Below are 115,343 nucleotides of genomic sequence, written 5' to 3'. Positions count from 1 at the left end.
TGGGACTGGAAGAGGAGGAAAAGGTAATCACCTCGAACCGATTGGTAAACAGCGATAGTCAAACCTTGGATTTGGAGCAGGTAAAACGAGTAAGCCAATACTATCGAGAACGCATCACTGCCATTAAAAATGAAATTTTTAAGTCCAATCTAAACATCAACGAAACCAATCTGGAAATCATTGCCCTTCAAAAGCAATTGGTCGAGGCCAACAGTGCCCCAGAGGAAGAACAAGGTGAGATTTCCATCAAATTCGATGCACCCATTGCCACCAACTTGAACCTTACCCTTACCTATTTGGTGGAAGATGCGGGTTGGGTGCCCAATTATGATATCAAATCCACTGGATTGAACGCTCCTTTGAATTTAGCCTACAAAGCCAATGTGTATCAAAAAACGGGTCAGGATTGGAACAATGTAAAAATGGTGCTCTCCACCGAAAGTCCCAATTACAATATTGCCAAACCGAATCTTGAAGCCAAATATTTGAACTTTGTGAGTTCATATCAACGGAGATATTCGCCTGCAGCTAAGAAAAAAGGCTATGCTTTTAACCCGAATGTCAAAAAAGTGGTGGGTACTATCACGGATGAATCGGGTCAACCTCTACCCGGTGTCAACGTAGTGATAAAAGGCTCTTCCCATGGAACCACCACCGATTTTGATGGTAATTATTCCTTGGATGTACCCTATGGTCAGGAACTCACCTACTCTTACATTGGAATGGTTCCGCAAGAATTGCCCATCTATTCTTCTATAATGAATGTGGATATGGAAGAGGATGCAGCAATGCTAGAGGAAGTGGTTGTTACAGGATATGGCGAGGATATTTCAAGAACATTGCAAGGCAAAGCTGCAGGAGTTAGCATACGAGGTTATTCCAGTGTTTCAGGTTCGATAGCAAACTCTAGAGTACAATATCAACCACCCGCTCCTCTTTATATTGTGGATGGGATTCCGATGACAAACTTTTCAGAAGGCGATTTGGATGAAAATGAGATTCAGGATATAGAAATCCTAAAAGGAGCAAACGCGGGCGCTATATATGGAAATCAAGGTAGCAATGGGGTGGTCATCATCACCACAAAGAAAAGTCACATAAAGGAAGGTGCTACCAAAACCGCATTTGAAATCAAAAAGACCTATTCCATAAAGTCAGATGGGGACATTACCGCTATTGAAATCAATACCTTTAAAATGCCAGCCTCTTATGAATATTTTGCGGCACCCGTCATTAATGAAAATGTGTTTCTCACGGCCAGTTTCAAGGATTGGGAACAACATCAGTTGTTACCAGGTGAGGCCAATATCTATTTTGAGGGGACATATGCTGGTAAAACGGTACTAGACCCCTATACAACCAAAAAAGAGATGGTACTTTCGTTGGGTATTGATAACAACATCACGGTTTCGCGTCAACAAGACCGTAACTTTAAAAGTAAATCCTTCACCGGAAGCAACCGGATTTTGGATCGCACCTACAATCTTGAGGTAAAAAACAACAAGAATGTTGCTGTCACTTTGAAACTCATGGATAGGATTCCGATGTCCCAAGACAAGGAAATTAAAGTGGATGATGTGGTCACCAACAATGCCAGCTATGATGACCAAAAAGGATTACTGACTTGGAGTTTGGCACTGACACCCCAGGAATCCAAAAAGGAAAATTTTTCCTTTCAGGTGAAATATCCGAGAGGGCGATACATTTCGTTATAACACTTTAGAACCTAAGTTGGGGGAGTGTGGATTATTTGAGTTCATCCAAATGGTCGTCCCACTCCTCTACATGAGGTTCTCCGAGTTTCCCCACAGATTTCGCAACGATCATGGAAACGGTGGCATCACCGGTTACGTTTACCACGGTTCGGCACATGTCCAAGGGTCTATCCACAGCAAAAATCAAGGCCAAGCCAATCGCCAGTTTATCCGCAGGGAAGCCAATGGATTCCAAAACAATGACCAGCATCACCATTCCCGCGCCGGGAACCGCAGCAGAGCCGATAGATGCTAATAATGCGGTTAGAATAATGGTCAATTGACCTGAAAAAGTAAGGTCAAACCCAAGGGCTTGTGAAATAAAAACCGCCGCCACACCTTGGTACAAACTGGTTCCATCCATGTTGATGGTCGCCCCTACGGGCAACACAAAACTGGACACTTCTTTGTCCACGCCGATGTGTTCCTCGACCCGCTCCATAGTAACAGGCAAGGTAGCTGCACTGGAACTGGTGGAAAATGCCAACAACTGCGCCGGACTAATTTCCTTTAAAAACCAAAACGGGTTCTTTTTGGTATAGGCCGATACGATGATGGAATAGAAAACAATCATTAAAACAAGTCCCAAGACCACAACACCGGCATATTTTAGAAGTGCCAACAACAGGTCAGGATCACTGGAGGAAACCACAACACCAGCCAATAATGCAAAAACGGCATAAGGGGCAGTTAACATGATCAAATCCACCATTTTTAGGACCACATCGTTCAGGGAATCAAAGAAATCTTTTAAAGGCTTTGCCTTTTTCTCCCCAATCAACAGCATGGCAATGGCCAACATGATGGCAAAGAAAATCACTTGAAGCATCAATCCATTATCACTTAGTGCAGAAAAAGCATTGTCCGGAACCATATCAATCAGAAATTGCAGTGGACCACTCTCTTTTTGGCGGGAGGCTTCTTCCAATTTAGAAGTTACCCCTACATCACCTGCATATGTATCCGTGAGCTTGGTCACGGTTTCCTCTGAAATACCATTGCCCGGCTGCAATACATTTACCAACAGCAAACCAATGGTGATAGCCACCACTGTAGTTACAATATAGGTGCCAATGGTTCGTAAACCAATATTCTTGAATTTGGAAATATCCTTGAGATCGGAAATCCCTTTGACCAATGAAGCCAAAATAAGAGGGATGGCAATCAGTTTAAGTAGTTTTACAAAAATGGTTCCCAAAGGTTGAATCCAATCCGAAACAAAATCTTTACCCCAAGTTACCTGGGTCATTGCAAATCCAAATAGGATACCCAAAAGCATCCCAATAAGAATCTGCCAGTGCAGTTCGAGTTTACGCATGAGTAGTTTTTAGGAAAGTAAGATAGCATTTTGGCGGGAAATGCCCTAATACGGTCAGATTTTGTTGGTACGGGCCAATAAGGCAAAGTCTGCCAAGACCAATGCTGCCATAGCCTCAACAATGGGCACCGCTCTGGGCACTACACAGGGATCATGTCTTCCCTTGCCTTGGGTTGTCACGGGTTCACCTTCTTTGTTGATGGTCTCATATGATTGCAATATGGTGGCTACAGGTTTAAAGGCAACATTAAAATAAATGTCCATTCCATTGCTGATACCGCCTTGCACGCCCCCACTTCGATTGGTTTTGGTGGTACCATCTGGATTGAAAGCATCGTTATGTTCGCTGCCTTTCATTTTAATCCCCTCGAAGCCGCTCCCGTATTCAAATCCTTTTACCGCATTGATGGAGAGCATGGCTGCACCCAAAGTTGCGTGGAGCTTATCGAAAACCGGCTCACCCAAACCGATAGGTACATTTTGAATGACACAAGTGATGACTCCGCCAATGGTATCGCCCTCTTTTTTAATGGATTTGATGTATTCTTCCATCTTTTGGGCCATCTCTGGGTCGGGGCAACGCACAGGATTGGATTCAATCAACGAAAAATCCAATTCTTGACACGGTTTTTCCATTTTTAGTTCTCCAACCTGTGAAACAAAAGCATTGATTTGAATATCGTCCAAAAACTGTTTGGCAATGGCCCCGGCCACTACCCTACTTGCGGTTTCACGGGCCGAGCTGCGTCCTCCGCCCCTATAATCACGGAAACCGTATTTTTTATCATACACATAATCGGCATGAGAAGGCCGATACGAATCCTTGATATGGGAGTAATCCTTTGATTTTTGATTGGTATTGTGGATGGCAAAACCAATGGGGGTTCCCGTGGTCTTCCCCTCAAAGATTCCGGAGTAGATTTCAACCGTATCCGGTTCTTTTCGTTGGGTAACAATTGCGGATTGCCCTGGTTTTCTTCGGTTTAATTCCGATTGGATTTTTTCCACATCCAATTCAACCCCAGCAGGACAACCATCCAATACACCACCAAGCGCTTTTCCATGCGATTCACCAAAGGTGGTCAATCTAAAAAGTTGTCCAAAAGAATTTCCAGCCATCCGGTATAAAAATTTGCAGTTGCCCAAAGGTAGATGTTCTTCATCTAATTAAAAAGTGACTGCTTTAGTTAATCTTTAAGTAACATAGTTTTCATAGACTTGATGTTTTGTTAACCATAAGCTCATAAATTATTGATTTGAAATTGATTTTCAGTTTATTCCTACGCTGTTTATTTGCATTTAAACCCTCTACACTTGAAAAAAAGGAAGATAGAACTGGCAGTGATTTCAGATGTTCACCTAGGAACGTATGGCTGCCACGCGGATGAGCTTATAGCCTACCTTAATAGTATTCAGCCCAAAAAGCTTATTTTAAATGGTGACATTATTGATATTTGGCAGTTTAGCAAACGGTATTTCCCACCCTCCCATTTAAAGGTCTTGAGAAAGGTCATTGGAATGGCTTCAAAAGGTACCGAAGTTTACTATATAACTGGAAATCATGATGAAATGCTCCGTAAGTTTAGTGATACTTCAATGGGTAATTTTAAAATAGCAAACAAGTTGGTCTTGAATTTGGACGGCAAAAAAGCGTGGATTTTCCATGGGGATGTATTTGATGTCTCCATCCAAAACGCCAAATGGTTGGCCAAACTGGGCGGCTACGGATACGACCTTCTTATTTTGATAAACAGCTTTGTGAATTGGTGGTTGGTAAAATTGGGGCGTGAGAAATATTCGCTGTCCAAACGCATCAAAAACAGCGTTAAAAGTGCTGTGAAGTACATCAACAATTTTGAAAAGACCGCCGCAGACCTTGCTATTGAGAATGACTACGATTATGTAATCTGTGGACACATCCATCAACCTAAAAAAGAGCGCTACGAAAATAAATATGGTAGCTGTATTTATCTTAATTCCGGGGATTGGGTGGAAAATTTGACCGCTTTGGAGTATTCGTTCAAACGTTGGAGAATCTATCACTACAACCACGATAGGCTATCCCCTTTCTTTGTGGACGAGGACCTTAAAGAGATGGACATGAATGAACTGATTGCTTCCATCACCGACAAGGAGGTAGACATGGAAGAGATTCATGAAGAAACTCTAAGTGACGAAGATTTCAACGATGAGCCATCATCAAAGGAAGATACCACCAATCAAACCCAAAATAAAGCAAAGTTAGACAATCAGGGCCTCTCGCAAGATTGATACAGGGTGCTGCGCATCCCTTTTCGTACCATCTTTTATTTGATGTCTACAACTGGTTCCATTGGCAGCGATCAACGTTTCTTTTTCGCTTTTCTTCACCGCAGGGAACAATTTTAAACCACCGACCTTCATACTGGTCTCATAATGCTCTTTTTCATACCCAAAAGACCCTGCCATACCGCAACAACCCGATGCAATAATCGCGACCCTATAATTCTTGGGTAGATTCAGTACATCAAAGGTCACTTTTTGATTACTCAACGCTTTTTGATGGCAATGGTTATGGATTTTCACGGTGCGGTTCTCTTCTGTAAAACTCTCAGCCGTAATATGGCCTTCAGCAATTTCACGAGCCAAGAATTCTTCAATCAAAAACGATTGAGCAGCTAATTTGGATAAAAGCTGTTTGTTATCATGGAGTCGTTGGTACTCATCCCGAAACGAAAGTATGGCAGAAGGTTCCAATCCAACTATGGGAATTTCTTTCTCTAAAAATGGCTTTAATCTTGCCATATTTTTCTCCACCAATTTCTTGGCTTGTTTCAAAAATCCCTTGGAAAGATACGTTCTTCCACTTTCAGCGTAAAATAGCTCCACATCGTAGCCCAGCTTGCACAGGAGTTCTATAGCATCCTTACCCACCTCAACATCCAAGTATTTGGTAAATTCATCCAGATATAGTACCACTTTCTTTTTGGAAAGGTCGGTGTTCTTCAGATTGAATTTTTCCAGATGCCTTTCAAAATTGAAATTGTGCACTTTGGGAAAACTTCGTTCCGAAGCCACTCCAGACGCTTTTTTCAACAGTCCACTTAAATTTTTGGAGCCATAAATAGCATTGGTCAAACCTGAAATTTTACTTCCCAAAGCATTCACCTTGGTATTGTAGGCAAACAATTTACTGCGCAACGGATACCCATTCGATTCCTGATACTGATAGAGAAATTCCGCTTTTAAGGTGGCCACGTCCACATTACTGGGGCATTCACTGGCGCACGCTTTGCAGCTCAAACACAGGTCGAATACCTCCTTTAATTCTTTTTGGTCAAAACGATTGGGTTTTTCGGATTGGGTCAAAAATTCCCGAAGCGCATTGGCTCTACCGCGGGTGGTATCTTTCTCATTTTTTGTAGCGTGATAACTGGGGCACATACCGCCAGACATAGCATGACTTTTTCGGCAATCGCCACTTCCGTTGCATTTTTCGGCAGCTTTTAAAATGCCCTCGCTGTCTGAGAAATCCATCAAGGTTTTTACCTCAGGTTCTTCCCGGTCCACCTCATAACGAAGGGACTCATCCATGGGAAAGGCATCCACAATTTTTCCAGGATTGAAGATGTTATTGGGATCAAATATCTTTTTTACCCGTTTCAACAGCTCATAGTTGGTTTCCCCGATCATCAATGGGATAAATTCCGCACGAACAATACCATCACCATGCTCCCCACTAAAACTTCCGTTGTATTTTTTGGTGAGTTTGGCCACGTCCGTCGTGATGGAACGGAACAGGACCACATCTTCCGATTTTTTGAGGTTGAGGATGGGACGCAAGTGCAGCTCCCCTGCCCCAGCATGGGCATAATACACCGCTTGCTGGTCGTACCCTTTCATGATTTGGGAGAACTCCATGATGAAATCCTTGAGATCTTCCAAGGCCACAGCAGTATCCTCAATACAGGCTACGGCCTTTCGGTCGCCCACCATATTGCCCAGCAGTCCCAATCCGGCCTTGCGGAGCTCAATGGCCTTATTGATATCATCGCCTTTTAGAATGGGATTGGCATAGCTTAGCCCTGATTTCTCGATGGTTTTCAATAAAGACTCTAGTTGCTCTTGAAGTTCTTCGTCGGAATGGGCCTTTAACTCCAACATTAAAATTCCGGCTGGATCTCCATCCACAAAAAAACGATTGGCCAGTTGAGCCCTATTGTTTTTAGTACAATCCAAGATGACTTTGTCCATCATCTCACAGGTATGCAGATTGTGCTGCATTACCGGGGCCACATCGCTCAAACAATCTTCCAAAGTTTTATAATGTGTAGCCACCATAGCGGATAATGGAGGTGGCAAATCGTCCAATTGCAGGGTAATCTCAGTAGTAAACGCCAAAGTGCCCTCACTACCAGACAGTAATTTGCAGAGATTGAAATCTTCTTTATCGTTTCCAAAAAGATTGTTCTTTAAAAGTTCATCAACGGCATACCCTGTATTTCTTCGGTGTATACTGGGTTTCGGGAACTCAGCCAGAATATTCTTTTTGTTTTCTTCATTGGAAAGCTCCTTTTCCAGGGATGCATAAATCTTACCTTCTAAAGTTTCTTCTTGCTTTTTTGAAGCATACATCGCTTTGGAAATATCCGAAAAGGTTGCTTCACTGCCATCGGAAAGCACGCAATGCATGGCCAATACCTTATCCCTAGTAACCCCATATTGAATGGAGGTAGTCCCAGAAGAATTGTTCCCTACCATCCCTCCTATCATACATCGGTTGGAGGTTGATGTGTTGGGTCCGAAAAATAGACCGAACGGTTTTAAATATTGGTTCAGTTCATCACGAACGACACCAGGCTGTACTTTTATTTGTTTTTTTTCCTTGTCCAATTCCAAAATCTGGGTGAAATATCGAGATACATCAACCACAATACCATCACCCACACATTGTCCGGCCAAAGAGGTCCCTGCTGTTCTAGGAATAAGCCCTACCCTATTTGCGTTTGCAAAGCGAATCAACGTTTTCAGGTCTACCTCATTCTTAGGATAGGCTACTGCCAAAGGTGTCTTTCGATACACCGAAGCATCAGTGGCATAGAGAGCTCTGCTGAGGTCATCAATCATCAATTCTCCCTGCAATTCTTCAGAAAGGGCTTTTAACAAATTTTTATCCAATTTGGAATAATTTTTAACTTCAAAGAAAGTTTATATGCTCTAGAAGATGTAAAACTATCTCTAATTTTTAACTTAACGAGTAAACTTATGAAGATTACCACATTATTTGCTGCGCTTTTTTTGTTTGCAACAGCCTCCGTTAGTGCGCAGGAGATTTCCAACCATGCCCTTGGTCTCCGTTTAGGCGACAGTGATGGGTTTGGGGCCGAAATTTCCTATCAGAAATCCATAGGGAGGTATAACCGAGCCGAATTTGACCTTGGCTGGCGTGATAGTAGGGATTTTGACGCCTTTAAACTCACTGGTATCTATCAATGGGTACACCAACTGGATGGGAACTTTAACTGGTTCTACGGTGTTGGTGCCGGATTGGGTAGTGTTGATTTTGAGCCAAATCCCAATTTTGACAATGACAACGATGGTGTCTTTGTTTTTGCAGCCGGGGACATTGGCGTGGAGTACAATTTTGATATTCCGTTGCTTATTTCCTTGGATTTTAGACCCGAGATTGGGCTTGTGGGTTACGATGGATTTGACAATGATTTTGACTTTGATATTGCCCTTGGTATTAGATATCAGTTCTAGAAAATACATTTTTTAAAACATACCCTTGACTTTTCATTAGGTCAAGGGTTTTTTTATGCAATAAGTTATGAATACCTTAGCGGCTTAAACAACGAGAAATGAAAAAAGTATTTGCAATTGTGCTGGGTATTGTGTTCTTGGCATCATGTAATTCAAAATCTGATGGATATACCTTAAATGGCAAGGTTGATGGTGAATTGGAAAATGGTACGTTGATATACCTGAAAACCACAGATTCCATAAATCAGTTGGTTGATATTGATACTGCGATGGTTGAAAATGGGATTTTTAGCTTCAAAGGTGCTCAAGCTGAGCCCAAGCTTCATTACATTTTTATGCAGTCCAATAGAGGCAACATTCCGTTTATTCTTGAAAATGGTGAAATCGACATCCAGTTCCAAAAGGATAGTATGAACTATGCCAAACTTAAGGGAACGCCTCAAAATGATCTTTTCATGGACTTTTTGGATGAATCCAGAACGTTTTCTGAACGTGCCATGTCCATGCAAAATGATATGAGGACCGCTGCCCAACAAAGAGACACGGCAACCGTAAACGCTTTGCGGGAAGAATTGATTGAGTTTCAGGAAGAAGCCAAAACCTTTAATGTTGATTTCGCCAAAAACCATCCCGATGCATTGATTTCAGTACTGATCATTGGCAACCTTATGATGAGTAAAGCCATTCCGCAAGATGAAATCAAGGCGTTATTTGAGGGGCTCTCCCCCGAAATGAAGGCTACCAAGCCTGCCATGGAATTAAAAGAACGTTTGGATAGTATGAAGTCCACCGAAATCGGCGCCGTTGCACCGGATTTTTCTGCACCTACCCCAGACGGTGGAACCTTGGCCTTGAGCGAAGTGACCAATAAGGGAAAGCTTACTCTGGTAGACTTTTGGGCCGCCTGGTGCAGACCGTGTCGTATGGAAAATCCCAATATTGTTTCTGTGTACAACAAATACAAGGATAAAGGATTCAATGTCATTGGAGTTTCCTTGGATACCCGGGCCGAGGATTGGAAAGGGGCCATTGAAGCCGATGGATTGGCTTGGAACCACATCTCCAACCTAAAGCGCTTTCAGGACCCCATTGCAGAAATGTATAACATAAATGCCATTCCCGCTGCTTTTCTATTGGATGAAAACGGGGTTATTGTGGCAAGGGATTTACGTGGGTCTGCCCTGGAGGAAAAAGTGTCGGAGCTTCTTAATTAAGGAAGAGCACATTTAAAAACAGACAGGGGTCAAGAGTTTTCTTGACCCTTTTTTTGTGGGTCATATTTTGCCCATCTTCTCTAGGACAAACAGAATCACTATGGGAATGGCCAACAGAATTACAATCCACGTATCCGTAACAAATAACTCCGGTTTAAACAGTAAAGTGGTGGCATAGCCTCCAATGGCGCCACCAAAATGAGCTGTATGCCCAATATTGCCCAATCTGCTTTTCATGCCGTAGATGGAATAGAGTAAATAGGCTATCCCAAGCACGTATGCGGGCAATGGAATGGGAATGAACATAATTCCCAATTGCATATCAGGGTTCAACAATATGGCCGCATATAAAATCCCTGTGACCGCCCCACTGGCCCCAACGGCACTATAATACGGCTCGTTCTTATGGAAAAAGAGGGCCAAAAGGCTTCCAGCCAAAAGACTGATAAAGTAAATGATCAAAAACTTTCCCGGGCCAAACCAATTGATCACCACATTGGCAAAAAAGTACAGGGTGAACATATTGAAGAACAAATGGGAAATATCCACATGTAAAAAGCCGGAAGTAACGGTTCGCTCCCGTTGTCCAGCTTGTATTCCTCCTATACTGAATTTATATCGGTCAAAAAAAGTGGAGTCACTAAAGCCGCGTAAAGACACAATTACGTTGGCGGCAATAATGCCAATGGTTGCTATATGCAAATTGAACATGGTTAAACAGGTTTGGATTCAAATATAGCTATATTTGCACACAAGAATTACCAATGCAGCTAGTAGTTTATATCCTTGTTTATCCTTTGCTCTGGTTGATTTCCAGGCTACCCTTTAAAATCCTTTATTTTATTTCTGATGGGGTCTATGCACTGCTGTACAATGCTATAGGATACCGTAAAAAAGTGGTGCGCAGTAACTTGGCCCTTGTTTTTCCCGAAAAATCGGAAGAAGAGCGTTTGTTGATAGAAAAGGAATTCTACAAACATTTCTGTGATATGTTTTTAGAGATGATGAAGACTTTGGGAATCACCAATAAACAAATAAAAAAAAGGTATGTTTTTACCAATGTTGAAGTAGTGCAGAAACTGGAGAATGAGGGCAAAAGTGTTATGATAATGATGCCCCACTATGCTAGTTGGGAATGGGTGTTTTCATTGAATACCATGGTGAAGTCCAGAGGGTACGGAATATACCAGCCCATACAAAATAAGTATTTTGACAGATTGATTCGCAACATCCGAAGCAAATATGGAACCACGCTGATAAAAACCTACGAGAGTAGAAATATTGTTGCCGCGGCCAAGAAAGCAAACCAATTAATTACTGTCGGCATCATCAGTGATCAATCCCCAATGCTGCAAAGAGCTCGCCATTGGACCAAGTTCATGGATATTTTAGTGCCCATACACGTAGGCGGGGAAGAACTCTGTAAAAGCCACGGAATGATTCCAGTTTATCTTAAGGTAAAAAAAGTAGGACGTGGATTCTATGAAGCCACCTTTAAAGTTTTGGCTGAAAATCCGAGTGAAATACCAGATTATGAGATTTCAGAAGCTTTTATGAAAGAGGTTGAAGCTTCCATTCATGAGGCACCTGAATACTATTTTTGGACCCACAAACGGTGGAAACACCGTAATAAAGCCCCAGCAGAAGTCATCCAACAATTAGCAGTGGCTGAAAAAGACTGACTTAGTTAATTAAAATCCTATACTTTTCTTAAAACAAAGTGTTGGTCTGAGATTGTTTCATACATTGACAGGAAATCAATCAATCATAAAATGAAACAGTTAACTACCCTTTTGCTCCTTTGCTGTTTTGCACTGTCCTATGGACAACGACCTGCAAAACAAATTTCAAACGAAACTTTGGAAGCCATTAAAAATGATGTTTGGATTCCTTTTATGGAAGCCTACGACCAATCTGATTCCCAAAAATTAAAGTCTATTCACACCGAAGACATTGTTCGCGTTACCCAAGACCAAAATCTTATTGAGACCGGGGAAAGCTACTTGACCAACTTTGGCCAATTTGTGGAATCGGTGAAAGCAAGAGGAAGTCAGCTCGGAATTGCTTTTGCCATTCTGTCCACTGCCATGGATGATGGTGGTGAGCTTGCCTACCAAACCGGATATTATCGGTTTAGCTCCAGACATGGGGAAGACCAAGATTTTGCGGTTAGAGGTTATGGCCAATTCCACGTAGGACTCAAAAAAGAGAACGGTTCATGGAAAATATGGCTCGATTCAGACAAACATATCGACCTTCCTCATGAAGAATTCAACGCCCAAGAAATTGTCTACGAATTGGAGGAATCTTAACTGAGCCCTGCCACTTCCTTGATTTCACCAATGATTCGGTCTGCAAGATTGTCTGCCGCTTCCTGGGATTTGGCTTCGGTATAAATCCGGATGATGGGCTCGGTATTGGACTTGCGTAAGTGTACCCAGTTTTCAGGAAAATCAATCTTAACACCATCTATGGTTGAAACTTGCTCATCCTTATATTTAGTGTGCATGGCTTCCAGCAAGGCATCCACATCCAGCTCTGGAGTGAGTTCAATTTTCTTTTTGCTCATAAAATAGCTGGGGTAACTGGCCCTGAGTTCAGCAACGGTTCCGCCACGCTCGGCCATCAACATAAGAAACAAAGCCGTTCCCACTAAAGCATCTCGACCGTAATGGCTTTCAGGATAAATAATGCCACCATTCCCCTCACCTCCAATAATCGCATTGTTGGCTTTCATTTTAGCAACCACATTCACCTCGCCAACGGCTGCGGCTTCATAGGTTCCTCCATGCTTTTCAGTAACATCTCGCAATGCACGGGATGAGGATAAATTGGAAATCGTATTTCCTTTGGTCTTGCCCAATACGTAATCGGCACAAGCGACAAGTGTGTATTCTTCACCGAACATTTCCCCATCATTGCTGATGAAGGCCAAACGGTCCACATCGGGGTCGACCACAATACCAAAATCAGCCTTTTCCTCTACAACTTTCTTGCAGATATCCCCCAAATGTTCTTTCAGGGGTTCTGGGTTATGCGGAAAATGACCCGTAGGGTCACAATATAATTTAATGACTTCAACACCCAACTCTTCCAACAATTTTGGAATGGCAATCCCGCCTGTAGAGTTTACACCATCCACAACCACTTTAAACCCCGCTTTTTTAATGACTTCTGCATCAACCAAAGAAAGGTCCAATACTTCATCTATATGGATGTCGATATAAGAATCGTTTTGGGTGATTTCTCCCAAGTCATCCACTTCGGCAAAGTCAAAATCTTCTTTTTCGGCCAGGGCCAGAATCTTGGCACCTTGTTCCGCATCCAAAAACTCGCCCTTCTCGTTTAACAATTTAAGGGCGTTCCACTGTTTGGGATTATGGCTTGCCGTTAAAATGATGCCCCCATCCGCCTTTTCCAAAGGCACAGCAATCTCTACGGTTGGTGTTGTGGACAGTCCCAAATCAATCACATCAATTCCTAGTCCCACCAAAGTGGAAACCACCAAATTTTGAATCATTTCACCTGAAAGTCGAGCATCGCGTCCTATTACCACGGTTAACTTGTCATTTTTGGCATAGGATTTCAACCAAGTACCATAAGAAGCTGCAAATTTAACCGCATCCAATGGGGTAAGGTTGTCATTGGTTTTGCCACCAATGGTGCCTCGTATCCCGGAAATTGATTTGATCAGTGTCATAAATTGTTAAAAAAGTTTTTGCAAATATAGCGGGGCATTCCGTAATCCATGTTTTGAATTTGTAAATTTCGACAGAAAAGGAAAAGTCCCGATGAACTTCTTGGCACATATCTATTTGTCCTTTGATGACAAGGAAATCACTTTGGGAAACTTCTTTGCCGACCATATTCGGGGCAATAAATACAAGCACTATCCCGAAAAAATCCAAAAAGGCATCATCTTGCATCGGGAAATAGACACCTTTACCGACTCGCATCCCATTGCCAAGCAAAGCAGCAAACGACTTCATAAAAATTACAGTCATTACAGCCGAGTAATCGTGGATATTTTCTACGACCATTTTTTAGCCAAAAATTGGAGCAATTATTCCACCATCCCTCTTGAGGAATATGTCGAGAATTTTTACGATCTGCTAGAAGACAACTACGATATCCTTCCGTTAGGCACTAAGCGGTTGATGCCCTATATGATTGCGGATAATTGGTTGCTCAACTATGCCAATCTAGCTGGGATTGGTCGGGTTCTCAATGGCATGAACAGAAGGACGAAGAACAAATCCAGAATGAATTTTGCCATCATGGACCTTGAAGAACACTATTCCGATTTTGAAAATGAGTTCACGGCTTTTTTTGCAGAATTGATTACCTTTTCCCGTCAAAAATTTAATGCTCTATGCGAAGACTGATACTTCTCCTCCCTCTTATCTTATTTGTACACTGCAAACAGCAACCAGCTACACCAACCGGTCTGGTCACCGAAAAGGCCATGGTGGTCTCCGCACGTGAGGAAGCTTCCAAAATTGGGGTTGCTATTATGGAAAAAGGCGGGAATGTTTTTGATGCCATGGTCGCTACCGAATTGGCATTGGCCGTAGCCTATCCTTTTGCCGGAAATCTTGGCGGAGGGGGTTTTATGGTTTACAGAAAGAGTAATGGCGAGGTAGGTGCACTTGATTATCGGGAAAAAGCACCGTTATCTGCACATAAAGACATGTATCTGGATTCGTTGGGCAATGTCATCCCCAACATGAGCACCAAAGGTGGTACCGCATCAGGGGTGCCTGGTACGGTGGCCGGGGTCATGGAAGTCCATAAAAAATTTGGCACCCTTCCCCTATCCGATATTCTGGAGCCCATCATCGCATTGGCAAAAAAAGGTGTGGTGGTTACCCAAAAACAAGCTGACCGATTGGAAAGCTACAAAGAACAATTCATGGAAGCCAACGGTGACAGCACCAAATTTGCGGCAAATTTTACGGAAGGGGATACCATAAAATATCCTGAACTGGCCAATACCCTCCAAAAAATTATGGAACAAGGTAGAGATGGGTTTTACAAAGGTGAAGTTGCCCAAAAGTTGGCTGCATTTGTGCAAGAAAACGGTGGTTTTATCACTATGGAAGATTTGGAAAAATATGAAGCCAAGTGGAGAAAGCCCATTGAATTCGATTATAAGGACCTGCACATCATTTCCATGAGTCCACCCAGTAGTGGCGGTGTGACCATCAACCAGATTTTTAAGATGATGGAACCTTATCATCTTTCCGATTTTGGCCATAACTCCACCAAGACCATCCAATTGTTCACCGAAGCTTCCCGCCGCGCTTACGCGGACAGAAATTACTTTTTGGGTGATCCTGATTTTGTGGATATTCCTTATGGTCTTCTTTTGAATGATGAATACCTTCAAAAAAGAATGTCGAGTTTTTCTTTTGATAACGCTACACTTTCTTCAGAAGTAAGCCATGGTGAGGTTGAAATTGTGGAAAGCCCGGAAACCACCCACTACTCCATTGTAGATAGCGAGGGAAATGCCATTTCTGCCACCACTACGCTGAATGGTGGGTACGGTTCAAAACTCTATTGCGCCGAGTTGGGTTTCTTTCTCAACAACGAAATGGACGATTTCAGTGCCAAACCCGGTATCCCCAACATGTTTGGACTTGTGGGTGCCGAAGCCAACAGCATCGCCCCGGAAAAACGGATGCTCAGCAGCATGACCCCTACCATCGTGGAAAAAGACGGAAAATTGTATATGGTCGTGGGTACTCCCGGCGGTTCTACCATCATTACGGCCGTGGCACAGACCATTCTTAATGTATATGAGTTCAACCTGAGCATGCAAGAGGCCGTGAATGCCCCGCGCTTTCACCATCAATGGTTGCCAGATGTGGTTATGTTTGAAGAAGAAGGTTTTTCCAACACATTAAAGACTGAACTGGAGGCCAAAGGTTACGAAATCTTGGAAGGTCGTACTCCGGTTATCGGAAAAGTAGATGCCATTCGTGTATTACCCGATGGTAAACTGGAAGGTGGTGCCGACAAACGGGGAGATGATACGGCAGTTGGCTTCTAAATTGGACATATATGCGTTATGATTTTGTAGTACTCACTGACTCTAGGTACATCAATCCCAAAAAACAAAGTGTTTATATTGATAATGTGCTCTTGGAAGACCGATTGGTTCTGGAAGCGTTGCAAAAACAAGGGTTGAATGCTATTCGTAAATCGTGGGATGACCCAGAGTTCGATTGGTCATCCACCAAATATGCATTATTCAGAACCACTTGGGACTATTTTGACCGTTTCCCTGAATTTGCCAAATGGTTGGAGGCCACTTCGCAAAAGACCCAATTCATCAATTCCAAAAAACTCATTTATTGGAATATTGACAAGCATTACTTACAAGACCTTTCTATGGCCGGGGTAACCATCCCAAAGACCTATTTTGTGGAGCAGGGAACAAAAATCACCTTGAAAGAGGCTTTTCAACACGCGAAAAGCGAGATGGGGTTTCTACCATCAGAATTTATTTTGAAACCTTGTGTCTCTGGTGCAGCGCGACATACCTACAAAATTCAAAAAGAGTCCATTGAAGCGCATGAGGCTGTATTTCAAAAATTGATTTCCGAAGAAGCCATGATGCTTCAAGAATTTCAAGAAAACATTGTAAAAGAAGGTGAAATTTCAATGATGGTTTTCAACGGACAGTTTACCCATGCTGTTCTAAAAATTGCAAAACCGGGCGATTTTAGAGTGCAAGATGATTTTGGAGGAACCGTTCACGAGCATGAACCTTCCCAAGAACAGATTGATTTCGCCACAAGTGTGGTACATGCCGCGCCTGAACTTCCCATTTATGCCAGAGTGGATATTTTCAAGGACAACGAGGGCAATTGGGCACTTGCCGAATTGGAAATTTTTGAACCAGAGCTTTGGTTTAGACTCAATCCCAAAGCGGCGGATATTTTGTCACAATCTATAATGAAAACGTATTTTTAGTGGTGCACTTCAGGTTTCTGCCCAGAGTTATGATTATATTTAATCCAGTAAAACATCAAAATGAAAAAATTAGTACTCCTTATATTGGGAATCTCTTTGGGATGCACTGCACAAGAAAAAACAAGAAAACTCGTGGTTGAGAACGAAAAGTTTTATGATTATGTGGACAAAGACGCAGAAATTGAGGTTTTGGCCGAAGGTTTTACATGGTCAGAAGGTCCTGTTTGGGTCAAGGAAGGTGGTTTTCTTCTCTTTTCTGATGTACCCCAAAACACTATTTTTAAATGGAAGGATGGTGAAGGGCTTACCGAGTTTTTAAAACCTTCCGGATATACTGGGATTCTTCCATATAGCCGAGAACCGGGTAGTAATGGACTTACTATAAACAATGATGGTGAACTGGTGGCCAGTGAACATGGCGATCGCAGAATCACCCGAATGCCTTTGGTTGGTGGCGGCAAATTTACCTTGGCAGACACTTGGGAAGGCAAACGCTTCAACAGCCCCAATGATGTGGTCCAGGCCTCCAACGGAACCTATTATTTTACTGACCCGCCATACGGCTTGCCCAAGCAGCAAGATTCAGAAATACGGGAAATTGATGCTTTTGGGGTGTATAAAATAGGAACGGATGGAAGTGTGGAAATGGTCATCAGCAACCTTAACCGCCCCAATGGCGTGGCACTTTCCCCTGATGAAAAATTACTTTATGTGGCCCAATCGGATTTCAATGCTCCTTATATAATGGCTTACAACATACAAGATGATGGCTCCGTGGATGAAGGAACAGTTTTTTTTGACGCCAAAACTATTATGAAACCTGGTTTAAGAGGATTGCCTGATGGCCTAAAAGTAGCCAAAGACGGAACGATTTTCTCCACGGGCCCCGGCGGTGTTTTGGTCATTACCCAAGAAGGTGAATATTTGGGAACCATTGAAACGGGTCAACCCACAGCCAATTGTGCTTGGGGCGATGATGGTTCGGTGCTTTACATGACCGCCAATAATTTTTTGATGCGAATTAAGACCAAAACGGTTGGTGCAGGGTTCTAACCCAACTAACTATTTCATTTGACCCATTTGCTTTTTCAGCTCTTCCATGGACTGTTGCAATTGTTTTAGCAGGCCCGTTTCTGTGGTGGCATCCACATTAAAGGTGAGTTTGCTGCTTACTTCCCATATTTCTTGGATTTGGAACGGTTTAATATCGTATGGCGGGTAGGTTTCATTCAATGAAACCAAGGTAATGTTATTGGAATTTGGCTTTCGCTCAACTTTCTTCACCATCACCGAATCTTGAAGCACCACTACATACATCTTATTGGGACTCACATGGTCAATGTGTTCAATGGCCCGTGCCAGCACCCAGTCGTTGGGTTTTAAATTGGGCAGCATACTGTCCCCTTCCACCTGGAACCCGCGGTAGGTGGCATTACGCAACTCTGGAATGGGCATATCAAAAGCTGGGAGCTGTTGATACCAACTAGTGTCTGCAATGTTTTGAGGATACCCGGCAGCAGCTTTGGCATTCACCAAGACCATATTATCCTGATCGGCACTGTCCACGGTCACCACTTTGGGAATCACACTGGTTTTAGAAGTATCCAAATGCTTCTGATCACTATCCCCAAAGAGCCATAGTGGATTTATTTTGAACTGCTTCAATAGCTCTTCCACCACTTTTCCTGATAATTTGGTTCGGCCCCGTTCAATATCTGCAGTCGTATTCTTTACCCCCAACAATTGAGCAAACTCGGTTTGGGTATAGCCTAACTCCCTTCGAATATCAATAAACCGTTTTAAAGTAAGCTCGTTTTCCATATTTCAAATATATACAATTTGGAATATTTCCAAAAACTTTTTTGGATTATATCCATTATTTGGAATATTTCCATATCTTTGATTGGAATATTTCCAAGTTATGGACTTTGACAGAATTCGAGAAAAGTTAAATATCCTTGCGGACGCCGCCAAATACGATGTGTCCTGTGCCAGCAGTGGCAGTGACCGAACCAACAAGAACCAAGGTTTGGGAAATACCTCTCGGATGGGAATTTGCCATAGCTACACTTCGGATGGACGTTGTATCTCCCTCTTAAAGATTTTGCTGACCAACCATTGCATTTTTGATTGCGCGTATTGCGTTACCCGAAAAAGCAATGATGTCAAACGGGCTGCTTTCAAGATTCAGGAGGTGGTTGATTTGACCATCAATTTTTACCGCAGAAATTATATCGAAGGATTGTTTTTGAGTTCGGGAATCTTTAAAAGCCCGGATTACACCATGGAACGCTTGGTGGCCGTAGCCAAAAAATTGCGCGAAGAGGAAAACTTCAACGGGTACATTCACCTCAAATCCATTCCAGGGGCCAGTGATGAACTCATGTATGAGGCCGGCCTGTATGCAGACCGACTTTCTGTCAATATTGAAGTTCCCACTATTTCCGGTTTAAAATTGTTGGCTCCCGATAAAAAGCATGAAGACTTCACCAAGCCTATGTTGAAAGTGAAGAACGAGATTGTTCGCTACAAATCCGAACGAAAAATCATCAGGAGTACACCCAAATATGCCCCGGCAGGGCAAAGTACCCAAATGATTGTGGGTGCCTCTGGAGAGACGGATAAGGACATCATGTATTCAGCGACCTATTATTACAGAACCTACCAAATGCGACGCGTGTATTATTCCGGTTATGTACCTGTTGCGGATGACGCCCGCCTACCCGCCATTGGCTCACAAGTACCCATGCTGCGCGAGAATCGATTGTACCAAACGGATTGGTTATTACGATTTTACGGCTTTGCCGTGAATGAAATCCTGAATAACGACCACCCCAATTTGGATATGGATGTAGACCCCAAGCTTTCTTGGGCTTTACGAAACCTGCATCATTTTCCAGTGGATGTGAATTCGGCGGAGAAACAACTTTTGGCCCGTATTCCCGGTATTGGCATGCAGTCCGTTGAAAAGATTATAAAGGCTCGAAAATTTCGAAGATTGAACTGGGACCATCTCAAAAAAATTGGAGTGGCCCTCAACCGTGCCAAATATTTCATGGTGTGCGATTCCCGCCATTGGGAACGCCGTGATTTGGATGCGGAGAAAATCAAAGGTATGATTCTGCAGACTTCCTCTGGCAAGTTTCGGAATCAGTACAGTACACAATTGTCATTGTTCAATTGACAATTAAAGAATCATAATATGTCCGTTCGAGTTGTCATCCTGAGCGCAGTCGAAGGAGCAGTCGAGAACGACAATTTGCGATTAAACACAAAACGAATTAATAGTGAGCACTATGAACCCTTCAACAACCTTAATTTATGACGGTAGCTTTAATGGCTTCCTCACCGCCGTCTTCGTCGCCTTTGATGAAAAACTCAATGTAGCCGATATTCAAAAGAACAGCGAATGCCAAAATGGACTATTTTCTGAAACGGAAACCATCTTCACCCACGTTGAAAAAGCCAAACGCGTTTGGAATGGTATTCGAAATAAGAGTCATAATGCCATTGCCAATGTATATTTTGCCTTTTTAAGCGAGACTGAAGGGGTGGAATTGATGCTCTACACCTACATTCAAAAGTTGATGGGCACCAAAAGTGGAAAACAATTGGATTATTCGGATGGGATTGTATTACACATTAGTCAATTGGCTCGAAAAGTAGGGCGTGAAAAACACCGTATGGAAGCCTTTGTGCGGTTTCAATTGACCAAGGATGAGATTTATTTTGCCAACATTGAACCCGATTTTGATGTGTTGCCCTTGATTTCCAAACACTTTCGGGACCGTTACGCCGACCAGCAATGGCTGATTTATGATGTAAAACGGAAGTATGGCATCTTTTACAATCTGGACCATGTGGAAATGGTATCCTTGAACCTAAGCGACATCCACTACAACAAGACCGTTAAAAGTGATGCTTTCAAAACCGAGGAATACGATTACCAAACCTTATGGAATGACTATTTTAAAAGCACCAGCATTAAATCCCGTATCAACCCCAAATTGCATACGCAGCATGTTCCGAAGCGGTATTGGAAGTATTTGAGTGAGAAAAAGGAAGCGGTTTGAATTTAAATCTGAAATTAAAGTATGTCCAAATGAAACATCGTGTAAGCTAAAACAAAAAAGATGATACAAAAAGTGGTTAAACCTACAATTACATTCATAATGTGTTGCTCGAAACTGCTATAATCACCTTGCTTTTTCTTAGTCCCGGAAAGGTAATCCAGTGATTTTTCTTTACCGAAAATTTTAAAGAAGTAAAATCTTGTCTGTTTACCCAAAAAGTTAACGATAAGCCCCCTTAAAAATAATTCGACTATTAGGTTCATTTACCCCTCTCCCCCACAAAATGGTCGCTTTTGTTTTTAAAGAGCACATTAAAGCTGGTCAGGCTGCCATAAATGCGGGTAATGTATTGCTGTAGGTCTATCTTTTCCTGATCATCCAGATTAGTACTGCTATTTATTTTTTGCTCCATCACCCGGATACGGTCACGCACCATCACAATCTTATGAAAAAAAGTGTCAATGGGCATTTCCTTGCTCTGCGTGGCATCACCTGGGTCCAAGATCAATTTTCCGCCCTTCCATTTATCAGCGATGGCGACTTTTTCGTGGGTGTCGCTCCACTTTTCCAAAATCTTGACCAAGGAACGCTCCACATCAAAAAAACTAACCGAATCTACTTCGTCCTCTACCGCTTCAATGACTTCAAATTCAGCATCGAGGTCAATGGTTTCCAGTCCATTTTCCAAAAAAGTTACCCAATAATGCTTGGATGATACGTTGGTCACCACCCCTTTTCCATATTCAGGATGATCAATACGGGAGCCAATACCCAATAATTTCATAGAGTTCATTTTAAAACTACCAAAAATAAGACATCAATTAACAAAAACGAAACCCAAGGCCACTTCGTTTTTAATTGCCAAATCGCTATTTTTGAGGTTTGCTATGATTTATGGTTAATTACGAAGAACATATTGAGGTTAAGGGCGCAAGAGTCCATAACTTAAAAAATATAGACGTTACCATTCCCCGCGAAAAACTTGTCGTCATCACCGGACTTTCAGGTAGTGGGAAATCCTCTTTGGCCTTTGACACTATTTATGCTGAAGGACAGCGTAGATACATTGAAACCTTCTCAGCCTACGCTCGACAATTCTTAGGTGGACTGGAACGCCCGGATGTAGATAAAATTGATGGGCTCTCCCCTGTCATCGCCATAGAACAAAAAACCACATCAAAATCGCCCCGATCTACGGTGGGCACCATTACCGAGGTATATGATTTTCTGCGCTTGCTTTTCGCGCGGGCCGGGGATGCCTATAGCTACAACACCGGTGAAAAAATGGTGAGTTATAGCGATGAACAGATTAAAAATCTGATCATTGAATCCTATTTGGATAAAAAAATAAATGTGTTGGCCCCAGTGGTCAAATCCCGAAAAGGGCATTATCGTGAATTGTTCGAACAAATTGGAAAGCAAGGTTTTGTAAAGGTACGGGTGGATGGTGAAATTCTGGACATTACAAAGGGCATGAAGGTGGACCGTTACAAGACCCACGATATTGAAATTGTGATTGACCGCTTAAAAGTGGGCGATACCGAAGATTTTCACAAACGTCTTAGCGAAACTATCAATACCGCCATGTACAGTGGCAACAATGTACTCATGGTTTTGGAAGAAGGTGAAAGTGTGCCAAGATATTTCAGTCGGGACTTGATGTGCCCTTCAACCGGCATTTCCTACCCCACTCCGGAACCCAATACCTTTTCGTTCAACTCACCCAAAGGCATGTGTCCTGAATGTAATGGATTGGGTCATGTTCACGAAGTGAATGAACACAAAATCATACCGAACAAAAAGTTATCCATTAAAGCTGGAGGATTGGCGCCTCTAGGTGAATACAAAAAGTCATGGGCGTTCAAGCAATTGGAAACCATTGCCCAACGATACGATTTTGATTTATCGGATGCCATTGAAAAAATTCCCGCTGAAGCCATGGAGGTCATTTTAAATGGTGGGAAGGAAAGTTTTGAGGTGGATTCCAAGACCTTGGGGGTAAAACGACAGTATAAAATTGACTACGAGGGTATTTCCAATTTTATCAAAACCCAGTTTGAAGAAGCCAACTCCACTTCCATTAAGCGGTGGGCCAAGGATTATATGGACAAGGTAAAATGTCCCGAATGTGAGGGAGCACGCCTGCGAAAAGAATCCCTTTATTTTAAAATTGGTGAAAAGAATATTGCAGAATTGGCCCACATGGACATCGCTGAGTTGGCCGAGTTTTTTGATCAATTGGAAAACACCATTGAAGGAAACCAAAAGATAATCGCTGAGGAAATCATTAAAGAAATCAAGACCCGAATCCAATTTTTGCTGGACGTGGGTCTGGACTACCTTTCCTTGAACCGAAGTTCCAAGTCACTCTCTGGAGGTGAGGCACAGCGTATTCGTTTGGCCACTCAGATAGGGTCACAATTGGTGGGCGTACTTTATATTTTGGATGAGCCCAGCATAGGACTTCACCAAAGGGACAATGAGCGACTGATCCATTCCTTGGCATCCCTTCGGGATATCGGAAACTCAGTTATTGTTGTGGAACATGACCGGGACATGATCGAGCATGCGGACCATGTCATCGATATTGGCCCAAAAGCTGGAAAGCATGGCGGTGAAATCATTTCCGAAGGAACTCCGCAAGAATTGAAGGACCATCACACGCTTACAGCACAATACATCACAGGCGAATTGGAAATTCCTGTTCCCGCAGAACGCAGAAAAGGAACCGGCAAGAAAATTGTGCTCTCGGGCTGCACGGGAAACAACCTTAAAAATGTTACAGTCGAATTTCCCTTGGGAAAACTCATCGGGGTCACTGGAGTTTCAGGCAGTGGAAAATCCACCCTCATTAATGAAACCCTTTATCCCATCATGAATGCCCATTATTTCAACGGCGTCAAAATACCTATGCCCTACAAAAAAATTTCGGGGCTGCAGCATATAGACAAGGTCATCGACATCAACCAGTCTCCCATCGGACGAACCCCTCGTTCCAATCCAGCTACCTACACAGGGGTTTTTAGTGAGATAAGGGCTTTGTTTGCCAAAACCACCGAAGCTTCTATTAGAGGATACAAACCGGGAAGGTTCAGTTTTAATGTGGCCGGAGGCCGATGCGAAACCTGTCAGGGAGGTGGATTAAAGGTGATTGAAATGAACTTTTTGCCCGATGTGTATGTGGAATGCGAAACCTGCAATGGCAAACGCTTTAACCGGGAAACGTTGGAAATTCGATATAAAGGCAAGTCCATTGCTGATGTATTGGAAATGACCATCAACGAGGCGGTGGATTTTTTTGAGAATATCCCCAAAATCCATCGAAAGCTGAAGACAATAAAAGACGTGGGATTGGGTTATATATCATTGGGGCAACAGTCCACTACCCTATCCGGTGGTGAAGCGCAACGGGTGAAGTTGGCCACAGAACTTTCCAAGCGCGATACCGGAAATACGTTTTACATCCTCGACGAACCTACAACTGGATTGCATTTTGAAGACATCCGTGTGCTAATGGAAGTATTGAATCAGCTTGTGGACAAGGGCAATACCATTTTGGTGATCGAACACAATATGGATGTTATTAAAATGATGGACCATATTATTGATATAGGTTACGAAGGTGGCCGTGGGGGCGGAATGGTTGTTGCAAAGGGCACCCCTGAAGAAGTTTCGAAAGATAAAAAAAGTTATACGGCAAAGTTTTTGAGGAAAGAACTGGAAAATACCAAGCAAAACATTGCCAAGGCCGTTTAAATAAAGTATAATTATGCAAATGCGAAAAGAACAGCACACCAAAGGGTGGAATGAGATAAAGACAAATGATTCATGGGCCATATTCAAGATTATGGGCGAATTTGTCTACGGATTTGAAAAAATGAGTGCCATTGGCCCCTGCGTTTCCATATTTGGTTCCGCTCGGGTAAAGGAAGGGGAGCATTACTACGACCTATCCGTAAAAGTGGCACAAAAAGTGGCCGAAGCAGGTTATGGGATCATCACAGGAGGTGGCCCCGGAATTATGGAAGCTGGAAATAAAGGTGCCCATTTGGCTGGAGGAACTTCTGTGGGATTAAACATTGAACTACCTTTTGAGCAGCATGACAATCCATACATCGATGAAGACAAAAGTTTGGATTTTGATTATTTCTTTGTTCGAAAAGTCATGTTTGTAAAATATTCCCAAGGATTTGTGGTCATGCCTGGTGGATTCGGTACCCTGGACGAATTTTTTGAAGCCCTTACCCTTATTCAAACCCATAAAATACATACGTTCCCCATCATTTTGGTGGGCTCCAAGTTTTGGAAAGGACTCATCGATTGGATCAAGAATACACTTCTGGAAGCCGGCAATATAAGCCCCAGAGACTTAGATCTGATCAAATTGGTGGACACAGAAGATGAGGTCGTGGAAATCTTGGATTCTTTCTACAAAGAACGTGATCTTAGTCCCAATTTCTAAATCAACCCCCTTTGAATATCCACTCTACCCCGCTTAAAATATCACTGCTCTTTTATATGCTTTGTACCTCACTATGGGGTCAGCATAAGAATGAGCTTACGGTAGAATTGGATGGAAGTGATGTTAAGATTACCCAGAAATTCACCTATGTCAATCAATCCAACGAAGGGCTTTCGGTATTGTATTTTAATGATTGGAACCATGCCTATTCCAATAAGAATACAGCTTTAGCTAAACGCTTTGCAGAAGAATTCAACCGCAGTCTCCATCTGGCCAAAGACCGGGAAAGGGGTTTTACCAACATTAAAACCATAGTAGCCCATGATTATGCTGGGTTAGATTGGAAACGTTTGGACAACAGGGATATTATTGCCGTGACCTTGAATGAGGTGCTACAGCCGAACGACTCCATTCAACTATTCTTTACCTATACACTACAACTCCCAGACCCCAAATTTACTTCCTATGGTTTTGCGCCAGGTTTTGGCTACAACTTAAAAGACTGGTACCTAACTCCTGCGGTATATGATGGAGAATGGAGACTATATGACAATATAAATCTGGATGACCTATACACTGGGGTTACAGAAACCTCCATAAATCTTAATTTTCCAGAACAATTACACCTCTCAACCAATTTTAGGGAGTCCAACATTACAAAGTTTCCAGGGGGGCAACACGTTCAGCTTAGTGGCACTGACAGGAAAAGTTGCGAGATCATCCTAACTCCCATCGATTGGTTCACCAAACATCGCATTGGAAATGTAACGGTCACCACCGATTTGGATTCCAATAAATATGATGAAATATATCAAGGCATTTCCATCAGCAAAATTGTCCACTTTTTACAAGAAAATTTGGGTGAATACCCACATGGCAACTTATTGGTAAGTGAATTTGACTACAGTAGATCTCCCCTGTATGGCGTTAACCAACTGCCTTCATTTATTCGTCCTTACGAGGAGCAGTTCCAGTTTGAGATGAAATTCTTAAAAACTGCCATTCACAGTTATTTGCAGGAAACCCTGTTCCTGAATCCAAGAACCGAGCGCTGGGTAAATGATGCCATTGGATACTATCTGATGATCAAATATGTGGAAGATTATTATCCTGATCAGAAATTGGCCGGGAAGCTTTCCAAAATTTGGGGCATTAAAGGATTCCATTTGGCCCAAATGGATTTTAATGAGCAATATGCCATGTTCAGCATGTTATCTGCCCGTAAAAATATTGATCAGGCACTGACCACCCGCAACGATTCCCTTATAAAGTTCAATGAGAAAATCGCGAATGGCTATAAAGCTGGACTTGGCATGTCATACTTGTCAGAATATCTTGGGGAGAAAAAGATAGATAGCAGCGTTACGACATTTTATAAGAATTTTAAATTGGAACCAAAAGTGTCTGCTTCGGATTTCAGAAAAACCATTGAACAGTTTGCAAATAAAGATGTGGACTGGTTTTTTGAAGAATACGTTGCCACAGATAAAAAAATTGATTTCAAAATCAAAAAAATCGAAAAGACCGAAGACTCCATCTCTTTGACCATTAAAAACAAGCGAGGCACCAATGTTCCCATTTCGCTCTTTGGCCTTCAGAAAGATTCAGTAGTCTCACACTATTGGTTTTCAGATATTGATACCTCCAGAACAGTGACCATTCCTCTAAATGGTGAAGATCGCATGGTGCTCAACTATGATCAAAAAATCCCTGAGTTCAACCAACGAAACAACTGGAAGACCCTTAATGGTTTTTTTTCGAGCAATAAAAAACTGAAGTTTCAATTTTTTAAGGATACGGAAGACCCTTATTACAATCAGGTTTTCTACGTGCCCATTGTCAATTTCAACATTTACGATGGGGTTACTCCAGGCATACGAATCTATAACAAGACCTTTTTGGAAAGGCCGTTCCAATATGATATTTCGCCTACCTATTCCTTTTTGGAACGCACCATGGTAGGAAGGGCCAGCTTCAGGTACCGAAAATACCATAACAAAACTGGGCTTTATGCATCCAATTATTCCATTTCAGGGTCTACGTCGCATTTTCAGGTGAATTCGCGTTTTTCAACCCTTACCCCGGCCGTGAGCTTTGGTTGGAGACCCAATGATCTCTTGTCCAACCGAAGACAGACATTGCTTTTTCGCTATAGAAATGTGTTTAGGAGTATCGACGAAAACATTGCGGATGAGATAGACACCGACCCTGACTACAATGTGCTGAATGTACGTTTCACCGATGTGGACAACAACATTCTAAACTATAAATCTTGGTTTTTGGATGCACAGCATTCCAGTGATTTTACCAAACTTGTCTTTGAAATGGAATACAGAAAACTATTTCAAAGTAACCGCCAGTTGAATTTCAGGTTTTTTGCCGGGAAGTTCCTTCGGAACAAGACCGAATCTGATTTTTTTAGTTTTGCATTGGATAGACCTACCGATTATATGTTTGACCTGGCCTATTTGGGGAGGTCCGAAAGTTCTGGGATTTACAGCCAACAAATTATCATTTCTGAAGGAGGCTTCAAATCCAAATTGGAGAATCCATTTGCCAATGATTGGATTGCAACCGCCAATGCCAGTACCAATATTTGGAGGTGGGTTGAAGCCTATGGCGATCTTGGCTTTATAAAAAGTAAAGGAACGGATGCACGTTTTGTGTACGATTCTGGGATTCGTTTGAATTTGGTCACCGACTATTTTGAGCTTTACTTCCCGGTTTATTCCAATAATGGGTGGGAGATTGCCCAAGATAATTACGGACAACGTATTCGTTTTATTGTTACCCTCAGCCCCAGGACATTGGTGGGCTTGTTTACCCGAAAATGGTTTTAGTGTTATTATATTCTCAACAAAATAGCATTTTAAGACCCTTTATTTTACATATTTATTCTAAATAGTTCATTTTTTTATCATATTGTTAATTTATTAACAAGGTTTCGTATTGCGAATCTGAATGTATTTTAGTAATTTCGCAGAAATCCAGAATGACCTACATGAAACCTGACCCAAGTACGAGCAACGACATTTCCTTTGCAGACTTTCAATCGCAGATTCTTCAAGATTATGAGACCGCAGTCACAAGCAGGGAATGTAGTTTGATGGGCAGGCGCGAGGTACTTTCTGGAAAGGCCAAGTTTGGGATTTTTGGAGATGGAAAGGAACTTCCCCAATTGGCCATGGCAAGAGCTTTTCAAGATGGAGATTTTAGAAGCGGCTACTATAGGGACCAAACCTTTATGATGGCGCTGGGCTATCTAAATCCCAAGGAATTCTTTCACGGACTATATGCCACCACCGATTTGGAAAAAGAGCCCATGAGTGCCGGAAGGCAGATGGGTGGGCATTTTGTGACCCATAGCCTAAACGAGGATGGTTCTTGGAAAGACCTTACCAAACAAAAGAACAGCAGTGCCGATATTTCCTGTACAGCCGGTCAGATGCCAAGACTGGTAGGACTGGCCCAAGCTTCAAAAATATATAGAAACGTAGAAGGTATTGACCAAACCAACTTCTCCAACAATGGAAATGAGGTGGCTTGGGGCACCATTGGGAACGCAAGTACCAGTGAAGGTCACTTTTTCGAAGCCCTCAATGCCGCAGGTGTTATGCAAATTCCCATGGTCATTTGCATTTGGGATGATGAATATGGTATTTCTGTTCCATCTGAATATCATACTACAAAAGGGAATATTTCTGATGCCCTAAAAGGTTTTCAGCGCGATGAAGACCAAGAAGGCTTTGAAATATTGAAAATTAAAGGATGGGATTACACCGGACTTATCCACGCGTTTGAAAATGCCTCAGATATTGCAAGGGAGAACCATGTTCCCGTGATGATTCACGTTACAGAATTGACCCAACCCCAAGGGCACTCCACTTCAGGCTCCCATGAGCGGTACAAATCACCGGAACGTTTGGAATGGGAACGGGAAAACGACTGTAACAAACGATTCAGGGAATGGATCTTGGAAAACGGTATCAGTACCGAAGAGGAACTCAAGAAATTGGAACGTGAAATCAAACATAAGGTGCGTTCCGCCAAAAAAGAGGCATGGACAGAGTTTCTGAAGCCACATCTTCAAGCTAAAAAACAGCTTGTGCAATTGTTGGACCAAGTAGCGGGCAAGAGTCCCAATCGTTCCTTCATCACAAAAATCAAAAACGACCTAATCGCCATTGAAGAGCCCTTAAAAAAGGATTTAGCTTCCAAATCCCGAAGCGCACTTCGGTATCTTTTGGGAGAATCAAACCCAGAAAAGGAACAACTTCTGCAATGGATCAATATTTTTTTGGACAGCACCCAACCCAAGTACAGCTCCCATTTGTACAGTGAATTGCCCAATAAAGCCACAAAAATCACTTCGGTTTTGCCAAACTATCCCGAAAATGCGGAAGAAGTGGATGGCCGAATCATTCTCCGCGATAATTTCGATGCCCTTTTCTCAAAATATCCAGAAGCTTTGGTATTTGGAGAGGATACCGGTAACATCGGAGATGTAAATCAAGGGCTGGAAGGGCTTCAAAAAAAATACGGCGAGTTGCGGGTAGCCGATACGGGGATTAGGGAAAGTACCATTATTGGACAAGGTATTGGACTTGCATTAAGAGGTTTGCGTCCCATCGCTGAGATTCAATATTTGGATTACATCCTCTACACCATTCAAACGCTCAGCGATGATCTTGCATCACTCATGTACCGAACTGTTGGGAAACAAAAAGCACCGTTGATTGTTCGTACACGAGGGCACCGACTGGAAGGGATTTGGCATTCCGGGTCGCCCATGGCTGGATTGATAAGTTTGCTGCGGGGTATGTATATCTTAGTCCCCAGAAATATGACCCAAGCGGCTGGTTTTTACAATACACTGATGAAAAGTGACGAACCTGCCATAATCATAGAGAGTCTGAACGGGTATCGACTTAAAGAGCAAAAACCCGCCAATCTTGGGGAGTTCTGTACGCCCATTGGTCAAGTGGAAACCTTGAAAGCAGGTACGGACATTACCCTACTCTCCTACGGCTCTACACTGCGAATTGTGGAAAAGGTGGCACAAGACCTTTTGGAAGTAGGCATTGATGCCGAGGTGATTGATGCGCAATCCCTCTTACCTTTTGATTTAAGCCATGATGTGGTAAAAAGCTTGAAAAAAACCAACCGACTCTTGATTGTGGACGAGGATGTTCCTGGAGGTTGTTCAGCTTATTTGTTACAGGAAATCCTTGAAATCCAAAAGGGATATCGCTTTCTGGACAGTGCTCCACAAACCCTTACTGCAAAAGCGCACAGACCAGCTTATGCCTCAGATGGCGATTATTTTTCCAAACCCAACGCCGAAGATATTTTTGAAAAAGTATATGAAATCATGCACGAGGCGGACCCCAACTCCTATCCAGCACTCCGTTAATTGATTTTCAACGAAAATATCAATTCATAACCATATTTGGTCAATTATTTTTACGTTGGTTACGACATAATTCATACTTTCACGTGAATTAAAAATTCCCCTACATGAAAAATAATGCTCTAGTCCACTTGGGATTGGCCATACTTCGGATAGTGCCTTCCGTATTTATGATCACCCATGGATACCCCAAACTTCTTAAACTTATCAATGGAAATACCGAGTTTGCCAACCCTTTTGGCATTGGTCAGGCCCCTACCCTTTTTTTAACTGTCATTGCTGAATTTCTATGCCCAATTTTAATGATTATCGGATTTAAAACGAGATGGGCCGCAATTCCAACCGCTTTTACCATGTTTATCGCTGCTTTTGTAATTCATGGCGCAGACCCCTTTGGTACAAAAGAAAAAGCTTTACTTTTTTTCGTGGTGTTCTTGGTCGTTTTCTTGTTGGGACCCGGCAAATACAGCGTGGACAAAAGGTAATCTTAGAGTATTTCTGTAAGCAGTTCCTTGAGCAACTCAGATTGGGCCATATTATTGGCTCCCACCCCTTTACCTTTCAAATCCAACTGCCGTAAACTTGAAATGATTCCGCTAACCCGTTTCATGGGATAATTTCTGGCAGCAACCGTGTATTCCTTCACAAAATAAGGGTTAACCCCCAGCACCTTGGCCACATTTCCAGGGGAATGGTCACTCAACCCATGGTATTGCAATAATTGGGTAAAGAAAGTGTTCAGCAAGGTTACTGTCACCACAAAAGGATTATCCTTGGGGTTTTGGGCAAAGTAATCAATGATTCGGGAAGCCTTCCCCACGTTCCGTTCCCCAATGGCTTTCTTGAGCTCAAAATTGTTGAAATCCTTACTAATCCCAATATGCTGCTCTATCAATTCTGGGGTAATCTCTGTAGACGAAGGAACCACTAACATCAATTTAGTAAGTTCATTGTTGATTTTGCCCAAATCCGTTCCCAAAAACTCCACAAGCAACACACAGGCCTTAGGGGAAATCCTATAACTTTTGCTGCTCAATGTCCTTCTAATCCACTCAGCCACCTGGTTTTCGTACAGCTTCTTACTTTCAAAAAGTTCCCCGTGCTTTTGAACAGCTTTGTATAACTTCTTGCGCTTATCCAGCTTCTTGTACTTGTAACACATCACCAAAACCGTGGTCGGTTGCGGATGCTCCACATAAGCGGTTAAATTTTCAATGGTTCGGGACAAATCTTGTGCTTCTTTTACAATGACCACCTGGTGCTCGGCCATCATTGGAAAACGTTTGGCATTGGCTATCACTTCATCAACAGAAGTATCGCGACCGTAAAGCACCATTTGGTTAAATCCCTTCTCATCCTCAGTGAGTACATTATCCGAAATATATTGCGAAATCTTATCTATATAATACGGCTCTTCCCCCATTAAAAAGTAGATGGGCTTCGGTTTTCCCGAATCAATTTCTGCTACTATTTCCTTTACCTTGTCCATTCCGAAAAAAATTCATCAATTTTGTTCAATGCAAGCCTTGAACTTTCCCAAGTATTCGTTCCGAATCAAAAATAGCCAAAATAGGCACTACATTTTTGACGGTATCCGCAAAAAGTTTGTTTTACTTCAGCCGGAAGAATGGGTGCGCCAGCATGTGGTTCATTTTCTGGTCTTCACAAGAAATTATCCCAAGAGCCTTATCAATGTGGAAAAGCAATTGCTGGTGAATAAAATGAAAAAGAGATATGATGTTGTGGTCTTTAATCCTGATGGCTCCATTTTTCTTTTAGTGGAGTGCAAAGCCCCGGGAGTGACTATTGACCAATCCACATTTGACCAAATAGCTCGCTACAATTATGAGTTGCAGTCCAACTATTTAATGGTGACCAATGGCATGGAACATTACTATTGCCAAATGGACCATGCAAATGAAAAATACACGTTTTTGAAGGATATTCCTGATTTTAGCCGTTAATTTGCCCTCGTTTTGAAAATCGCCATAGTCATACTCAACTGGAATGGGGAATCCTTGCTGAAACAGTTCCTTCCCTCGGTCATGGCCCACTCTAAAGGTGCCGATATTTATGTAGTGGACAATGCCAGTACTGATGGCTCCATTGCTTTCTTGAAAAAGGAATATCCAGAAATCGGGATTGTACAAAATCTAGAAAATGGAGGCTTTGCCAAAGGCTATAATGATGGGCTAAAACATATTAAGGCCGATGTTTTCTGTTTGTTGAACTCCGATGTTGAAGTGTCCGAAAATTGGTTGGAACCTATTCAAGAAGCGTTTAGCAACTCTCCTGATGTAGCCATTATCCAGCCCAAAATCTTGGACCTAAAGAACAAGGACTGTTTTGAATATGCCGGAGCAGCAGGAGGTTTTATTGATATGTTGGGGTATCCGTTTTGCAGGGGCCGAATCTTTCAGGCTTTGGAAAAGGACGAAGGTCAATACGATGACACCACCGAAATTTTCTGGGCGACTGGCGCATGTATGTTTATTAAACGTGACATTTTTAATTCCCTCGGAGGGTTTGACGAGGATTATTTTGCCCACCAAGAAGAAGTGGACCTCTGTTGGAGAGCCAAAAATGCCGGACACAAAGTGCTTTATGTCGGGAAAAGCCATATCTACCACTTGGGAGGTTCAACGCTGAGCAACATGAATCCCAAAAAGACGTTCCTCAATTTTAGAAACTCCCTGTATTCCATCACTAAAAATCTACCCAAAAGAAAAGCATTTCCCATTATCCTCTTTCGATTGTTGTTGGATGGCATTGCAGCTTTGCGTTTTGTTTTTCAATTGAAGTTTGCACATTGTTGGGCCATTCTGCGTGCGCATATCAGTTTTTATGGTAACTTTAGGAAACTTTATAAGAAGCGGGAAAAAGCTAATTTTATATTAAAGTACCATACCACGACATCCATAGTGTGGTCTCATTTCGTAAATCAAGTGAAGAATTTTAACATTTTAGTAAAAGATTAACTATGCCACAATATGGACATTTTGCTTTTTATCTAATTTTGGTTGAAATTTTAACTTTTGATATATCTAACAATCCTTAAATTATACCCTGAACTATGAAAAAAGTTTTTCTAGGAACATTGGCCATGGCCGTTTTATTATCATCATGCGTATCCCAAAAAAAATACGCTGAGCTTGAAGCCAAACAGAAAGAAACCCAAGATTTATTGAATTCTGCAACCGTTAAGCTTAACGACTGCTTGGAAGAAAAAGCTACAGCAGATTCAAGACTGCAAACCCTCGAAGATCAAAACGCATTTTTGAAAGCGAACAACCAAGAACTCATCAACAATATGGGTAACTTGACCACGCTTACCACTAAAGGTGCCGAGAATCTTGAAAAATCATTGGAAAGTCTTAAAGAAAAAGACCTTACTATCAGAAAATTGCAAGACGCCGTTACCCGAAGAGACTCTGTAAACCTTTCTTTGGTACAGAGCTTAAAAGGTGTATTGGGCAACTTGGATGATGAAGACATCGAAATCAGCGTTGAAAAAGGTGTGGTTTTCGTATCCATCTCTGACAAATTGTTGTTCAGAAGCGGAAGCTACAACGTAACCAATGCTGCTAAAGAAGTATTGGGCAAAGTGGCCAAAGTAGTGAACAACAAACCTGATTTTGAATTTATGGTTGAAGGTCATACCGATAACGTACCTTACAGAAGTGGTGTGCTATTGGATAACTGGGATTTGAGTGCCAAAAGAGCAACATCCGTTGTTCGAATACTTCAAAACGATTTTGGTGTAGATCCTGCCAGAATGACTGCTGCTGGACGTAGCTACTACATTCCATTGGTTAGCAATGATACTTCTGCAGACAGAGCCAAAAACAGAAGAACCCGTATCGTGGTACTTCCAAAAATTGACCAATTCTACAATATGATTGAAGAAGGTATGAAAGATCCTGCCATCGGCGGAGGTCAATAAGACTTGCTGAACATATACTGAAAGCGGCCCAAAAGGCCGCTTTTTTTATGTCAAAATATTTCTAAGTCTCCTTTTCCTTCACGGACTACTTCGGGGATACCTTCCGAGAGGTCAATGACCGTTGAAGCCACATTGTCCCCATAACCGCCATCAATCACCACGTCAACCAAGTTTTGCCATTTTTCAAAAATCAGCTCTGGATCTGTGGTGTATTCCAAAATATCGTCTTCATCATGAATGGAGGTAGAAACGATGGGGTTGCCCAACTCTGTTACTAAAGCTCTGGCGATTGCATTGTCCGGAACCCGTATCCCTACCGTCTTTTTCTTTTTAAAATCCTTTGGAAGATTATTATTTCCTGGTAAAATAAACGTATACGGCCCTGGCAATGCTCGTTTTAAAATCTTAAACGTTGAAGAATCAATTTGACGAACGTAATCCGATAAATTGCTTAAATCGGCACAAACAAAAGACCAATTTGCTTTTTCCAGCTTCACCCCCTTTATGCGGGCAATACGTTGCAATGCCTTGGAATTGGTAATATCGCACCCGAGCCCATACACGGTATCCGTAGGATAAATGACAAGCCCGCCCTTCCGGAGCACATTGCCAATCTTTTCAATCTGCCTCGGGTTCGGGTTTTCCTCATACAATTTTATGAACTCTGCCATCCTTTTTACCAATACCCTACAAAGTAAAGAAGATTACGTGCATTGTTCATGATAGAAGTCAAGAGAAAATGTTAAAAACATCCAGTGGAGCCAACTTTTTTCAATTATCACATCTCCAGCAAAAAAGGGAATACATCAATCCAGAGCGGTCATTCGTGTATTTGCAGTGTTCCCCATGGAATTTAATCCGCAGTTTTGTGAAACAATCACTCAATAGTAAATGAGACGGTACCCCAAAAAAAATATTGCCATTTTGTTCTTGCTTCAAGTTTTTTTGAGCTGCTCCCTGCATAACAACAAAAAGAACAATCAAAATGAAGGCCTTACCAATGGCAAAGCCCTTGTTGACCATTTGGATAGTTTATTTGATGCGCTGCAAAGCAAAAAAGCGACTGACACGAATTTTCAAGAAGCGGTCGTGAACATCAATGAAAACATTAGGCAATCCATTGAACACAATGTAACCAATCCTGATTTTTTGAAGGAAATCCAGACCTACTTCCCACGTAAAAAACATGATTTTTCATTTCTTCTTTCTGAGGATGAAAAATTTGGAGTCATCTCTTGGTCCACGCGGAAAAAGGAGTTTCCAATCAAAAACATTGCATTTTATGAAAGTGGAGACGGGTTTGCACCCACATCCCTGTATGGCAATCCAACTTTATATGACCAATTGGATATGATTCATGACGGTTCTTCGGGAATGCCCATCTACATCCTTGGCGGGTTGAAGGACACCACAGCCACTACACACCAGTATCATTTAAGTGCCTATATTATTCGAAAAGATGGCATTGAGGAGTCTTATATTTTTCCCAATGGCGAAAGCTCCATCACAGTACACTGTCCCGAAAATAAACCTGAAGCCTGTTTAGCCATTGAAAACAAAGCCCTGTATGCTGCCATTGCTCAGTAAACCTTGATTTTTATTACAAATGACTTGGTTTCTCCCCCATTTCACTCTGACCATAAACCCCTATATCATCAACCACCACCACACCCAGGGAGTCTTTGTCAAATACCAAGCTGATGGCTTTCAACTTGCTTATATCCAAATTACTGTTCTTGGTGAAATGCGATATCGGTACATAACAACTCTTTAGCTGTACTTCCCAATCGTTACCAATCATTTCCTTATCCAAAAACTTGAATTTGGTAAACTTACTCTTAATGGGCGCAGGTAAAACAGTGGTGCTGGCCAAATCAACGGAGGCCCTATTGCCCACACTATCTTTTAGGACGATGCTAAAGTTGAATCCCATTCCTGAAAAATCCTTTTCTTTCTCCTTTAGGTCCAGTTCGGATATATCTCCGACTCCAACCGATAACGCCAAGGTACCAATAGCGCTAAAATCCTTTAAAGTTTCTGGTAGGTGAATATGATATTGCGGCAGGGAATCCTTTCCTGACTTACTTCCATATTTCCATCCCAAAACCAGCGCGTTGTTTTGCTGTTCTTCGTTATCTCTAGATGTAAGTCCTTCTTCCTGCCATATTTTAAAATTCTCCGCACTAATCTGCACGTTTTCTTTACCAGTGGTCACATCAATGTCATCCTCAAAATCCACCAGTATTTTTTTTGAAGCATCCGCATATTGACTCAAATAAGTTTCTTTGGGTAACCAATCCGTTATGCCGTCCACACTTTTAAAAACGTTTCTATACTTCTTTTTGCCATTCAATACGGCTTCCACAAAAGCACTAACGTACACTTTGGCCATCTGACGCTGGTCTTCACCAGAAACCAAGGGTGTTAAGTTCAACAACCATTTCATCGGTGCTCCAAAATCAGAACGACCCCAGGTGGAATTGAACTGCCCATGGTTGGCATGATTCATATACACCCCTGCCTTAAATCCATCAAAATCATCCGTAAATTTTAGTCGATGATAGGGTCGCATCCCCCAAAAGCTCACCTCATCCGAGTCGTAAGCGCCCTGTAGTGACAAATAGTTAATATCTTTCAAAGTGATTTCCCGATCATACCGATAATCAGTCGGCGCAATCGAGATGACTCCTTTAATCCCAAAATCAAAATTGAAGATTTCTTGAGCATTATCTGGAAATCGTTTCAGTGTATTGAAAGCAGCTGCGATGGAGACAGCCTCCCCTCCCCGGGAATGACCAACCAACACAATATTGTCCATATCCACTTTTCTAGCTAAATCAGCATTATTACCGTCGTTCCAGTTTTTCCATTGTTCCAAATGCTTTAATAAAAGCCATGCTCTTGCGGGCATTTCTTTGCCCCTGAAATCCCCTGACCAATGGGCGTTGATGAAATTTTCATCCACAGAAACAGCAATTGAACCCCTGCTGGCCAACAATTCCCCGAGATACGCATAACCTGCATCAGAATAATCTATCATACTATGGTTACCATGCACCATAAGCACCAATGGAAAAGGGCCATCCCCCTTGGGCATATACACACGTCCATTCAATGGAAAATTTTCCAGCCCAAAACCCCAGAATTTCTCTCGCCACTTTTTCTTTTTGCCCTTCCAATCTGGTAATATTCTAGAGGCATCAACAGTAGATGTCTTTATTTTGACCCCCTCAGCATATTCTGGTCTTTTCTTATCCGTTCCACTTCCATAGGTAAAAACTTCCACTTCAAAAGAACCCTTTTGGGAGGGGTCTTTCACTCCCATTTCTGAAAGCATGGCGATGTTTGAGTTTATTTCTGTCTCGACCTTCCCTTTGACATATGGGTCACCATCCAGACTATTGAAGCCATACATCCCCAACACTACAATTGCAAGGGAAGCGACGATCATAATCCAACCTGATTTTCCATTCTTCCCACTTTTGGCTTTTTTCAAACCCAAAATGAGCAGCACACAACACATAAAAATCCATAAAGCCAAAAGATAGAACAACAATGAAGGCCAGCGAAAAGCAAAGTTTCTTAAAATGACCAAGGCCAGCAAACCACTCAAAAATGTCGTTAGAAGCCCTATGGATATTTTTTTGAACAAGGGTTTGGCCAAGGAAATAAGTAGCTTCAGGCCGATTAGGATAACAATGCCAATGATAATGCCCAGAATCATTCCCATTATTGGTGGAAATCCAAGTTCAAAATGAAAACCTGAGATTCCAAAAAGCACTACAATCAGTAAAGTGGCGGCCAGAAAAATGGGGTCAGAGAATAATTTTTTCATAGGGGGTTTGGTATGGTATTCAAAACGTAATTCGTCCTGAATTTAAACAATTTTTCACCCTCTCATCCTCTTGGGAAACTATTTTATGTCATCCCTAATCTGAAGTAAGTTTGATTAAGAGAAAATATTTTAAATGCAATTAAAATTAGTTTATGCATTATCAATGACCTCCAGCTTGGCAAAACGGAGCAGTAGTTTTTTCATGCCGCCTTGCTCGAAATGGATTTCAGCTTTTTTGTCATTCCCCACCCCTTCAATCTTGAGCACCTTGCCCCTTCCAAAACGCGTATGGTTCACCAAAACGCCCTCGGTCAAGTTGGAATCGATGGTGTTATTGTTTGTAGTTGACGAAGAGAGTTCTGGTTTTAACTTCCTTAGTTTCCGCAGCTGTTGTTCGTTGGGTCTTTGAGTACTGGGCGGCGTTCCGCTTTTGGGTTTTATCTGGCGTAGCTTACTTTTGTCCACTTCTCCAAAAATATCGGCATTGATCATGGATTTGTATCGATATCCATCGTTTACAGGAGTCAGATTTTCTACATATTGCTCATCAATTTCTTCCAAAAACCGACTGGGCTCGGCATCAATCAGTTTGCCCCATCGGTAGCGATTTTGGGTATAGGTAAGCGTAGCTTGTTTTTCTGCCCGTGTTAAAGCCACATAAAACAATCGCCGTTCTTCTTCCAGTTCGCTACGGGTGTTCATGCTCATGGCTGATGGGAAAAGGTCCTCCTCCATCCCCACCACATACACATACGGAAACTCCAAACCTTTGGCCAAATGGATGGTCATCAAGGCCACACGGTCATCATCCCCTACCTCTTTGTCCATATCCGTAGCCAGGGCTACGTCCTCTAAAAACTCGGTCAGGCTACCAGTGGCATCCGCCAACTCTTTTTGCCCTTCCACAAAATCCTTGATTCCATTCAAGAGTTCCTCAATGTTTTCCATTCTGGCAATACCCTCTGGGGTGCCATCTTTTTTGAACTCCAACAACAATCCCGTTTTTTTGGACACATGTTCTGCCAAGGTGAACGCATCTGCACCCTCGTTCATGATTTGGAAACTCTTTATCATGGTCACAAAATCACCCAGTTTACGTTTAGTTCCCGCGTTGATATTCAGGTTGAGTTTATCCAAATGCTCCATCACCTCAAAAATGGACCGCCCATACCCATTGGCTGCAACAACCAGTCGGTCTATGGTGGTTTGCCCAATACCTCGTGCCGGAAAGTTGATAACCCGTTTTAAGGCCTCCTCATCTTTCGGGTTGACAATCAACCGTAAATAGGCCAATACATCCTTGATTTCCTTCCGCTGATAAAATGAAAGTCCTCCATAAATACGATACGGAATATCCCTTTTCCGAAGCGCATCTTCAATGGATCGCGATTGTGAGTTGGTTCGATACAGCACAGCAAAATCTCCATTTTGCAGCTGTTCCTGCATTTTCATTTCAAAAATGGAGCCCGCCACATATCTTCCTTCTTCGGCATCAGTTGGACTTCTGTGGATTTTTATCTTATGGCCCTCATCATTGGAAGTCCAGACCACTTTTTCCAACTGATCGCGGTTCTTTGCGATGATGGAATTGGCTGCTTTGACAATATTTTGGGTTGACCGGTAGTTTTGTTCCAATCGGTATACGGCCACATCATCATAATCTCTCTGAAAATTGAGAATGTTGCTAATGTTCGCCCCGCGGAACGAGTAAATACTTTGCGCATCATCTCCCACAACACAAATATTCTGGTAGCGGTCCGACAATGCTTTTACAATCAAATATTGGGAATGGTTGGTATCCTGGTACTCATCCACCAAAATATACCGGAACCTATCCTGATACTTCATCAAAACCTCTGGAAAACGGGTCAATAGCTCATTGGTGCGCAGCAGAAGGTCATCGAAATCCATGGCGCCAGCCTTAAAGCAACGATCTACATAATTCTTGTAAATCTCTCCCATTCTGGGTCGTTTGGCCATGGCGTCAGCTTCCACCAATTCAGGATTCTGGAAATAGGCCTTGACCGTAATCAAGCTATTTTTATAGGATGAAATTCGGTTCTGAATCTGTTTATATTTATAAATATCCTTGTCCAGCCCCATCTCTTTAATGATGGCTGCAATCAAACGTTGGGAATCTTGGGTATCATAAATGGTGAAATTGCTGGGGAAGCCCAATTTATCCCCATCATAACGCAACAATTTGGCAAATACGGAGTGAAAGGTCCCCATCCAAAGGTTCTTGGCTTCTGAATCTCCAACAATGGAGGCAATCCGTTTTTTCATCTCGCGGGCCGCTTTGTTGGTAAAGGTCAATGCCAAAATATTAAAGGAATCCACTCCTTGGTTCATCAAGTGGGCAATTCGGTATGTCAAAACCCGGGTCTTCCCAGAACCGGCGCCCGCAATCACCATCAAAGGCCCATCCTTGTGCAATACAGGGGCCCGCTGCGCATCATTCAATTCATCCAAAAAAGTACTCAAAGGCTCGGATTTTTATAAAGTAGGTGTGAAATTAGCCAATAATGCCCTTATGCTAAAATCAAGCTTTCAATATTTATAAACACGAAGCAGTTCTGATTCTAAATTGAATTGAATATATTTAACCCCACAAGTCTTTTTATTGATGAAATACAGCCATTCCCCCCTAATACTATGCGCATTTTTCAGTCTTTTTGCCATATCACAAGAAAAAAAGGCAGGCCCCATCATAGAAAATTATGGTGAAGTATTTGCGGTTGAGAAACCTGATTTCAAAACCGATGTCACTCAGGAGTTCAAAGTTGTTTTTGATGTGTCCGTTGGGCCAGATTCCCATGAAGAAATCAACAAAAGAATAGAGACCGCAGCCCGTTTTTTAAACATGCATGCCCAAAATGGGGTGCCTGTCTCGCAATTAAAGGCCGCTTTGATCATTCATGGGTCGGCCACGACCAATATCATGAACAATGAGGCGCATGAAAAACGGTTTGGCGTGCCCAATCCCAATGCAGAAATGTTACAAAACCTTGTGGATAATGGAGTAGAAATCATCCTTTGTGGTCAATCCTCAAATGCACGAAATGTCCCAAAGGAAGACCTCATTCCAGGGGAAAAAATAGCCCTTTCGGCCATGACAGCCCTGATTCAATTGCAAAATGACGGATACCGTCCAATGAAATTATAACTAACTCAATATTATGAAGAAAATTCTAGCCCTTACACTACTCACAATCGGCACATCCATCCATGCACAAGACTTAGGAAAAGATATTGCTGCGGTGGAATCCAAAGTGGTCGAATGGAGGCGTGATATCCACCAAAATCCTGAACTCAGCAACCGCGAATTCAAAACAGCCGAAAAAATTGCCAGCCATTTAAAGTCCTTGGGGATTGAAGTGCAAACGGGAGTGGCTCACACAGGAGTGGTTGGAATCCTAAAAGGCAATAAACCTGGAAAAGTAGTAGGACTTAGAGCTGATATTGATGCACTACCTGTTGCTGAACGCAACGACCTCCCCTTTAAATCCAATGTGACCTCAGAATTTTTGGGAAAAGAAGTTGGAGTGATGCACGCCTGTGGTCATGATACCCACACTGCCATTTTAATGGGTGTGGCCGAAGTGCTCTCAAAAAACAAGGACAAAATCAAAGGAACGGTAAAATTCATTTTCCAACCTGCTGAAGAAGGCCCTCCTCCAGGAGAAGAAGGTGGCGCCAAATTAATGGTGAAAGAAGGGGTGCTCACCAATCCTGATGTGGATGCGATTTTTGGATTACACATCAATTCACAAACCCCCATTAACACCATTAAATACAAACCAGGAGGTGCTTTGGCATCCGCACAGCGTTTTGTAATCAATGTAAAAGGAAAGCAAACCCACGGTTCCCAACCTTGGGCCGGTGTTGACCCCATTTTAATCAGTTCCAAAATCATTGATGGGCTCCAGACCATTATCAGCAGGGAAACTGAACTGACCAATGAAGCTGCCGTTATTTCCGTTGGAAAAATTACCAGCGGGGTTCGCTTTAACATTATCCCGGAAAGTGCTGAACTAATTGGCACCATCCGAACCTTGGATTACGATATGCAGAAAAAGTTGAATAATCGAATGCTGGAAATGGTTCCCGCCATTGCCAAAGCCTACGGCGGGGATGCCGATATTGAAATTACCACATCTACGGCCATAACCTTCAACGATTTGGATTTGACCTCTAAAATGGTCCCTAGTTTGGAAAAAGCCGCTGGAAAAGAGAATGTTTCCATCCATAAAGCGGTTACCGGCGCGGAGGATTTTAGCTATTTTCAAGAAAAAGTGCCCGGACTCTTCTTTATTTTAGGAGGAATGGCGCCCGGTACAACTGAATCGTTTCCGCACCACACCCCGGATTTTAAAATCGATGATAGCGGGTTATTGTTGGGGGTAAAAGCGATGACCCAGCTCACTTTGGATTATTTGAACATGTAAGAATGGATTCCATTTTGGATTTTTTGGGTGACGTTCCTTGGTGGGTGTGGATATTGATTTTCCTGCTCATCGTTGCCATTCGGGATATCTTTTTCCAAAAGGCCCATACCATAAGTCATAATTTTCCCATTGTGGGACATTTAAGGTATTGGTTGGAAAGCATAGGGCCTGAAATGCGGCAGTATTTTGTGGCCAACAACCGCGAAGAACTCCCTTTCAATCGTATTGAACGAAGTTGGATTTACGCTTCGGCCAAAAAAGAAAACAATTACGAAGGTTTTGGTACGGATAGGGATATTTATGCCCACCAGCACATTTTCGTGAAAAATGCCATGATCGGATATAAACTTCCTGAAGGACATCCTAATGTTAAAGATCACTGTTTTGTTCCTTGTGCCAAGGTCATTGGAGGGTATAACAAGCGCAAAAAACCGTACCGCCCCGCTTCCATCATCAATGTATCTGCCATGAGTTTCGGTTCTTTGTCCGCTGCTGCGGTGGAGTCCCTCAACAAAGGGGTTGAAAAGTGCGGAGCCTACCATAACACAGGCGAAGGAGGTCTTTCCCCCTATCACAAACAAGGTGGAGATGTTATTTTCCACTTTGGAACTGGATATTTTGGGGTGCGTAGTCGAGATGGAAACTTCTCCATGGAAAAAATGAAAATCTTGGTGGATGAAAATCCCTGCATCAAAGCAATAGAAATCAAGCTATCGCAAGGTGCCAAACCCGGAAAAGGCGGAGTTTTACCCGGGGCCAAAATCACCCATGAACTAGCCGAAATACGAGGTGTTGAAGTGGGAAAGGATGTTATTTCCCCTCCCACCCACAAGGCGTTCAGTACCATTCCTGAGCTTTTGGAACTGATAGAAGCGATTGCAGAAGAAACTGGACTACCCGTTGGCATTAAAGGTGCCATTGGAAAATTGGACCAATGGGAAGAGTTGGCCAATTTGATGAAAAAAACTGGAAAAGGGCCCGATTTCATCACCATTGATGGTGGTGAAGGTGGTACCGGAGCGGCACCTCCCAGTTTTGCAGACCATGTCTCGCTGCCCTGGACGTATGGGTTTACGTCTGTTTATAAAATATTTAAGGACATGGGGCTCACGGAACGCATCGTTTTTATCGGAAGTGGAAAATTAGGATTCCCGGCCAAAGCAGCGATGGCTTTTGCGATGGGTGCGGACTGTATCAATGTGGCTCGGGAGGCCATGATGAGCATTGGGTGCATTCAGGCGCAGGTATGTCATACCAATCGCTGTCCCTCTGGTGTGGCTACCCAGAGCAAATGGTTACAGAAAGGTATCAACGTACCCTTAAAATCAGACCGATTGGCTCAATATTTCAAAACCTTCCGCAAAGAGTTATTGGAGATTACAAACGCAGCAGGGTATGAACATCCTTGTCAATTTAAGATGAGTGACATTCAGGTGAATGTGGATGATGACTATCTCAGCAGCGACCTTGAGGCTGTTTATGGTTATAAAAAACCAGAGGTCCCTTTCTCTTCCATGCAAGAACTTTATGATTGTTCCCACTTAGGAGGTAAGTCAATTTGAAAAAAACATTATACTTTAGCTTCAAATTTGAATCATCAAATATTACTACTTATGAATAAAATGTTACTCCCCATAGTTTTGCTTTTTGTTGCCACTTCGGCTTTCGCCCAAAGAAAGAGCAATTTAATTGCCGAAATCGATGACCTAAAGTCAAAAATTTCTGAAGTTGAACAGGAATTGGCCAAGGCCAAACGGGAAATCTCATCCAGTAATGCCAAGGCAGAAACCCTTGAAGTGGAAAACGTTGGCTTACGCGATGCCAATGCCACTTTGCTCGGAAACTTGAGCAATTTCTCGGAGCTTTCCAAGCAGAACTCTAATAATGTGAACAGAGCCATGGAAGCCTTGGCTAGAAAGGAAAAACAATTGAGCGGCATAAACGACATGATATCCGCCAACGATTCAACCGCCATTGTTTCCTTAACCCGTATCAAGCAAACCTTGGGTGAAAATGCCAATGTGAGTGTCGCTGAGGGCACCATTGTAATTTCAAGTAGCCTGAACAATCTATTTGGTTCTGATACTTCTTCAGAATTGACCGAAACTGGTAAGGCATGGCTTGCCAACGTGTCCAAAGTAATTTTGGCCAATCCTAATTTCAAGGCTGAAGTTGAAGGTCTGAACATCACCGGTGAATTCGGCCCTACTTTTGACCAAGTGACTTCAGTATCCAAAGAATTGGTAGGCACTTTGGGCGTTCCTAGTGAGAGTGTCACTATCTCTGCTAAAGACGGAAACTTCAAGGAAGGCGTAAATATCAAATTACAACCTGATTACAAAGGATTTTATGCCAAGGCCAAGGAAAGTGCCAAAGCAGCTCGATAAGATTGTAGGTATAAATACTTTTTGCAGCTTTGGTTCGTTCTTGTTGTGTAAAATCAACAAAAACCAAACTATCCTATGAGTGGAGATGACATCCTTCAGCTTTTTGCGTATTTAATGCCCGCCGTTGTAACCGGGGCCGTTGCCTTTTATTTTTTTCGATTGCACACCCGGAACGAAGATGACCGTAGACGCTTTCTTTTGCACAAAGATGCCCAGGCTGAGACACTTCCCGTTCGACTTCAAGCGTATGAGCGTATGGCGCTGTTCTTGGAACGTATTGCCATTAACAGTCTTGTGGTGCGCGTGGCTCCCAAGGGAAAAAGCAAAAGGGATTACGAGAATTTATTGATCAATCAGGTTGAAACGGAGTTTGAACACAATCTTTCCCAGCAGATTTACATGTCTGAAGAGTGTTGGAACATCATCAAGGCAGCTAAAAATGCTACCATTCAGATTATCCGCTCGGCAGGGATGAGCCAAACAGATTCTCCAGATAAATTGCGGGAGGACATCCTCAATCAGACCATGGAGAAACAATCCCCTTCCAATACGGCTTTGGCTTTTGTAAAAAAGGAAGTGAGCGAACTTTGGGATTAACCTATTCCTGAATTTCCGGTTGAATTGGACTGGTTTCTTCGTTCTTATTTTTCGCATAGAGATAGCCTCTTTTCCACCATAAGGTCATTCGCTCCTTATTGAAAATCAACGAATTTGTGGTCAATACCGTAGGGGTGTAGTAGAAATTGATGATAGCATCTTTCTGGTTGGCCACTAGTTTTCCAATTCTAATGTTTTGGTTCTCAATCCGGTCCAACATAAAGCCAAAAATGGTAGTGATCAAATCAAACGGATTTTTGGTGGACATACGGTTTAAGTGGTTCACTTCGGTGTGTAAAACCACCACATCTACCTCTGTTGCTCCCCGGCTTAAGGCTTCTTCAATGGGGACTAGAGTACCAAGTCCTCCATCGGCATATTCACATCCATTCTTTTTGGCCAAACTCATAAATGGGGTGTAGTTGGAGGAAATCCAAATCCAATCACAGAATTCTTCATAGGTGCACTCGTTAATGGATTTATATTCCACTTGGTTCAACGACAGATTGGATACGGTCACCACTACGTCCATCGCACTTTTCTTCAATTCCTCAAATTCGGCTACGGTTATGGATTCACGAATAAGTTTGCGCAAATTCTCACTCTCCCCAAACGTTTTTTTGCCGCGGATAAAATTCTTTACAACATTCCAATGGTTAATCGCAATGATTTCAACACCATGCTTTTTCTTAATCAAAAAGGGGCAGTTGTTAAAAATACTATCTTGATTTACCGAAGAGTAGATTTCCTTGATTTTATCCAACTTGTTGAGCGCCAAATGCGAAATCAAAAGGCTTCCTGTGGAGGTACCTACAAAAATATCGTATTTGTGTTGGGCTTCTTGAATCAAAAACTGTGCAACACCACCTGCAAAAGCACCCTTGCTCCCACCGCCTGAAATGACCAATGCCCTCATTTACCCAAAGTTTTGTCCAAATATTGTTGTTCTTCTTGATTTAGCAATGGATAAAGGGCCTTTAATCGTGCCATGCTGCCCTCACTCTTTAAAAACTCCTTTAAAATTTGTCGAGATGACTTTTTAAAATGCCACACATGATGGCTACAGGCCTCTACCAAGTTCCGTAAAGAAGCATCATTGAAACCTCCGATGCTTTTGAGGTATTGGAATGCCAACAATCGCACCTCAAAATGAAATTCTGAACTGGTATAATTGCTCAATTCTTCATAATAGTTAGGCTTCAAATCTGGATTATACTCTGGAGTCACCAGTGCCAAGGTTAACCAAAGTAGTCGCATATTTTTATTGGAAAACCCGATGATTCCATCTGTCTGGTCTAAGTACTTCTTCCGGCTTTCCGGGAAATCAGTCCAAAGCTTATACAATGCCGATTCCAAAGTGATATAACTCTCATCCTCCAACAGGGTTTCAAAGTTTATCTGAATGTTTTGCGCTATTTTCTCGGTAGATAATGCCAATGCTTGACGCACTTTTAGGTTCTCGGTGCTCAGCAATTTGGAAATTGCAGGCGTAGAAAGCTTGTTGCCATAATCCAAAATCAATTGATGCCTTAGTTGTTCTGATTCCAAGCTATTCCATTTTGCTTGTAAAATAGTCTCTGCTGATTCCAAATTGTCTCCAATCTGGTCTTGCAATTCAAAATAGGTTTTGATGGAAGGACTTTTTTCCATTAAAAAGGTTTTAACCGCCTCAAATGGAAATTCCGATTCTTGAAGCCACATCTCTTCAAAATCCGGAAGTTTCATGCCCGAAGCTTTCTCCATTTCCCACATAAAATCTGGAATGGTAACGTTTTTAAAGGCATACTTGTCCAAATAATTCTTGGTGCCTTGCTTGAAATTGGCGTCCCCCACCCTTTCTTTCAACATCACCAAGGCCCAAGCTCCTTTTTCATAAAACGTAAGACTACCAGCACTCGAGTTAGTGAGTGCTTCTCCATTGCCCTCACCGGAGAAATTGGCCAAAGCTTGAGCTGTCTCCAATAAATGCCAATAGTAGTATTCATCACCGAAAATGTCTTTTTCAGCCAAATAGGCATAGAAGGTGGCGAAACCCTCATGCAACCAATGGTGGGCACCGCTCTGCTCTGTCACCAAATTTCCGAACCACTGGTGGGCCAACTCATGCGCATTGACATTTACGTAGTTTTTGTCTTTGAACGCGATGGAATCCACAACAAGGGTATTGGAAAAAATGGTAGCTCCCGTATTTTCCATGCCGGCATATAAAAAATCCTGAACCGGAATTTGTTTATAGTTCTGCCATGGATAGGGCACCCCTATCTCCTTTTCTAAAAAATCAAAAATATGCTGAGTGTAGCGATACGTGGGCTCAACTTTTAGGCTGTCTTTGGGCTCATAATTCAACTCAATAGGTACTCCAGAGGTGGAATGGAAGGTCTCCTTTTCAAAATTGCCAATGACAAATCCCAACAAATAACTGCTCATGGGTTTTCTCATATCAAATATCCAAGTGTGTCTGTCATTCCAATTTTCCCCACCATTTATTAGCTTACCGTTAGCTATTACAGCTAAATCTTTCCTAGTTGTAATCCCCAAATCAAATTCTACCTTCTCCGTCATATCATCAAAGCTGGGTAACCAATGACTTGTATACTTACCCTGCCCTTGGGTCCAGATTTGTTCGTTTCCCGCAACAACATCATCCCAACCCAAGAAATAAACTGTTTGTTTTGGTTGAGCATTATAGCTCAAGTCAAGTTGGTGCGAATCTCCCTTTTTAAATTTATTTTGAATTATGATACTCTTGTTGGTATTCGTATAAGATGTTGATTTGCCATCAAGTTCAACCTTGGAAAAGGTCATATTATGGGCATCCAAAAAAATGGAATCCACTTCCTTAAGCACTTCAAACGTATAGGTTACCGTCCCTTTTATTTTCTTTTCCTGTGGAATGGGTTCGACAAAAACTTCCGCTCGGATAAAATCTACCTTATCCTGAACCTGGGCGGAAAGCAACTGTGCGAGAAGAAAAAAAACAAGAAATGGGGTTCGCTTCATACCGTCATACTATCAAAAGTCCTTCCAAATTACATATTTTAGTTCGATGAATCCCAATTTTCTGCAAACTCCTATTCCTTATTTGAAAGGTGTCGGCCCCAACCGGGCAGATATCCTCAAGGCTGAACTGGGGATTGAAACCTACCGGGACCTTCTTCATCTGTTTCCCAATCGGTATTTGGACAAGACACAGTACTACAAAATTGCACAATTGCAACCCAGTGGCACCGATGTGCAAGTGGTTGGTAAAATCATTCATCTTAAAATGGTGGAACAAAAACGAGGAAAGCGACTCGTGGCCACTTTTGTTGATGAAACCGGACAAATGGAACTGGTTTGGTTCCGCGGACACAAATGGATTCGGGAGAATCTCAAAATCAATGAACCTTACGTGGTCTTTGGGCGAATTTCCAAATATGGCAACACCTTTTCCATGCCCCACCCAGAGATGGAACTGCTTTCCGAACATCAAAAGGGATTGAAAGTGGCCATGCAGCCCATTTATCCCTCCACAGAAAAATTGAGCGCCAAGGGAATCACCAATCGGGTGGTGGGAAAGATGATGCAGCAATTGTTTTTGGAGTCCAAAGGTCAGTTTTTGGAATCGTTGCCCAAACCTATTTTGGAAGAATTGCGCTTGATCTCCAAAAGCGAAGCACTTTTTAATATCCATTTTCCCAAAAATCAAGAATTGTTGGCCAAGGCCCAGTTCAGGTTGAAGTTTGAAGAGTTGTTTTTTGTGCAATTGCAGTTGATTTCCAAAAAACTGGTGCGAAAACAGAAAATTAAAGGTTTACCTTTTGAAAATGTTGGGGAAAATTTCACTTCTTTCTTTGAAAACCACCTCCCTTTTGAGCTGACCGATGCCCAAAAACGGGTCATTAAGGAAATTCGTGGTGACTTGGGCAGCAATGCACAAATGAACCGTTTATTGCAGGGTGATGTGGGCTCCGGAAAGACCATTGTGGCGCTCATGTGCATGCTTTTGGCCATGGACAATGGTTTCCAAGCCTGTTTAATGGCTCCCACCGAAATTTTGGCCAACCAACATTATAATGGATTAAAGGAATTATTGGGCAAAATGGATGTGAAAATTGCATTGCTGACCGGCTCTACAAAAAAATCGGAACGCACCTTGCTGCACAATCAATTGGAAAATGGGAATCTGAATATTTTGGTGGGCACCCATGCGGTTCTTGAGGACAAAGTGCAGTTCAAAAACCTGGGCTTGGCCATTGTGGATGAGCAACATCGGTTTGGAGTGGCACAGCGATCTAAACTTTGGCACAAGAATGACATTCCACCACATATTTTGGTAATGACAGCTACACCCATTCCCAGAACTTTGGCCATGAGTCTCTATGGGGATTTGGATGTTTCGGTGATTGATGAGCTCCCGCCGGGTCGAAAACCCATAAAGACCGTGCATCGCTATGACGCTAATCGCTTGAAGGTTTTTAAGTTCATCAAAGATGAAATCAGAAAGGGACGCCAAATTTATATTGTGTATCCTTTGATTCAGGAGTCCGAAGCGTTGGATTACAAAGATTTGATGGACGGTTATGAAAGCATTGCTCGAGAATTTCCCATGCCCGATTATCAAATTTCCATTGTACATGGCAAAATGAAGCCGGCTGAGAAGGATTATGAAATGGACCGCTTTGTAAAGGGTGAGACCCAAATTATGGTGGCAACCACCGTAATTGAAGTTGGCGTGAATGTTCCCAATGCCTCGGTAATGATCATTGAAAGTGCAGAACGATTCGGTCTTTCGCAATTGCACCAGCTTCGAGGTCGTGTTGGCCGAGGTGCGGAGCAGAGCTTTTGTATTTTGATGACGGGGCACAAACTATCGGAAGATGCCAAAACCCGTTTACAGACCATGGTCCACACCAACGACGGGTTTGAAATTGCCGAAGTGGATTTAAAACTCCGCGGCCCTGGGGACTTAATGGGCACCCAGCAAAGTGGACTATTGACTTTGAAGATTGCAGATATCGTAAAGGATAATCAAATCCTAAAAACAGCCCGCTACCATGCCATCCAATTGCTCAAAGATGATTCAAGACTGGAAAAGGAAGAAAATCGGCCCGTCCGTCTTGCTTATTCCAAAATGATGCAAAACAAAACGATTTGGAATTATATCAGCTAAAAAGCCCAGCTTTCGCCGGGCTTAGTATTCTATTTTTGTTAAATTTCTAATTGATGTCAGTTCCTGCCTCCAATTGCGTGATGTAACCCACAATCGCATTTTTGTTCAGTTGGTCCGGAGCCCTACCCTCTGCAATTTTTAGGTGTTTTAGCGCAGTTTTGTAATTGCCAACTGCCGAATAGCCTCTCGCCAGTCCAAAATCAACAGGCCAAGTTCCTTTGTTAGCTTTGGCATTCCATTTGAACACTGCCAAGGCTTCATCCTTTTTACCTTGAGCAATCAATTGCCTACCATACCCATGGATTTCAAACACCGTTCCCATTGGCATGGCTTCATCCATGACCGCTTTGGCCTCGGCTGTTTTTCCTTGTCGTTCCAAAATTTGGGCCTTAAGACTTAGATTGTTGAAGTTCTTTTGACTGAAGAATTGTCCTTCAATGGCAGCATTGGCCCAACTTAGCGCCTCATCCAAATCTCCTCCGTTGTTTAGGGCATAATTAGCTGCCTGCTCCCAAGTTTGTCGGTTAAAGCCGGGTGAGGTTTGCATTTGCTGACGGATTTCGGCTAAAACATTGGCCGTTACATCGGTCTCAGCAGTGAATGGTATTTGCTTTTTCTCCCATTTCAAGGATGCTACGGCAGAATTTGGTCCAACTTCATCAAAAGAATAGGTAAGCAGTTCCGTATGTGGAATTTCGTTGGTTTCCACATCTACCCGAAGCGCATCTTCAGAAGGCTCATAAAAATAACTTCCCCAAGCGCCATGATTATTGGAGAAAATCACCGTGGCTGTATTGTCTTCGTTCACAATCATGTGCAAACCATATTTTCCGGCGGGAAGGGTCTTTCCGCCAATGGTAAGATCGTGTGTGGTCTTGAACACCGTGTTTTCATTGGCACCTGCTCTCCAAGGAGATTCAGTAGCCGTTCCAAATCCAAGATTGTTCATACCATAAGGAACCAAGGCTCCCCAAATTTCCCGACCATTGACACTAGGTCTCGAATATGTAATAGTGATATCAGTATTACCGATACGCTGGGATACACTTGCCAATTGACTTCCTTGTGGGAGAAAGTCCAATTGTGCCGTTACGGTACTTGACATGAAAAGTACCATTGTTAGAATTGTGGCCGAAAAGGCCGTGTAGAATTTTTTCATTGCTCGTTGTTTGATTTAATTAATGAATATGTTATTGAGTAGCATTTCTCTAAAGTATGGAGGTTGTTGTTCTGGCAACGTTACAGCAATGTTAAAAAACAGCAGGCTTTGTTAAAAAATAATATACCTCCCTAAAATTCAAGGTATTACTATATATTATTAGGGTAATACATCGACCCGAAGTGATATTTGAAAATGTGGGGTGTACATTTGTTAGCTTTCCATGAATTTCATGAAAATCGAGGTTGAACATCGTAATTTTACAGACAACAAGAGGACAGGTTTTAAATCAAATTTTAACTTTGTTTGCTTACAAATTATTGAATCAGAAGATGAGTAAAACACTATTTGACAAAGTATGGGATTCCCATGTGGTTCAACATATTGAAAATGGTCCAGATGTACTGTTCATAGACCGACATTTGGTACATGAAGTAACGAGTCCCGTAGCGTTCTTGGGATTGAAGAACAGAGGCATTAAAGTGCTGTATCCAGAACGCACCTTTGCCACTGCCGATCACAATACCCCAACTCGAAATCAACATTTGCCGGTTCAAGACCCATTGTCCGCAAATCAGTTAAAGGCTTTGGAAGAAAACGCCAACGCCCACAATATTCCGTATTGGGGACTTGGACATAAGAAAAATGGAATCGTACACGTGATTGGTCCTGAAAATGGAATTACAGTTCCGGGGGCTACCATCGTTTGTGGAGATTCCCACACATCAACCCACGGTGCTTTTGGTGCCATTGCCTTCGGGATTGGAACTAGTGAGGTTGAAATGGTGCTTTCCACCCAATGCATTATGCAGCCCAAACCCAAACGGATGCGCATCAATATTAATGGTTCTTTGAATAAAGCGGTTACCCCTAAGGATGTAGCGTTGTTCATCATTTCGCAGTTGTCCACTTCTGGTGCCACCGGGTATTTTGTGGAATATGCTGGTGATGTGTTCAAAAATATGTCGATGGAAGGACGTATGACGGTGTGCAACCTAAGTATAGAAATGGGTGCCCGTGGCGGTATGATTGCCCCAGATGAAACCACATTCGATTATATCCAAGGTCGGGAGTACACTCCAAAAGGCAGCGATTGGGATACCGCCATGGAATATTGGAAAACTTTGTATTCCGATAGGGATGCCGTATTCGACAAAGAACTCACGTTCGAGGCCGGCGAGATTGAACCGATGATCACTTTCGGGACAAATCCTGGAATGGGAATGGGAATCAGCAACAACATTCCTATGGCTGAAACTATAGATGGTGCAGTCGCCACCTTTAAAAAATCCTTGGAATACATGGATTACAATGAAGGTGAAGCCATGGTGGGCAAACCTATCGACTTTGTGTTCTTGGGAAGCTGTACCAATGGTAGAATTGAAGACTTTAGAGCCTTTGCTTCTATTGTAAAAGGAAGAAAAAAGGCCGATAATGTTACGGCATGGCTGGTTCCTGGTTCACACAAAGTGGAAGAAGCGATAAGGGAAGAAGGTATTCTGGACATTTTGGAGGAAGCTGGTTTTGAGCTTCGCGAACCTGGGTGTTCCGCTTGTTTGGCCATGAACGATGATAAGATTCCCGCTGGTAAATATGCCGTAAGTACCTCCAACCGAAACTTTGAAGGGCGACAAGGTCCTGGAGCACGTACGCTTTTGGCAAGTCCATTGGTGGCCGCAGCTGCAGCCGTAACCGGAAAGGTGACCGACCCAAGGGAACTCATGCAAGAAGAAGCATTTGCTTAGCAATAAAATTAACCATTGTTAATTGATAATTGACAACTGAAAATTGAAAAGATGGCTTACGATAAATTCAACATATTAAAAAGTACTGCGGTACCCATGCCGATTGAGAATGTGGATACCGACCAAATCATCCCTGCCCGTTTCCTAAAAGCAACGGAGCGTAAAGGTTTTGGCGACAATCTTTTCCGTGATTGGCGATACAATTCTGATGGAACTCCGAAGGAACATTTCGTTCTAAACAATCCCATTTACAGTGGAAAAATTCTTGTCGGTGGCAAAAACTTCGGTTCCGGTTCTTCCAGAGAACACGCTGCCTGGGCTGTTTATGACTATGGCTTCAGATGCGTGGTCTCCAGCTTTTTTGCGGATATTTTCAGAGGAAACTGTTTAAACATTGGTGTTCTTCCGGTACAAGTGAGTCCAGAATTTTTGGACAAGATTTTCACCGCTATTGAAGCTGACCCTAATACCGAATTGGAAGTCAATCTGCCTGAGCAGAAAATCACCATTTTGGCCACTGGGGAAAGTGAACCCTTTGAAATCAACGGATACAAAAAACAGAACATGCTCAATGGTTTTGATGATATCGATTACCTATTGAACATCAAAAAAGGTATTGAGGAGTTTGCAGAAAGCACTCCACTGTAAAATAGGCCTGTAGAACACGGCATCAAAAAATGAAAGCACGCACCATTGAAATCATGGACACCACCCTACGGGATGGTGAACAAACCTCTGGGGTTTCCTTCTCCGCTTCCGAAAAACTCACCTTGGCTAAATTGCTTTTGGAAGAACTTAAAGTTGACCGTATTGAAGTGGCCTCTGCCCGAGTCTCAGAAGGGGAATTGAAAGCCGTTCAGAACATTACGGAATGGGCAGCTGCCGAAGGGTACCTTTCCAAAGTGGAGGTATTGACCTTTGTGGACAATGGGGTTTCTCTAAAATGGATGCAGGAAGCGGGTGCTAAAGTTCAAAACCTATTGACCAAAGGGTCCTTAAATCACTTGACCCATCAGTTAAAGAAAACACCTGAACAACATTTTAAGGATATTGAAAATGTGGTGCTCAAAGGTCAGGAATTGGGCATTGAGACCAACGTATATCTAGAAGATTGGAGCAACGGAATGCGGAATTCCCCAGAATATGTTTTCCAATTTTTGGATTTTCTAACTTCCCAACCTCTAAAACGGATTTTACTGCCGGATACATTAGGGGTGTTAACACATAATGAAACTGGAGACTTCCTAAAGAAAATTATTGAGCGTTATCCGGATACCCATTTCGATTTTCACGGGCATAATGACTATGATCTTAGCGTAGCCAATGTCATGGAAGCGGTCAAGGCAGGTTGTCATGGTTTGCACCTTACCGTAAATGGAATGGGTGAGCGCGCCGGAAATGCTCCTTTGGCCAGTGTAGTGGCCGTCATCAACGATTTTTTGCCTGAAGTTACCATCGGCGTTAAGGAATCCTCTCTGTATAAAGTAAGTAAATTGGTGTCTGCTTTTACGGGTTTCAGCATTCCTGACAACAAACCAATTGTAGGAGATAATGTTTTTACGCAAACTGCTGGAATACATGCAGATGGAGACAGTAAAAAGAATCTATACTTTAATGATTTACTACCAGAAAGATTCGGAAGAAAGCGCAAATATGCCCTAGGCAAAACATCGGGGAAAGCTAACATCCAAAAGAACCTTCAGGAGTTGGGATTGACCCTAAATGATGATGAGCTTAAAAAGGTAACCGAACGCATCATCGAACTGGGTGATAAAAAGGAACGGGTCACCAAAGATGACCTTCCTTATATCATTTCAGATGTATTGGATAGCAATCTCCACCAGCAAAAGGTGTTTGTAAAGTCCTATGTACTGACCCACTCTAAAGGGTTGAAACCCTCCACCACCCTTTCCATTGAAATTGAAGGTAAAATTTATGAGGAAAGTGCCCAAGGAGATGGCCAGTTCGACGCTTTTATCAACGCATTGAAAAAAGTGTACAAAAAAGAGAATCGGGAATTGCCCAAATTGGTAGATTATGCAGTGCGAATCCCTCCAGGGAGTAATTCGGACGCCCTTTGCGAGACCGTAATCACGTGGCAAACCAAGGAAAAGGACTTTACCACCCGAGGTTTGGATTCAGACCAAACGGTATCCGCAATAAAAGCTACCGAAAAAATGCTCAACCTAGTTTAAAAAACAATATACCAGAAACGAATAACCTGAATACATGAAATTGAACATAGCCCTTTTGGCCGGGGATGGAATCGGCCCCGAAGTCATAGATCAAGCCGTAAAAGTATCCGACGCCGTTGCTGCCAAATTCGGACATGAAATATCCTGGACACCCGCCTTGACCGGTGCTGCCGCCATTGATGCCGTTGGAGAGCCCTATCCGGATGAAACTCATGATATCTGCGTAGCGGCCGATGCCGTGCTATTTGGAGCCATTGGCCATCCGCGTTTTGACAACGACCCATCCGCAAAGGTGCGTCCAGAACAAGGCTTGTTGAAGATGCGTCAAAAATTGGGGCTTTTTGCCAATGTGCGCCCTACCTTCACCTTTCCTTCCTTGATTGACAAATCGCCTTTAAAAAAGGACCGAATTGAAGGAACCGATTTGGTTTTCTTACGTGAACTTACAGGAGGCATCTACTTTGGTAAACGAGGTCGGGAGGATAATGATAACACCGCCTACGATACCTGTACCTACACCCGTTCTGAAGTGGAGCGTTTGGCCCGTAAAGGCTTTGAAATGGCCCAACAACGCAACAAAAAACTGTGTTGCGTGGACAAAGCCAATGTATTGGAAACCTCGCGTTTATGGCGAGAAACTGTTCAAAAATTGGAAAAGGAATATCCAGATGTGGAAGTTTCTTATGAGTTTGTGGATGCCACAGCCATGCGTTTAGTCCAATGGCCCAACTCCTACGATGTATTGATTACCGAAAACCTTTTTGGGGATATCTTGACTGATGAAGCTTCAGTAATCTCAGGTTCAATGGGATTGATGCCATCTGCTTCATTGGGAGAGAAAACATCTTTGTTTGAACCCATTCATGGTTCTTACCCACAAGCAGCTGGGAAAGATATTGCCAACCCATTAGCCACTGTATTGTCCGCTGCCATGATGTTTGAAACCGCTTTTGGCTTACAGGACGAAGCAGATGCCATTCGTGCCGTGGTAAATAAATCACTTGCAGAAGGTGTGGTGACCGAAGACCTTGCCGAAGGTGGCAAAGCCTACAAAACCAGTGAGGTAGGAGATTGGCTCGCCGCCAACATCTAAACGCAAATAACCAACTTTCAATATTGAAGCCCCATTTCGGGGCTTTTTTTATGCGACTTTTTATTGTTTTGTTATTCAAACAGGTCATTGTTCACTGATAATTGACTATCCGTCAACCCAAACAAAGCATCCCTCAAATAGCAGGTGTTCATCCATACCCTTCCCATTACTTTTGGTGTTAAGTGTTCAAAAACAACCTGTTATGAAAAAAATTGTATTCACTCTATTATTGGTCACCCCTTTATTCATCATAGGGCAAAAAAAGATAAAGACCAAAACCACCCCTTTGGGATGGTCCTACACCATAGCCCCGCTTATAGATTTGCCTGATGAAACAAAAGCCTATTCCATAGCTGTTGACACAAACTTAGATCCTATGGACTTTTGGGATGAGCTCAATTGGAATCAACAGGTGTCCGAAAAGAATCCCGAAAAACGTCAATTATTATACCAACAGGCTGTGCAAGACACATTAAATAAATGGACCAAAAACTATTTGGAACTAAGTGATGCTAAGTTCAATCGAACCAACTCTTCTCCAGACTTCACCATAACACTTGTTACCGAAACTTTTACCATTGACAGTCTGCCAACAGCCATAGATTATTCCAATCAAGATGCTGTTCTTGGTGAAATTAATGTATCTGCCACTCTTACCGTACAGACCGCACAAGGCAAAACTATACTTCAAAAAAAAATTCCTTATTACATTGATGACCCAGATGGACCTACCACCACATTGCGACTTCGCCATTTCATACTAAACCCCGCTTTTAAGTTAAAACTGAAACTCACTAAGAAACCAGAAAAACAAAGAAGTTTGTTGACCAATCGGATTAAACGATTTGAAGCGGATATCTTAGAATCATTTATGCAAGAAGCAGGCAATATCTTGAAAAACAACTTCCTTTTTCAACAAAAAGATGCTTATGGTGCCATGTTCGTCTTTAAGGATAAAGAATATGACCAATTCAATAAGCATGCAGAAGCTTCGGAGGAAGCTATAAACTCCTTATCTGCACTCAGCAAGAAAAAACGGAAAACTTTGGAGGAAATACGTCCCATCTTAGAATCTGCAGTAATCCTGTGGCAAAAAGAACTCCCTAAATCCAATCACCCTGATGTACAGGATGCACTCAACGCAAACATTGCTCTCGCTTCGCTTCTCCTGGACGATATGATAGCCGCAAAACTCCATTTAAGCAATATTCCAGATGTTGAAAACTTAGATAAGAAAATGATGGTAATGGGAAGTTCAAATTACTACCTAAAAGGACTCCAAGAGGCTATTTCAATAAAGGAAGACAGTGGTGATCGCGTGCAAGTATACCAATCTGAATAAAAATTTCTCCAACCTAACCATTACAAAGGCCATCAAAAAATTTTGATGGCCCTTTTATTTCTATAGAATATAATCCGTGCTTAAAAAGTTGCTCACTTTGGCTTTTATTAATCAATTGAAATCAGCCATTCGTCAATTCGGTGTGAAGTAACTCTTTAATAGCATATAGATTTGGTTTTCAACATAGCTTCACTTGACAAGGTGAACGATTCAATATTGAATTAATACAAATCCATAATTATGAAAAAAAACAGTTTATTCACACTGCTGCTTATGGCTTCCTTCTGTTTGCTATCTTCTTGCAGCAAAGATGATCCCTGCAAAGAGTCAACTTTTTACAAAGATGCCGATAATGATGGTTTCGGTGATGCTTCCAATTCCCAAAAAGCCTGTACCCAACCCACTGGCTATGTGGCCAACAGCACGGATGCCGACGACACCAATGCTGCCATATTCCCCGGGTGTACAGAGATTACCTATTACATGGATGCTGATGGTGATGGGTTTGGTGATGCCGCCAACTCCCAGAGTGCATGTGTACAGCCCATCGGTTTTGTGACCACCAATACTGATCCAGATGACAACAACGCCGCGTTATTCCCTGGTTGTACTCAGGTCACATATTATCTGGACTTTGATGAGGATGGTTACGGAGATCCTGAAACATCCATAAGTTCTTGCATCCAAATTAACGGATACGTATTGGACAATACTGATTGTAATGATGAAGACGCCGCCATACACCCTGGGGCTACAGATGACCCGAATGACGGAATTGATAGCGATTGTGACGGGGAAGAAGAAATCATTTCAATTATTTGGACCGGAGCAGATATCACATTCACCAAAGCAGCCAATGCCGATTGGACACTCCCCGAAAATCAAGACCATATTACGGAAAAAGTGGTCTTTACCCGCCAAAATAAAGGGCCTTTATATAACTATCAATGGTGGCAGGATACTTTTGGAGAAGATGCCGTGCATTCAAGTGGACTTACATCGGATCTTGCTTTTGACTTTTGGAATGGAGGTGGATTAGGAGCTGTTCCTGTCAAGGAAGCCTCTGAAATTAATCCAAGCGGAGGTACTAAAGATGTGAGATGGGCTATTTTGGATCCCGGTCAGGGCAATTACCCAAACTCTTCTTGGGAAAATTTTGCCCTTTATGGAAATCTTGGAGATTCTACTCATTTTTACAGTTTCAATAATATTGCTACGATGATTCAAGTGTTGAACAATGGGGAAACAATAAGTGATGTTATTGATAACTTTACACTAAACCCAAGTAGTTCTGATGTTTTTATAGGCGATGTGATAGTTGGCCCCGAATTGGGGGTATGGCTAGTAGAAGAGGATATTTACCTAACTCTTACCTTCACCGAATGGGGGCAGGTAAGTGGAGGTAGTATTTCCTATACCCGTTCCACACCTAACTAATTATATTGTTTCTCATATTATAGTATTTAATATAAATAAAAGCCTTGGGGAAAAACCCAAGGCTTTTATTTTGTTCACCCAGTCTGAGATTTCTATTACAAAATATAATCCGTACTCAAAAAGTTACTCACTTTGGCTTCCATCAATTGCTCAATGGTGTTGGTGTTCAATTCATTGTCCTTAAACGCCACAAAAGTTCGGATAGAGAACGAACGTAGGGCATCATGCACACTCAAGGTGGACTGCGCAGAATCCTTTCGGCCAGTAAATGGATATACATCAGGGCCACGTTGACAAGAACTGTTCAGGTTTACCCGGCACACCAAATTGGCCAGTGAATCAATCAGAGGAGATAGGGTATATACATCCTTTCCAAAGAGACTAACCTGCTGCCCATAGTTGGACTCAGCCATGTCATCTAAAGGTTCTTCAATATCTTTAAAAGAAAGTACCGGAATCACGGGACCAAACTGCTCCTCTTCATACACCCGCATATCCTTAGTTACTGGATAAAGCACCGCAGGCCAGATGTAATTGTCAAAATGCTTCCCTCCTTTTTTGTTTTTTATTTTGGCGCCTTTGGTTTGGGCATCATCCAACAATTCTTGGATATAGGCTGGCTTCCCAGGTTCTGGAAGTGGAGTTAGACTTACCCCCTTCTCCCATGGATTTCCAAACTTAAGGGAGTCCACTTTTTCAGAAAACCGTTTTAAAAACTCGTCTTTAATGTCCTCATGAACATATACCACTTTAAGCGCAGTACAACGCTGGCCGTTAAAGGAAAGTGTTCCAGCAATACATTCGTTGATGGTAAGGTCCAAGTCAGCATCTGGTAAAACAATGGCTGGGTTTTTGGCCTCCAGCCCCAATACCAAGCGAAGCCGGTTACTTTTTGGGTGCTGTTCTTGCAACGCATTGGCCGATTTGCTGTTACCAATCAAAGCCAAAACATCCACCTTACCCGTTTTCATGATCGGGGCGGCCACAGCTCTTCCCCTACCAAAAATAATGTTCACCACACCCTTTGGGAAACTGCTTCTGAATGCTTCCAAAAGTGGTGTAATCAAAAGTACTCCGTGTTTGGCGGGTTTGAATATGGTGGTGTTCCCCATGATAATGGCCGGAATCAACAAAGCAAAAGTTTCATTGAGTGGATAGTTGTAAGGCCCTAAACAAAGAACAACTCCCAAAGGCCCTCTTCGGATGTGGGCATATACCCCATCGTGCTTCTGAAACTTGGCCGAATCACGGTCTAACTGCTTATAGTCTTCAATGGTATCATAAATATACTCAACGGTACGATCAAATTCCTTATAGGAATCTGGTTGTGATTTGCCGATTTCCCACATCAGTAGTTTCACGACCTCTTCCCGTTTTTGCTCCATTCGCTTCACGAATGCTTCCATACATTCAATACGGTCCTTCACTTTCATGGTAGGCCACACCCCTTGTCCTTGGTCATACGCTCCCAAAGCAGCCTCCAATGCCTCTAATGCTTCAGGCTCGCCCATATCGGGAATGCTTCCCAAGGTTGTAGGAGCATAGTCCTCTGTGGAAGAAATGGTAGAAATTACCGGAGTGGTATTTCCCTCCCATTTGCGTAACTCCCCATTTACCAAATAGGTTTTTTGATGGATTTCTTGTGTAATTTGAAGTGCTTCGGGAATTGCTGTTGCAGTAGCTGGCATGTGTTGTTGTTTTTATGAGTGTTATCCAAGTGAATCGTCGTTCACATAGTACAAAGCTAACACAAAAACAGGTGAAAACGACCTCATTTACACTAGCTTAAAATCGCAAACGATTGAAAATTTGTTATACCAATCACACGAGGTATTGGAACAGGTCAGGTTTATCGTTCAGGTAATCGCCAAAGAAGTTATTGGCTTTCATTCGTTGAATGAGGGGTTCCAAATCGGCTGATGACTTTAATTCAATCCCTACCACAGCAGGTGCATTCTCCCTGCTCGATTTTTTGGAATATTCAAAGTGGGTGATGTCATCATCTGGTCCCAAAATGTCGGCCACAAATTCCTTTAAGGCGCCAGGACGCTGTGGAAACCGAACAATAAAATAATGCTTTAGGTTGGCATAGAGTAACGCACGCTCTTTGATTTCAGCGGTTCTGGTAATGTCGTTATTACTCCCGCTGATGATGCAGACCACGTTTTTCCCTTTAATCTCATCAGCATAATCATCCAAAACAGCAATGGTGAGTGCTCCCGCAGGTTCCACCACAATGGCATCACGGTTATAAAGGTCTAAAATGGTTTGACATACTTTCCCTTCGGGAACGGTAGATACTTGATAGAGATGGTCTCGACAAATCGGGAACGTCAACTGCCCCACTTTTTGGACAGCAGCACCATCGATGAACTTATCAATGTTCTGCAATTCGACCAATTCCCCTTTTTCGATTGATTTTTTGAGTGAAGGTGCTCCTTCTGGTTCCACACCAATGATTTTGGTCTGAGGAGAAAGTGCTTGAAATGTGCCACATAGCCCTGAAGCGAGTCCGCCACCTCCTACCGCGGCAAAAACATAATCGATGGGGTCATTGGATTGCTGTAGGATTTCCAACCCCACCGTAGCCTGACCTTCAATGATTTTTTCATCATCAAAGGGGTGTACAAAGGTCTTGCCTTCCTGTTTACAGAATGCTTGGGCCGCTTTGTTGGAATCATCAAATGTATCGCCTTCCAACACCACTTTCACCCATTCCCCGCCAAACATTTTGGTCTGGTCAATTTTTTGTTTTGGGGTAACGACAGGCATGTAGATTGTCCCTTCCACATGCAAATGGCTACAGGCAAAGGCCACACCTTGGGCATGGTTTCCTGCACTGGCACAGACCACTCCCTTTTTTAGTTCATCTTGGGTCAGCGAACTGATTTTATTGTATGCTCCGCGAATCTTATAACTACGAACGCGATGCAAATCCTCTCGTTTTAAAAGGATATTGGCCCCATATTTTTTGGAATAGCGGATACTTTGCTGCAATGGCGTCTCGTCAGCAACTTGCCGAATCGTTTTTGCTGCCTGATAAATATCCGCTATTTGTGGAAAATACATGTCCACTGCTTTATCCATGGGGCCAATGGGTTTGTTTTATCCGATGGGCTTCATGGCGGTCATGGAAGCACGCAACCGTGCACCAACGACCTCAACGTCATGCTCACGGATAGCTTTATTAACCGCAATCAACTTAATGTTGTCCACACCGGTGTCTTTTCCTTCGCCGAAATGCTTACCAATAACATCAGTTTCGATTTTCTTCATGAAATCGGTCAACAAAGGCTTGCAAGCATGATCAAACAAGTAGCAACCATACTCAGCGGTGTCTGAAATTACTCGGTTCATCTCGAACAATTTCTTTCTAGCGATGGTATTGGCAATCAAAGGCGTTTCATGAAGTGACTCGTAGTACGCAGATTCGCCAATGATTCCGGATTCCGTCATGGTCTCATAGGCCAATTCAACCCCAGATTTTACAAAAGCGACCATCAACACCCCATTATCGTAGTATTCTTGTTCTGAAATGGACACATCGCCAGCAGGAGTCTTTTCAAAAGCAGTTTCTCCTGTAGCAGCACGCCAATCCAATAGGTTTTTATCGCCATTGTCCCAATCTTCCATCATGGTTTTGGAGAAATGACCGCTCATGATATCATCCATGTGCTTTTGGAACAACGGACGCATGATTTCTTTCAATTCTTCAGCCAAATCAAAAGCCTTGATCTTGGCAGGATTGGACAAACGGTCCATCATATTGGTAATACCTCCTTGTTTCAATCCCTCTGTAATGGTTTCCCATCCGTATTGAATCAATTTAGAGGCGTATCCGGTATCAACACCTTTTTCAATCATTTTATTGAAGGAAAGGATAGACCCTGTCTGCAACAAACCACAAAGAATAGTCTGCTCACCCATCAAATCTGACTTTACTTCAGCAACAAAGGAAGATTCCAACACACCCGCCTTATCACCACCTGTCCCAGCAGCGTATGCTTTGGCCTGTTCCAAACCTTTTCCCTCTGGGTCATTTTCTGGGTGAACGGCAATCAAGGTCGGTACTCCAAAACCTCTTTTGTATTCTTCACGCACTTCAGAACCTGGACTTTTTGGTGCCACCATGATTACGGTAAGGTCCTCACGAACCTGCATTCCCTCTTCCACAATATTGAATCCGTGGGAGTACGACAAGGTAGCCCCTTTCTTCATCAATGGCATAACAGTACCCACAACATTGGTGTGTTGTTTGTCCGGAGTAAGGTTGATGACCAAGTCTGCAGTAGGAATCAACTCTTCATACGTACCAACGGTGAAATTGTTTTCGCTGGCATTTTTAAAGGATTGTCTCTGCTCTTTTATGGCGGCTGCACGCAATGCATAAGAAATATCCAATCCGGAATCCCTCATGTTCAAACCTTGGTTCAAGCCTTGTGCGCCACAGCCCACAATTACAATTTTCTTGCCTTTTAAAGCGGTAACACCATCAGCAAATTCGCTGGGGTCCATAAACCTACATTTTCCCAATTGGGTCAATTGATCACGAAGCGATAGTGTGTTGAAGTAATTTGCCATTTTTTGTATGTGATTTTACTATTTATTGATTTTGAAATTCTGCTAAAATATTGGTGATGGGCATCGCATCTTTACTCACAGCGATTCTTCCCGTACGCACAAACTGCATGATGCCATAGGGTTCCAGCGCCTCGTGCATTTCGTCAATCTCATGTCTGCGACCTGTTTTTGCCAAAACGAAAAATTCACGGCTTACGGTGACAATCTGGGAATGGTGCTCTTTGATGATATTTTGAATTTGACGTTCATCGAACAACAAATGGGAGGCAACTTTGAACAAGGCCGACTCCTGATAAATGGTTTCATCATCCGTATGGTAGTAGGCCTTGATGACCTCTACCTGCTTCTCAATTTGATTGACAATCTTGATGGCCCAGTCTTCAGTAGAGTAAATTACGATTGTGAATTTAGAAACTCCATCAATCTCTGATTTTGAAACATTTAAACTTTCTATATTGATGTGTCGCTTTAAGAATATTCCTGATATTCTGTTTAGCAATCCCACATGATTTTCGGAGTAAACCGAAATGGTAAACCACTGTTTTTCCATGCTTATTTTATTTTAACTGCAACGCTGTGCGAATCAAATCTTATTATTTTAATATGATATCGGAAATAGAAGCTCCTGTTGGAACCATGGGGAATACATTATCTTCCTTCTCCACCCGAACTTCCAAGAAATAAGGGTCTTTGGAAGCCATCATTTCTTCCACGGCATCTTTCAATTCTGAACGTTCCACTACCCTTCTGGATTTGATGTGATAACCTTCGGCTATTTTTACGAAATCCGGGTTGGTCATTACCGTTGAAGCGTAACGTCTTTCAAAGAAAAGTTCTTGCCACTGGCGTACCATTCCCAAGTGATCGTTGTTCAACACCACAATTTTTACAGGAAGGTTATGTTGAAAAATAACCCCAAGCTCTTGAATGGTCATTTGGTACCCACCATCTCCGATAATTGCCACCACTTCACGGTCCATGGCGCCCATTTTGGCTCCAATGGCCGCTGGAAGTGCAAATCCCATAGTACCCAAACCACCAGAAGTAATATTACTTTTGGTCTGTTTGAATTTAGCATATCGACAGGCTATCATTTGGTGCTGACCCACATCAGACACAATAACTGCTTTGTGTTTTGAAGCCACATTAATTTGCTCAATCACCTCACCCATGGTAAGTCCAGGCTTGGTGGGGTATATATCTTTTTCGATTAATGTATCATACTCGATTTTGTGTTTTGCTTCAAACTCGGCCAACCATTCCTTATGCTCATTTTTGTTTACCAAAGGCAATAGTAGTTCCAAGGTTTCCTTGGCATTCCCTAAAACGGCAACATCCGCTTTTACGTTCTTATTGACTTCGGCTGGGTCTATCTCAAAATGAATGACCTTGGCCTGCTTGGCATAAGTTTCCAAATTTCCGGTTACCCTATCATCAAAGCGCATACCAATGGCAACAAGCACATCGCATTCATTAGTCAAGACGTTGGGGCCATAATTTCCATGCATACCCACCATGCCCACATTCAATGGGTGGTCGGTATCCATTGCGGAAAGTCCCAAAATAGTCCACGCGGCTGGAATGCCTGCTTTTTCAACCAACGCTTTAAGCTGTTCTTCTGCCTCACCTAAAATCACGCCTTGTCCAAAAACGATATAGGGCTTTTTGGCGTTGTTAATCAATTCGGCGGCTTTTTCAATGGCGCTCAACTCTGGTTCGGGAGCTGGTTTATAGCTTCTTACCCCAGTACATTTCTCATACACAAAATCCAACTCATCAAACTGGGCATTTTTGGTTATGTCAACCAAAACTGGACCCGGTCTGCCCGACTTGGCAATATAAAACGCCTTCGCCATGATCTCAGGGATTTCCTCAGCACGGGTAATCTGATAATTCCACTTGGTCACTGGGGTGGAAATTCCAACGATGTCCGTTTCTTGGAAGGCATCAGAGCCCAACAAATGCCGCGCTACCTGTCCGGTAATGCATACCATCGGGGTGGAATCTATTTGGGCATCAGCAATACCAGTCACCAAATTTGTGGCACCTGGACCGGAAGTGGCCATGGCCACACCTACCCTACCACTAACCCGCGCATACCCTTGAGCAGCATGGGTGGCCCCTTGCTCGTGCCTCGTGAGGATATGGGTCAATTTATCCTGAAATTTATATAGCTCATCATACACAGGCATGATGGCTCCTCCGGGGTATCCATAAATCAAATCAACCCCTTCCGCCAACAAACAATGTATGATTGCCTCAGCACCGGTGATACGTATCGCAGTGCTCTTTTTCTTGTCTTTCTTTTGTGCTTTCAATGTTTCCATAAGCGTATATTTTAGGGAAATACACCCTTAACTTTAATAAATTATATCATATCGGTAACACAGCCTTTGGATGCTGATGATACCATTTTTGCGTATTTATATAGACTTCCTGATTTGATTTTCAACTCAGGTTGTTTCCATTCTTTTCTTCGTTGCTCCAGCTCTTCGTCTGAAATATTGATGTTGATGGTATTGTTCACGGCATCGATGGTGATTTCATCCCCATCTTTCACCAAGGCAATACCTCCACCCACTTGGGCTTCCGGAGAAACGTGGCCAACCACAAAACCGTGGGAACCTCCGGAGAAACGTCCGTCGGTAATCAAAGCGACATCTTTCCCCAAACCAGCACCCATAATGGCAGATGTAGGTTTCAACATTTCCGGCATACCGGGAGCACCTTTCGGACCTTCATACCTAATGACCACTACATCACCTTTTTGTACTTTTCCTGTGTGAATTCCTTCGTTAACGGCTGTTTCGCTATCAAACACGCGTGCAGTTCCGGTAAATTCCAATCCTTCTTTTCCAGTGATTTTTGCGACAGCACCTTCGGTGGCCAAATTTCCATAAAGGATTCGGATGTGACCCGTTTCTTTGATGGGTTGGTCTTTCTTTCGGATGATATCCTGCCCTTCCACCAAATCTGGGGCATCCAATAGATTTTCCGCCAAAGTTCTTCCGGTCACGGTCATACAGTCGCCATGCAACATGCCTTCCTTCAACATATATTTTAACACTGCTGGAACACCACCCACTTTGTGCAGGTCTTCCATCAAGTACTTTCCGCTAGGTTTTAAATCGGCCAACAAGGGTGTGCTTTCACTGATTCGGGTGATGTCTTCCAAGGTGAAGTCTACATCACCAGCATGGGCAATGGCCATAAAGTGCAGCACTGCATTGGTAGAGCCGCCCAGCACCGTTACCAATCGGAAAGCATTTTCCAAGGATTTCTTGGTTACAATGTCACGAGGTTTGATATCCTCTCGTAACAAGTGTAGCATCGCTTCACCAGCAGCCTCACAATCCGCTCCTTTTTTGGCATTTACAGCAGGGATGGACGAGTTAAACGGCAAAGACATTCCCATAGCTTCAATAGCAGATGCCATGGTATTGGCGGTATACATTCCACCACAAGCACCTGCCCCGGGACAAGCCTTGTGAATCACTTCTTTGAACTCTGTTTCATCAATGGTCCCTGCTACGCGTTGTCCATAGGCTTCAAAAGCGGAAATAATGTCCAATTTTTTATCCTTATGGCAGCCTGGAGCGATGGTTCCGCCATATACCAAAATGGAAGGTCGGTTCAAACGCAGTTGCGCCATTAAGGCACCTGGCATATTCTTATCGCACCCTACAACGGTCACAAGTCCATCATAGCTCATGGCTTGAACCACAGTTTCCATGGAATCTGCAATAATGTCTCTGGATGGAAGCGAGTAACGCATTCCGGGGGTGCCGTTGGAGATACCATCACTCACGCCAATGGTATTGAAAATAAGCCCGACCAAGTTGGAAGCCTCTGCCCCTCGCTTGACATCGAGTGCCAGTTTGTTCAAATGCATGTTACAGGGGTTGCCTTCGTAACCTGTACTGGCAATTCCTATAAACGGTTTTTGTAAATCTTCATCCGTCAATCCCAACGCGTGCAACATGGCTTGTGCAGCAGGTAGCGTAGGGTCTTGGGTCACAGTTTTGCTAAACTTGTTCAATTCCATTGTAAAATTTCATTCAAATACAGAATTCCGTTGAATTTAATCTGTTATTCAAAGATAAATGTTTAAAAAGGCCCATATTTTTAACAGTTTCGGGCGGTTTAAATCCATTTAAAAAATAATCATATTAAATTACTGTAATTCAAGTACTTAGGTTAATTCAAAATCCAATATTCATTTATTTTTATTCGTAACGAAAAAGGCCTGTATCAAATTTGATACAGGCCTTTCTCCAACAACAGCACGACTTGTATCACTCCAAATTTGGAACAATAATGACGACACCGTTGACTAGGATACTTCTTTTCATACCCCAATGTTACAAAAAATAAATTTCAAAAGAGGTAAAAATTTAAAGCAATTTAAAGGAAAGGGAATCTCCCGCTTTTTTCTGAGCCAAAACGCAGATGGCTGCTTCAGAAAGTTGTAGAATCCTAGGGTATCCACCAGTGGTCTGACCATCTTTCATTAAGATAATCAACCGGCCAGCAGGGGTAAGCTGAACCGTGCCAGGCAACGTTCCTGAGGTGAGCATGGAATGGGAATGCTCTTCAATAAGCTCATTGAGCTGATACGCCATTCTATCATTTGCCTTGGAAACGGCAAAGGGTTTCGAGAAAATCCCAGCCAATTGTTTGTCTGTCAAAAGAGCAAACTCTGGCCCTTTGAACACTTCCAATTCATCGGTGAGAAAATGGTCCTCAATTTTCACTTCGGAGATTAGTGGTTTGTACGAAGTTGATTCCTCATACGGTATTTCATCCCCATCCTTAACCCGCTTTTTCTTGGTCACTGGAAAATATTGTGAACGACTGTCCAACACCTTTTCGGTTTGAAACCCTCCTTTTACGGCCAAATAGGCTCTGAATCCATCTTTTAACTTCCCAAAAGACAGGATATCCCCTTTTGAAACCTGCACCACTTGATGGTTTTCAATGGCAACATCGTTTAATTTGGGCTCAAGGTGTGCTCCTGAAAGGCTGATGGCCGTGGGTTCTTCAAATTGTAGCTTTGGACCCATCATCGTTATTTCCAAAACGGCATCGTTGGGGTCGTTTTCCAGCAAAAGATTGGCCTTCTTTACAGATTCCACGTCCATGGCGCCTGAAATGGGAACACCAATATCTCGATGGCCAAATCGGCCCAAGTCCTGAATGGTGATGAAAAAACCTGACTTTAGCACCTTAAGCATTCAACAACACTTTTTCTGGTTTATAAATTCCCACTTCGCCTTCAATCTTGTGCAGATTATACTCGGCCTTGGATATTTGTTGAAACTGTATCTTGTCCCCTACCTTCACAAAACAGGGATCTTTTAAACTTGGATTGAAAAGGGGAATTGGGCAATTGCCAATAATGTTCCATCCGCCCGGTGAATCTTGCGGATATATCCCAGTTTGCTTACTCGCCAATCCTACAGAGCCTTTGGCCACTTGAAGCCGTGGTTCTGCCCGTCTGGGAATTTCCAAAGATGATGGCAACCCTCCCAAATACATGAATCCGGGTAAAAATCCTATTCCATATACAATATATTGATGGGATGTATGCTGTTTGACAAGCTCCTCTTGAGATAGCTTTAGGGTTTTGCAGACTTCCTCCAAATCAATGCCGAATTCAGCATCGTAACAAACAGGGATTCTCCATAAGTGTTGAACCCGCTTGGTCTTGGAAGACGCCTGCTTTTCATGGCATTCTAAAATGATCCTTTTAATGTTGTCAAAGTCCAAATGTTCATCGTTGCACACCATGGTTAGGGAATTGTAGGCAACGGACATTTCCCATCCGGGAAGTTTTAGTTCCTTAAATGCATCCATGAAATCGAGGATATCAGCCAAAATGGACACCTCTACCTTGCTGGGCCATTCCACTAGAACGGCTCGCTCACCAAAGGGTTTGATGCTTATGGGGTAACTTTTCACTGTAGTAATTGCACCTCGTGTTTGGATAATTCTTGGGAAAGATACATTAATATTTCTAATGCGGAAGGGGTATCGCCATGGATACAAAGGGTTTTTGCTTCAATTTTGACAAACTCGCCAGAAACTGCCTTTACATGACCTTCTTTTATGATGGGAAGAATATGCCTTAACACTTGTTCGGGCTCTTCGATTAGGGCATCGTCCTGTTTTCGATTCACCAAACTTAAATCACTATTATAGTTTCTGTCCCCAAAGGCTTCATACCAAATAGTGAAACCCTGCCGCAAGGCAATCTCTGCAATCGCTGAACCATAGGGAATATACAACAACGTTCTGGTTTTATATTTCTGAATGGCCTCTAGATAGGTTTTTGCCAAATCCTTGTCTTTTGCAGTCTGATTGTACAAAGCGCCATGTGCTTTGATGTGATGCAACTTTACTTGTTCTTCTGCAAGAATGGTATCAAAGTCCTCTAGTTGCTTTTGAATGCTCTTTTGTAATTCCTTTTTTGATATATCCATAACCTGCCTTCCAAAATTCACTCGGTCTGGGTAGGAAGGATGCGCACCTATTTTTACATCATGTTGTTGGGCCAGTTGTACAATTTGAGTCATGGTTTCGACATCACCGGCATGTCCGCCACAGGCAATATTGCATGAACTGATAAAAGGAAAAATTTCGGCCTCGTTCCCCACACCTTCGCCTACATCACAATTGATATCTATTATCCACCTTTTCATCAATACACACCCATTACTTTGAGAATGCTTTTAACGCCCAAAAAGATGGCAAACCCCACAATAGCAAATCCCAATATATTTTGAATCAACGTATTTCGATGTTCTCCCATTACCGTTTTTCTATTCACTATCCATAATAATAGGATAGCCATAATCGGCAACAACAATCCGTTGGCCACTTGTGCAAATTGTATGACCTCAATGGGTTTAATGTCAAAAGACAAAAAGAATACCCCACAAAAAAGTACAATCGCCCAAACCATCTTGAATCTCTTGTCTTCCATGTTTCCACCCCAATCAAAACAGCTACTGGCCACAAAAGCTGCGGCTAGCGGAGCCGTTATCGCCGAGGTGATTCCCGCTGCCAACAAGCCTAAGGCCATAAAATATACCGCCATTTTCCCAAAGAGCGGTTCCAAGCCTTTGGCCATATCCAAAGCGTTGTTAATATTGTCTATGGGTGCGGATGCCGCTGTTACTAAAATGGCCATGGAGACCAATCCGCCCAAAGCAATGGAAATTATGGTGTCCCATTTTACGGTTTGTAATTCCTTACTCGATTTCCATTTTTGTTTTACCAAGGAGGCATGAAGGAAAAGATTATAAGGTACAACAGTGGTCCCTACCAAGGCAATGACGGTAAAAAGTCCGCCTTCAGGCATAGTAGGCACAAACGCGCCTTTTAAAATAGCAGCAATAGAAGGTTTGGTCATGATAGCACAAATTAAAAAACTCACCCCCATGACACCTACAAGTCCAACAAAAACCCGTTCTAGAATCTTATAACCACTGAACCACAACAATAAGAAAATGAAAATCCCAATTAGGGCAGGGTAAAACGAAACCATAATGGTGTTTGGAAAGAGTTGCTCCAATCCAAGTGTAGCGCCTCCAATGTTTCCTGCTTCGTAGGCTGCATTTCCAATAAGAATGGCAGAAAGAACGACAATAACCACTAACTTTTTAATCCAAGGCGTTTTGAGTTCAGTGCGAACGACATCCACAAGGCCTGTTTGGGCAACCACCCCTATTCTGCCTGCCATACCTTGAAGCACTATTGTTGCCAAAACCGATATCAACAAAGCCCAAATCAAGGCATATCCGAACTGCGCTCCAGCCAATGTACACATGGTAAGGGTCCCTGGACCCACAAAAGCAGCGGCCACCAATACGCCCGGACCTATTTTTTTGAGCATAATTTCGGTTGGTTTTAGGGTTTGAATTTAAGAGGATATTAGGATAAATAATGTATTTCATCCAAAAAAATGCATTTCGTCTAAAAGTGGGATGTTTTACATCGAGTTTTTATACGAATACAAAAAAACAGAAGTTATAATAGTCCCAAATCATACTAGACCTTAAACTTGACAAATACTTATGACATGTAAGGATTGCGAGAAAAGTATTGGACATCAGCAACATAAAGAATCTATGGATTCTTTGGGTGTTCAACTTTGCGAAAGACATACACGACTGATAAAAAAAGTCATTCTAGATAACAATACTCCGCTAGAAGCCATTCAACTATTTTATGCGCTAAAAGAAGCCGGTGCCTACCCCATGTTGGAATGGTGGGATGGAAAGAAATCTGTTGACATTGCCATTTCAAGAGTTAAGCTCAATATTGAAATTGACAAAGATTACAATATGATTACGCATGAGCAGGCCATAAGCGATTTAGAAGATGCCATGCATTCCTTTAAAAATGGGTTTACCACAGTTAGGATTCCCCACTTGGCCATAAAGTATTATTTAGATGATACCGTACAGAATATTTTGGGCATCATATCTGGATTAAAGGCGAATATAAAAGCCATTTAATCGCAAAGCTGCAATCGCTTGTCCAGTTTGGTCTCTTTGTATTCCAGAATATTGATGACTAGAGCTTCCTCGCCAATATTCTCAAGGTCATTCACGTAGTCTTTGCCCCTGTTCTCAAAATATTGGGTATCTCCAGGGTCTAACTTGATCATGTCAATTTTCCCGTTCCCATAGCGGGTCAAAACCAAGCCTCCTGTAGTACAGACCCAACCATAGTTGGTATTATGTCTTCTAAAGGGAAGACGTTCCCCGGAAATTAAGCATAATTCCCATAGTTTTACACTTTCATTTTCAAACACCAATCGGTCACTCAACGATTGTGTAATTTCCTGATGCAGCAACTCATCAATCTTCTCCTGTTCCCACGGGTCAAAATTCCCAGCAGGATTCAATTCAACACATTGCATTCCCTGAACTATTAAAAAACGAGCGCAAAAGTATTTCATAAAAGAATCAATAAACGATTGATTAGCAATGTTTAACGTATTTTTTACACTTCTAATTCAATTATTGCAATCGATTTCCTTTTTTTTCCCGAAATCATGGCTAAAATTGTCATTTTCTTAATCTTACCATTTTTTATGTCGACCAACTAAAAATTTATATAATTTGTAGGGCATTAATGTATGTTTGACCAGGGTACATTAGAAATTCAATAACCAAACCACCAACCAACCTCCATGAAAAAAATACTACTTACCCTTCTTGCTATCATTATAGTACTAGCTGCTATTTTAGTATTCAACACCCTATCATTGACCTCCAAACAAGTGGAACCTGAACCCCTCACTGAAGTCCAATTCCTAGAAACTATTTATCAAAATCTCTCCAAGGCCATACAATACCCTACCATTTCGCATAGCGAAGAGGCTATCCCTGATTCCACAGCCTTTAATGGGTTTCACCGGTTTTTAAAGGAGACTTTTCCATTGACGCATGAAAATTTAAGCCTTGAGAAAATCAGCACATACAGTTTGTTGTATACATGGAGAGGTTCAGATCCATCCAAAAAGCCCATCATTCTGATGTCGCATCAAGATGTAGTTCCTGTGGACCAACCCACGTTGCAGGATTGGGAAGCAGCTCCCTTTGAAGGTGTCATTACGGACACCCACATTATAGGTCGCGGTACTATGGATGATAAAAGTTCTTTGATTGCTTTGATGGAATCTGTGGAAAAATTATTGAGTGAATCCTTTGTGCCTTCGCGTACCATTTATCTTGCTTTTGGACATGATGAAGAACTTGGCGGGTCCAATGGTGCCAACAAGATTGCGGCCCATTTAAAAGCCAAGGGAGTCCATGCCGCTATGACTTTGGATGAAGGCGGTCTGCTCGCTGAAAACTTAGTTCCCGGAGTCGATAAAACCGTAGCCATGCTGAATTTGGCCGAGAAAGGATATGCTTCTTTCAAACTTACAGTTGAAACCACAGGAGGACACAGTTCTGCTCCGCCCAAAGAGAACACCATTGGAATGCTTGCCAAGGCCATTGTTGACCTTGAAAACAACCAATTACCCTACAAACTTGTTAAACCCATTGACTACCAATTTGAGTATATGGGGGCGGAGCTTCCATTTTTCAAAAAAATGGCATTTGCCAATCCATGGCTGTTCAAAGGTCCTGTTCTAGAGGCTTTGAATGCGCATACCACTACGGCACCGACCATCATCAACGGAGGGGTTAAGGACAATGTGATTCCTACGGTTGCCGAAGCTACTATCAACTTTCGGATTTTGCCGGGAGAGACGATTGCATCAACAAAAGAGCATATTCAAAGTGTGATAAGTGATAAAATCAAGGTTGAGGAAGCGGGTTTTGTCACCAACCCATCCCCAGTATCGGGAATTGATTCCGATGCATTCAAGACCTTGGAAAAGACCATTCGGTCTGTGTTCCCAGATGTGATTGTAGTTCCAGGATTGATTGGTGGCGGTACGGATGCCCGATATTTTTATGACGTTTCGGATGATGTCTATCGGTTTTACCCCATCCGAATCAGCCCAGAAAGTATGACCCGATTTCATGGTATTGATGAGAAGATAAGCAAGGACAATTACAAGGAAATGATAGTGTTTTGCTATAATCTGATCAAAAGATTCGACTAAAATTAAATTTACATATGAAAAACATTAGAATCGTTATTACTTTGATGCTTACCCTAAGCATTACAATTTCCAATGCGAGTAACCCTAAAAACGATACAAACCGTAAAATTGAAACTCCAAATGATTCGTTAAGACTGGCGGAACTAAATAACTTTTGGGCTGAGGTTTCCAGAACTGTAAATGAGGGAGACTTTGAAGGCTATAAAGCTACCTACCATGAAGATGCGGTTGTTGTATTTACAACTGGAGAAAACAAAGCATCTGTACCCATTGCAAAGGCGCTAGAACACTGGAAGCAAGATTTCATAGACACCAAGACAGGAAAAACACAGAATAGTGTGGAGTTCCGTTTTTCACAGCGGGTAGGTGACGAAACGACCGCACATGAAACAGGAATTTTTGCGTTCCAATCCAATAATGGGACTGGTGACGAAAGCCCAAAGCATTTCGTCCATTTTAATGCCCTACTGATAAAACGTGATAACGCTTGGTTGCTGGTAATGGAATATCAGAAATCCAAAGCAACTGAAGAAGAGTGGAACTTATTGGAATAATCTTGCAATCTGTACTAAAAGGACAACATACTTTACAGGCTATATGATAATATAGCAAACTATTGTACCTAGGTGTTTTCGGCATAAAAAAGGTAAAATAACCTTTCATCACCCCAGCCAGCCTTCACGGTCCAGACTTCGATATTGAATGGCTTCGGAAATATGGCTCGTGTTGATTTCATCCACATTCTCCAAATCAGCAATGGTTCGCGATACTTTTAAAATGCGGTCGTAGGCCCGTGCGGAAAGATTCAAGCGTTGCATGGCATTCTTCAATAATTCCTTGGAATCTTCATCCAAGGGGCAATACTTTCGTATCAATTTTGTGCCCATTTGTGCATTATAATGCAACTCATTCAGCTGTGAGAATCGCTCCGATTGGATTTTCCTAGCCCTTATGACCCGTTCCCGGATAACGACACTACCCTCCCCTTTTCGTTCATCTGATAGCTTTTCAAAGGGAACCGGGGTCACTTCAATATGAATATCTATCCTATCCAACAACGGACCGGAAATCTTGCTTAAATACCGTTGCATCTCGGTTGGCGAAGAAGTCAACGGAGCATCAGGGTCATTAAAGTAACCACTTGGGCTGGGATTCATACTGGCTACCAACATAAAACTACTGGGATAGGTTATGGTATATTGGGCCCGCGCAATGGTCACCTCCCTATCTTCCATGGGTTGCCGCATCACCTCCAAAACCCGACGTTCAAATTCGGGGAGTTCATCCAAAAACAACACCCCATTGTGCGATAACGAAATTTCCCCGGGTTGGGGATAGCTCCCTCCTCCCACCAAAGCTGCCGCGCTAATGGTATGGTGCGGATTTCGAAAAGGCCGTTGGCTCATTAATCCCCGATTTTTTACCTTACCCACAACGCTGTGAATTTTGGTTGTTTCCAAAGCTTCTTGTAAAGTCATGGGTGGCAAAATAGAAGGTAATCGCTTGGCCAACATGGTCTTTCCAGCCCCTGGTGGGCCAATCAAAATGACATTATGCCCACCAGCTGCGGCTATTTCCATACAGCGCTTTATACTTTCTTGGCCCCGAACATCAGAAAAGTCGAATTCAGGATGACCCGATTGTTCATTAAACTCCTCTTGGGTATCCACTTGGGTCTCAACCAAAGGCATCCCGGAATCAAAAAAGTCAATGACCTCTTTGATATTATCTACACCGTACACTTTAAAATCTTCCACAACAGCGGCTTCCTTGGCATTTTCATTAGGCAGAATAAACCCCTTAAAACCCTCGTCCTTGGCTTTGATAGCTATGGGCAGGGCTCCCTTTATAGGTTGAAGACTTCCATCCAAGGACAATTCGCCCATAATGAGATAATCGCCTATCTCTTCTGAATTGATTTGATTGGAAGCGGCCAAAATACCCAAGGCCAAGGTAAGATCATAGGCAGAACCTTCCTTGCGCAAATCAGCCGGTGCCATATTGATGGTAATCTTTTTACCGGGAATTTTGTAGCCGATATTTTGAAGCGCAGCGGCAATACGATAATTACTTTCCTTAATGGCGTTGTCCGGGAGGCCTACCAAATGGTAGCCAACCCCCTTGTCCACATTAACTTCGACCACTACGGTTGTGGCATCAATGCCAAAAACGGCACTTCCATAAACTTTTATGAGCATTTAGTACAATTCTTGTTAAACGAGAACGAAAAAGTAAGCGATCTCACTCAACAACCAACTCCCTTTTGACGGATACCGGGTTTCCGTTTGACGTAAACCCTTCCAGAACCAACTCATAGGTTCCGGCTACGTCTGAAGTATAAAAAATAAGCTCCTGTTTTCCCTCGGATAAATTCAAATTGGGGATCCAAAGCAATTGGTGTCTGAAATCCGGAGTACGCGCTTGACCACCCTGCTCTGCATACTCTTGATTAAAATATTTTTTTTGTAATTCTGGCTTGAACAATTCAATGTTTTTGATATCAGGTGCATAAAAATCCTGATGAAAGTCCCCCTCCAGGGTTTTGAAATGGAGAATACCTTGGAAAGCTTGCGAGCCAATCATCACATCATCCCTTGAGAAACTAATGGATTTTATTTTTTTGGCACTATATCCCATAAAATCCTCATGTTTTTTAAGGAATAGCCCATCCACAAAAACCGCTGCTGAAAGATTATCATTGGGCAGTCCAAAGCTAGGACGTACTTCAAAAATCCTGTTTCCATCATTCAGGGTCTTAATGGAAAGGTGATCCGTGACTTCAATGATAGTTTCCGCAAGCGTATTGAAGCGAGTATAGGCATCCAAATCGTAAACGATGGGCAAATTCCTATAAAAAGGGGCCGTGTCTTCTGCACGAATAACGGAATCTGACCTTACTTCACCATAGGCATTTTCAATCTGATTATGAACACTTCGCTGCAAAATGGAATTCTCCAAAACTTGTGGAATGACAAACTCTGGAAAAGTCAAATTGTCATACTCTTCCAGTTTTGGATCTAAATTAATCTCATATTGATCCATATCCCCGGTCAGCAGTTGAAGAGCTGCCTCACTATTATCATATTTTCTATCTAAAATAAAGCTAAACCTGCCTTCACTATCGGAGGTTGCCACCTTAAAAAGAAATGCATCCCCGGGCAAAGACAGCACAATTCTTTGGTTTTCAGTAGGCACCTTGGATTCCTTGTCCAAAATAGTTCCGGAAATGACTTCTCCCCTGATCTCTGGAATATGCAAATCTTTTGTAGTTCCCATGCCCGTTTTACCTCCATTTCTATTTAAGTTTTGTAAAAAGGCCACAGAAGACAAAGTATTTCCAAAGGAAACAGCGCTCTTCTTCTTTACCGAAATAGAGAAGTTACCCTCCAACGATGAATCATTTGCGCCTTCAATGGCAATTACCACTTTCTCGCGCTTTCCAACAGCCCCTTTATCCAAAAGTACATTTACAAAGGGGCTATCCGTTGATTGTTCAACGCTATTACGATTTTCATTTTCCAAAGGAGTCTTTTGAAGCGAATCAACAGCTTTCTCCAAATAAGCCTCTGGTATGGCCTGGTATGGATTTATGATGTAAACATCGGCCTGAAAAAAGCTCTCTTGACCAAAATTTTGCATCCATTGGGTATAGCCCACTAATTTATAGGGTCCAGTGGAAAGCGAAACGGGCAGAAAAAAGTCTCCAGAACTTGATCCAGAATCCAGCCGTAATTTATGCGAGAAAACAGCTTCTCCATTTTTATCGACTAAAGATACATATCCAACCGTACTGATGGCAGTCAGCTTTTTGGTGGCATTGTCCAATCCATAGAACTTGTATAACAGTTTCTCACCCGTAAACAGTGTGGACTCATTGAAATGGACATAGACACTTTCTTGGGGAATGGATTGCAACAGTGGCGCATTGGACTGGCCAAATAGTACATTTTGGGTGATGCACAAAAGGAAGACTGCAAGGATATAGCTGTTTTTCATAGTCTTTATTTTAATCTGTCCAGAACTCAGGTACTTCGGATGGTCCCAGTGCCGTACAGTCCCCACATACACGGGGCACTGTTATGTGGGGACCTACGCAACCCCCTCGAATTTCCCCCTCATTGGGTTTAATATATTTCACTTCATTATATCTAACCAAATCAATCACTCCACAGGGTGCAGTATAGCGACAAGGGTTGACATATGGCGGTAACGGTTCTCCTAGAAAATAATCCACGTAATTAAAAAATATACGTTTTTCATCTATCGAAACCACACCAAAATAGCCTAAAACCTTTTCATTTCGATCTTCTTGAGAAAAAATATTCCCTGACAAATATCCAGGTTGAATCTGGGAGAACAGGCTTTCCAAACTAGAAAAATTTTGAAGTATGGAATAGAAGCTGTCGGCTTCCTTCGATTGTACATACTGCCGAACCAAAATACTATATCTATGGGCTAGGATATAACTTTCCCTACTGATGAAACGGACATTAAAGTTAGTATATCCATTTCCATCCAATTCTTCTGTATCATTGAGTATAAGCCTAATGGAATGGTCCGTAGGATAACATACAAACTCATCACCGCTGCGAGGGCCAAGTTCTAAATAATCTTGGAGTGGTGGTTCCTGTTCAACAACCACCAAATCCTCCGTTCTAAAATGTGGGGCAACAATCCTGTAGGTTTCCTCATACTCATATCTGTAATACCCAGGCCCATCACCTGAACTGGAACCATCCATAAAGATACCCATACCCTCTTCTCCAAAATCATTGAACATCCTCACGGCAAACAACGTATCAATGTTGGATATGCCAGCCATTTGAACTGTATTGGATGCATATTGGCGGCCATCCTTGGTGGTTACCTCCAAGGCATAATCCAGATTTGGTTCTGCAGAAAAAACTTGGTTGGAAATATACGTGCCTGCCTCACTTTCCGTGAAATCATAAGTGTTTCCATTTTCTGAAACCACCTTTATCATGGCCCCTGACTCGCCTGAAGGACCATCTGCTTCAAACTCATAGGTGCGTGAAATAAAGATTTCCTGATGCTTGGGTTCATCGGTGATGGTAGCATCTATAACCAGGGCACTTTCAAAATCTACATAGGACGTATCAAAAGGCTCAATACAACCCTGCATTGGCATAAAAACCAATGGTACTGCTTGTACTAAACACTTTAAAACTTTCATTTTTAGCTATTCAATCCAAAATTCAGGGGCTTCAGACGGGCCCAAAACCGTACAATCCCCACAAACACGGTCCACAACAATATAAGGTCCTGGCCGATACAAATTTTCACCATCATAATCCTTAACATATTTTACAAGATTATATCTTACTTGATCGATCAATAGTCCGCGTAATGGAGCAATTATCTCACATGGACTTACATAAGGTGGTAGGGATTCTCCAGGGAAAAAATCAACATAATTGAAAAAAATCCGTTTTTCATCCACAGAAGCTACATCAAAATAGCCTAACACTTTTTCGTTGCTATTTTCCAGTGAAGTGATGTTACCTTTTAAATAACCGGGTTGTGTCTCAGAAAACAGGTTTTCTGAAGTGGCAAAATTGCTTAGCGTCTCATAAAATCTATAGGCCGTTTGTGACTGTACATATTGTCTTACTAAGATACTGTACCTGTGGGTAATGATATAATTGTTGTTAGCGATAAAACGGACGTTATAGTTTTTGAACCGATCACTATTCAAATCTTCGGTATCATTGAGCAACAAATTGGTTGAAAGATGGGTTGGGTAACAGACAAACTCATCTGGCGACCTTGGCGCAAATTCCAGGATAGGGGGCAATGGTGGGGGCTGATCTACTACAATCAAATCTTCGCCTATAAACATCGGTGCCACAACCTTGAAGGTTTCCATGTACTCATACCGATAATATCCTGCACCGTCACCCGAACTAGAGCCGTCCACAAAAATACCCATGCCATCTTCTCCAAAATCGTTTACCGTGCGAACTGCATAAAGACTATCTATACTGGAATTTCCAGCCATTTGAACTGTGTTGGATGAATATTGGCGGCCATCTTTGGTGGTTACCTCCAAGGTATAATCCAAATTTAGTTCTGCAGAAAAAACCTGATTTGAAACATAGGTGCCTATCTCGCCTTCCGAGAAATCATACGTGTTTCCATTCTCTGAAACCACCTTTACCATAGCCCCTGACTCCCCTGTGGGACCATCCGCCTCAAACTCATACGTGCGAGAAACATAAATTTCTTGATGCTTAGGTTCATCGGTAATGGTGGCATCAATGACCAAGGCACTTTCAAATTCCACATAGGAAGTATCGAAAGGTTCAATGCAACCCTGGAACGGTAACAAGACCATTGCTGTAATTAGAAACCATATTTTGTTAGATCCATCCACAACGTAATTATTCGGTCCAAAATTCAGGTACTTCTGCTGTCCCCAATACACTACAATCGCCACAGACAATTGGTGCAATCAAATAAGGTCCCTCACCATCTGCAGGGGAGGCGTTGTCCCCAACGAAAACTGCAGTACCACTCTCCAGAATTGGTCGCAAAACACATCCCCCTGGGTTAGCTATTACTGGAGTACTTGGTCTACAGTCCTGTACATAAGGAGGTAATGGCTCATCTGGATAAAAATCTGAATAATTAAAAAAAATGCGCTTTTCATCCACCGAAGCCACATCAAAATAACCCAAAACTTGCTCGTTTTGGTTATCTGTGGAAAATACATTGCCTTGTAAAAAACCCGTTTGTATTTGGGAAAATAGATTTTCTGATGATGAAAGATCCCCCAGGGTTCTGTAAAAAGTATAGGCTCCTATGGATTGTACATATTGCCTCACTAGAATACTGTATCGATAGGAAATGATGTAGTTGCTCCTATCTATAAACCTAACCATGAAATTAGCAACCCTATCCTCATCAAAATCTTTGGTTGTAGTTTGGATTATCCTGTTTGAATTTACGGTTGGGTAACAGACCCTTTCATAAATCCTATTAGGCTCTTCTACCACATTACAGCCTCCTTGCGGATCCCCCACTAGGATGGTTTGGTTCCAATCCGGGGCAATTACCCTAAATGTCTCCTCGTAATCATAGCGATAGTTTACGGAATTCCCGGAAGGGTCAAAACTATCCACGAAAATAGCCATTCCATCTTCACCAAAATCATTGGTGATACGATTAACTGTAATTTGGTCAATAGTGGTTGTTCCAGTGGTCAATGGAACAGGGTCCGAGCCATAACTACGCCCATCCCTTGTGGTAATGAAAAGTTGGTACTCCACTCCAAGCTCGGCAGCAAAGGCCTGGTCTGACAAATACATACCATTTCCAGTATCCGAAAAGGCGTATTGATTCCCGTTTGAATCCATAACGGTAATAGTGGCATTGGATTCTGCCGAGGGTACTTCTTCCTCAAATTCATACGTGCGTGATAAAACAATGTGCTGCTGTTTCATTTCATTCGTCAATACTGCATCAATTACCAAAGCACTTTCAAAGTCAGCATAAGATGCATCGAAAGGCTCTATGCAAGATGTCATCAATAGTGATGCGGACAACCAAAATATAAACCTGTATGCTTTGCTCAAGTCCATTTCAATTAAAACTTAAAGTTGTAGGTTATTGTAGGCACCGGAATGGAAAAAATGGAACTTTGATATGCTTTTATATCGCCATCCTCGGTCACAAAAAACACGGAATAGGGATTGTTCCGCCCCAAAACATTGTAAATGGAGAAACTCCAAAAACTATGTGCAAATTTCTTGATCTTATGGTTGCCCTCCATTTGAAAACTAAGATCCAGACGGTAATAATCTGGAATCCTAAACTTGTTCCGGTCGCTATAAAAAACATATTCTGAATTGCCCAAGGAAAAACTTCCAATTGGGAAAGTCACGGGTCTTCCTGTTTGATACACAAAATTGGCCGAAGCACTGAACCTTCGGGTAAATTTGTAATTGGCCACTAAACTGATGTCATGGGGCTTATCATAGTTGGATGGAAAAAATTCACCATTATTTATCCGTTCTTCATTGAACTCGCTGTCCAATTTCACAAACGAACGGGAATAGGTGTATCCCAGCCAGCCATTTAATCTCCCTTCGTTTTTTCTGATCAGAAATTCCACCCCATACGCTTTTCCATCGCCTTGAAGTACCTCAGCTTCAATGGTCTCATTAAGCAGAAGCTCGGCGCCAACCTTATAGTCCAAAAGGTTCTTTTGCTTTTTGTAATAGCCTTCCAAGCTCAGCTCATAGATACTCCCATCAAAATTCTTGTAAAAGCCCAAGGTGGCTTGATAGGCTTCTTGCGGTTTTATATTGATGTCTGATAGTTTCCAGATATCGGTTGGGGACACGGTGGTATTGTTGGATAAGGTGTGAATGTACTGATAGGCATTGTTCAAGCTTGCCTTCACCGAAAAATCCGGTAGGATAAAATAGCGGGCAGACAGCCTGAGTTCAGGGCCGCCATAGGTTTCTATGATTTCATTCTTTCCAAATTGTTGGGTCTCTTCCAAGGTCTCTTCATTTCTTGGGGCATTATCTTGGTAAATGCGCTGTTCGGCTTCACCCAAGGCAGCATAAAATGAATAACGAAGGCCCAAACCTAATAACAACTTGTCACTGACTTCATACTGATCAGAGATAAAAAGTGCAGACTCCAACCCTTGCTCCTTGGGTATGGTCAAAGGAGATACATCTGAATCAGGTCCTATGGGGTCCTTTCTGCCTGGGTTCACCACATAATACTTGCTGGCAAATCCAAAATCCAGCGTATGCTTGTCATTGTACAAATACTTCATTTTGTATTTGATCTCGGTTTCATTGTTTTTATACCCCAAATCAAAATCGTCATTGGCCTGACCATCGAATTCAATTCCGAATTGGTACTCGCTATTGGAGAGAATGAGATTGCTCGTGGTTTTATCACTAAACTTATGATCCCACCCCAGAGAAAACAGCCTATTGCTATAGTTATAAATAGAGTCTGATGTAATGCTAAAGTCATCATAGCTATAATAACCTGTGGCCTTAATCTCATTGTTTTGGTTGATGGTATGATTGTATTTGGCCATGACATCGTAAAAAGATGCGGAACTATTGCTCAACCGTTTATCATCCAAAGCGCCCAAAATCCAATCAGAGTAGGTGCCCCTTCCCCCTACCATTAAAGCTGACTTATTTTTGATGATTGGAGTTTCCAGAACCACATTGGCCGTAACAGGTCCAATGGATGCTTCTCCGGAGAATTTTTCCGTGTTGGCATCTTTACTGGAAATGTCAAAAACTGAGGAAAGCCTACCCCCAAATTCGGCAGGCATATCGCCTTTGTAGATTTCAGCCGAGCCCGTTGTAAAAGGGTTTATGGTTGAAAAGATTCCGAAAAAATGCGCTGGATTGTACACCACCCCATTGTCCAATAATATAAGGTTCTGATCGGTTCTTCCACCCCGGACATTAAAGCCAGAAGCACCTTCACCCGCTGTGGTAATTCCGGGTAAAGCCACGGCTGCCTTTAAGATATCCCGTTCACCCAATACCTGTGGAATGTTTTTTATGCCTTCCACATCAATAACGGTAACTCCGGTAGTGACGGCCTCCACATTTCGGTTACGGTTTCCCTCAACAACCACCTCATCCAAACTCTCTACACTTTCATTCAGTTGAAAATTATGCGTACCATCACCATATAGGATGACCCTGGTTCGCGAATCCTGAATGCCCAGTCCTCGGGTTTGAATGATATGCTCTCCTGCGGATAAACGTAAGCTGTAGTTTCCATTGGAATCGGTTGAGGTGCCCATATCTTCCCCTTCAACCAGAATGGCCAAATCTGGGATAGGCTGATTACTGGCTTGGTTCACGGCCTGCCCTTGAAGGGTAAAGACTCTTCTATCATTGCCTCGGGTTGCCCTTCCTATCCGCACCGTTTCCATGGTACGAACGGTATTTTGGTCCGTTTGAACAAATACAGGCCCTACGGAACCCAAGTCTTCATCGGAAGTTTCCTCTTCAGGTAATTGCTGATTTCTTTCTCCAAAGAAATTGTCAGGTAAGCTGGCATAAACTTGGGTGTTCTGCAATAGAAAAACCCTACCATCTTCCATAATAAAATAGTTGATGACGGTCTGTTTTAGCAAATCATCCAAAACCGTGGTCACCAATACCTTATCAAAAACACCTGAAACCCTTTTTTCTGATACCCAATCCTGAAGGTAAAAAAACTGTAGGTCGGTTTGAGCTTCGATATCTTGAAACACCTCTTCCAAGGTTGCATTGGTGAACGAAAGGGAGACCCTTGGCACCTCATTTTGTGCAAAACCACAATGTACACTTAAGAGCAGTATGATAAAAGCTACTCGGTTTCTCATTCTTGCTCAGTGTTACGGGTTCGTGAAATAAGCAGTTCAATACGTTTTGCCAGACTGATTTTAAAACCATCGGGGTCGGCTTTGCTCTGCCTTCGGGCCAAAGCATAAAAATCCTTGATTTCCTTTTTTAGTTCTGGAAACAACTGAATTACTTCGTTCTTGGAATTGAACGGATGATATAGGTCTTTGTAGTAAAGTGCATATTCACTGGGACCATCCAAAAATTCGTAGTAGAGAAATCTTCTGTCCTTTTTATCGAAACTCCTTTTGGTGTACTTGGTGTAAAGTGTAAAAAAAGTGCCTTCCATGGAAATAGCATAAAATCCATGCTCACTTAATAGCGGTGCATCTTCTTCCAAAATTTTCACAAAATGCTCCCCGTCCAAGACAAAACTTTCCAAATATTCCTTGAGCAACTGCATAGTCCCTCCACCCGCTTCTGTAACCAGTCGTAGGAGAACCTCATCATCATAGACGTCGTATTTTATATCAAGATCGTAATACCATTGGCCATCGTACAGAACACTTCCAGGGAAAAAATCCACTCCCTTATAAAAATGCACTCTTTCATTAATAGTCCTATATTTCTCTAAATATACTTTGCCTTGATATAGTCCCGTGTTTTCAATACCAATGCTATCATCAAAAACATTGTATTGCTCTTGGGCCATATCCTGTCCATACGATAAAAGACAATAAAGTAATGTTAACGGAAGGAGTTTTTTCACGCTGGTTATCATGATTGTTTTTTGGTTGATGATGTGCCAAATATTAGTATGGCAATACCTTAAAGAATTTAAGAAAAACTCAAAAAGGTAATAGAAAAATAGGGTTTTATTGTTAATCTTCAAACAAAAGGAAAGGTTTTTCCTTCAATTCACGAGAAAAATCAAAAATTCTGATTAACTCAAAACTATTATTGATGATTCTGGATAAACGTGAGCACTGATTCCGAAGTGTTTTGAATTTCTTCCTTGTTCATCATCATTTTGCGGAACTTCCCCTGAATATACATTTCAGCCTGATCTTTGTAGTGCTTACTGAAAGGATTCCCAGATTGCCCGGTAGGTAATATGCTGATACTGTTCTCTATATCTGAAAAATCGATGATTCTACGGGTAGACGGCCCTGAATTTACTTTGTAATAGCCGGTGCTGTCGTATGGAAAAGCCATATTATTGATGACTTCCCGAGTACCCTCCACAGGAAATGGCCCCACGTTAAAATATTTTCTTAGGGATTCCACCTCACCAATAGGGTGTTCATGTTCCAACGTATGCACTTTGTCCCAGGTCCATTGGTTGGGGTCTGGGCCAAAATCTTCCACCAAGGAATTCCAAGCATCAGCAAAGGATTGCAAAACAATATCTTGACGGGTTTCCACTCTGTCTGTTGTATGGATATTGTCCCACCACTTTCCATTTTCCATTTGGGCACCCCAAGCAATTTGTCGTTTAAAAAGGTGGGTCGCTAAAAACTGATTGAACATTTCCGTGCCCAATTCATCTTCCATTGTGTTCTTTGTCATAAAATATTCGCAACGATGGTACAGGGTTGGATTGGTACTTTTTAGCGAATAATGTCCATCCCAATTTTCCAAGGAATCAATCTGTACCAATTGCTCATTTGACAAGGGGGTAACATCAAAAAGTTTGATAAGTTCGGTAATTAATCCTGGATTTACAGAAGAGGTGACATCCAATATCATTTCTGATGTGGACTCCTTGTCCCAATCATTCTTGGCTTCCAACAGCTGAACTATCCGTTTGGCCCTATTTTCAGGCAGATAGTATCCGGGATACAACATCCCTGCAATGGAATCGGGTTGGTTGTTGGCAGAATACACGTAATCCCAAGGTGGATTTATGGCTTGGGGGTTTTCTGAAAAACCCAGAAAACGCAATGGCTCTTCTTTCCCTGAAGTGCCATCCAAAATAAACTTGGTGGACAAGCTGTCCGGCATTTGGTACAGTTTGGCCGTGGCCCACCAAGCCACATTTCCTTCAGCATCGCCGTACATTACATTAAGGCCCGGGGCATGGATTTTGGGCAATGCGCTTTTGAATTCATCAATGTTGGTTGCATGACTGATGCCGTATAGCCCATCCATGACCTCATTTTTTTCCTTGGTATAGATCCAAGACATGGCTATAGGCTGCTCTCCTGATATTTGGTCAGCAATATGGTTCAAAACTGGGCCATGCTGCGTTTTGGAATAGGTAAATTCCACATCTTCACCATCTTTTACCTTGATGGTCTTGGTCACATATTCAAACTTTTTCCAGCCATTTGCAGTCTTGTACTGTGTACTGTCTGAGGGGTTGATTTCCTCATAGTAGAAATCAATGTCATCATTCTCGAACATGGTCAATCCGTAGGCCAAATTTCGATTATGTCCCAATAAAGGAAAGGGGACACCTGCCAAATGGTATCCGTATTTTTCATAGGCTGGGGTACTTACATGGGCCTCATACCAAACCGAAGGTTGGGCGAAGCCGATATGGGGATCATTTGCCAAAATCACCTTTCCGTTCTTGGTTTTTTCAGGGGCTATAACCCAACTATTGCTGCCAATAAATTGGGGAATGGGCAGTTTATCCAACAGTGCTGATACCGTTGAGCTGATGTTGGTTGCCAGGGAGTCAATATCCTTTTTCTGATAATTTTTTATCCATACGGTTGAGCTATCCGAACCAATGGCCAGATCGTTCAGATATTCTGCACCCAACTTATCCCGCATACTGGTCAACAAAGGGTCTGTTTTATGAGCTTGGGCAAAACTGAAGGCCATATAACCAACAGCATTGTACACATCTTCCAAAGTGAATGGTTCCTTCTCCAATCCGGTGAGATAAAACTCAATCGGGGTAGGGCCTTTTTGAATGAATTCGTTGATGCCATCCAAATACGCTTGGGAAAGCAAGACCATCTCACTCTGCCTATCCAAATTGGCCACGGTTTGGGTCGTGTGGTCATCAATCCCCAAGGAAAGAAAGAATTTGTCCGTCTTTATCAAATCCTGCCCAAACACTTCAGAAAGTCTTCCTTTGGCCACCCTCCGTAGGAGTTCCATCTGCCACAATCGGTCTTGGGCGTGCACATAGCCCAATGCTTTTAAGGCATCGGGTTCCGTTTCGGCATAAATGTGTGGAATGCCATAGGCATCATAATAAACATTGACCTCACCTTGAAGTCCCTGAAGCGTTTTCTTTCCTGAATAATCGGGTTTTAGGCTGTTCAAAAAAATGAAAACACCTATAACAATAAGCAGTATAAGGCCTGCCAGCACTAAAAGTACTTTTTTAAGCTTTTTCACGGGGCGATAGGTAAGTCAATTAGTCACCCTAAGGTAAGCTATTTTCCAAAATGTGTAGAAAAATGCAAAAAAATAACGAATTACTTATTCATGGAAAGTTGATGCTTTTCCAAGCCAGATTTAAGCCACGCTTCGTACGTTTCCACATCCACATATTGAACCGCATCGTTCAATATTTCTAAATTGGGGGAAAGCAAAACATAATAGGGTTGCGAAGCTGCATTGAAGTTCACCGTCTGGAACGTGCCCCATTTTTGACCAATGGTTTCAATGGATTTTATTCTGCCAGAATCAAACTTAAAATCGAACTTTTCGGTATCCGGGAGTTCTTTGCGGTCATCCACGTAGAGTGAAATAAGCACGTACTCCTCCTTAATAATTGGATAAACATTGGAATCGCTCCATACGTTCTCTTCCATCTTCCTGCAATTGACGCAGGCCCAACCCGTAAAATCCAACAAAATAGGTTTGTTGTTCTCCTTGGCGTAGGCCACCCCTTCTTCAAAATCCTTAAAACAGTCCAATCCCAACGGACAATCACTTTCGGTCTCCACTACGCTGTAGAAATCCGGAGGTGGAAATCCACTCAACAATTTCAAATGGGTGATATTCAAGACCCCTAAAATCAGATAGACTGAAAAAGCCAAGCTCAGCACTCCAAATAATTTTCGAGTCGATGAAAGTTTCTTTTTGGGGCCATCGTGTGGAAATCTGAAAATCCCGAACAGATACAGCGTCATCAATACAAAAAGTACTATCCAAATGCCCAAGAAGATTTCTCTTTTGAATATGCCCCAATTTCCAACCAAATCGGCATTGGAAAGGAATTTGAACGCCAAGGCGAGCTCCAAGAATCCCAATACTACTTTTACGGTGGTCATCCATCCGCCGGATTTGGGCAAGGAATTCAACCAAGTTGGGAACATAGCAAACAAAGCAAACGGTAAGGCCAAGGCCAGACCAAAACCAGTCATACCCATGGTGAGATTGGTAGCCACATTGCCTTCTGCAAGGGTTGTACTTCCCAAGAGTCCGCCCAAAATGGGTCCGGTACAGGAAAATGAGACAATGGCCAAGGTCAACGCCATAAAAAAGATGCCCAAGCCCCCTCCTACTTTTGAAGACGCAGAATCCATTTTGTTGGCCCACGAACTGGGTAGTGTCAACTCAAAATAACCGAAAAAGGAAAATGCAAACACCACAAAAATGACAAAGAAGAAGATGTTGAGCCAAATATTGGTGGCAATGGTATTCAGTATCTGCGAGTCCACCGAATTAAACAAGTGGAACGGTAAACTCAGCAGAAAATAAATCAATACAATGAAAAATCCGTAGAGGACCGCATTGGCGATTCCTTTGGATTTTTGCTGGGATTGCTTGGTAAAAAAAGATACGGTCAACGGAATCATCGGGAAAACACAAGGGGTCAACAGTGCAATGAGTCCACCCAAGAAGCCCAGGCCAAATATCATCCAGAGGTTTGAATTGCCTTGGGAATCGGTTAAACCACCCTGATTGAGTAAATTCTTGTTCTTTAAATCCACTTTTAAAGATTCCCCCAGGGCCACACTTTTTTCATCCAACTCTTTTTGGGTTTCCACAAACGCATTGCCATCCAAGGAAATTTGAAAAAGATAATCTTTGGGAATGCAGACTTCCTTACAGATTTGATAGAACAGATTCACGGAAACCTGCCGCACATCAGGCTTTAAAAGTTTGATTTTTTGGGTGAAGATGGCTTCTTTTTTAAAAAAGGTCTCCTCGACCTCAAAAATATCACTGTACTCCTTTATGGTTTCACTTTCTTCAGTCTTCCCGATAAGTTCGTAATCCTCTCCAGCTTTTTCAAAGGTGAATTCGCTGGGAAGGGAACCACCCTCGGCGGTATATTGGGAATATACGTGCCAACCGTCCATGATCTTTCCTTTAAAGACCAGTTCGTATTCGGTGTCGGAAATTTTGTTGACTTCATGGCTCCAAACCGCCGGGTTGGCCTCGGTTTGGGAAAAGATATAAAAGGGAATCAGCAAGAATCCTAAAAGGGGGACTAAAATTCTCATGCAACAAATGTAATCTTTATAATAGTTTCGGTTGATTTATCAACCTTAAAACGTTCATCCGCTCTACGGCCCACTACCCAAACAATTTCATCGTTGGAGCAAAGCAGCCATTGTTTCTCCTTGGAAAATACGTCCATCTTTTCATCTTTAAAAAATTTGGACAGTTTTTTTCCGCCTTTCATCCCGTAGGGATAAAAATAGTCGCCTTTTTGCCAATTCCTTAACACTAAGGGAAAGTTTAACTTTTTCTTATCCAAAAAGATAGTGTCGGGGCTTGACTTTTCAACGGCATCAACCTTTTCCATTTTCAGTTGTATGGGAGACTCCAACATGGTCTGTTTATCATGGACCGAATAGACTTCATTAGTGCGATTTTCTATCTTGGAAAGTAGTAAATATTCCCTATCCTTCAACAAGCTGTGGGTCTTTGACAATACTTTTTTACCACTCATGGCATTCAGCAAACCTTTTACGTCCTCCCATTCGGTAAAGCCATATTCTTTGAAAAGACCATAGAGATATGCTTCAATTGGGTTCAGTTCTTTTAAAGGCTCAATGGCAACTCTAATGACATCTCCATCATCCGCAAACAAAATGGACTTGATTTCCTGAAGGTGGTTTTGCATCAAAACATGGCTGTCTTGTAGGTGAACCTGGGTCTGTTTGAAATTTTCCAAAAATGTGGGATGCAATTCCTTTAATTTGGGAACAATCTCCAGCCGAATTTTATTCCGAAGGTATTTTTTGTCTGAGTTACTGCTGTCTTCACGCCAACTTAGGTTTTCCCGTTTTGCATAATCCATTAGGTTTTTCTGGGGAAAATCCAACAAAGGCCGGACCACTTTTCCATTTTGTATAGGTATCCCGGAAAGTCCGTCAATGCCCGTTCCGCGGGACAAGTTAATGAGGAAGGTTTCCAGACTGTCATCCACATGGTGGGCCGTTAAGAGATAATCAAAACCCTTGGCCCCCATCAATTCATTAAACCATTGATACCGTAACTCCCTCGCGATCATTTGTAAGGATCCTCGGTTTTGACGGACATACTTCTTTGTTTCGAACGATTTTACTTCTACTCCAACCCCCAACTCCTTGGCCAAATTCCGCACAAACTGCTCATCACCATCACTTTCCGAGCCCCGCAATTTAAAATTGCAATGGGCTAAGGTTACGTCCAAACCGGCACTAACCGAAAGATGGGCCAAAACCACACTGTCCATTCCCCCACTGCATGCCACCAATACCCTTGCTTTCTCCAAGAAAGGCAAATTGGCTTTTAAATGTGCTTTAAACTGTGGAAACATGCTGCAAAATTACGAATTATCATTCGCCTGTTTCCAAAACATTGCGCATGGCTTTGGCCTTCAGCAAACATTCTTGGTATTCCCGTTCTGGGTCTGATTTGGCCGTGATGGCACTTCCCACTGAAAAAGAGACATAATTGCGTCTTGCATTGTAGAGGATACTTCTAATTACGACGTTAAAATCGAAGTTGCCCTCTGGGTCAAAATAGCCCACAGCTCCACTGTATAGTCCACGTTTGGTCTCTTCCAATTCTTCAATGATTTTCATGGCCGATATTTTTGGGGCACCCGTCATGCTGCCCATGGGGAAGGTTTCTTCAATAAGTTCCACGGGATTTTTGTCTGCCCGAATTTCAGCAACCACGGTTGAAATGAGTTGGTGGACTTGCTTGTAGGTATATACTTTGCAGAGTTCTTCAACTGCAACGCTGCCCTTCAATGCACTTTTGGAGAGATCGTTACGTACCAAATCCGTAATCATGATGTTCTCGGCGCGCTCCTTTTCATCTTGGGCAAGTTCCTTCTTCAAATTTTCATCCTCAGTTGTATTCTCATCCCTGCGGGATGTTCCTTTAATGGGTTGTGAGATAAGGGTAGTTCCTTGTTTTCTTAGATATCGTTCAGGTGAGGCGCACATCAAATACCTATCATCCAATCGCATGAAAGCGGCAAAGGGTGGCTCCGAAATGGCATTTAAGCGCTTGTAAGTTTCCCAGGGATCGATGGTTACTTTGTTGGCATAAAATTCCTGACAAAAATTGGCCTCGTAAATATCGCCTCTGTGGATGTGTTCCAGAAACGTGTTCGCTTTTTCAAAATAGGCATCCTTATGAATCCGCATTTTTATTTTGATGGGATGGTAATCCTCTTTATTCTGCTCCAAGTTTATCATGGACTTGATCTGGGCAAAGTCTTCTTTGATTTCATGTGCGCAATCCTCCAAATACAAGAAATGGAGATTTTCCCCGTTACATTTAATAATCTTGGAAGGTTGAAAAAAATGAAGCGTGGGAAAACCCAATCCATCAAAATTTTGGGAAACCAAATCTTCCAGCGAGTTTTTCAAGTCGTAAGAAAAGTACCCGAACAACCAATCTTGATTTTTTCCAACAAAACTTTTTAGTTCGTCCATGGAATTGATGGAAACAGACTTAACGGTCTGTTCACTAACTGCCATCAAAAAATCGAAAGACCCGTATTTTGATGTGTGGGCATTGCTATCTAACCATAAAACTTTGCGAAATGATCTAGACCACTCCAAAAGTGCTCCTTTATAAGCGAACGGATTTGAGGTTGTGAAAGAGCAATGTTGACGCAAGTGCCATTTACTTTAGTGATTCCAAAAAAGTAGTCAAGGCTGATGCATGTTCCTTTTTTAAGGCATCATTTGTAATGTCCTCCTTTTCAAAGTTCTCATGAAATCCCGGCATGGAAAAGGTGGATACCACCTCACCACCAAATCGGGGCAACAAGCTGTTGACCACTTCAAGAGAACCTTTCGCACCTCGTTTACCACCGGAAGCGGACATGAGAAAGACCTTTGTGCCTTCCAAAAATTTTCGGTCCAATCGCGATAGCCAATCCAATACATTCTTAAAATAGGCGGATGGGTTGCCGTTGTGTTCATTGACTGAAACAATAAGTCCCTCCGCCTTTTGGATATCTTCTTTCAATTCCACCAAGGAATTGGAGTAGCCCTTTTGCTTTTCATCATCCTCGCTGTACATGGGAAAAGGATATCGCGTCATGTTCAGGAGCTGAAAATCATGCTCTTTGAGCAAAGAAGTAGTGTATTGTACGAGTCTGTAATTAATGGAAGTTGAAGAATTGCTTCCGGCAAATGCCAAAATAGCAGCCATAAAGGAAAATGTTTGATTCTTTCGCTAAAATACCCCAATTGATGCTTAGATGCGAGTATTTTGTATAATTTTGGCACCGAAAGCATCCAAACGCACTGTTAAACAAGTATATAGGGTATTGTTCACTCCATGAAACCACAAACCAACAGACTGTTTTTTATAGATGCCATGCGTGCATGGGCCATCTTGATGATGCTTCAAGGTCATTTTATTGATGGATTGTTGGACCCTATTTTCAGGGATAAGGGAAATATGGTTTTTAATATTTGGCTCTATTTTAGGGGAATCACCGCGCCTGTTTTCTTTACGGTTTCCGGATTTATTTTCACCTATTTGCTGATTCGTGTACCCCAAAAGGGATTTGATAATCCGCGGGTCAATAAAGGAATCCGTCGTGGTTTGCAATTGCTGTTGATTGGCTATCTGCTACGATTGAATATCTTCGGATTGTTTAAAGGACAAATCTATAATTCCTTTTATTTGGTGGATGTGCTGCACTGTATTGGACTGTCCATTTTGGCCTTGATTGGTGTGTATTTGTTGACCATCAACCGAAAAAAGAACCTTTTCCCATTGCTTTTAGTGGGAATAACAATGCTGCTTTTCTTGTTTGAACCGATATACAAACAGTGGTCATTTTCATTTTTACCAGATGTCATGGCCAACTACCTTACCAAAGCCAACGGCTCTGTTTTTACCATAATTCCCTGGTTGGGGTATACCACATTGGGGGCGTTTATTTCTGTTTTATTCACCCGTTTTAAGGATTTCAAATATTTATATCCTACAGCCATCTCCGTTGCCACCCTGGCTGGGTTTGTATTGATTTTTTCTTCCCCATTCTTTAAATGGATGTATGGAATGACAGATTTGGAGTTATTCAAGTTGATTCTGGCCAATAATTACCTGTTCATTAGGTTAGGCAATGTCTTTTTGGTATTTGCTGTTTTTATGCTGTTGAGACGATTCATGACCAACAAAACAGTTCTACAGCTTGGGGCCAGCACGCTTTCCATCTATGTGATTCACTTTATTATTCTTTATGGAAGTTTTACTGGATTGGGACTGTATCGCTTTTTCAACCACTCCCTAACGCCTAGTATTGCAATACCTGGAGCATTGCTGTTCATGGTGGCCTGTTCGTATTTGGCCTTGAAATACAATCGGCATGAAGCTGAAATCAAATCTCAGATTTCTCTGGTTTTCACCAACGCCAAAATCCAACTACTTGAGTTCAAGGAAGCATTTGCGCCTGTTCTTGGAGAGGTAATCTCACGAGTAAAGTTGGCCCTTAGAAGAGTTTTCAAAACAGTCAGGGGCTAAATTATTCCACAAAAAAGCACCCAACTGGGTTGGATGCTTTTATATATTTTCAAATTCTTTCGAACTCAGAAACTCCTATGCATGAATTGCCCTATCAGCGGTGGCTGCCAAAGCAGCTTCTTTTACTGCCTCTGTGTAGGTTGGGTGGGCATGGCTCATACGGGCAATGTCTTCTGCGGAAGCCCTAAATTCCATAGCCGTAACACCTTCGGCAATCAAATCAGCGCAGCGTGCCCCGATCATATGGACGCCAAGAACCTCATCAGTCTTTTTGTCAGCCAAGATTTTTACGAATCCATCTAAATCCATACTAGCTCTGGCCCTTCCCAAAGCACGCATGGAGAACTGACCCACTTTATAGTCAACCCCTGCTTCCTTGAGTTCTTCCTCTGTTTTTCCAACTGCTGCTACCTCAGGCCAGGTGTAGACCACACCGGGGATTAGGTTATAGTTGATATGTGGTTTCTGTCCGGCCAAGATTTCAGCCACCATAGTTCCTTCTTCCTCGGCCTTATGGGCCAACATGGCACCTTTAACCACATCTCCAATAGCATAAATATTGGACACACTGGTCTGTAGATGGTCGTTCACTTCCACTCTACCCCTGTCATCCAATTTAACTCCGGCAGCTTCGGCATTCAATCCATCCGTGTAGGGCCTTCTTCCTACGCAAACCAAACAGTAATCTCCCGTAAAGGTTACTTCTTCACCTTTCTTATCATCGGCTTTTACAATAACCTCATCTCCTTTTCGCTCAACGGATTTCACCTTATGGGAGAGGTTGAACTTCATTTTCTGCTTTTTCAACACCTTCATCAATTCTTTGGAAAGTGCTCCATCCATTCCAGGAATAATTCGGTCCATAAACTCCACAACAGTGACCTCAGCTCCCAATCGTTTGTACACCTGCCCCAATTCCAATCCAATGACACCACCTCCGATAACAATCATGTGCTTAGGCACTTCCTTAAGCTTCAAGGCTTCAGTGGATGTAATAATACGCTCCTTATCCAATGCAATGAATGGCAAGGTAGAAGGTTTGGAACCTGTGGCAATGATCGTATGCTTCGCTTCAATGGTCTCGGTTTTGCCATCCTTATCAATATTGATGTGTGTAGCATCCTTAAAACTGCCCAATCCGTGGTATACATCAATTTTATTTTTATTCATCAAAAACTCGATGCCCTTGGTGTTTTGGTCAACCACATCTTGCTTTCGGGCAATCATTTGCTTCAAATTCACCTTGACTTCCCCGGGAATATCAATTCCATGCTCCTCAAAATGCTTTACCGCATCTTCGTAATGGTGTGAAGAGTCCAGCAACGCCTTTGAAGGAATACAGCCCACATTGAGGCAGGTGCCTCCTAAGGTTGGGTACTTTTCAATAATCGCAGTCTTCATTCCCAATTGGGCACATCGAATTGCCGCTACATAACCTCCAGGTCCGGAGCCGATAACGGCCACATCGTATTGATTCATAGTAAATGCTTAGAGATAATTATTCGTTCTATTATCAGCACAAAAATAACAATGTTTCTCCGATGCACCATGCTTTCCCTTAACATATCCTTACCAATAAGTTATGCAATTTTGCCCGTATATTTATCGTATGCGAAGTTTACGGTTAGATCAGGAGGTGGAAGTTTTTATTGCAGGAATTGCCGCAGCCCAGAGTTTGCTACTTTCGATTTACAGCTTTTTTGAACGGAAGAAGGATTTTAAAAATCTTTTGCTTTCGGTCTTTTTTATGGCCATTACGCTTCGTTTGGGCAAATCCATTCTGTGGGTCTATTTGGATGATTCCCCACTTTGGATGGTTAATTTGGGGTTTACCGCCCATGCCATTGCTGGACCCGTTTTGTTCCTGTATGCTCTGCATTTTTTGTTTCCCCGTAAATGGTCGCAATGGAATTGGCTGCATTTTCTACCGGCCTTTTTTATCTTGGTTGAAAGTGACTCACTTACATTGAATGGATTTTGGTTTAGTGGAGGGTATACTGCCCTACTTCTGCAGCAGTTGATCTACAGTGGTTTTACGTTATATGTATTGGTTAACTATTTTAGATTGAAACAAACTAGGGTTCCGATGGACCAATCCGCTCTTTTCTGGATCATTGCCCTTGTTGTAGGCACCACAGTTTGGCAACTGCTGTATTTCTCCAATTATTTTCTGGGATGGACCCCTTATTTGCTGGGTCCTGTAATGTACCTTCCCTTTGTTTATTTTATGGCCTTTTTGCTGTTCAAGAATCCTACGCTCCTAAAACAACCCCTAAAAACCAAGCACCAAAATATTCGGCTGACCCAAAAGGAACTCGATGGGCATGCAATGGAATTGGAGAACTGCATGACAGAGAAACAACTCTATATGGATTCCAATTGTACGCTGTCCACGGTGTCCAATGCCATGAAACTACCCCCGTATCTAATTTCGTATGTGGTCAATAATGGAATTGGAAAAAGTTTTCCGGATTTCTTGAACGGCTACCGTATTGAAGAGGTAAAACGAAGGTTGACCCATCCTGATTTCCAAAATACCAAGATTGCCCATATTGCTTATGATTGTGGATTCAATTCGCTTTCCTCATTTAATACGGCCTTTAAAAAAGCTACCGGCACTACGCCATCTGCCTATTTGAAACAGGTTCAACAGGTTGAATCGGCCTAAACCGGCGCTAAAGGAAATTTGACAGCGCCATACCACCCTAACCAAAGTCCGGCCAACAGGGAAAAGTGAAGCCCTGCCTCAAACCATAACGGTCCACCCCATTGCCCGCATAATGCAACAACGGATAATTTTCCAATTATAAAGAGTGTAATAAAAAAATGCGGCCAAAAATTATCCCGGACCACAATTAGGGAGGCGATAAATCCCGAAAAAACCGCTGAGGCAAACATGGCCATAGTTCCCAAAACCAAATCTGTAGTGGAAGAAGTGCAAAATTGGATTCCACTAAAAAGGACATCTTTGGAAAGGGTGACGTACAATTGCAGGCAAAGCCCTCCAATTGCCGTCGCCAATGCGGTAAGAAAAATACGAGTGCGCAGTTTCATGACGTTTTTTGATGGTTGTTCGTTCGTTGATGTCCACAAATTAGACATCAATGACGCTTACCAGTCTCTTTTTAACATCACTTTAGGTTAAACTTTGCTAAATATGGACTGAGGGTCGGTTCTTCACCTCACTGATCACAAAGGAACTTTGGGTGTTTCCAATAGTACTGATGGCCGTTAGTTTGGTTACCATAAATTCCCGATAGCTTTTCATATCCTCTACATTGATTTTTAGGATGTAATCATAGTCCCCACCCACATGAAAACATTCCGATACTTCTTCCAGCTTAAGCACCTCTCTTTCAAATTTTAAAACATTTTCTTTGGTATGCTGTACCAATCTGATATGGCAGAGTACCGTAAAATCACGCTGCACCTTTTCTTTGTTCACCAAGGCCACATAATCGGTAATGATTCCTGTACGCTCCAATCTTCGGATGCGTTCATATACCGCTGTTTTAGACAATTGCAATTGGTCCGCATAGTATTTAGTGGTCTTCTTACAATCCGCTTGTAAAAGTTGTATCAGTTGTTTGTCCAAAGTATCCATGACTCACATTCTATTTTATAAAATTAAATTTGTTGTTTATAGAATTATATTCATTTATATTCTATAATAATAGAATTATATTCTACAAATATAGATAATTATTGACTTTATCTCCAATCATGGTTAGTTTTACAAAAAATGACAATCATGGACTACAAAGCATCAGAACACATTCAAGACCTTCAATATTTTGGTGAATTTGGTGGAGTAAACCCCTCCATATCAGATTCATCCACCTATACCTTTCTTTCGGCCAAGACCATGTTCGATACCTTTGAAGGAAATACCGAAGGTTGCTATTTGTACAGCCGACACTCCTCCCCTTCCAATCTCTATTTAGGTGAAGCCATGGCGCAATTGGAAGGAACCGAATCGGCCAACGTTTTTGCCAGTGGTATGGGAGCCATTACCTCGGTCATCTTTCAACTTTGCGATTCCGGTGACCATATTGTTTGTAGTAGAACCATTTATGGGGGCACTTATGCCTTCCTAAAAAACTTTGTGAAAAAATTCAACATCTCCACTTCCTTTATCGATACCACCGATTTGGAGATTGTTGAAAAATCCATCACCCCAAACACCAAAATGATTTATTGTGAGGCTATCAGTAACCCTTTATTGGAAGTAGCCGACATTCAAGCCCTTTCCAAACTAGCCAAAAAATATGGTATTCCCTTGGTGGTGGACAATACGTTTTCCCCATTGAGCATCAATGCGGCCAAACTGGGCGCTGATATTGTGGTGCACAGTCTTACCAAGTTCATCAACGGGAGCAGTGATTGTGTGGCCGGGGCCGTTTGTGCTTCTTCGGATTTTTGCCTCAGCCTAAAAGATGTAAACGATGGGGCGGGAATGCTGCTGGGTAGTACGTTAGATAGTCTACGGGCGGCTTCCATCCTAAAAAATATGCGAACACTCCACATCCGCATCAAAAAACACAGTGAAAATGCTTTCTATCTGGCCCAACAATTCGAAAAAGATGGGCTTAAAGTGGTCTATCCCGGTTTAGAAAGCCACCCTGGACACCAAACCATGAAAGCCCAAATGAACCCTGAATATGGCTTCGGAGGACTCCTGACACTGGATGTAGGATCATTGGACAAAGCCAATGCTTTAATGGAAATGATGCAAAAAGAGAAATTGGGCTATTTGGCCGTGAGTCTTGGGTTTTACAAAACCCTTTTTAGTGCATCTGGAACCTCCACTTCTTCTGAAATTCCATTGGAGGAACAAAAAGAACTGGGATTAACAGAAGGATTGATTCGATTTTCCATTGGATTGGACAACGATATTCACAAAACCTACTTGGCCATGCGTAATTGTATGGAAGCCTTGGGGATTTTGGCTGATAACCCCACTTTGGCATAATGGGAGGCCACTGACGGTTTGGAGAACATACTTCAAAGTTGTAATATTACTTCCTATCTAACTCAGAACACATGCCAAACCAAAAAGAAAAGCCAAAGTTTAGGGAAGACGAACATATTGTAGAAAATAAAGAACTCAACATTTGGGAAGCCCTTATTCCGGTTTTTGCCTTGGTGGCCATGCTGGCCTACAATGTTTTTGTCTTTGGCGATGATGCCCTGAGTGGCTCCAATCAGTTTATTTTGTTATTAGGTGGAGCTGTAGCGGCCATTGTAGGCTTTTTTAACAAGGTCTCCTATGAAAAGATGATTGCCGAAGTGGCCGAGAACGTCCGTTCCACTACAGGAGCTTTGCTCATTCTATTAATGGTCGGTGCACTTTCAGGAACGTGGTTGGTCAGCGGTATTATTCCCGCCATGATCTATTATGGGCTTCAAATTCTGAATCCCACCATATTTTTGGCGGCCTGTGTGGTTATTTGCGCCATTATCTCAATTGCAACTGGAAGTAGCTGGACCACAGCGGCTACGGTGGGGATAGCACTTATCGGTATAGGCCAAACTTTGGGAATTTCATTGGGAATGACGGCAGGCGCCGTACTTTCTGGTGCCTATTTCGGGGACAAGATGTCGCCCTTAAGCGACACTACCAATCTGGCCCCTGCGATGGCTGGTGGGGAGTTGTTTTCCCACATTAAATATATGACCATAACTACGGTTCCAACTATAGCCGTTACCCTGATTGTTTTTATTATTCTTGGGTTTACGATAGATACTTCAGGAGTAGCCGATACCGGTTCCATTTTGGAAAACATCAGTGGTACTTTCAATGTGAGTGGTTGGCTTTTTATAGTACCTGTGATAGTGATTTTTATGATTGTAAAAAAAGCTCCTCCGCTTTTGGCGTTGTTGATTGGGACTTTGCTTGGAGGATTGTTCGCACTCATTTTTCAACCTGAAATAGTGGCTACCATTGGTGGAGGTGAGGGTCTGACTTTGGAATCGGGCTATAAAGGTATTTTGAATGCCATCACGGTGGACACCAACATTGCCACGGATGACCCAGCACTGAACGATTTATTTTCCTCCGGTGGGATGTCCGGAATGATGGGTACTATCTGGTTGATTTTGTGCGCCATGGTCTTTGGTGGCATTATGGATGGTATAGGTGCATTGGAACGAATCACAGAGTCCCTTTTAAAAATGGCCAAGACCATGTTCGGGCTTTTTGCCAGTACCGTTGGGAGCTGTTTGGCACTCAATGTAACCGCATCCGATCAATATTTGGCGATTGTGGTTCCTGGGAAAATGTTCTCCAAAGCCTATGAAGAACGTGGATTGGCCCCAGAGAACCTGAGCCGTACGTTGGAAGACTCCGGAACCGTTACCTCGGTACTTGTGCCCTGGAACACCTGCGGTGCTTATCACAGCAGCGTTTTGGGTGTTGGTGTTGGTGAATATGCTTTGTATGCAGTTTTCAACTGGTTGAGCCCATTTATGACCTTGCTTTTCGCTGCTTTTAAGATTAAAATAAAGATGCTCGCCACCAACAAAGTATCTTAAATAATCACTTTCATTTTTTGAAAAACCTTTTCCGCATCAATCCATAAAGAAGGTTTTTTTAAGTATTTTTGGCCATGAACCAAAATATAAAAACATGGCTACAGTTACCTTAAAAGGAAACGAAATACATACCCTTGGCAACCTTCCGGAGAATGGTGCCCAAGCTCCCAATTTTACATTGACCAAAAATGACCTTTCTTCTGCATCACTATCGGATTACAAAGGTCAAAAAGTGGTCCTGAATATTTTTCCGAGCATTGACACCGGAACCTGTGCACAATCCGTTCGCCAGTTTAATCAAGAAGCGGCCGAGTTGGAAAACACTGCTATTTTGTGCATTTCAAAAGACCTACCATTTGCCCAGGCCCGCTTTTGTGGTGCAGAGGGAATCGATAAAGTAGAAACCCTTTCTGATTTTAAGGATGGAAACTTCGGAAAAGCATACAATGTGGAATTCACCGATGGACCTTTACAGGGTTTGTTGTCACGTTCTGTTGTGGTCTTGAATGAAAATGGCGAGGTAATCCATTCGGAACAAGTTGCCGAAACGGTGGATGAACCCAACTATAAAGCAGCGCTTGAAGCATTGATGGATGCCTAGGGAATCTTTTTTGAAGAATAGGATTCGCAGTGTGGGCTTTGCACTGAAGGGCATGTTTTTGCTCCTAAGAACCGAGGCCAGCATACAAATCCAATTTGGTATTGCAATCGTAATGACCCTAGCTGGGTTCTATTTTCAGATTTCCAATACGGAATGGATTCTTCAGCTCTTTGCCATTGGCTTGGTCATGGGTGTTGAAGGTATCAATACGGCCATAGAAAAAATATCGGACTACATTCAACCGAAAAATGACCCCAAAATCGGTTTTATAAAAGATATTTCCGCAGGCGCCGTTATGATAGTGTCCATTGTGGCAAGCATCATTGGACTCATCATCTACGTACCCAAATTGCTATAAGCAACATCCAAGGCCAATCGTAGCAGCGTAAATTTGTAAATTAGCCCCGCATAAACCATGATCAATGGCGAAAAAAAGGACAAAATCTAAATCCAAACCTACTGCAGCCAAAAAGAAGGTTTCCCTGAAACCCTCAAAGCAAAACAAAATTATTTTTGGTAGTTTGCTCATTGTTCTCAGCATTGCGCTGTTCTTTTCTTTCATGTCCTACTACTTCACTTGGCAAGCAGACCAAAGTTTGTTGTCCGAGTTTGCCAATAGAAATGCAGAAGCAAGTAACTTATTGAACAAGTTTGGCGCCAGTGTCAGCCATTTTTTTATGTACCGCGGGTTTGGATTGGCCTCTTTTGCCTTTCCCCTCTTGCTGGCTGTTACCGGACTCTATCTGTTTTTGGGGTTAGGTGGCAAGGGACTGATTGGAAAATGGATTTGGGGCTTGTTGGGGGTTATCTGGATTTCAGTGGCCTTGGGCTTTTTTGCGATAGACCAACCACTTCTCGGAGGACTCATTGGGTATGAAATGAACGATTTCCTGCAAGATTACACCGGAAAGATTGGGGTGTTCCTGATTCTGGTTTTTGTATTGATGGTCATTTTGGTGCGATTGTTCAATTTTACGCCTGAAGGTGTTGCCAATTTCTTTCGCAAGCAACGGCAGCAAATTACATCCGATTTTCAAAAGACGGCATCTGTTTCAGATGAAACGGATGAGTCTGAAGAGACAAGTCTGGACCTGAGTCCAGAGGATAATCAACCTGTTAAAATTGACACCTATACCCATAAAAAAGATATTCCTCCCTTAAAAAGTGAGGCAGGGTTGGATGTAAACCTTCCGCAGGAAGAAGAGGTTGATATTAGTCTGGAAGTCGAAAAAGTTGAGGAAGAGAAAGAGGAAAGCGATATCAAATCCGAAAAATTGGTCAAGGATTTTGGGGAGTTTGACCCCAAATTGGAACTGGGCAATTATAAATTCCCGCCATTAGATCTCTTGGAGGCTCATGGTGCTTCGGGTGGTATTACCATCAACCAAGAAGAGCTTGAGGAAAACAAAAACCGAATTGTAAGTACCCTTAAAAACTACAAGATTGGCATTGCGCAAATCAAGGCCACCATTGGTCCAACAGTAACGCTCTACGAAATTGTTCCCGAAGCAGGTATCCGTATTTCCAAGATCAAGAATTTAGAGGACGACATTGCACTTTCCTTGGCCGCTTTGGGTATCCGTATCATTGCCCCTATTCCAGGAAAAGGCACCATCGGTATTGAAGTGCCCAACAAAAATGCCACAACCGTATCCATGCGTTCGGTGATTGCTTCGAACAAATTCCAAAAAGCCGAAATGGAATTGCCCATTGCCTTCGGAAAGACCATTAGCAATGAAACTTTTGTGGTGGATTTGGCGAAAATGCCCCACATGCTCATGGCAGGAGCAACGGGTCAGGGTAAATCCGTTGGTTTGAATGCGGTAATTACTTCGTTGCTCTACAAAAAACATCCCGCTGAGGTGAAGTTTGTTTTGGTTGATCCCAAAAAAGTGGAACTGACGCTCTATAACAAAATTGAACGCCATTTTTTGGCAAAGCTTCCAGATTCTGAGGATGCCATCATTACGGATAATACAAAGGTCATCAATACCTTGAATTCGCTTTGTATTGAGATGGACAATCGGTATGAACTGCTAAAAACAGCTATGGTCCGAAACATCAAGGAATACAATGTCAAATTCAAGGCCAGAAAACTGAACCCCAATGACGGGCATAAGTTTCTACCTTACATTGTTTTGGTGATTGATGAGTTTGCCGACTTGATCATGACCGCGGGCAAGGAAGTGGAAACCCCCATTGCCCGTTTGGCGCAATTGGCTCGAGCTATCGGAATCCATTTGATCATTGCTACGCAACGGCCTTCAGTGAACGTTATTACGGGAATCATCAAAGCCAACTTCCCTGCACGGATTGCGTTTCGGGTAACCTCAAAAATAGATTCCAGAACTATTTTGGACGCCCAAGGTGCCGACCAGCTTATCGGTCGTGGTGATATGCTCTTTACCCAAGGAAACGATGTTACACGACTGCAATGTGCCTTTGTGGATACTCCGGAAGTGGGCAAGATTACGGAATACATCGGTTCCCAACGAGCCTATCCAGAAGCCCACCTACTGCCAGAATATGTAGGTGAAGATTCTGGCACGGGTATTGATTATGACATTTCGGATAGGGATGCCATGTTCCGTGAAGCCGCTGAGGTTATTGTTACAGCCCAGCAAGGTTCTGCCTCCCTCATCCAACGAAAATTAAAATTGGGATACAACAGGGCCGGTAGAATTATAGATCAATTAGAGGCTGCCGGGATTGTTGGCCCATTTGAAGGCAGCAAAGCCCGACAGGTTTTAGTGCCCGATATTTATTCTTTGGAACAATTGTTAGAAAATGAATCAAAATAAAACCATGATCAAGAAACATATTCTATTAATCGGATTTTTAGCAGCAGGGCTTTTCTCCTACGGACAAAGCTCGGATAAGGCCAAAGCCCTTTTGGACGAGGTGTACAATAAAGTAAAAAGCTACGACAATATTTATATCGATTTTAGGTCGACCTTGGAAAACACCGAGGCTAACCTAAAACAAGAAACCAATGGCAATGTGACCTTGGATGGTGAAAAGTATTTCCTGAACTATTTGGGAGCCCAACAGCTTTTCGATGGCAAAAAGGTATACACCATCGTTCCTGAAAATGAGGAGGTCACCATTGAGGATGTTAATGAAGATGATGACAATGTAAGTCCATCAAAAATGTTGACATTCTACAAAACAGGCCATAATTACCAGTGGGACATTCTTCAAAATGTGGATGGACGAAAAATCCAGTATGTAAAATTGATTCCCATCGATTCCAACACGGAAATAAAATCTGTGCTTTTGGGAATTGATACCCAGACCAAGCATATCTACAAGTTGATACAAACGGGAAACAATGGTACCAAAACCACTATCACCGTTAATTCTTTCAAAACCAATCAGCCACTTTCGAGCACTCTGTTTACCTTTGACGAGAAAAAATACGAAGACAAAGGGTATTATATTACAAGAAACTAGGGATTGAAAATACTAGACCAGTATATATTACGAAGATTTCTATATAATTTCTTCAGTTCATTTTTCATCTTGATCGTCATATTCATCTTTCAGGGCATATGGCTGTTCATCGATGATTTGGCTGGAAAAGGTCTAGGTATTGTCATTATCGGAAAGTTTATTTTCTACTTTATCCCCACCCTGGTGGATAAAGTACTCCCGCTTACGGTTTTGCTGTCTTCCATCTTGACCTTTGGAACCTTTGCGGAAAACTATGAGTTCGCTGCCATGAAGGCTTCAGGGATATCACTACAAAGGGGCATGCGCAGCCTGATTGTTTTTGTGCTGTTTTTGGGCGTGGTCACTTTTTTCTTTGCGAACAACGTCATCCCAAAGTCTGAACAAAAAATGTTTAACCTTAGGCGAAACATTGCCAAGGTAAAGCCGGCCGCTGCCATCACGGAGGGCGTTTTCAGTGATTTTGAGGGCACTGGGGAGGGCATGAACATTAAAGTGGATAAAAAGTACGGGGAACAAGACCGTTTTTTGGATAATGTCATTATCCATAAAAAAACAGATCAGAACATCAATAGTACGGTCATTAAAGCCAAAACTGGGGAATTGATTAGTAGTGAGGAATCCGATATCATTCAACTGGTCCTAAAAGATGGGCATTATTATGAAGAACTAATTCCCAAGGATGCCAAAGAAAGAAGGAAACACCCCTTTGCCAAATCAGAATTTGTAACCTATACCATTAATATAGATATCTCTGAACTCAACAATCAGGATCTTGAGGAAGATGGGAACATCACTACAGACAAAATGAAGAACGTAGGCCGCTTGGTGAAGGATATTGATTCATTGGGCAAAAACAATCTGGAAAAAGTAGAGGCCTTCTCCAAGAATATTGTCAACCGTATGGGTGCCTTCCCTGAAAAACGAATTAAAAATGATAGTTTACAGCCTGTAAAGGTTGCCAAGCCAGAGGAGGAAGTGATTGATTCCATAAAGGATGTTGATGACCTTCTGGCCACGCTTCAGGAATGGCAACGGCTTCAAGTCATAAACAACGCCAAAAACTCTGTGTCCGGTATTTTAAACACGGTTATTTCAAAAAAGGAAGAGCTCCAAAGTCGATACAAGTTTTACAACAGTCACATTTTGTCATTGCACAATAAATATGCACTGGCATTTTCCTGTATTATTCTCTTCTTTGTAGGGGCTCCATTGGGCGCCATCATTCGAAAAGGAGGGCTTGGTCTCCCCATGGTAATTGCCATTGTTTTATTTTTGACGTATTATTTTATAGGGGTTTTTGCTGGAAACTATGCCAAGGAAGGGAACATACACCCAGCATTTGGAGCGTGGCTCCCTACCATAATCATGCTGCCTTTGGGCATCTCGCTCACCCGGCGGGCCACAGCGGATAGAGGATTATTTGGGTTTGGGCATATTTTTGACCGTATTAAAGCCCTATTTAAAAAGAAAGATAAAGATTCTGAAGAAGAAGAGTAATGGTTACCAAGGATAAGAAAATACAACTAAACGCCATAGAAGAAGCCATTGAGGATATCCGTCAAGGGAAAGTGATTATTGTGGTGGATGATGAAAACCGCGAAAATGAAGGTGATTTTTTGGCCGCAGCGGAACTTATTACCCCAGAGATGGTGAATTTTATGGCCACCCATGGCCGTGGACTTATCTGTGCTCCCCTTACCGAAGGAAGATGTAAAGACCTTGGCCTCCATAAAATGGTGACCCACAACTCCGACCCCTTGGAAACCGCTTTCACCGTTTCCGTGGATTTGCGTGGCAATGGGGTAACGACTGGAATTTCGGCTGCTGATAGAGCCAAAACCGTATTGGCATTGACCGATTCGGCCACAAAACCCCATGAATTGGCCCGTCCTGGGCATATTTTTCCATTGATTGCCAAGGAAGGCGGTGTTTTGCGCCGTACGGGGCATACTGAAGCTGCCATTGATTTTGCACGTTTGGCCGGTTTGGAGCCTGCTGGTGTTATTGTGGAGATCATGAACGAGGATGGCAGTATGGCCCGATTGCCGGAACTACTGGAAGTGGCCAAAAAGTTCGATTTGAAAATTGTATCCATCGAGGATTTGATTGCCTACCGTATGGAGCACGACAGTCTTATTGAACTCAAAGAGGCTTTCGACATGAAAACCCGTTTCGGGGAATTTCGACTACGGGCTTACAAGCAAACCACTAACAATCAAGTGCATATTGCTTTGGTAAAGGGAAGTTGGAAATCCGGGGAGCCTGTCCTCACCCGAATCAATTCCACCTTGGTGAACAATGATATGTTGGGCACTTTGACCAATAACCCAGATGAGGCATTGCAACGCATGTTCAATGTCTTGAATTCTGAAGAAAAAGGTGCTATGATCTTTATCAACCAAGACAACCAGTCCATGAATTTGCTGAGCCGCTTGGCCGAATTCAAGAAATTACAGGCCCAAGGTGTCTACAAAGCACCCAAAATTGATATGGATGCCAAGGATTTTGGTATCGGTGCGCAAATCCTTCATGACTTAAATATTTCAAAGATTCGGTTGTTGTCCAACTCAGGACAAACCCGTCGCGTGGGAATGGTGGGTTATGGTTTGGAGATTGTGGAGTATGTGAATTACTGATTCAGGTTCAAACTCAAAACGCAAGTTCAAGTTCAATCAGGGCCTGAATTAGTGGATATTCGTGTAATTTGTGTCAAGCTTTTTTAAGTGGATGATTGGATAACCTCTACCATTTTTTTGGCTCTTTCTTCCATTTCTTTTTCAGACCAGCCCAATTTTATCAAGCAAGAAATGGTCCTTCCCACCCAAAGGTCGGATGCAGAAAAATCCGAATTGGCATAATCCGGAAGACCTTTAACTACTTCTTCAGGTAGCTTCCCCAAGGATTTTAAATGTGTAAGATGTTCCCATTTTCGGTAATAATGCCAGTTGTTGTTATACCAATAAAAACAGGCATCCACCCCATTGGCTCCCAAAGCCTGATGCACTTTCTGTGCGATTTCTCCCGAAGGAAGAAAGAAACTCAAAAAGGAATAGTTCTCCTCTCCCCCTTCGGGAACCTTTCTGAAAGTCACCTCGGGAATGCTGGAGAGGGCTTCCCGTAATATGGCATAGTTTCCTTTTTGCAGGGCGATGAATTCATCCAGACGGGAAAGCTGGGCCAAGCCCACGGCCGCATTTAATTCGGAAATCCTAAAATTATACCCCAAAAATGAATGTTGCTCCGCTCCTCTATCCGTTCCGATGTGGTCATGACCATGGTCCGAGTACTTGTGCGCATTTTGGTAATAGGCTTCGTTATTCGTGATTACAGCTCCACCTTCGCCACAGGTAATGGTTTTTACATAATCGAACGAAAAACAGCCTAAATCGCCAATACTGCCCAAAGGTTTTCCGTGATAAGTACCTCCGATGGCCTGACAGGCATCTTCCAACAGTAAAAGGTCATGCTTTTTGCAGATTTGTTGAAGCGAATCCAAATCGGCCATAGAACCACACATGTGCACGGGCATGATTACCTTGGTTTTTGGGGTAATGGCCTTTTCAACCGCAGAAGGGTCTAACGTCAAAGTGTCATCAACATCCACCAAAACAGGAATGGCACCCAGGGCCAAAATGGACTCGAAACTGGCCACAAAGGTAAAGGTGGGCATGATCACCTCATCCCCTGCCCCAATTCCAGCACTGGCCAAGGCCACAGTCAACGCGGCAGTACCACTGCTCACCAAATGAACGTGTTTGGACTGCATTCTTTGGGACAAAGCAGTTTCAAGTTCCTTCGCTTTCCAGTGTCCGTTGCGCATTCCATCAAATCCATAACGCATCAATACGCCTGAATCCAGTACATCCTGCACTTGTTTCCGTTCCTTATCTCCAAAAAGTTCAAAACCTGGCATATTGTATTGTATTATTGGTTGTTGGTTGTTGGTTGTTGGTTGTTGGTTGTTGGTTGTTGGTTGTTGGTTGTTAAAACTACAAAATCTCAATTTTGTCTCTTTTCAAATCCTGTTACCGCACACTGACTACTGACTACTTATTACTGACTACCGACTACTGATTACTGATTACTGATTACTGATTACTGATTACTGATTTTAACCAAAAAACCACAATTTAATGGCCATAACAATTACGGCCACAATTAAAAACGTCTTGATGAATCCATCGCCTTTTTTTACTGAAAACCGACTGGCCACCCAAGCTCCTGTTCCATTCCCAATGGCCAAGATAAAGCCCAATTTCCAATTAACCTTGTCGTTGAACGCAAATACGGCCAGTGCGGAAAGCATATAAATAAAGACTACAGCCACTTTGGTGGCATTCACACGGACTAGGTTCATTCTATTGACGAAATGCAGGAACAACATCATAAGAAATCCGAGTCCTGCATTGATAAATCCACCATAAATCCCAAAAAAGAAGAAAACCACAATACTCAGCCAGAGGTATTTTCCAGTGAGTCGCTCCTGCATTTCTTCCAATCGCATCTTAGGCTTGAAAATAATGATCAACACCACCGCCACCATAATGATAGCCAAAATTCTGTTGAATGTCTCTCCTTCAACATCAATTGCTATATACGCACCCAGTATGGAGCCAAAAAAAGCTGAAATTCCCAAATAGACATTGAAGGGATAGGTAGAAATACCTTTACTTTTAAAACCCGCCGTTGCCAAAGCGGTTTGAATAACAATCGCGACCCGGTTGGTTCCGTTGGCCACAGGTGCAGGCAATCCCAAAAAGATAAGGGTGGGCAAGGATAACAGGGAACCACCCCCTGCCACGGTGTTGATAAAACCTACTGCAAACCCTACAGCTACCAAGAGTGGATAGTGGTACCATTCTTCCATTGGTGTAAAAGTACTAGGTAATTTTAGAAACTTAGGAAGGAAAAATTTAAAGTTTATAAACTTTTACAGAACCAAAAAAGGTTTTTATATTTGCACCCGCCTACGTAAAAGGCTACAGCGGGTAAGCCCGCAAAATTTTTTTAGGAGGAATGGCAGAGTGGTCGAATGCGGCAGTCTTGAAAACTGTTGAGGGTCACACCTCCGGGGGTTCGAATCCCTCTTCCTCCGCTCAATGACGTGAAAAGCCCCTATTTTAGGGGCTTTTGTTTTTTGGTTGACAATCTAGTTGACAGAACTTTCTTTTATATGTTCAATATTAAAGGGTGACCAATGATGAACATTCTCCGCATTTTTCTCTGATATTAAAATGGATATCTTTATCTTATCCATTCGAAATCCCAACCTCTTCTCAATATTGACTTATTTAGTCATACCTAAAATAACTTTTCATGGAGAAGCCCGTTGTTCTATTTTCCAAATCGCATCATAAAGGAAAGGAAATATTGCTCGTTGGATTTGCATATAATTCCAAGCTAAATGAGTACTTAAAAAAATATAATGTTATTTTTTGGAGCAAATCTTTAAAATCATTCTACCTACCCTATTCTAGATCAGCTACCAATGACCTCTTCCAATACCTTAGAAAAGGAGGCTACTTTATTGATTATTCTGCGCTCAAGTCCAAATTAACATCTGAAAAAAATATACCACTGGGTAAAAAAGTAATACTTGGTCAGCAAATTATAGACAAGGACGAATACAAAATAGAAAGCTTTACAAAATGGATGGCTCAAAAGCGATATAGTGAGAACACCATTAACACCTATGAAAGCATGTTAGTTGTATTCTTCCGATTCCATTACCCAAAATCAGTAAATGAAATTTCGGAAAAGGATGTATTAAGGTTTAACGTGGATTACATTATGGCCAACGGGTTTTCTTATACATATCAAAATCAAATGATTAATGCCATTAAACTCTTCTATCGGCAACAAGATAACACAACAATAGTCCCTGAGAATTTAGAACGCCCAAAAAAGTCTAAGAAGTTACCAGTGGTGCTTAGTATTGAAGAAGTAAAGCTGATACTACAAAACACAATAAATCTTAAGCATAAAACCCTGTTAAGCCTACTTTATTCATGTGGACTCAGAATTGGTGAGGCTCTAAAGCTTCGAATAAAGGATATTAATTTTGAACGAAGGTTTATGCATATAAAGTCTGCCAAAGGTTCAAAGGATAGATATGTTCCTATCCCTAATCAGATGATTGATTTATTAACCCATTACCTTGAATCATATAAACCGTCTGAATTTGTTTTTGAAGGTCAAAATGGTGGAATGTATTCTCCTGTAAGTGCTAGACAGATTCTGAAACGCTCCTTGCTTTTATCGAGTATTTCTAAGCAAATAACCCTGCACACATTAAGACATAGCCACGCAACCCATTTATTGGAAAATGGGACAGACTTGAGATTTATCCAGGAACTTCTAGGTCACAACAATCCGAAAACTACAATGATATACACCCATGTAAGCACAACAAGTCTTGATAGAATTAAAAACCCGTTTGATGATTTTGATATTTAATATAAAAAACAACTCCGATCATCGGTTTTATTCCTATTTTGGGTGTATATAGATGTATTTTACATCCATATAAACAAGTTAGGGTACATTTACGAAAACGAACATCATTAATGAGAATTATAATATTATCGACCATATTTTTTTTATCACAATTGACATTTTCACAGTCAATTGCGAGTTATAATACTAATGCTACCAAATACGACAAGAATGCCAAATTTGCTCAAATAATTGAAAAAACAAGCTTTTATAATTCCGACGGAATTAAAACTGAAATTGAGCATAAGGACTTTAACAGGTCAATGCAATTGACAAGCCTAAAAAGATTCGATGATAAAAATAAGTTGATTTGGCTAAATATTTATAAATATGACAGTTTGCAAAGAAGAGTTAGACTTGATAACAAAAGATGGATAAATATAATTGGTTATCAAACAAAACACACCGAATATAAATATGACTCAATAGGAAATTTTGTACAGATAGATTACAACTCTCAAAAACAAATTTCCAATATCGCACAATACTTTTTTGACAAAGAAAAAAACTTAATTCGACTGGAGAACTTTAATGGCAATGGTAGTTTAATTGGTTATGAAACGGCAGAATACGATTTGGAAAATAACGTCGTGGTTGTCAACCAATATAACAACAAAAATGAGTTGGTTAATTCTAATAATAGAGCAATTAGTTATTCTGGAGACAAAAAACAAAAACCTTCGAATAAGTATAATGAACAAGGAGACTTAATATTTTACAAAAGAAATTGGAATGACAATGATAATGTTTGTTACACAATTGAATATAAGTATGACAAAAAAGGAAATTGGATTTCTAAAAAAAGATATAGCCATATTCAAACGGAAAGTGGAAAGTTGAAAAAGAAAAAGACGAAAATGGTTAAAACGAGGAAAATTAAATATCAAAAATAAAAACGTACCCTAACAATGGCTATAAGTAATTGCTGGTTTTCGCTTACTTCTGAAAATCCTTGCGGATTTTCAGTTTGGTGTGTACTTGCAAAGTTTCGTGCAAAACCACGCAACTACTCATAGCCAAACCCGTTGGCAATAATTTAACTGAATGCAAAACATCCCAAATCCAGCAGTAATTTTAGCAATCGTTCTAAACGGTCTGATTTTTATAATCTATCTGATTTTAAAAAATAATGGAGAAAAGGGAAGGCTTTTTAGTGGTGCTGTTTTTACAAACCCAATAAAACTCTTCCGACTTGCAAAACGAACTGAAAATAATGGAATAAAATTCATCTATTTTTCTTTGGTTTTTGCTATTCCGATTTTGACAGTTTTATTTGTTTTTTCAGCATTTACTCAAATGTCTGAATTTATAAATCACGACGAATGTGAATATCAGGAATACTTTAGAAATCGAGAATGGAATGGCAAAATAGTTGACAAATATCTCGACGAAGAAAATCATTTATATCAAACAATAAGTATAAAAAACGATAGCGGAATTTATAAAATACAGGACGGAATTTTATCTGATTATAATAATTATGAATTAATTGAGATTGGAGATTCTATCTCAAAAACTAAAGGAGAATTAACAGCTAAATTATATAAACCGAACAAGAAAACGGAATTGAAATCTGATTTCGACTGTGAAAAATAAAAAACTATTGCCAACAACGGCTATAATTCAGCGTGGCGACAGTGCAAAACCAAAGTTAAAAACATTAAATTAGCTTGATTTCTCTGCGGAATAGTCCTGCGGACGATTCCACGCCGAAATCATAGCCAAACCGTTGTGCAACATTAAACTAGACTAGGTGAGAAAAAAGAAGCAATCACAAAAAGAGACTGTTTTTAATGAATCTTGGCTAACCAAAAGCTTGGAAAGCTTAGAGAATGATGTTTGGGCTGAATCTCAAGATGACAGTTATCTAATATCGACATGTCTTTCATTGAGAAAAAAGAAACTAAAGGAATACGAAATAGAAGACCTAAGAATTATGATAGGTCAAGACATTGGATTAAGGTTCTTAATTCCAATCGCAATTCAAAAATTACAAACCAACATTCTAGCCGAAGGCGACTATTACGAAGGTGATTTACTCATGTCAGTTCTGAATTCTGATATAGCATATTGGAAACAGGAAATACAAAATTGGAAATTTGTGTGTGAGCTTTTTGAGCAAAATACTGGCAGGTTAAAAAATGAAGTTTCGGACCATGGCCTATTGAAAGATATATTTAACTCTGGAAAATCTTTTAAAACAATAAATTAAAACGTTGCACAACACTAAATAAAGCCAATGCTAAATTTCTCTAAGCCGACAGTAACGCTTTCTTACTTTACGACTCCTTCTCCGAAGGATTCGACAGACGAAAACGCACTGTCTTTATTTTAACCGTTGTGCGTCATTTGAGAAACAGTTGTAGCCTTCCCTAAAAATGTAGCCTTACCCCTTTTGTAGCCTTACCCCTTTTAGGACATCGCTAAATTCATAAAATTATCATTAATGTCGTCTGTTTCGGGGAAGAATTCTTCCCCGAAACGGTTCTTGTATTCCCTTGGTGGCATATCGCCGATGG

92 protein-coding genes and 1 tRNA gene (1 of these 93 running past the window's edge) are annotated in these 115,343 nt (G+C 42.1%); 51 read left to right on the top strand and 42 right to left on the bottom strand.

Going from position 1 to position 115,343, the window contains the following annotated elements; genetic code table 11:
- A protein-coding gene (locus tag J0X14_RS12590) for a mucoidy inhibitor MuiA family protein (protein ID WP_207098152.1) crosses the window boundary here: on the top strand, positions 1-1,715 show its 3' portion. It extends 352 nt beyond the left edge of the window; the window shows 1,715 of its 2,067 coding nt (coding positions 353-2,067); the start codon falls outside the window, past its left edge; it ends in the stop codon at positions 1,713-1,715.
- 31 nt (positions 1,716-1,746) lie between these two features.
- Here the strand turns inward: J0X14_RS12590 and J0X14_RS12585 are convergent, their stop codons facing one another.
- Positions 1,747-3,072 carry a dicarboxylate/amino acid:cation symporter gene (locus J0X14_RS12585; protein ID WP_207098151.1) on the bottom strand — a complete coding sequence of 442 codons (1,326 nt, stop codon included), beginning with the start codon at positions 3,070-3,072 and terminating at the stop codon, positions 1,747-1,749.
- A gap of 54 nt (positions 3,073-3,126) precedes the next feature.
- Entirely contained in the window at positions 3,127-4,191 is a 1,065-nt protein-coding gene (gene aroC / locus J0X14_RS12580) for a chorismate synthase (protein ID WP_207098150.1), read from the bottom strand.
- Positions 4,192-4,386: 195 nt separating this feature from the next.
- Here aroC and J0X14_RS12575 point away from each other — a divergent pair, with 195 nt between their 5' ends.
- Entirely contained in the window at positions 4,387-5,343 is a 957-nt protein-coding gene (locus J0X14_RS12575) for a UDP-2,3-diacylglucosamine diphosphatase (protein WP_242528020.1), read from the top strand.
- On the opposite strand, the gene J0X14_RS12570 is transcribed toward J0X14_RS12575, so the two are convergent.
- The gene (locus J0X14_RS12570; RefSeq protein WP_207098149.1) at positions 5,314-8,229 is read right to left on the bottom strand and encodes an FAD-binding and (Fe-S)-binding domain-containing protein; all 2,916 of its coding nucleotides are present in this window, start codon (positions 8,227-8,229) and stop codon (positions 5,314-5,316) included. The genes J0X14_RS12575 and J0X14_RS12570 overlap by 30 nt on opposite strands.
- An 87-nt stretch (positions 8,230-8,316) precedes the next feature.
- On the opposite strand from J0X14_RS12570, the gene J0X14_RS12565 reads away from it, so the two are divergent.
- Positions 8,317-8,814 carry a hypothetical protein gene (locus J0X14_RS12565; protein WP_207098148.1) on the top strand — a complete coding sequence of 166 codons (498 nt, stop codon included), beginning with the start codon at positions 8,317-8,319 and terminating at the stop codon, positions 8,812-8,814.
- Positions 8,815-8,912: 98 nt separating this feature from the next.
- Positions 8,913-10,028, top strand: a complete 1,116-nt coding sequence (locus J0X14_RS12560; protein WP_207098147.1) for a TlpA disulfide reductase family protein — start codon at positions 8,913-8,915, stop codon at positions 10,026-10,028.
- Positions 10,029-10,088: 60 nt separating this feature from the next.
- Here the strand turns inward: J0X14_RS12560 and J0X14_RS12555 are convergent, their stop codons facing one another.
- Positions 10,089-10,739, bottom strand: a complete 651-nt coding sequence (locus tag J0X14_RS12555; RefSeq protein WP_207098146.1) for a rhomboid family intramembrane serine protease — start codon at positions 10,737-10,739, stop codon at positions 10,089-10,091.
- Positions 10,740-10,792: 53 nt separating this feature from the next.
- On the opposite strand from J0X14_RS12555, the gene J0X14_RS12550 reads away from it, so the two are divergent.
- Positions 10,793-11,710: a lysophospholipid acyltransferase family protein gene (locus J0X14_RS12550; protein WP_207098145.1), complete on the top strand. Its 918-nt coding sequence runs from the start codon at positions 10,793-10,795 to the stop codon at positions 11,708-11,710.
- A 90-nt stretch (positions 11,711-11,800) separates the two neighbouring features.
- Entirely contained in the window at positions 11,801-12,340 is a 540-nt protein-coding gene (locus J0X14_RS12545; RefSeq protein WP_207098144.1) for a YybH family protein, read from the top strand.
- On the opposite strand, the gene glmM is transcribed toward J0X14_RS12545, so the two are convergent.
- Positions 12,337-13,728, bottom strand: coding sequence for a phosphoglucosamine mutase (gene glmM, locus J0X14_RS12540; protein WP_207098143.1), 1,392 nt, complete (start codon positions 13,726-13,728; stop codon positions 12,337-12,339). The genes J0X14_RS12545 and glmM overlap by 4 nt on opposite strands.
- A gap of 91 nt (positions 13,729-13,819) precedes the next feature.
- Here glmM and J0X14_RS12535 point away from each other — a divergent pair, with 91 nt between their 5' ends.
- The 4 genes from J0X14_RS12535 to J0X14_RS12520 are packed head-to-tail and all read left to right on the top strand — an operon-like array spanning position 13,820 to position 18,062.
- A complete protein-coding gene (locus J0X14_RS12535; protein WP_207098142.1) occupies positions 13,820-14,413 on the top strand; it encodes an ACP phosphodiesterase in 594 nt (197 codons plus the stop codon).
- Positions 14,401-16,083 carry a gamma-glutamyltransferase gene (ggt, locus tag J0X14_RS12530; protein WP_207098141.1) on the top strand — a complete coding sequence of 561 codons (1,683 nt, stop codon included), beginning with the start codon at positions 14,401-14,403 and terminating at the stop codon, positions 16,081-16,083. Before J0X14_RS12535 ends, ggt begins: the two co-directional genes overlap by 13 nt.
- Before the next feature lie 11 nt (positions 16,084-16,094).
- A complete protein-coding gene (locus tag J0X14_RS12525) occupies positions 16,095-17,009 on the top strand; it encodes a RimK family alpha-L-glutamate ligase (RefSeq protein WP_207098140.1) in 915 nt (304 codons plus the stop codon).
- Between the two features lie 60 nt (positions 17,010-17,069).
- A complete protein-coding gene (locus J0X14_RS12520; protein ID WP_207098139.1) occupies positions 17,070-18,062 on the top strand; it encodes an SMP-30/gluconolactonase/LRE family protein in 993 nt (330 codons plus the stop codon).
- A gap of 9 nt (positions 18,063-18,071) precedes the next feature.
- Here J0X14_RS12520 and J0X14_RS12515 read toward each other — a convergent pair whose 3' ends face one another.
- Entirely contained in the window at positions 18,072-18,830 is a 759-nt protein-coding gene (locus J0X14_RS12515) for an XRE family transcriptional regulator (RefSeq protein ID WP_207098138.1), read from the bottom strand.
- Between the two features lie 100 nt (positions 18,831-18,930).
- On the opposite strand from J0X14_RS12515, the gene J0X14_RS12510 reads away from it, so the two are divergent.
- Positions 18,931-20,193, top strand: a complete 1,263-nt coding sequence (locus J0X14_RS12510; RefSeq protein WP_207098137.1) for a putative DNA modification/repair radical SAM protein — start codon at positions 18,931-18,933, stop codon at positions 20,191-20,193.
- Between the two features lie 112 nt (positions 20,194-20,305).
- Positions 20,306-21,082 (top strand): TIGR03915 family putative DNA repair protein, encoded by a 777-nt coding sequence (locus J0X14_RS12505; protein ID WP_207098136.1) that lies wholly within the window; start codon positions 20,306-20,308, stop codon positions 21,080-21,082.
- A 259-nt stretch (positions 21,083-21,341) separates the two neighbouring features.
- On the opposite strand, the gene J0X14_RS12500 is transcribed toward J0X14_RS12505, so the two are convergent.
- On the bottom strand, positions 21,342-21,866 hold the full coding sequence (locus J0X14_RS12500; protein WP_207098135.1) for a hypothetical protein: 525 nt from the start codon (positions 21,864-21,866) through the stop codon (positions 21,342-21,344).
- 110 nt (positions 21,867-21,976) lie between these two features.
- On the opposite strand from J0X14_RS12500, the gene uvrA reads away from it, so the two are divergent.
- The 5 genes from uvrA to J0X14_RS12475 all read left to right on the top strand — a co-directional run bounded on the left by uvrA (position 21,977) and on the right by J0X14_RS12475 (position 31,439).
- Positions 21,977-24,838: an excinuclease ABC subunit UvrA gene (gene uvrA / locus J0X14_RS12495; RefSeq protein ID WP_207098134.1), complete on the top strand. Its 2,862-nt coding sequence runs from the start codon at positions 21,977-21,979 to the stop codon at positions 24,836-24,838.
- A 19-nt stretch (positions 24,839-24,857) separates the two neighbouring features.
- Positions 24,858-25,544, top strand: coding sequence for a TIGR00730 family Rossman fold protein (locus tag J0X14_RS12490; protein WP_207098133.1), 687 nt, complete (start codon positions 24,858-24,860; stop codon positions 25,542-25,544).
- Between the two features lie 56 nt (positions 25,545-25,600).
- Complete coding sequence (locus tag J0X14_RS12485; protein WP_207098470.1) at positions 25,601-28,384, top strand: metalloprotease; 2,784 nt, start codon at positions 25,601-25,603, stop codon at positions 28,382-28,384.
- A gap of 161 nt (positions 28,385-28,545) precedes the next feature.
- Complete coding sequence (locus J0X14_RS12480; RefSeq protein WP_207098132.1) at positions 28,546-30,957, top strand: thiamine pyrophosphate-dependent enzyme; 2,412 nt, start codon at positions 28,546-28,548, stop codon at positions 30,955-30,957.
- A 104-nt stretch (positions 30,958-31,061) separates the two neighbouring features.
- The gene (locus J0X14_RS12475) at positions 31,062-31,439 is read left to right on the top strand and encodes a DoxX family protein (RefSeq protein ID WP_207098131.1); all 378 of its coding nucleotides are present in this window, start codon (positions 31,062-31,064) and stop codon (positions 31,437-31,439) included.
- Positions 31,440-31,441: 2 nt separating this feature from the next.
- On the opposite strand, the gene holA is transcribed toward J0X14_RS12475, so the two are convergent.
- Entirely contained in the window at positions 31,442-32,443 is a 1,002-nt protein-coding gene (gene holA, locus J0X14_RS12470) for a DNA polymerase III subunit delta (protein ID WP_207098130.1), read from the bottom strand.
- A gap of 28 nt (positions 32,444-32,471) precedes the next feature.
- On the opposite strand from holA, the gene J0X14_RS12465 reads away from it, so the two are divergent.
- The 3 genes from J0X14_RS12465 (at position 32,472) to J0X14_RS12455 (ending at position 34,897) form a co-directional block, all read left to right on the top strand.
- Positions 32,472-32,918, top strand: a complete 447-nt coding sequence (locus tag J0X14_RS12465; RefSeq protein WP_207098129.1) for a type I restriction enzyme HsdR N-terminal domain-containing protein — start codon at positions 32,472-32,474, stop codon at positions 32,916-32,918.
- A 12-nt stretch (positions 32,919-32,930) separates the two neighbouring features.
- Complete coding sequence (locus tag J0X14_RS12460) at positions 32,931-33,932, top strand: glycosyltransferase family 2 protein (protein WP_207098128.1); 1,002 nt, start codon at positions 32,931-32,933, stop codon at positions 33,930-33,932.
- Positions 33,933-34,027: 95 nt separating this feature from the next.
- Entirely contained in the window at positions 34,028-34,897 is an 870-nt protein-coding gene (locus J0X14_RS12455) for an OmpA family protein (RefSeq protein ID WP_207098127.1), read from the top strand.
- A gap of 50 nt (positions 34,898-34,947) precedes the next feature.
- Here J0X14_RS12455 and J0X14_RS12450 read toward each other — a convergent pair whose 3' ends face one another.
- A complete protein-coding gene (locus J0X14_RS12450; RefSeq protein WP_207098126.1) occupies positions 34,948-35,568 on the bottom strand; it encodes an L-threonylcarbamoyladenylate synthase in 621 nt (206 codons plus the stop codon).
- Between the two features lie 220 nt (positions 35,569-35,788).
- Between J0X14_RS12450 and J0X14_RS12445 the strand changes: the two genes are divergently transcribed.
- Positions 35,789-36,484 carry a hypothetical protein gene (locus tag J0X14_RS12445; RefSeq protein ID WP_207098125.1) on the top strand — a complete coding sequence of 232 codons (696 nt, stop codon included), beginning with the start codon at positions 35,789-35,791 and terminating at the stop codon, positions 36,482-36,484.
- A gap of 13 nt (positions 36,485-36,497) precedes the next feature.
- Here J0X14_RS12445 and J0X14_RS12440 read toward each other — a convergent pair whose 3' ends face one another.
- Together J0X14_RS12440 and J0X14_RS12435 are read right to left on the bottom strand one after the other, a co-directional pair.
- A complete protein-coding gene (locus J0X14_RS12440) occupies positions 36,498-38,732 on the bottom strand; it encodes a hypothetical protein (protein WP_207098124.1) in 2,235 nt (744 codons plus the stop codon).
- A gap of 150 nt (positions 38,733-38,882) precedes the next feature.
- On the bottom strand, positions 38,883-41,216 hold the full coding sequence (locus J0X14_RS12435) for an ATP-dependent helicase (protein WP_207098123.1): 2,334 nt from the start codon (positions 41,214-41,216) through the stop codon (positions 38,883-38,885).
- Positions 41,217-41,358: 142 nt separating this feature from the next.
- On the opposite strand from J0X14_RS12435, the gene J0X14_RS12430 reads away from it, so the two are divergent.
- The 5 genes from J0X14_RS12430 (at position 41,359) to J0X14_RS12410 (ending at position 46,164) form a co-directional block, all read left to right on the top strand.
- The gene (locus J0X14_RS12430; RefSeq protein WP_207098122.1) at positions 41,359-41,898 is read left to right on the top strand and encodes a DsrE family protein; all 540 of its coding nucleotides are present in this window, start codon (positions 41,359-41,361) and stop codon (positions 41,896-41,898) included.
- Between the two features lie 13 nt (positions 41,899-41,911).
- Positions 41,912-43,180, top strand: coding sequence for an amidohydrolase (locus tag J0X14_RS12425; protein ID WP_207098121.1), 1,269 nt, complete (start codon positions 41,912-41,914; stop codon positions 43,178-43,180).
- Between the two features lie 2 nt (positions 43,181-43,182).
- Entirely contained in the window at positions 43,183-44,742 is a 1,560-nt protein-coding gene (locus J0X14_RS12420) for an FMN-binding glutamate synthase family protein (protein WP_207098120.1), read from the top strand.
- Between the two features lie 51 nt (positions 44,743-44,793).
- Positions 44,794-45,567 carry a hypothetical protein gene (locus J0X14_RS12415; RefSeq protein ID WP_207098119.1) on the top strand — a complete coding sequence of 258 codons (774 nt, stop codon included), beginning with the start codon at positions 44,794-44,796 and terminating at the stop codon, positions 45,565-45,567.
- 75 nt (positions 45,568-45,642) lie between these two features.
- A complete protein-coding gene (locus tag J0X14_RS12410; RefSeq protein WP_207098118.1) occupies positions 45,643-46,164 on the top strand; it encodes a hypothetical protein in 522 nt (173 codons plus the stop codon).
- Between the two features lies 1 nt (position 46,165).
- Here J0X14_RS12410 and J0X14_RS12405 read toward each other — a convergent pair whose 3' ends face one another.
- Complete coding sequence (locus tag J0X14_RS12405; RefSeq protein WP_207098117.1) at positions 46,166-47,080, bottom strand: patatin family protein; 915 nt, start codon at positions 47,078-47,080, stop codon at positions 46,166-46,168.
- Positions 47,077-49,164 carry a M1 family metallopeptidase gene (locus J0X14_RS12400; protein WP_207098116.1) on the bottom strand — a complete coding sequence of 696 codons (2,088 nt, stop codon included), beginning with the start codon at positions 49,162-49,164 and terminating at the stop codon, positions 47,077-47,079. The genes J0X14_RS12405 and J0X14_RS12400 overlap by 4 nt, the downstream gene beginning before the upstream one ends.
- A gap of 46 nt (positions 49,165-49,210) precedes the next feature.
- On the opposite strand from J0X14_RS12400, the gene recG reads away from it, so the two are divergent.
- Positions 49,211-51,316, top strand: coding sequence for an ATP-dependent DNA helicase RecG (recG, locus tag J0X14_RS12395; protein ID WP_207098115.1), 2,106 nt, complete (start codon positions 49,211-49,213; stop codon positions 51,314-51,316).
- Positions 51,317-51,362: 46 nt separating this feature from the next.
- Here recG and J0X14_RS12390 read toward each other — a convergent pair whose 3' ends face one another.
- On the bottom strand, positions 51,363-52,475 hold the full coding sequence (locus J0X14_RS12390; RefSeq protein WP_207098114.1) for a DUF2911 domain-containing protein: 1,113 nt from the start codon (positions 52,473-52,475) through the stop codon (positions 51,363-51,365).
- Positions 52,476-52,807: 332 nt separating this feature from the next.
- Between J0X14_RS12390 and leuC the strand changes: the two genes are divergently transcribed.
- The 6 genes from leuC to J0X14_RS12360 all read left to right on the top strand — a co-directional run bounded on the left by leuC (position 52,808) and on the right by J0X14_RS12360 (position 60,287).
- Positions 52,808-54,220 carry a 3-isopropylmalate dehydratase large subunit gene (gene leuC, locus J0X14_RS12385; protein WP_207098113.1) on the top strand — a complete coding sequence of 471 codons (1,413 nt, stop codon included), beginning with the start codon at positions 52,808-52,810 and terminating at the stop codon, positions 54,218-54,220.
- Between the two features lie 51 nt (positions 54,221-54,271).
- Positions 54,272-54,868 carry a 3-isopropylmalate dehydratase small subunit gene (gene leuD / locus J0X14_RS12380; protein ID WP_207098112.1) on the top strand — a complete coding sequence of 199 codons (597 nt, stop codon included), beginning with the start codon at positions 54,272-54,274 and terminating at the stop codon, positions 54,866-54,868.
- 29 nt (positions 54,869-54,897) lie between these two features.
- Complete coding sequence (locus tag J0X14_RS12375; RefSeq protein WP_207098111.1) at positions 54,898-56,415, top strand: alpha-isopropylmalate synthase regulatory domain-containing protein; 1,518 nt, start codon at positions 54,898-54,900, stop codon at positions 56,413-56,415.
- Between the two features lie 34 nt (positions 56,416-56,449).
- Positions 56,450-57,508 carry a 3-isopropylmalate dehydrogenase gene (gene leuB, locus J0X14_RS12370; RefSeq protein ID WP_207098110.1) on the top strand — a complete coding sequence of 353 codons (1,059 nt, stop codon included), beginning with the start codon at positions 56,450-56,452 and terminating at the stop codon, positions 57,506-57,508.
- Between the two features lie 202 nt (positions 57,509-57,710).
- Complete coding sequence (locus J0X14_RS12365; protein WP_207098109.1) at positions 57,711-58,850, top strand: hypothetical protein; 1,140 nt, start codon at positions 57,711-57,713, stop codon at positions 58,848-58,850.
- Between the two features lie 240 nt (positions 58,851-59,090).
- A complete protein-coding gene (locus J0X14_RS12360) occupies positions 59,091-60,287 on the top strand; it encodes a putative metal-binding motif-containing protein (RefSeq protein ID WP_207098108.1) in 1,197 nt (398 codons plus the stop codon).
- Positions 60,288-60,382: 95 nt separating this feature from the next.
- Here J0X14_RS12360 and J0X14_RS12355 read toward each other — a convergent pair whose 3' ends face one another.
- The 10 genes from J0X14_RS12355 to J0X14_RS12310 all read right to left on the bottom strand — a co-directional run bounded on the left by J0X14_RS12355 (position 60,383) and on the right by J0X14_RS12310 (position 72,765).
- Complete coding sequence (locus J0X14_RS12355) at positions 60,383-61,975, bottom strand: NADP-dependent glyceraldehyde-3-phosphate dehydrogenase (RefSeq protein ID WP_207098107.1); 1,593 nt, start codon at positions 61,973-61,975, stop codon at positions 60,383-60,385.
- 133 nt (positions 61,976-62,108) lie between these two features.
- The gene (ilvA, locus tag J0X14_RS12350; RefSeq protein WP_207098106.1) at positions 62,109-63,374 is read right to left on the bottom strand and encodes a threonine ammonia-lyase; all 1,266 of its coding nucleotides are present in this window, start codon (positions 63,372-63,374) and stop codon (positions 62,109-62,111) included.
- An 18-nt stretch (positions 63,375-63,392) separates the two neighbouring features.
- On the bottom strand, positions 63,393-64,868 hold the full coding sequence (gene ilvC, locus J0X14_RS12345) for a ketol-acid reductoisomerase (protein ID WP_207098105.1): 1,476 nt from the start codon (positions 64,866-64,868) through the stop codon (positions 63,393-63,395).
- A 22-nt stretch (positions 64,869-64,890) separates the two neighbouring features.
- Positions 64,891-65,418 carry an acetolactate synthase small subunit gene (gene ilvN, locus J0X14_RS12340; protein WP_207098104.1) on the bottom strand — a complete coding sequence of 176 codons (528 nt, stop codon included), beginning with the start codon at positions 65,416-65,418 and terminating at the stop codon, positions 64,891-64,893.
- Between the two features lie 43 nt (positions 65,419-65,461).
- Complete coding sequence (gene ilvB / locus J0X14_RS12335) at positions 65,462-67,195, bottom strand: biosynthetic-type acetolactate synthase large subunit (protein WP_207098103.1); 1,734 nt, start codon at positions 67,193-67,195, stop codon at positions 65,462-65,464.
- A gap of 41 nt (positions 67,196-67,236) precedes the next feature.
- Entirely contained in the window at positions 67,237-68,913 is a 1,677-nt protein-coding gene (gene ilvD, locus J0X14_RS12330) for a dihydroxy-acid dehydratase (RefSeq protein WP_207098102.1), read from the bottom strand.
- A gap of 349 nt (positions 68,914-69,262) precedes the next feature.
- Entirely contained in the window at positions 69,263-70,102 is an 840-nt protein-coding gene (locus J0X14_RS12325) for a biotin-dependent carboxyltransferase family protein (protein WP_207098101.1), read from the bottom strand.
- Positions 70,095-70,829 carry a 5-oxoprolinase subunit PxpB gene (gene pxpB / locus J0X14_RS12320; RefSeq protein ID WP_207098100.1) on the bottom strand — a complete coding sequence of 245 codons (735 nt, stop codon included), beginning with the start codon at positions 70,827-70,829 and terminating at the stop codon, positions 70,095-70,097. The genes J0X14_RS12325 and pxpB overlap by 8 nt, the downstream gene beginning before the upstream one ends.
- On the bottom strand, positions 70,826-71,569 hold the full coding sequence (gene pxpA, locus J0X14_RS12315) for a 5-oxoprolinase subunit PxpA (protein ID WP_207098099.1): 744 nt from the start codon (positions 71,567-71,569) through the stop codon (positions 70,826-70,828). Before pxpA ends, pxpB begins: the two co-directional genes overlap by 4 nt.
- Positions 71,569-72,765 carry an Nramp family divalent metal transporter gene (locus tag J0X14_RS12310; RefSeq protein WP_207098098.1) on the bottom strand — a complete coding sequence of 399 codons (1,197 nt, stop codon included), beginning with the start codon at positions 72,763-72,765 and terminating at the stop codon, positions 71,569-71,571. The genes pxpA and J0X14_RS12310 overlap by 1 nt, the downstream gene beginning before the upstream one ends.
- A 181-nt stretch (positions 72,766-72,946) precedes the next feature.
- Here J0X14_RS12310 and J0X14_RS12305 point away from each other — a divergent pair, with 181 nt between their 5' ends.
- Positions 72,947-73,390 (top strand): hypothetical protein, encoded by a 444-nt coding sequence (locus J0X14_RS12305; protein ID WP_207098097.1) that lies wholly within the window; start codon positions 72,947-72,949, stop codon positions 73,388-73,390.
- Here J0X14_RS12305 and J0X14_RS12300 read toward each other — a convergent pair.
- Positions 73,387-73,836 carry a hypothetical protein gene (locus J0X14_RS12300; RefSeq protein WP_207098096.1) on the bottom strand — a complete coding sequence of 150 codons (450 nt, stop codon included), beginning with the start codon at positions 73,834-73,836 and terminating at the stop codon, positions 73,387-73,389. The genes J0X14_RS12305 and J0X14_RS12300 overlap by 4 nt on opposite strands.
- 234 nt (positions 73,837-74,070) lie before the next feature.
- Here J0X14_RS12300 and J0X14_RS12295 point away from each other — a divergent pair, with 234 nt between their 5' ends.
- Positions 74,071-75,498 carry a M20 family peptidase gene (locus J0X14_RS12295; RefSeq protein WP_207098095.1) on the top strand — a complete coding sequence of 476 codons (1,428 nt, stop codon included), beginning with the start codon at positions 74,071-74,073 and terminating at the stop codon, positions 75,496-75,498.
- A gap of 14 nt (positions 75,499-75,512) precedes the next feature.
- On the top strand, positions 75,513-76,052 hold the full coding sequence (locus J0X14_RS12290) for a nuclear transport factor 2 family protein (RefSeq protein WP_207098094.1): 540 nt from the start codon (positions 75,513-75,515) through the stop codon (positions 76,050-76,052).
- A gap of 108 nt (positions 76,053-76,160) precedes the next feature.
- On the opposite strand, the gene J0X14_RS12285 is transcribed toward J0X14_RS12290, so the two are convergent.
- From J0X14_RS12285 to J0X14_RS12230, 12 genes are all read right to left on the bottom strand, one after another.
- A complete protein-coding gene (locus J0X14_RS12285) occupies positions 76,161-77,696 on the bottom strand; it encodes a YifB family Mg chelatase-like AAA ATPase (RefSeq protein WP_207098093.1) in 1,536 nt (511 codons plus the stop codon).
- A gap of 43 nt (positions 77,697-77,739) precedes the next feature.
- Positions 77,740-79,494, bottom strand: coding sequence for a hypothetical protein (locus tag J0X14_RS12280; RefSeq protein ID WP_207098092.1), 1,755 nt, complete (start codon positions 79,492-79,494; stop codon positions 77,740-77,742).
- A gap of 10 nt (positions 79,495-79,504) precedes the next feature.
- Complete coding sequence (locus J0X14_RS12275) at positions 79,505-80,692, bottom strand: DUF4249 domain-containing protein (protein ID WP_207098091.1); 1,188 nt, start codon at positions 80,690-80,692, stop codon at positions 79,505-79,507.
- A 6-nt stretch (positions 80,693-80,698) separates the two neighbouring features.
- Entirely contained in the window at positions 80,699-81,955 is a 1,257-nt protein-coding gene (locus J0X14_RS12270; RefSeq protein ID WP_207098090.1) for a DUF4249 domain-containing protein, read from the bottom strand.
- Entirely contained in the window at positions 81,900-83,045 is a 1,146-nt protein-coding gene (locus J0X14_RS12265) for a DUF4249 domain-containing protein (RefSeq protein ID WP_207098089.1), read from the bottom strand. Before J0X14_RS12265 ends, J0X14_RS12270 begins: the two co-directional genes overlap by 56 nt.
- 59 nt (positions 83,046-83,104) lie before the next feature.
- The gene (locus J0X14_RS12260) at positions 83,105-85,879 is read right to left on the bottom strand and encodes a carboxypeptidase-like regulatory domain-containing protein (RefSeq protein ID WP_207098088.1); all 2,775 of its coding nucleotides are present in this window, start codon (positions 85,877-85,879) and stop codon (positions 83,105-83,107) included.
- The gene (locus J0X14_RS12255; RefSeq protein ID WP_207098087.1) at positions 85,876-86,619 is read right to left on the bottom strand and encodes a hypothetical protein; all 744 of its coding nucleotides are present in this window, start codon (positions 86,617-86,619) and stop codon (positions 85,876-85,878) included. The genes J0X14_RS12260 and J0X14_RS12255 overlap by 4 nt, the downstream gene beginning before the upstream one ends.
- Before the next feature lie 176 nt (positions 86,620-86,795).
- Positions 86,796-89,195: a penicillin acylase family protein gene (locus J0X14_RS12250; protein WP_207098086.1), complete on the bottom strand. Its 2,400-nt coding sequence runs from the start codon at positions 89,193-89,195 to the stop codon at positions 86,796-86,798.
- Positions 89,196-89,275: 80 nt separating this feature from the next.
- Positions 89,276-91,255 carry a protein-disulfide reductase DsbD family protein gene (locus tag J0X14_RS12245; protein WP_207098085.1) on the bottom strand — a complete coding sequence of 660 codons (1,980 nt, stop codon included), beginning with the start codon at positions 91,253-91,255 and terminating at the stop codon, positions 89,276-89,278.
- On the bottom strand, positions 91,252-92,559 hold the full coding sequence (gene tilS / locus J0X14_RS12240) for a tRNA lysidine(34) synthetase TilS (protein ID WP_207098084.1): 1,308 nt from the start codon (positions 92,557-92,559) through the stop codon (positions 91,252-91,254). The genes J0X14_RS12245 and tilS overlap by 4 nt, the downstream gene beginning before the upstream one ends.
- Before the next feature lie 19 nt (positions 92,560-92,578).
- Positions 92,579-93,877 (bottom strand): anthranilate synthase component I family protein, encoded by a 1,299-nt coding sequence (locus J0X14_RS12235; RefSeq protein ID WP_207098083.1) that lies wholly within the window; start codon positions 93,875-93,877, stop codon positions 92,579-92,581.
- A 7-nt stretch (positions 93,878-93,884) separates the two neighbouring features.
- Positions 93,885-94,418 (bottom strand): NADPH-dependent FMN reductase, encoded by a 534-nt coding sequence (locus J0X14_RS12230; RefSeq protein WP_207098082.1) that lies wholly within the window; start codon positions 94,416-94,418, stop codon positions 93,885-93,887.
- Between the two features lie 129 nt (positions 94,419-94,547).
- On the opposite strand from J0X14_RS12230, the gene J0X14_RS12225 reads away from it, so the two are divergent.
- The gene (locus tag J0X14_RS12225; protein WP_207098081.1) at positions 94,548-95,741 is read left to right on the top strand and encodes an acyltransferase family protein; all 1,194 of its coding nucleotides are present in this window, start codon (positions 94,548-94,550) and stop codon (positions 95,739-95,741) included.
- Between the two features lie 75 nt (positions 95,742-95,816).
- Here J0X14_RS12225 and lpdA read toward each other — a convergent pair whose 3' ends face one another.
- Positions 95,817-97,220, bottom strand: a complete 1,404-nt coding sequence (gene lpdA, locus J0X14_RS12220) for a dihydrolipoyl dehydrogenase (RefSeq protein WP_207098080.1) — start codon at positions 97,218-97,220, stop codon at positions 95,817-95,819.
- 130 nt (positions 97,221-97,350) lie between these two features.
- Here lpdA and J0X14_RS12215 point away from each other — a divergent pair, with 130 nt between their 5' ends.
- Positions 97,351-98,409 carry a helix-turn-helix domain-containing protein gene (locus tag J0X14_RS12215; RefSeq protein WP_207098079.1) on the top strand — a complete coding sequence of 353 codons (1,059 nt, stop codon included), beginning with the start codon at positions 97,351-97,353 and terminating at the stop codon, positions 98,407-98,409.
- Here the strand turns inward: J0X14_RS12215 and J0X14_RS12210 are convergent.
- Positions 98,406-98,795 carry a hypothetical protein gene (locus tag J0X14_RS12210; protein ID WP_207098078.1) on the bottom strand — a complete coding sequence of 130 codons (390 nt, stop codon included), beginning with the start codon at positions 98,793-98,795 and terminating at the stop codon, positions 98,406-98,408. The genes J0X14_RS12215 and J0X14_RS12210 overlap by 4 nt on opposite strands.
- A 97-nt stretch (positions 98,796-98,892) precedes the next feature.
- Positions 98,893-99,345, bottom strand: coding sequence for an Lrp/AsnC family transcriptional regulator (locus J0X14_RS12205; protein WP_207098077.1), 453 nt, complete (start codon positions 99,343-99,345; stop codon positions 98,893-98,895).
- Between the two features lie 147 nt (positions 99,346-99,492).
- Between J0X14_RS12205 and J0X14_RS12200 the strand changes: the two genes are divergently transcribed.
- The 8 genes from J0X14_RS12200 (at position 99,493) to ribB (ending at position 108,965) form a co-directional block, all read left to right on the top strand.
- Positions 99,493-100,713 (top strand): aminotransferase class I/II-fold pyridoxal phosphate-dependent enzyme, encoded by a 1,221-nt coding sequence (locus J0X14_RS12200; RefSeq protein WP_207098076.1) that lies wholly within the window; start codon positions 99,493-99,495, stop codon positions 100,711-100,713.
- A gap of 71 nt (positions 100,714-100,784) precedes the next feature.
- On the top strand, positions 100,785-102,275 hold the full coding sequence (gene nhaC / locus J0X14_RS12195) for a Na+/H+ antiporter NhaC (RefSeq protein ID WP_207098075.1): 1,491 nt from the start codon (positions 100,785-100,787) through the stop codon (positions 102,273-102,275).
- 94 nt (positions 102,276-102,369) lie between these two features.
- On the top strand, positions 102,370-102,876 hold the full coding sequence (gene tpx, locus J0X14_RS12190; protein ID WP_207098074.1) for a thiol peroxidase: 507 nt from the start codon (positions 102,370-102,372) through the stop codon (positions 102,874-102,876).
- Complete coding sequence (locus tag J0X14_RS12185; RefSeq protein WP_207098073.1) at positions 102,869-103,234, top strand: diacylglycerol kinase family protein; 366 nt, start codon at positions 102,869-102,871, stop codon at positions 103,232-103,234. Before tpx ends, J0X14_RS12185 begins: the two co-directional genes overlap by 8 nt.
- Before the next feature lie 64 nt (positions 103,235-103,298).
- Positions 103,299-105,677 (top strand): FtsK/SpoIIIE family DNA translocase, encoded by a 2,379-nt coding sequence (locus J0X14_RS12180; protein WP_207098072.1) that lies wholly within the window; start codon positions 103,299-103,301, stop codon positions 105,675-105,677.
- 4 nt (positions 105,678-105,681) lie between these two features.
- The gene (locus J0X14_RS12175; protein ID WP_207098071.1) at positions 105,682-106,329 is read left to right on the top strand and encodes a LolA family protein; all 648 of its coding nucleotides are present in this window, start codon (positions 105,682-105,684) and stop codon (positions 106,327-106,329) included.
- Between the two features lie 3 nt (positions 106,330-106,332).
- The gene (locus tag J0X14_RS12170) at positions 106,333-107,826 is read left to right on the top strand and encodes an LptF/LptG family permease (RefSeq protein ID WP_207098070.1); all 1,494 of its coding nucleotides are present in this window, start codon (positions 106,333-106,335) and stop codon (positions 107,824-107,826) included.
- A complete protein-coding gene (ribB, locus tag J0X14_RS12165) occupies positions 107,826-108,965 on the top strand; it encodes a 3,4-dihydroxy-2-butanone-4-phosphate synthase (protein WP_207098069.1) in 1,140 nt (379 codons plus the stop codon). The genes J0X14_RS12170 and ribB overlap by 1 nt, the downstream gene beginning before the upstream one ends.
- A gap of 83 nt (positions 108,966-109,048) precedes the next feature.
- Here ribB and J0X14_RS12160 read toward each other — a convergent pair whose 3' ends face one another.
- Both J0X14_RS12160 and J0X14_RS12155 read right to left on the bottom strand, forming a co-directional pair.
- Entirely contained in the window at positions 109,049-110,242 is a 1,194-nt protein-coding gene (locus J0X14_RS12160; protein ID WP_207098068.1) for a DegT/DnrJ/EryC1/StrS family aminotransferase, read from the bottom strand.
- Positions 110,243-110,440: 198 nt separating this feature from the next.
- Positions 110,441-111,196 carry a sulfite exporter TauE/SafE family protein gene (locus J0X14_RS12155; protein ID WP_207098067.1) on the bottom strand — a complete coding sequence of 252 codons (756 nt, stop codon included), beginning with the start codon at positions 111,194-111,196 and terminating at the stop codon, positions 110,441-110,443.
- Between the two features lie 143 nt (positions 111,197-111,339).
- On the opposite strand from J0X14_RS12155, the gene J0X14_RS12150 reads away from it, so the two are divergent.
- The 5 genes from J0X14_RS12150 (at position 111,340) to J0X14_RS12130 (ending at position 115,036) form a co-directional block, all read left to right on the top strand.
- Positions 111,340-111,424, top strand: a tRNA-Ser gene (locus tag J0X14_RS12150).
- 221 nt (positions 111,425-111,645) lie between these two features.
- Positions 111,646-112,785 (top strand): site-specific tyrosine recombinase/integron integrase, encoded by a 1,140-nt coding sequence (xerA, locus tag J0X14_RS12145; RefSeq protein ID WP_207098066.1) that lies wholly within the window; start codon positions 111,646-111,648, stop codon positions 112,783-112,785.
- A gap of 110 nt (positions 112,786-112,895) precedes the next feature.
- Positions 112,896-113,717: a hypothetical protein gene (locus J0X14_RS12140; RefSeq protein ID WP_207098065.1), complete on the top strand. Its 822-nt coding sequence runs from the start codon at positions 112,896-112,898 to the stop codon at positions 113,715-113,717.
- A gap of 151 nt (positions 113,718-113,868) precedes the next feature.
- Complete coding sequence (locus tag J0X14_RS12135; RefSeq protein WP_207098064.1) at positions 113,869-114,420, top strand: hypothetical protein; 552 nt, start codon at positions 113,869-113,871, stop codon at positions 114,418-114,420.
- A gap of 157 nt (positions 114,421-114,577) precedes the next feature.
- Entirely contained in the window at positions 114,578-115,036 is a 459-nt protein-coding gene (locus J0X14_RS12130; RefSeq protein ID WP_207098063.1) for a contact-dependent growth inhibition system immunity protein, read from the top strand.
- The last annotated feature ends 307 nt before the right edge of the window (positions 115,037-115,343 follow it).

This window comes from Allomuricauda sp. CAU 1633, assembly GCF_017313225.1.
GTDB lineage: Bacteria > Bacteroidota > Bacteroidia > Flavobacteriales > Flavobacteriaceae > Flagellimonas.
This window is presented reverse-complemented; position numbering and strand designations above follow the sequence as displayed.

Excerpts from the sequence above, each read along its gene's own strand:
- J0X14_RS12585 (WP_207098151.1), bottom strand. The coding sequence starts at position 3,072 with ATGCGTAAACTCGAACTGCACTGGCAGATTCTTATTGGGATGCTTTTG.
- aroC (WP_207098150.1), bottom strand. The coding sequence starts at position 4,191 with ATGGCTGGAAATTCTTTTGGACAACTTTTTAGATTGACCACCTTTGGT.
- J0X14_RS12565 (WP_207098148.1), top strand. The coding sequence starts at position 8,317 with ATGAAGATTACCACATTATTTGCTGCGCTTTTTTTGTTTGCAACAGCC.
- J0X14_RS12560 (WP_207098147.1), top strand. The coding sequence starts at position 8,913 with ATGAAAAAAGTATTTGCAATTGTGCTGGGTATTGTGTTCTTGGCATCA.
- J0X14_RS12555 (WP_207098146.1), bottom strand. The coding sequence starts at position 10,739 with ATGTTCAATTTGCATATAGCAACCATTGGCATTATTGCCGCCAACGTA.
- J0X14_RS12550 (WP_207098145.1), top strand. The coding sequence starts at position 10,793 with ATGCAGCTAGTAGTTTATATCCTTGTTTATCCTTTGCTCTGGTTGATT.
- J0X14_RS12545 (WP_207098144.1), top strand. The coding sequence starts at position 11,801 with ATGAAACAGTTAACTACCCTTTTGCTCCTTTGCTGTTTTGCACTGTCC.
- glmM (WP_207098143.1), bottom strand. The coding sequence starts at position 13,728 with ATGACACTGATCAAATCAATTTCCGGGATACGAGGCACCATTGGTGGC.
- J0X14_RS12535 (WP_207098142.1), top strand. The coding sequence starts at position 13,820 with ATGAACTTCTTGGCACATATCTATTTGTCCTTTGATGACAAGGAAATC.
- ggt (WP_207098141.1), top strand. The coding sequence starts at position 14,401 with ATGCGAAGACTGATACTTCTCCTCCCTCTTATCTTATTTGTACACTGC.
- J0X14_RS12525 (WP_207098140.1), top strand. The coding sequence starts at position 16,095 with ATGCGTTATGATTTTGTAGTACTCACTGACTCTAGGTACATCAATCCC.
- J0X14_RS12520 (WP_207098139.1), top strand. The coding sequence starts at position 17,070 with ATGAAAAAATTAGTACTCCTTATATTGGGAATCTCTTTGGGATGCACT.
- J0X14_RS12515 (WP_207098138.1), bottom strand. The coding sequence starts at position 18,830 with ATGGAAAACGAGCTTACTTTAAAACGGTTTATTGATATTCGAAGGGAG.
- J0X14_RS12510 (WP_207098137.1), top strand. The coding sequence starts at position 18,931 with ATGGACTTTGACAGAATTCGAGAAAAGTTAAATATCCTTGCGGACGCC.
- J0X14_RS12505 (WP_207098136.1), top strand. The coding sequence starts at position 20,306 with ATGAACCCTTCAACAACCTTAATTTATGACGGTAGCTTTAATGGCTTC.
- J0X14_RS12500 (WP_207098135.1), bottom strand. The coding sequence starts at position 21,866 with ATGAAATTATTGGGTATTGGCTCCCGTATTGATCATCCTGAATATGGA.
- uvrA (WP_207098134.1), top strand. The coding sequence starts at position 21,977 with ATGGTTAATTACGAAGAACATATTGAGGTTAAGGGCGCAAGAGTCCAT.
- J0X14_RS12490 (WP_207098133.1), top strand. The coding sequence starts at position 24,858 with ATGCGAAAAGAACAGCACACCAAAGGGTGGAATGAGATAAAGACAAAT.
- J0X14_RS12485 (WP_207098470.1), top strand. The coding sequence starts at position 25,601 with ATGCTTTGTACCTCACTATGGGGTCAGCATAAGAATGAGCTTACGGTA.
- J0X14_RS12480 (WP_207098132.1), top strand. The coding sequence starts at position 28,546 with ATGAAACCTGACCCAAGTACGAGCAACGACATTTCCTTTGCAGACTTT.
- J0X14_RS12475 (WP_207098131.1), top strand. The coding sequence starts at position 31,062 with ATGAAAAATAATGCTCTAGTCCACTTGGGATTGGCCATACTTCGGATA.
- holA (WP_207098130.1), bottom strand. The coding sequence starts at position 32,443 with ATGGACAAGGTAAAGGAAATAGTAGCAGAAATTGATTCGGGAAAACCG.
- J0X14_RS12465 (WP_207098129.1), top strand. The coding sequence starts at position 32,472 with ATGCAAGCCTTGAACTTTCCCAAGTATTCGTTCCGAATCAAAAATAGC.
- J0X14_RS12455 (WP_207098127.1), top strand. The coding sequence starts at position 34,028 with ATGAAAAAAGTTTTTCTAGGAACATTGGCCATGGCCGTTTTATTATCA.
- J0X14_RS12450 (WP_207098126.1), bottom strand. The coding sequence starts at position 35,568 with ATGGCAGAGTTCATAAAATTGTATGAGGAAAACCCGAACCCGAGGCAG.
- J0X14_RS12445 (WP_207098125.1), top strand. The coding sequence starts at position 35,789 with ATGAGACGGTACCCCAAAAAAAATATTGCCATTTTGTTCTTGCTTCAA.
- J0X14_RS12440 (WP_207098124.1), bottom strand. The coding sequence starts at position 38,732 with ATGAAAAAATTATTCTCTGACCCCATTTTTCTGGCCGCCACTTTACTG.
- J0X14_RS12430 (WP_207098122.1), top strand. The coding sequence starts at position 41,359 with ATGAAATACAGCCATTCCCCCCTAATACTATGCGCATTTTTCAGTCTT.
- J0X14_RS12425 (WP_207098121.1), top strand. The coding sequence starts at position 41,912 with ATGAAGAAAATTCTAGCCCTTACACTACTCACAATCGGCACATCCATC.
- J0X14_RS12420 (WP_207098120.1), top strand. The coding sequence starts at position 43,183 with ATGGATTCCATTTTGGATTTTTTGGGTGACGTTCCTTGGTGGGTGTGG.
- J0X14_RS12415 (WP_207098119.1), top strand. The coding sequence starts at position 44,794 with ATGAATAAAATGTTACTCCCCATAGTTTTGCTTTTTGTTGCCACTTCG.
- J0X14_RS12410 (WP_207098118.1), top strand. The coding sequence starts at position 45,643 with ATGAGTGGAGATGACATCCTTCAGCTTTTTGCGTATTTAATGCCCGCC.
- J0X14_RS12405 (WP_207098117.1), bottom strand. The coding sequence starts at position 47,080 with ATGAGGGCATTGGTCATTTCAGGCGGTGGGAGCAAGGGTGCTTTTGCA.
- J0X14_RS12400 (WP_207098116.1), bottom strand. The coding sequence starts at position 49,164 with ATGAAGCGAACCCCATTTCTTGTTTTTTTTCTTCTCGCACAGTTGCTT.
- recG (WP_207098115.1), top strand. The coding sequence starts at position 49,211 with ATGAATCCCAATTTTCTGCAAACTCCTATTCCTTATTTGAAAGGTGTC.
- J0X14_RS12390 (WP_207098114.1), bottom strand. The coding sequence starts at position 52,475 with ATGAAAAAATTCTACACGGCCTTTTCGGCCACAATTCTAACAATGGTA.
- leuC (WP_207098113.1), top strand. The coding sequence starts at position 52,808 with ATGAGTAAAACACTATTTGACAAAGTATGGGATTCCCATGTGGTTCAA.
- leuD (WP_207098112.1), top strand. The coding sequence starts at position 54,272 with ATGGCTTACGATAAATTCAACATATTAAAAAGTACTGCGGTACCCATG.
- J0X14_RS12375 (WP_207098111.1), top strand. The coding sequence starts at position 54,898 with ATGAAAGCACGCACCATTGAAATCATGGACACCACCCTACGGGATGGT.
- leuB (WP_207098110.1), top strand. The coding sequence starts at position 56,450 with ATGAAATTGAACATAGCCCTTTTGGCCGGGGATGGAATCGGCCCCGAA.
- J0X14_RS12365 (WP_207098109.1), top strand. The coding sequence starts at position 57,711 with ATGAAAAAAATTGTATTCACTCTATTATTGGTCACCCCTTTATTCATC.
- J0X14_RS12360 (WP_207098108.1), top strand. The coding sequence starts at position 59,091 with ATGAAAAAAAACAGTTTATTCACACTGCTGCTTATGGCTTCCTTCTGT.
- J0X14_RS12355 (WP_207098107.1), bottom strand. The coding sequence starts at position 61,975 with ATGCCAGCTACTGCAACAGCAATTCCCGAAGCACTTCAAATTACACAA.
- ilvA (WP_207098106.1), bottom strand. The coding sequence starts at position 63,374 with ATGGATAAAGCAGTGGACATGTATTTTCCACAAATAGCGGATATTTAT.
- ilvC (WP_207098105.1), bottom strand. The coding sequence starts at position 64,868 with ATGGCAAATTACTTCAACACACTATCGCTTCGTGATCAATTGACCCAA.
- ilvN (WP_207098104.1), bottom strand. The coding sequence starts at position 65,418 with ATGGAAAAACAGTGGTTTACCATTTCGGTTTACTCCGAAAATCATGTG.
- ilvB (WP_207098103.1), bottom strand. The coding sequence starts at position 67,195 with ATGGAAACATTGAAAGCACAAAAGAAAGACAAGAAAAAGAGCACTGCG.
- ilvD (WP_207098102.1), bottom strand. The coding sequence starts at position 68,913 with ATGGAATTGAACAAGTTTAGCAAAACTGTGACCCAAGACCCTACGCTA.
- J0X14_RS12325 (WP_207098101.1), bottom strand. The coding sequence starts at position 70,102 with ATGCTTAAGGTGCTAAAGTCAGGTTTTTTCATCACCATTCAGGACTTG.
- pxpA (WP_207098099.1), bottom strand. The coding sequence starts at position 71,569 with ATGAAAAGGTGGATAATAGATATCAATTGTGATGTAGGCGAAGGTGTG.
- J0X14_RS12310 (WP_207098098.1), bottom strand. The coding sequence starts at position 72,765 with ATGCTCAAAAAAATAGGTCCGGGCGTATTGGTGGCCGCTGCTTTTGTG.
- J0X14_RS12305 (WP_207098097.1), top strand. The coding sequence starts at position 72,947 with ATGACATGTAAGGATTGCGAGAAAAGTATTGGACATCAGCAACATAAA.
- J0X14_RS12300 (WP_207098096.1), bottom strand. The coding sequence starts at position 73,836 with ATGAAATACTTTTGCGCTCGTTTTTTAATAGTTCAGGGAATGCAATGT.
- J0X14_RS12295 (WP_207098095.1), top strand. The coding sequence starts at position 74,071 with ATGAAAAAAATACTACTTACCCTTCTTGCTATCATTATAGTACTAGCT.
- J0X14_RS12290 (WP_207098094.1), top strand. The coding sequence starts at position 75,513 with ATGAAAAACATTAGAATCGTTATTACTTTGATGCTTACCCTAAGCATT.
- J0X14_RS12285 (WP_207098093.1), bottom strand. The coding sequence starts at position 77,696 with ATGCTCATAAAAGTTTATGGAAGTGCCGTTTTTGGCATTGATGCCACA.
- J0X14_RS12280 (WP_207098092.1), bottom strand. The coding sequence starts at position 79,494 with ATGAAAAACAGCTATATCCTTGCAGTCTTCCTTTTGTGCATCACCCAA.
- J0X14_RS12275 (WP_207098091.1), bottom strand. The coding sequence starts at position 80,692 with ATGAAAGTTTTAAAGTGTTTAGTACAAGCAGTACCATTGGTTTTTATG.
- J0X14_RS12265 (WP_207098089.1), bottom strand. The coding sequence starts at position 83,045 with ATGACATCTTGCATAGAGCCTTTCGATGCATCTTATGCTGACTTTGAA.
- J0X14_RS12260 (WP_207098088.1), bottom strand. The coding sequence starts at position 85,879 with ATGAGAAACCGAGTAGCTTTTATCATACTGCTCTTAAGTGTACATTGT.
- J0X14_RS12255 (WP_207098087.1), bottom strand. The coding sequence starts at position 86,619 with ATGATAACCAGCGTGAAAAAACTCCTTCCGTTAACATTACTTTATTGT.
- J0X14_RS12245 (WP_207098085.1), bottom strand. The coding sequence starts at position 91,255 with ATGAGAATTTTAGTCCCCCTTTTAGGATTCTTGCTGATTCCCTTTTAT.
- tilS (WP_207098084.1), bottom strand. The coding sequence starts at position 92,559 with ATGTTTCCACAGTTTAAAGCACATTTAAAAGCCAATTTGCCTTTCTTG.
- J0X14_RS12230 (WP_207098082.1), bottom strand. The coding sequence starts at position 94,418 with ATGGCTGCTATTTTGGCATTTGCCGGAAGCAATTCTTCAACTTCCATT.
- J0X14_RS12225 (WP_207098081.1), top strand. The coding sequence starts at position 94,548 with ATGAAACCACAAACCAACAGACTGTTTTTTATAGATGCCATGCGTGCA.
- lpdA (WP_207098080.1), bottom strand. The coding sequence starts at position 97,220 with ATGAATCAATACGATGTGGCCGTTATCGGCTCCGGACCTGGAGGTTAT.
- J0X14_RS12215 (WP_207098079.1), top strand. The coding sequence starts at position 97,351 with ATGCGAAGTTTACGGTTAGATCAGGAGGTGGAAGTTTTTATTGCAGGA.
- J0X14_RS12210 (WP_207098078.1), bottom strand. The coding sequence starts at position 98,795 with ATGAAACTGCGCACTCGTATTTTTCTTACCGCATTGGCGACGGCAATT.
- J0X14_RS12205 (WP_207098077.1), bottom strand. The coding sequence starts at position 99,345 with ATGGATACTTTGGACAAACAACTGATACAACTTTTACAAGCGGATTGT.
- J0X14_RS12200 (WP_207098076.1), top strand. The coding sequence starts at position 99,493 with ATGGACTACAAAGCATCAGAACACATTCAAGACCTTCAATATTTTGGT.
- nhaC (WP_207098075.1), top strand. The coding sequence starts at position 100,785 with ATGCCAAACCAAAAAGAAAAGCCAAAGTTTAGGGAAGACGAACATATT.
- tpx (WP_207098074.1), top strand. The coding sequence starts at position 102,370 with ATGGCTACAGTTACCTTAAAAGGAAACGAAATACATACCCTTGGCAAC.
- J0X14_RS12185 (WP_207098073.1), top strand. The coding sequence starts at position 102,869 with ATGCCTAGGGAATCTTTTTTGAAGAATAGGATTCGCAGTGTGGGCTTT.
- J0X14_RS12180 (WP_207098072.1), top strand. The coding sequence starts at position 103,299 with ATGGCGAAAAAAAGGACAAAATCTAAATCCAAACCTACTGCAGCCAAA.
- J0X14_RS12175 (WP_207098071.1), top strand. The coding sequence starts at position 105,682 with ATGATCAAGAAACATATTCTATTAATCGGATTTTTAGCAGCAGGGCTT.
- ribB (WP_207098069.1), top strand. The coding sequence starts at position 107,826 with ATGGTTACCAAGGATAAGAAAATACAACTAAACGCCATAGAAGAAGCC.
- J0X14_RS12160 (WP_207098068.1), bottom strand. The coding sequence starts at position 110,242 with ATGCCAGGTTTTGAACTTTTTGGAGATAAGGAACGGAAACAAGTGCAG.
- J0X14_RS12155 (WP_207098067.1), bottom strand. The coding sequence starts at position 111,196 with ATGGAAGAATGGTACCACTATCCACTCTTGGTAGCTGTAGGGTTTGCA.
- xerA (WP_207098066.1), top strand. The coding sequence starts at position 111,646 with ATGGAGAAGCCCGTTGTTCTATTTTCCAAATCGCATCATAAAGGAAAG.
- J0X14_RS12140 (WP_207098065.1), top strand. The coding sequence starts at position 112,896 with ATGAGAATTATAATATTATCGACCATATTTTTTTTATCACAATTGACA.
- J0X14_RS12135 (WP_207098064.1), top strand. The coding sequence starts at position 113,869 with ATGCAAAACATCCCAAATCCAGCAGTAATTTTAGCAATCGTTCTAAAC.